Source organism: Gordonia polyisoprenivorans NBRC 16320 = JCM 10675, from assembly GCF_000241325.1.
In the GTDB taxonomy this organism is placed as follows: Bacteria; Actinomycetota; Actinomycetes; order Mycobacteriales; family Mycobacteriaceae; genus Gordonia; species Gordonia polyisoprenivorans.
In genome coordinates, this window is sequence record NZ_BAEI01000070.1 from 1 (window position 1) to 115,343 (window position 115,343).

Sequence of the window (115,343 nt, forward strand, 5' to 3'; positions counted from 1 at the left end):
AGCTCGGTGGTAAGCGCCTCGTGCAGAAGGCTCGCGCCCAGGGTGCCCCGATCGACGGCGTCATCGTCTCGGCCGGGATCCCCGAACTGGACGAGGCCGTGGCGCTCGTCGACGAATTCGTCGAGGCCGGACTGCGTTTCGTTGCCTTCAAGCCCGGAACCGTCGAGCAGATCCGCTCGGTGATCCGCATCGCCGCCGAGGTGCCCCACCACCCGGTGATCGTCCAGATCGAGGGTGGCCGCGCCGGTGGTCACCACTCGTGGGAAGACCTCGACGATCTGCTGCTGGCCACCTACGGCGAGCTGCGTGCCCGACCCAATGTCGTGGTCTGCGTCGGCGGCGGCATCGGCACCCCCGAACGTGCCAGCGCGTATCTGACCGGGCACTGGGCCGCCGAGCACGGTTACCCGCTGATGCCGCTCGACGGCATCCTCGTCGGCACCGCTGCGATGGCGGCCAAGGAGGCCACCACGGCTCCCGAGGTCAAGCAACTGCTGGTCGACACAGTCGGCTGCGACGAGTGGATCGGCGCCGGCGGTGCCACCGCCGGAATGGCTTCGGGCCGTAGCCAACTCGGTGCCGACATCCACGAGATCGACAATGCCGCCTCCGCGTGCGGACGCCTGCTCGACGAGGTCGCCGGCGACGCCGACGCGGTCGCGGCGCGGCGCGACGAGATCATCGCCGCGATGGCCCCCACCGCCAAGCCCTACTTCGGCGACGTCGCCGAGATGACCTATCGGGCCTGGCTCGAGCGCTATGCCACCCTGGCCGTGGGTGCGCCCGACGACGAGCAACTGCCGTGGGCCGACATCACCTGGAAGCAGCGTTTCATCGAGATGCTGCGCCGCACCGAGGCCCGGATGAACCCGGTGGATTCGGGTGAGATCCCGACCATGTTCACCGATGTCACCACCGTCGAGGACGCGCACGCCGCGATCGACGCCCTCATCGGCGTGTACCCCGAGGTCGAGGTCGACGTCCTGCACCCCGCCGACGTCGCGTTCTTCCTCGATCAGTGCCGCACCCCGGGCAAGCCGGTCAACTTCGTGCCCGTCATCGACAAGGATGTCCGCCGGTGGTGGCGCAGCGACTCGCTGTGGCAGGCCCACGATGCCCGCTACCCGGCCGAGGCCGTGTGCATCATCCCGGGGCCGGTGGCCGTCGCCGGCATCACCCGTGTCGACGAGCCCATCGGTGACCTGCTGGACCGTTTCGAGGCGCAGGTCGTCACCGACCTCGGCGCAACCGGCGTGCAGTCGAGCGTCATCGACTCCCGCAAGCAGGCCGGACTGGCCGCCGACGCCGGTCGTCTGACCAGTGTCCTGGAAGCCGACGACGTCTGCTGGGCGAGCCGCATGGTTCCGAGTCCGATTGCGCGGCTGGGTGATCGGGACAAGTGGTCGGTGCTCTCGAATGTCCGCGCCGAGCACGAGCCGACCGGTTCGGTGCTGGAGCGGATCGACGACGAGCGCTTCGACCTCGTCATCCCGATCTCGAGCGCGTCGGTGCGCATCCCGTTGCACGTCGACGCCTCGCTCGCCGACGGTGGCGCCCCGCTGGTCCTCGCCGACGATGCCTCGACCGCGATGCGGGAGATCCTCACCGTCGCCGCCGGCGGATCGCTGGCCGAGGTCGCCGACGGCGTCTCGCGCACCACGGTCACCTGGGCGCCGGAGTCGGTCGCCGACCACGCCGCGGTCACCGGTTACACCCTGCCCCCGCATCTGCATCCGACCACCCCGGCCGAGCCCTTCGGCTTCGCCGTTCCCGACACCCTCGTCGGTGCCTGCTGGCCGAGCGTGTTCAGTGTCATCGGCGCAGCCACCACCGAGGATGGCCGAGCGGTCGTCGAGGGTCTACTCGACCTGGTTCACCTCGATCACGCGGTGCACCTGGTGGGTGAGATCCCCACGGAGGCAACTCAACTCACCGTGATCGCGACCGGTGGCCCGGTCTCCGACACCGAGGTCGGTCGCGTCGTGCAGGTGCAGGTCGAGGTGATCGACGGACAGAAGCAGGTCGCCGTGATGACCGAGCGCTTCGCGATCCGCGGACGACTCGGCTCGGCCGAACTCGCCGACCCGGCACGCGCCGGGGGAGCGCTCGACGACGAGGGCTCGGCGACCCGCAAGACCCTGCGCACCGCGACCATCACCGCACCGGAGCGGATGACCGGCTTCGCCGCGGTCTCCGGCGACCGCAACCCGATCCACACCGACTCCGCCGCCGCGCGGCTGGCCGGCCTCGGTGACCCGATCGTGCACGGCATGTGGCTGTCGGCGGCGGCGCAGCAGGTGCTCACCGCCACCGATGCCAAGAACCCGATTCCCTCACCGCGACCGCTGATCGGTTGGACCGCACGGTATCTGGGCATGGTGCGAACCGGCGACGAGATCACCGTCCGCGCCGACCGGGTCGGAATGGACGCCGGCCGCGAGATCGTCGAGGTCACCGCCAAGGTCGGCGACAACCTCGTGATGAGCGCCACCGGTCTGCTGGCCGCGCCGCGTACCGTTTACGCCTTCCCCGGGCAGGGCATCCAGAGTAAGGGCATGGGTCTCGACGCCCGCTCACGCTCGAAGGCCGCACGCAAGATCTGGGACCGCGCCGACAAGCACACCCGTGCCGCACTGGGCTTCTCGATCCTCGCGGTGGTCCGTGACAACCCGACCACCCTGATCGCCAACGGGACGACCTACAACCATCCCGACGGTGTGCTGTTCCTGACCCAGTTCACCCAGGTCGCCATGGCGACCCTTGGTGTGGCACAGATCGCCGAGCTCAAGGAATCCGGCGGCTTCGTCGAGGGTGCGATCACCTGCGGTCACTCCGTCGGCGAGTACAACGCGCTCGCGGCCTGCGCGGGAGTGTTGCCGCTCGAGGCGGTGCTCGAGGTCGTCTTCCAGCGTGGCGAGGCCATGCATCACCTGGTGCCCCGAGATGATCAGGGCCGCAGTGACTATCGGATGGCCGCCATCCGGCCTAGCCAGTTCGGGCTCGACGACGCCGAGGTCACCGACTTCGTCGCGCAGATCGGCGCCGAGTCCGGTGAGTTCCTCGAGGTCGTGAACCTCAATCTGCTCGGTTCGCAGTACGCGATCGCCGGCACCGTGCGCGGCCTCGAGCGACTCGAGGAGGAGATCGAGCGTCGCCGCATCGAATTCGGCGGCAAGCGCTCGTTCATCATCGTGCCCGGCATCGACGTGCCGTTCCACTCGACGGTGCTGCGTGCCGGCGTGCCGGAATTCCGCGGCAAGCTCGACGCGCTGCTTCCCGAGGAATTCGATCCGTCGATCCTCATCGGGCACTACATCCCGAACCTGGTGCCGCGGATGTTCAATCTCGGCCGCGACTTCGTCGCCGAGATCGCCGATCTGGTTCCGTCCGACCCGCTGAACGAGGTTCTCGCGGACTGGGATTCGTGGGCCGCGCAGCCGGCGAAACTGGCACGCGTGGTGCTCATCGAGTTGCTGGCGTGGCAGTTCGCCAGCCCGGTGCGCTGGATCGAAACCCAGGAGCTGCTGTTCTCCGGCGCCGACCGCGACGGGCTCGGTGTGCAACGCTTCGTCGAGATCGGCCTGAAGGGCGCCCCGACCCTCGCGGGTCTGGCGACCAATACCCTCAAACTCGATCGATACGACTCGGCGACCACCGAGGTGTGCAACCTCGAGCGCGACTCGGATGTGATCCTGGCCAAGGACTCCGGACCCGAGCCCGAGGACGACGAACCCGCCGAGTCGGCACCGAGCGAGGCTCCGGCGGCCGAGGCCGCCGCTCCTGCACCTGCAGCGCCGGCTGCCGCCCCCGCTGCGGCGAGCGGCCCGCGGCCCGACGACATCTCGTTCGGCCCGGCCGACGCGGTCAAGTCCGTCATCGCGCTGTGGACCAAGATGCGGACCGATCAGATCGGTGCCGCCGACACCATCGAGGCGCTGTGCGACGGCGTGTCGTCGCGTCGTAACCAGTTGCTCCTCGACATCGGCGGAGAGCTCGGTCTCGGCGCCATCGACGGTGCCGCCGAAGCCGACATGGCTGCACTGGCCTCGACGGTGGAGAGCCTGGCCCGCGGGTACCGCCCGCTGGGCACGGTGCTGACCGACGCCGTCGGCGATCAGATCCGCAAGGTGATCGGCCCGACCGGCAAGCGTCAGTCCTACATCACCGACCGGGTGACCGGCGTGTGGCAGTTGGGCCCGGGCTGGGGTCTGCACACCCAGGTCGCGCTCGCATTGGGCACCCGTGAGGGCGCCAGCGTCCGCGGTGGCGATCTCGGCGACCTCCTCGACGGTGCCGTCGCGAACGCTGACGGTCTCGACGCGCTGATCGACCGTGCAGTCGCGGCGGTCGGCGCCTCCCGCGGTATCGCCGTGGCCAAGCCGGCAGCCGAGTCCGGTGGCGGCGCAACGGTCGATGCGGCGGCGCTCGGTGAGTTCACCGAGCAGATCACCGGTCGCACAGGTGCGCTGGCGTCGGCCGCCTACACCATGCTCTCCAAACTCGGTCTCACCGAGGAGGTCTCGACCCCCGAGACCGCCGACGACCCCAATGCGGTTCTGGCGCAGCGGGTCAGCGACGAGCTGGGTTCGGACTGGGCGCGCACCGTCGCACCGGCCTTCGACGAGGACAAGGTCGTCCTCATCGACGACCGCTGGGCGACCACGCGTGAGGATCTGGTGCGGATCTGGCTCACCGACGCCGATGAGCTGGACGCCGACTTCGACGCGCTCACCGCAAGCTTCGCCGGTTCCGGGCACACCGTCGCCCAGCACGCCACCTGGTGGCAGGGCAAGGCGCTGGCCGCGGGAAACCTGGTGCACGAGCGCGCTTTCGGGACCATCGCGCATGTCGCCGAAGAGCCCGGACAGGGCCGGTGGGCCGATCAGGTCGCTGTGGTGACCGGTGCCAGCAAGGGGTCGATCGCCGCGTCGGTCGTCGCCGGGCTGCTGGCCGGCGGCGCCACGGTGGTGGCGACCACCTCGCGACTGGACTCGCAGCGACTGGCCTTCTACAAGAAGCTCTATCGCGAGAACGCCCGGTACGACGCCGCGCTGTGGGTCGCCCCGGCGAACATGGCCGCCTACACCGACGTCGACGAGCTGGTGTCGTGGCTGGGTAGCGAACAGACCGAGAACCTCGGCGGGACCACCGCCGTGGTGAAGCCGGCGATCAAGCCGACGTTGCTGTTCCCGTTCGCCGCGCCCCGCGTCGCCGGTGACCTCACCGACGCCGGCGGTCGCGCCGAGCTGGAGATGAAGGTGCTGCTGTGGTCGGTGGAGCGGTTGATCGCCGGTCTGTCCGAGATCGGTGCCGACCACGACATCGCCGCTCGTCTGCACGTGGTGCTGCCCGGCTCGCCCAACCGTGGCATGTTCGGCGGCGACGGCGCCTACGGCGAGAGCAAGGCAGCGCTCGACGCCCTCGTGACCCGTTGGGCTGCAGAGGAATCGTGGGGCTCGAAGACCACCCTGGCGCATGCGCTGATCGGGTGGGTCAAGGGCACCGGACTCATGGGCCACAACGACGGAATGGTCACCGCGGTGGAAGCCGCGGGCGTGCGAACCTGGACCACCGACGAGATGGCCGACAATCTGCTGGGCCTCTGCGATCCGGCCACCCGGGCCGCGGCGCGGGAGGCTGCGGTGACCGCCGACTTCACCGGTGGACTCGATCCGTCGATCGACCTCAAGGCACTGGCCGCACAGGCCGCCGACGAGGACGAGACCGATGAGTCGGCCGAGGACGAGGCACCGGTGACCGTCGCGGCCCTGCCCGCCCCGGCACGCGCGGCGAGCGGCGTGAGCCCGGTGTGGCCGAAGATCGACTCGCGTCCGGAGGACATGGTCGTCATCGTCGGTGCCGGCGAGCTCGGCCCGTACGGGTCGGCACGCACGCGCTTCGAGATGGAGGTCGACGAGAAGCTGAGTGCCGCAGGCGTTCTCGAACTCGCCTGGAACACCGGGCTGATCACCTGGGATACCGCGCCCAAGCCGGGCTGGTATGACACCGAATCCGGTGATCCGGTGGCCGAGGCCGACATCGCCGAGCGCTACCACGACGCGGTCGTCGAGCGATGCGGCATCCGCCGCTACGCCGACGAGGGCGCCATGGTCGAGGGCACCTCGCCGCTGCTCACGTCGGTGTTCCTCGACGAGGATCTGACCTTCACGGTGTCCTCGGAAGCAGAGGCGCGCGCGTTCGCCTCCGCCGATCCCGAGCGCACCCGGGTCGTCGCCGACGAGGAATCCGGCGAATGGCAGGTGACCCGTCTGGCGGGCACCGAGATCCGCGTCCCGCGTCGATTCGCCCTGACCCGCACCGTCGGAGGACAGATCCCGACCGGGTTCGACCCGACCCGCTGGGGCGTCTCGGCCGACATGGCCGAGTCGATCGACCGGGTGGCGTTGTGGAACCTCGTGGCCACCGTCGACGCGTTCCTCTCCTCGGGCTTCACCCCGAGCGAGCTGATGCGGTGGGTGCATCCGGGTCTGGTGGCCAATACCCAGGGCACCGGCATGGGCGGTATGACCTCGATGCGCGAGCTCTACATCAACACCCTGCTCGGCGAGGCCAAGGCCAACGACATCCTGCAGGAGGCGCTGCCGAACATCGTTGCCGCGCACGTCGTCCAGTCCTACGTCGGTAGCTACGGTGCGATGATCCACCCGGTCGCCGCCTGTGCGACCGCTGCGGTCTCGGTCGAGGAGGGCGTCGACAAGATCCGCCTCGGCAAGGCGCTGTTCGCGGTGGCCGGCGGCTTCGACGATCTCGGTATCGAGGGCATCGTCGGATTCGGTGACATGTCGGCGACCGCGGAATCGGCGAAGATGGCCGCGCGGGGGATCGACGAGCGCCGCTACTCGCGGGCCAACGATCGCCGACGCGGAGGATTCGTCGAATCCCAAGGTGGCGGAACGATTCTGCTGGCCCGCGGTGACGTCGCGGCGCAGATGGGCCTGCCGGTCCTCGGTGTGGTGGCGTGGGCGCAGAGCTTCGGCGACGGCGTGCACACCTCGATCCCGGCCCCGGGCCTCGGTGCGCTGGGTGCCGCACGGGGTGCGCTGAGCTCGCCACTGGCCAACGCGCTGGCGGCGCTGGGTGTCAGTGCCGACGACGTCGCCGTCGTCTCCAAGCACGACACCTCCACCCGCGCCAACGATCCCAACGAGTCCGAGCTGCACGAGCGGCTGGCCGCGGCGATCGGCCGTGGTGACGGTGCACCACTGTTCGTGGTGTCGCAGAAGTCGCTGACCGGTCACGCCAAGGGCGGTGCCGCCGCCTTCCAGCTGATCGGACTGTGCCAGGTGTTGCGTGAGGGCGTCATCCCACCGAACCGCAGTCTCGATTGCGTCGACGAGCAGATGAAGGACTACCCGCATCTGGTCTGGGCGCGGGAGACACTGCGACTCGGGGATCGCTTCCCGCTCAAGGCCGGTCTGCTGACCAGCCTCGGATTCGGCCACGTGTCGGGCCTGATCGCGGTCGTACATCCGGAGGCGTTCATCGCCTCGCTGGACCCTGCCGAGCGCGAGGACTATCGCCGTCGTGCCGCCGAGCGTGAGCGCAAGGGCAGCCAGCGGTTGCTCGAGGCGATGTGCGGTGGCGAGGCCGCCTACCGTCGTCCGGCCAACCGTCGCTTCGACGAGACCCGCGACGAGCACGACGCCGAGGCTCAGGTGCTCCTCGATCCGGCGATTCGTCTGGGCGAGTCGGGTGCGTATGCCGATGCGGCGCAAGACGTGTCGTCCTCCAGCAGCGCGGCCACGATCTGATGGCGGTGTTGGGAGTCGGGATCGACGTCGTGTCGATCCCGGAATTCGCCGAGCAATTGGCCCAGCCGGGAACGACCTTCGGCGACCGCTTCACCGTCGGCGAGCGCCGCGACGCGGCGTCGGGTACCGGTGAGGACGCACGTCACCTCGCGGCACGGTGGGCTGCCAAGGAGGCCGTCGTCAAGGCGTGGTCGGTCAGCCGGTTCGCCCGGTCGCCGTTGCTGCCGTTGATCCGGCACAGCGACATCGAGGTGGTCACCGACAACTGGGGGCGTCCGGCCATCCGGCTGGCCGGGGAGATCGCCGAACACCTGCGTGACACCCAGGTGCACATCTCGCTGACCCATGACGGCCCGTCGGCCGCCGCGGTCGCGATCCTGGAGGGCACGGGCTGAGCCCGGCGTTCCACGCGAGGCACGGGACGAGCAGACGACGGCGGTCGGGCCGATGCCGACCGCCGTCGTTTCTCGTCGAGCACCGGTGGATCAGTGCACCGGTGGATCAGTGCACCGGTGGATCAGAGCACCGGTGGATCAGACCGAACTGGTGCTCTCCTCGAGCAGCAGGTAGCCGGCCAGCATGCGTTTGAGCTCGGTCACCGTCTCGGGATGGTCGTGGCCGTCCTGCACCGAGAAACTCAGCAGCGAGTACGCCGTGTGCACCAGTACCTGCGACATCATCTCGCGCCGAGCCCGCTGTGACGGGGTCAGCGGGGCGATCAGCCGCGAGACCTGGTCGGCCAGAACGCGTTCGTTCTGCGAGGCGGTGGCCCGGGTGGCCGGGGTCGACTGCACCGCCAACCACACCGCCCGCCGGGAAGGGTCGTCGCGCCACAACGCGGCGAGGTGGTCGAGGAACTTCTCGAGGAGCACCGGCCATTCGAGCGAGGGCACCTCGGAGGCGAACGCGGTGAGCTCCTCGCGGACCGCGACCGTATCGAGTCGGTCGAGTTCGCACACGATCACGTACTTGTTGGCGAAGTACTGATAGAGCGTCCCGATGGGAACCTCGGCGCGCGAGGCGATCTCCTCACACGTCAGCGACTCGAACCCGACCTCGGTGAGCAACTCGCGAGCAGCCGCGAGCATCGCGGAGAACTTGCGTTTGCTGCGCTCCTGCGTGGGCCGTTTGCGGGGGACGAGAGGCTGGGTGGTCATCGGTCCGGGTGCGGTGTCGGGGTGGGCTCAGTCGAGCGCGAGGTCGCGGCGCAGCTTGGCGACATGCCCGGTCGCGCGGACGTTGTACTGGGCCAGGGCGATCGTGCCCTGCTCGTCGACCAGGAAGGTCGAGCGGATCACACCGGTGACGACCTTGCCGTAGAGCTTCTTCTCACCGAACGCACCCCACTGCGTCAGCACCGTCTTGTCCGGGTCGCTGAGCAGGGGGAAGTCCAGTCCTTCGGCGTCGGCGAACTTCGCGAGTTTGGCCGGCTTGTCGGGTGAGATTCCGATCACATCGATGCCGGATTCTCCGAGGTCGGCGAGGTTGTCCCGGAAGTCGCAGGCCTGCTTGGTGCATCCGGGCGTCGACGCCGCCGGATAGAAGTAGACGATCACCTTTCGGCCTGCGTAGTCGGCCAGCGACACCGGGTTGCCCTGCGCGTCGGGGAGGGTGAAGGCCGGTGCCGGGTCTCCGACGGCAAGGCGTTGTGTGTCTGACATGACGCTCAGGCTAGTCGATGATGTCCGATGTCCGACCGACGATGTGCAGTGGCGCCGGCGGGCATGGCGTAACCTTGTGTGGCCGCTCGCACCGCATCCGCTCCGCGCCGGGAACTCCTCCTCGCGCGGTCGTGTTGCGTCGGGGGAGAAGTGTGGTCCGCCGGGCCACATGAGCTGATCTTTCTTGACCATTCCTGGGAGGACCACGTGGCCGGGGATACCGACCGTATCGAGCAGGACATCGCGAAAGCCCGCGAGGACCTGGCCCACACACTCGACGCGCTGGCCGAGCGGGCCAACCCGCAGCGCCTGGCCGGAGACGCCAAGAGCGCCGCACTCGCGTTCATGAACACGCCCGCCGTCAAGTACACGCTTGCCGGCGTGGGGACTGTCGTCGTCGTTCTCGTCATTCGCAAGGTCGTACGGTGACCCGTGCGCGGGGCTCATACGCCCGAAACGCGCTCCTCGTACTCACCGCCGGCGCCGTCGCGACCGTTTTGCCCGGTTGCACGGCGTCGTCGTCGTATCCCGATGCCACCGGGAACGCGCCTGCGTTGAGTTCGCTGGGGCAGCCGAGTATCTCCGTCACCGGGTGGGCCGACCGTCCCCTGAAGGACAACGCGGTGGGCGTGATGCCGGGCGCACCGCTGACCGTGACCGCCCATGACGGCAATCTGCGATCGGTCGTCGTCACCGGATCGGACGGGCCGGTGCCCGGCACCGTCTCCGCCGACGGGTCCACCTGGACCGCCAAGGGCCCATTGGACTTCGACGACCAGTACACGCTGACCGCAGCGGCGCAGGGCGTCGACGGCGCGGGTGCGAAGAAGCTGACCTTCAGCACCGCGTCCGCCGAATCGACCGCCACCGCCTCGACGGTGACCGCGGAGAACGAGACCGTGGGTATCGGTCAGCCGGTGATGATCAATTTCGATCAGCCGGTCACCAACAAGCTCAACGCACAGCGCGCCATCCAGGTCACCACCAACCCTCCGGTCGAGGGTGCGTTCTACTGGGTCAACGACTCGATGGTGCGTTGGCGTCCCGAACACTTCTGGACGCCGGGTACCAAGGTCAATGTCAAGGTCAACACCAAGGGCATCGACCTCGGTGGCGGCGTCTACGGCGACAACAACCTCACCACCGACTTCACCGTCGGTCGTGCGCTCGTCGCCTCCGCCGATGACAAGACCCACATGATCACCGTGTCCATCAATGGCAAGGTCGTGCGGACGATGCCGACCTCGATGGGCAAGGATTCGAGCCCCACCAACAACGGCATCTACATCGTGGCCGAGCGCGATCCGAGCGTCATCATGGACTCCTCGACCTACGGCGTGCCGGTCAGCTCGCCGGGCGGCTACCGCGAGACCGTCTACGACGCGACGCGAATCTCCTTCAGCGGCATCTACATTCACTCGGCTCCGTGGTCGCTCGGCGATCAGGGCGTCGATGACGTGAGCAACGGCTGCCTCAATGTCAGTCCCGCCAATGCCGAGTGGTTCCTCAACACCGCCTTGCGTGGCGACATCGTGACGGTGAAGAACGCTGTGGGACCGATCCTTCCGGGTGACGACGGCCTCGGTGACTGGAACATTCCGTGGTCGGTGTGGAAGAAGGGCAACGCCACCGACGGATGATGCGACCACCGAGCGGAAACCGCTTCTGACCAGCCGATTTCATGGATCGGGTACCGGTCATGTAATGTTTCCTCTCGGTTCGCCAAGCGCCATTAGCTCAATTGGCAGAGCAGCTGACTCTTAATCAGCGGGTTCGGGGTTCGAGTCCCTGATGGCGCACAGCACAGCCCCCGTGACCGGTATTGACCAGTCGCGGGGGCTTTTTCGTGGCTCGGGTCAGGTGTTCGAGCCGGGGCGACGCGTATCGAAGCGGTCACGGTCTCGCGGGTTGAACTTGGCAATCGCGACACCGGGCGCAACGATGTCTCCATGAGTGACAACCCTTCGACCGTGGTGCCCGACGACAAGCGCCAGGGTGGACTCCCGTCGTGGGCGGTCAAAACCATCGCCATCGCCGTGGTCGTCGTGCTGGCGGTCATCGCATATTTCATCCTGGCGGCGTTCCTGCCGCGCTGGTGGTCGCAGAAGATCGGTTCCGCGGTCGGCCAGAGCATCACCACCGGCAGCTTCTACGGCATCGCGTTCGGGGTGGTGTGCACGCTCGTCTCACTCCTGTTGCTGGCGCTCGCCTGGCGCGCCCGGCGCTGGGGTCAGACCCGGTACTGGGCGCTGGCGTTTGTCGTGCTTGCCGTCGTCGCGTCGATACCGAATCTGCTCACCCTGACCGTCGTTGCCGGCGGGGGGAGTGGGGCGCATGCCGGTGAGCGCATCCTCGACGTCGAGGCTCCGGGATTCCGTGGGGGCACCCTGGTCGGCGTGATCATCGCCGCGGTGATCTTCGCCGTCGGCGCATTTCTGTGGATTCGACTCCGCCGTCGCCGCCGCGCGGCCACCACGACCGCTGCGACGACGACGCAACCGCCCGCCTGACACCACCATCGGCAAGGCGCGTGCCGTCCAGGCGCGGTCGATAGGTGTCATTCGGTCGGGCGGGCTCGCGGGCGCGACAACTCGGGCATATCCGAGATCTCGTACACTTGGTGCAGAATTCGCCGACTCCCTGATGTGTGTGGGTCGGCATCGGCGTCAGGTGGGAGTGAGATGGGGAACGGTCGGACTCGGCTGCGGTCATCGTTGATGATCGGTGGGCTTCTGGTGGCGGTCATCGCGCTGGTGACCTCGTGCTCGCAGAAGCCGCAATACTCCAACGCCGTCGGCAGTTCGGTGCTCTACGACGACCTCCTCAAGCCAGGGGTGGAGATCACCGAATGGAACGAGCAGACGCTCGCCGACAACGCGGTCGGTATCCAGCCGGGCGCGCCGATCAGGGTTCGGGCGAGCGAGGGCGCGCTGACCGGTGTCCGCATCGGGAAGGCGGACGGCTCCACCGTTCGCGGGACCCTGTCGGAAGACGGCACGGAGTGGGTCAGCGGAGAACCGCTGGGCTACAACCGGACCTACACATTGACCGCCGACGCGGCCGGGGTCGGCGGCTCCACCTCCAAAGAGGTCTCGTTCACCACGCGGGCGCCGAGCAACCTCACACAGGCCTATCTGACCCCCAACAACGGGGAGACCGTGGGCGTCGGCCAACCCGTCGCGGTGAAGTTCGACGAGGCGATCACCAACCGCCGCGCTGCGCAGAACGCGATCCGGATCACCACGAATCCGCCGGTGCAAGGCGCCTTCTACTGGATCAGCGACACCGAGGTGCGCTGGCGTCCGGCCGAGTACTGGAAGCCCGGCACCTCCGTGGACGTCGCGGTGAACACCTACGGCATCGACCTCGGTGGCGGGCTCTTCGGCCAGGAGAATCTCAAGTCCTCGTTCAAGATCGGCCGGTCGATGATCATCACCGCTGACGACAACACCAAACAGGTCACCTTTGTCCAGGACGGCAAGGTTGTCCGCAGCATGCCCACGTCGATGGGCAAGGAGTCCACCCCCACCGACAACGGGGTGTATCTCGTCTCGGACAAGCACGACAACATCATCATGGACTCGTCGACCTACGGTGTCCCGGTCGGCTCGGCCGACGGCTATCGCACGCCCGTGGACTACGCGACCCGAATGTCCTACAGCGGCATCTTCTTTCACTCCGCTCCCTGGTCGGTGTGGGCCCAGGGCAACACCAATACCAGTCACGGCTGCCTGAACCTGAGCCCGGACAACGCCCTGTGGGTCATGAACAACACGCTGCGCGGTGATCCGGTCATCGTGAAGAACACCGTGGGCGGAACGCTCTCGGGCACCGACGGACTCGGGGACTGGAACATCCCCTGGGCGGTGTGGTCGAAGGGCAATGCCTGAACTCGGCGCCCCGAAACGACAATGCCATTGGTGATTGTTACGCTCATCTGTGACACGATTCTCGACGACGATGGGATTCCACCACCATGGGCGAACGCTCTTCCTGGGAAAACGACGACCTGACCGCCTTGCGTGACCTTGCTCGCAGCTTCTGCGAAAAGGAGGTCAAGCCGAATATCGACAAGTTCATCGACCAGCACCACGTCGACCGCGACCTCTGGAACAAGGCCGGCGAACTCGGTCTGTTGTGCATGTCGATTCCCGAGGAATACGGGGGCGGTGGCGGCACCTTCGCCCACGAAGCGGTACTCATCGAAGAGCAGGCGCGCATCGCCGACTCCTCGTGGGGCGTCAGTCTGCACAACGGCATCGTCGCCCACTACCTGCTTCAGTACGGGTCGGAGGAGCAGAAGACGACGTGGCTGCCCAAGATGGCCAGCGGTGAAGTCGTCGGGGCCATCGCGATGACCGAGCCGGGCACCGGATCCGACCTGCAGAACGTCAAGACCAAGGCGATCGCGCAGGGCGATGAGTACGTCATCGACGGGTCGAAGACCTTCATCACCAACGGTGCCCAGGCCGACTTGATCATCGTCGTGGCCAAGACCGACGCGAGCGAGGGCGCCAAGGGCATCTCCCTGATCCTCGTCGAGGCCGACCGTGAGGGGTTCCGCCGCGGACGCGTGCTCGACAAGGTGGGGCAGCGTGGCCAGGACACCTCGGAACTGTTCTTCGACGGTGTGCGCGTGCCCACGAGCAACCTCCTCGGCAGCGAGGAGGGGCAGGGGTTCATCCAGCTCATGCAGCAGCTGCCGCAGGAGCGCCTCATCATCGCCGTTGCGTCGGTCGCCGGCATGGAGACCGCACTGCAGCACACGCTGGCCTACACGAAGGAACGAACGGCGTTCGGGCGCCCCATCTTCGGCTTCCAGAACACGAAGTTCAAACTCGCCGAGGTGGCGACCGAGTCCCGGATCGCGCGTGTCTTCGTCGATGACTGCATCACCAAACACATCGACGGCAAGCTCGACATCCCGACCGTGGCGATGGCCAAATGGTGGACCAGCGACCGTGCGATGGTCGTCGCCGACGAATGTCTGCAGTTGTTCGGGGGCTACGGCTACATGAACGAGTACCCCATAGCCCGGATGTGGGCCGATCAGCGCGTCCAGAAGATCTACGCCGGAACCAACGAGATCATGAAGGAGATCATCGCGCGGACGCTCTGACGAGCGCCTGGCAGCGGGCGCGATGCGCGGAGGTGGGGTTCACAGCACGCCGCTGATGTCCCCGGCGCTCAGCAGGGCGACCAGGATCGGGACGACGTGTGTGGCAGCGATGCCGTACTCGTTTCGTCCCGCTTTCACCACCAGTGACGCCGCGGTGAGGATCTTCAGGTGATGATAAAGCTGCCCTGAGGTCCCGAAGTCCCCGGCTGCCTGGAGTTCGGTCACTGATGCGTTACGGCGCAACAGGATTCGGAGGATCTCCAAGCGGCTGGGGTGCCCCATCGCCGCGAACACCTCCGCCGTGGTGGCGGCGGGGAGATCGAGGATTGCGGGTGCGTCGTAGCCGATCTGCCACCGGATGGATCCTGCGAGGTCGACGCTGCCCTGATAATAAACCGTGTTCTCGTGCAGCGCTTCGTCGGAGGTGGGCGGGCTCCCGACCGACGCGGTGGTGCCGGCCCCCGTCGTCGAGTCGGTGCCGCCGACGTCCGGGCCCCGACGTTCGTCGACGAGGGCTTCGAGGCGGTCGACACGTTCGGCCAACGCCTGCACCACGGATTCGAGGTCGTCGCTCACACCACGCACCGTAGCGCGGTGGAGATGTCGGGATCGGTCAGGGCGTCGAGGAGCAGGCGTTGGTGGGTGAAGCGATCGCGGTCCCGCGCGTCGCGAGACATGTTGCGTACCATCATCGTTCCGACCGCGATCCGGCCATCGGGGGCGTGATACTCGAAGACCTCGGTGAGCACTCCCGGTAGGCTGCCGCCCTTGAAGCCCAGGATCGACCCGTCGGGTCGGCGTCCCTGGAACTCGAGAACGCCGCGGGTGAGCGCCGACCCGGGTCCGAAGCTGCCGTCGGCGATGGCCGACGCCAACGAGGTCAATGACGACGCCGTCGCGGTGATCGACGACGCAGCCCGAGTGGTGCCGGATCGGTCGACGGAGGCCAGCCGTGCCCAATACGACGCGGCGATCGCCGGGTCGTCGTGAAACCGACGCGCGGCCCGGTCCTGGTCGGCCGGGGTCCGCAGCTCCGGGTCGACGATGCCGAGGTACAGGCCGAGCAGGCTGGGCACGGGCCCGTCGATGCCATACCGATCCATCACCGACCGCAGTGCGTCGTCACCGAGGTGTGCGCGCAGCAGATCCGGTGCCGCGGAGTCGGAGAAGCGGATCATCACGTCGGCCAGTTGGGCATAGGTCACCCGCCGGCTCCGATCGAGGGCGAATCCTTTGTCGGTGTGCGGGATTCCCAGGTAGCGCAACGCCTCTCGGTGTGCGCCACCGTCGAGGGGAAAGTACCACCGTTGCCACTGACCGACGTCGATGGTGTCCTGCGGGTTCACGCGATGCGCATCGACCGCCGCGGCGTAGGCGGCGAGGTGCACGATCTTGATCGCCGAGGCGGTCGGGAACCGGATGTCGGGGTTGAGCGCGATGCGCTCGCCGGTGAGGGTCTGCAGATCCAGGGCCACATCGTTGCGGTGCCGTGCGATGTAGCCGAGCCAGCCGGCAACGGTGGAGGTGTCCGACGTGGTGGTGCTCGGGCAGCCGGTGAGCGGGGTGTCGGCGTGCGCGAGCGGCCGATCGGTGGTGGCCGTCAGTTCGGTCAGTAGAACCGTGACGATCGTGACGACGGTGATGATGATCGCGCTCTTCATGACACCCCGTCGACGACGAATCTCGCAATTACGATATTACGTGATTACGAACTATCGAGGAAGTGTCGAGGGCAAAGCCCTACTTGCGGTCCTTGATCAGTGCCTTGACCTCATCGGGGCTGATGTTCTTCGCCACGAGCTTGCCGTTCTTGACCTTTCGCACCGAGTAGAGGTCCTTCTTCTTACCGGGGGCGACACTGAGGCCGACCTTCTTGGCCGCCTTGTTCAAGTCCTCGAGCATGCGCCGCAGATTAGGGCATGAAAGTGAACAACAACGAATCGGCGTTGATCGGTCCGGATGCGGACGGTGTGGTCGGAGCCGGGCGGCGGTTCGTGAGGCGCCGTCGTCACCTCCCCTCCAGGTGACGACGGCGTGGTTGTTCGTCACGAACAACGGTCGTCAGTGCAGAGCCTCGCTGCTGAACTGACTGTCAGGCACAGTACCGCACCATGGTGTTATCGCAAACCGGTTCATCAAAGCCGTGTAGCGCGAAGAATGGAACTCCCGTTCAGGAGTGACGTGTACTGACGGAGAGGCTAGTTGTTTCGCGCTTAGCAATGAACTGAGTGTCACCAATTGGTGATTGTGCGTTGGTCCACACTCGTCCACATCAACGTCGGAGAATGATAGATGTATTCACATGAAGTGCGGTGCGAGACATCTGACACAGGTGCCGGGCGGCGGAGCGGCCCGGTGAGCGACTCTGCGGGGCGCCTGCGGCGGGCCAACAGTCTCGGGCGAATGATGGTCGGCCACACGGTGCGAACCACGACGACGCGTGCCACGGCACCGTTGCGGAGTGCCGATGCGAATGTCCGCAAGCGTGATGAGGCCATACTGTCGCTGGCCGATGATCTGGTGCGAGTGCTCGGCCCGATGAAGGGAGCCGCGCTCAAGATCGGACAGATCATCGCCCTGTTCGATTTCGGTCTGTCCAACCGGGCGACACGCGACGAGTTCGCGGCCCGTCTGGCGCCGCTGTTCGACGGGGTGGTGCCGATGGAGTGGTCGGCCATCGAGAAGGTGCTTGCCCGCGAGCTCGGCCGCAGCCTGCGCCGACTGGACATCGACCCCGAACCGCTTGCGGCCGCCTCGCTCGGCCAGGTCCATTTCGCGATGCTCGACGGCACGATGCCGGTCGTGGTGAAGGTGCAATACCCCGGGATCGATTCGGCGGTCCGTGCCGACCTCAAGAACCTCAAGCTGTTCGCGAAGGTGGGCGGCCCGGTCATGCCGGGTTTGAATCTCGACGCGATCATCGACGAGATCGCCGCCGAGGTCGCGCGTGAGTGCGACTACATCGCCGAGGCCGGCAACCAGGCGAGGGCGTGGTCGCTGTGCGTCGATCATCCGTGCTGGAAGGTGCCGCGTGTGTTCCCCGAGATGAGTACGGCGCGGGTGATGGTGAGTGAGTTCTTCGACGGTGTGCAGTTCGCCGACATCGTCGCCGGTGACCGGGACCGTGCAGAGTACGCGGCCGAAGCGATCTATCGCTTCTACGGTGGCGGGGTCTACGAGGCGGGCGAGTTCTGTGCCGATCCCCACCCGGGAAACGTGCTCGGTCTGCCCGACGGCCGGCTGGGTTTCATCGACTTCGGGCTCTACGTTCGGATGTCGGCCGAATCGCTCGCCGACCAGACACGAGTACTTCGCGCGCTGATCGAGGGGCGATACCATGATGCGTACCGCGATTGCCGGGATCTGGGTATGGCCACTGCCGGATCGGTCGGTGAGGCGGACATCGTCTCGATGATGAGCGACATCGGATTTTGGTTTCTGACGGAGGATCAGGTGACGATCACGAAAGACGTTGCGCGCCGTGCCGTCACGTCGTTGTTCGTCCCGGGTGCCGCGCATCTGAGCACCACCCGCCACACCGCGTTGCCCACCGACCACATTTTCTCGCGTCGTACCGACCTGGCCGTGTGTGGTCTTCTCGGACAGCTCGACGCGACCAATCGCTGGGGCGCAATCATCCGGGAGTGGATCGATGGCCGTCCGCCCGCAACCGAGATGGGTGCCGAGATCCAGCGGTGGCGTCAGGGTCGATGACCGCACAGACGAAGGCGGACAAGACTCGTCGGGATTCACGGCCCGCGCGTGAGCGCATTTCTGCGGCCGCCTTCGACATTCTGTGCGAGGACGGGTACGACGCGGCGAGTGTCTCGGCGATAGCCCGGCGTGCCGGCATCAGTACCGGTGCTGTCTACCAGCACTTCGCCGACAAGCAGGAGATCTTCGATACTGCCTTCGACGAAGCGGTGGTCACTCTCGTGTCGGCGATCGATCCGGACTCGCTCGCGCAGCTCCCCGAGGATCGCGCGCAGACGGTGGATCTGGTCCAGATCATCGTGCAGCGTGGGTTCGACCTGGTCGACACGCAGCCGCGTGTCCTGAAGTTCATTGTCGCCCAATGTAGTTCGAATGATGTGGAGATCCGTCACCGTATTCTCGGACTCGAGGCGATGGCGGTCGGCCGGATCGGTGAGGGCATCCGGCGAGCGGTCGAACATGGCTGGATCGTCGCGGACCCGGACTCGGTCGACCTCGTCGCCCGAACCCTGCTGGTCGTGTTGGTGGCGATGGTCACCGCGTCGCCGCGCTCGGCGCCGACCCCGAACCGCACCACCCGGGACGCGTTTGCCGCGACCTGCGACGCTGTGCTGCGTCGAGGGCTGATTCCCGATTTCGGCGAACCCGAAATCGAGTCGCTGGAAACGGCTTTGGCGGAGCTCACGAACGAACAACGCCGTGTGGACCTGGCCGTGTACCACCCGCACGACCGTCGGTCACGCCTGCTCGACGCGGCGCTCGAACTGTACGCCGTGCAGGGGTACCGACGGGTCCGCCCCGCCGATGTGGCTGCCACCGCGGGGCTGGGATACGGCACCTTCTACAACTACTTCGACAACCGCCGCGAATGCCTGCAGCAGGTGCTCGACCGCGAACTGCTGATCGTCGGGGGACTGGTCGCCATGGTGACCCCGATCCCTTCCTCGCACGCGGGTATGGTCGCCGATCTCACCCGTCTGGTCGCGCGGGTGGCGATGTATGCCGAGGAGCGGGGCGCACGACTCGCAAGCGTCATCCTCGACACCTCCGGGATCGATTCGGCTGCACTGCAGTTCATCACCGGGGCGTTCGCCCGTCTCGCGCAGACTCTCGCCGACTACCTCTTTCGTTGCCGCAATGCGGGATTACTGGACGGCCGGGTCGATCCGGAAGCCGCCGGCGCGCTGGTGATGGCCGCGCTGATCGCGGTCTGTCTGCACTATGTGCAGGAGAGCCCACAGGTGCCCTCGGTCAAGATGGTCACCGACACCATCGTGCGGACCATCGGGTGGGGGGCCGAGCACGCCTTCTGAACGTGCCGTTCAGCTGCGGGCCGGGTCGAGTCCGAGGCCGCACGCCAACGTGGAGATGGCGAACGAGACGGCGGCGTCCCAGTCGACCGCGACGAATTCTGCTCTGGCGGTGGCGTAGTGATTGGCCAGTCCGCTGACCGACGCCCACAGCAGGGTCATCGCGCGATCGGGGTCGCCGGTATAGCCGAACCGGGTGAGCGTGTCGTGCAGGGCTCGCAGGATACGGGCGATGGCCGCACGGAGATCGTCGACGAGTTCTGCGGGAACCCGGGCGTCGTCATTGATCACGTTCTGCGCGTCGAAGTCGCGGCCGAAGGCGAGGAATCCGGTGCGGTAGGCGGCGGCGAAATGAGTGAAGGCCTCGACGAATCCCGTTGATTGCCGCAGCTGTTCGTCGAGGTCGTCCATCATCGCCGCAAGGTGGCGGGTATGCAGCGCGACGAAGAGGCTCTCCTTGTTGGGGTAGTACCGGTAGACGGCACCGAGGGATATCCCGGCGCCCTTGGCCACCTCACGCATACGCAACGCGGAGTATCCGCCGCCGTCCAACAGGCGACGACCGGCGGTGAGGATGTCGGCGCGCCGTTGGTCACGATCGCCCCAGCGCGTCGGAGACGAAGGACGCGGGGCAGCCGGAGAGGAGGGTCCGGACGGGGTGGTGGCGCGCAGCGTGGGTACAGACGCCGTCTCGGTCACGGCATCCATTGTGCCCTGCTCTTCTCGGTGCGGAAACGGCGAGAGCCGGAGTTGGCAGGCAACTCCGGCTCTCGTTTCGGGGTGGATGACGGGACTCGAACCCGCGACAGCCAGGATCACAACCTGGTGCTCTACCAACTGAACTACATCCACCATCGGCGTCGGGAACCAAGGATCGCTCGCCGGGTTCCAGAGCCAGGGTCATACTCTAGCGAATCGACGGCGCCGAGACCAATCGCTTTCTCACCTGGGCATTCGGGTGGGTGGCAGTCAGGCCGGGCCGAGATCGGCGACGATCTGGTGGAGTCGATCGGTGTCGGGGCCGGGGGCCGCGACGAAGGCTGCGGCTCGGTAATACGCGAGTTCGCGGATCGACTCACGGATGTCTGCCAGGGCGCGGTGGGCGAGGCCCTTCTCCGGTTGGCCGAAGTAGATCTTCGGGTACCAGCGACGGCACAGTTCCTTGATCGAGCTGACGTCGACCATCCGGTAGTGCAGAAAGCTGTCCAGGTCGGGCATGTCACGGGCAATGAACCCGCGGTCGGTGGCGATCGAGTTGCCGGCGAGGGGGACCGCACCGGATGCGGAGATCTGGGTCCGTAGGTAATCGAGCACCAGCTTCTCGGCTTCGGCCAGCGTGACGGTGGAGCGCCGGACCTCCTCGGTGAGGCCGGAGGCGGCGTGCATCTTCTGCACCACCTCGGGCATCGCGGCGAGAGCGTCGTCGTCGGCGTGAATCACGACGTCGACGCCGTCGCCGAGGATGTTGAGGTCACCGTCGGTGACCAGCGCCGCGATCTCGATCAACTTGTCCGATCCGAGTTCGAGTCCGGTCATTTCGCAATCGATCCACACCAATTTGTCCTGCACCCGTCAACCTTAGCCAACCGCAGATGCCGACCACCCGGAACCGAGGCGACTATCGTGATCGGTGCATTTGTGATGGTCTGCGGCCCCGGCTCTCACCGGAGCGTCGGAGAACCCCCGTTGTGTACCCGAGAGGACCCGACAGTGACCGATCCCGCCCAGTCCGCCGTATCCATTGCCGCAGGTTATGCGTTTTCCGGCGCAGCGCTCGAACTCGGAACGGTCAGCGTCGACGGCACCGTCGTCAGTGACGCGCACGTGCGTATCCCGCTGTCGATGATGAACCGCCACGGATTGGTCGCCGGCGCCACCGGGACCGGTAAGACCAAGACGTTGCAGCTGATCGCCGAGCAACTGTCGGCCAACGGGGTGCCGGTGGTGATGGCCGACATCAAGGGCGACCTCTCCGGACTGAGCAATCCGGGTAGCGCCAACGAGAAGATCACCGCCCGCGCCGCGCAAACCGGCGACGACTGGCAGCCGTCGGGTTGTCCGGTCGAATTCACCTCGCTCGGCTCGACCGGGATCGGGGTCCCGGTGCGTGCCACCATCACCTCCTTCGGCCCGATCCTGCTGAGCAAGGTGCTCGGACTCAACGACACCCAGGAGTCGGTGCTGGGCTTGATCTTCCACTGGGCCGACGGCAAGGGTCTGCCGCTGCTCGATCTGAAGGACCTGCGCGCGGTGATCGCCTATCTGACCAGCGACGAGGGCAAGCCGGAGCTGAAAGCCATCGGCGGGGTGTCCACGCAGACCGCGGGCGTCATCCTGCGCGCCCTGAGCAACCTCGAAGCCGACGGCGGGGACACCTTTTTCGGCGAACCCGAAATCGAGCCGGCCGATCTGCTGCGCACCGCACCGGACGGTCGCGGGATCGTGACCCTGTTCGAACTCGGCGCCCAGGCCGCCCGCCCGGCCTTGTTCTCGACCTTCCTGATGTGGATCCTCGCCGATCTCTTCGAATTCCTGCCCGAGGTCGGCGATCTGGACAAACCGAAGCTCGTCTTCATCTTCGACGAGTCCCATCTGCTGTTCGACGATGCTTCCAAGGCGTTCAAGGATCAGGTGGTGCAGACGGTGAAACTCATCCGTTCCAAGGGCGTCGGCGTCTTCTTCTGCTCGCAGCTGCCCACCGACATCCCCAACGAGGTGCTCTCACAGCTCGGTGCGCGCATACAACATGCGTTGCGCGCGTTCACCCCCGACGATCAGAAGGCACTGACCAAGACGGTCAAGACCTATCCGGTCTCGGACGTGTACAAGCTCGATCAGGCCCTGACGTCGCTCGGTACCGGTGAGGCGATCGTCACCGTCCTGTCCGAGAAGGGTGCACCCACACCGGTCGCCTGGACCGTCATCCGCGCGCCGCGCTCGTCGATGGATGCCGTTGGTGCCGAAGGCATCACGGCCGCGGCCAAGACGAGTCCGCTGTACGCCAAGTACGGTCAGTCGATCGATCGTGAATCCGCCTACGAGAAACTGACCGCCAAGACGCTCGCGCCGGGTGAGTCCCCGGATGCCCCGGCGCCGGCCCCGACACCCGCGCCGGCGCCCGTGCCGGCCCCGGCGCCCGTGCCGGCTCCGCAGCCCGAGGAGCCGGGCATCCTCACCGAGGTGCTGACCAGCAAGCCGATGCAGAGCTTCCTGCGATCCGCGGCCACCGCGGCCGGTCGCGAGTTCAGTCGTGCGATCTTCGGTACCGGGCGGCGTCGGCGATAGCGGACCTCTACGGTCTCCCCGGCGGCGCGATCAGCCCTCGCCGAGCTTGCGGTAGAACGTGCCCACGATCGGTGCGACGACAGCGCGCGGGGTATAGCCCCCGGCCACCGACATGGCCTTCGACAACGTGCCCGGGACGACACGCATCTTGTTGTTTTCCAGCGCATTCAGGCTCATCTCGGCGACCTTGTCGCTGGAGTGCCAGAGAAAACCGGGAACCAATCGGTCGACCACGGATGCGTCCTCGGGTGAGGGGATCTCGGTCCGCACCGGGCCGGGAGCGAGGAGCGTGACATGCACGCCGTGGATGGAGACCTCACCGCGCAGTGATTCGCTGAAGGTATTCACGAATGCCTTGGTCGCCGCGTAGGTCGCGTTGTTCGGGATCGGCATGTTGCCGGCGGCGGAACCGACCATCAGGATGCCGCCGGCGCGGCGTGCCACCATGCCGGGCAGGACGGCCAGGGTCAGGTCGTGGACGGCATTGACGTTCAAGCGAACCTGGGCGCGTTCGTAGGCGGCATCGAGTTCGGCGACCGGCCCGAAGGTCGCGATGCCCGCGTTGTTGGCCAGGATCGAGATCTCCCGGTCGGCGAGCTCGGCGGCGAGGATCGCCACCGCGGTCGGATCGGAGAGATCGGTGGGGCGCACCTCGGCGGTCACCCCGTGATCGGCGCGGAGCTCCTCGGCGAGTTCCTCGAGGACCTCGCCACGTCGTGCCACCAGGATCGGCGCGTGGCCGCGTCGTGCCAGGGCACGGGCAAGAGCCATCCCGATACCGGACGAGGCGCCCGTCACGACGGCGCGGGCGGATTCGGACGGCACAGGTACTCCCATGCCGTCGATCGTATCCAGATGCCCCATACCGACGGCGTCGGGCGCCGTCGGTACGGGTACGGGCCTTGGGCAGCCGGAGTCGCTCGGCCGGCGCGGTCAGCCGATGCCGGCGGCCACCTCGGTGCCCTGCCTGATGGCTCGTTTCGCGTCGAGTTCCGCGGCGACGTCGGCGCCACCGATGACGTGGGTCCGCACGCCGGCCACCGTCAACGGATCGACGAGGTCGCGGACCGATTCCTGTCCGGCGCAGATGACGACGTTGTCGACTTCGAGCAGGCGTGTCTCGCGGACGGTGCCGTCTTCTTCCCGGAAGCTCAGGTGCAGGCCCGCGTCGTCGATACGGTCATAGGTGGCACCCGAGATCTGTTCGACACCTTTCATTTTCACCGTCGCGCGGTGTACCCAGCCAGTGGTCTTCCCCAGTGTCTTGCCCTGTCGGCCGGGTTTGCGCTGCACCAGGTAGACCTCGCGCACCGCGGGCAGCGGACGCGGCTTGGTGACGAAGCCCGGCTTGCTCAGATCCTCGCTGACACCCCACTCCTGCTCCCATTCCTTGAGATTCAGCGTGGGTGACTCATCGACCGTGAGGAACTCGGTGACGTCGAATCCGATTCCGCCGGCACCGATCACGGCCACGCGCTTGCCGATCTCACGGTGTCCGAGCACGGCATCGGCGTAGGAGACGACCATCGGGTGGTCGACGCCGGGGATGGCGGGCATGCGTGGGGTGACACCGGTGGCGATGATCACCTCGTCGAAGCCCTTGGCGATGATGTCCTGCGCGGACACCCGAGTGTTGAGATGCACTGTCACATTGTTGATCTCGAGTTCACGGGTGAAGTAGCGCAACGTCTCGTTGAACTCCTCCTTGCCAGGAATGCGCGCCGCGATCGAGAACTGGCCTCCGACCGATTCACCGGCCTCGAACAGTTCGACCCGATGGCCACGCTTGGCCGCCGACACCGCAGCCGACAGGCCGGCCGGACCCGCGCCGATCACCGCGATGCGCTGGGCGAGTCGGGTGGCCCCGAGGGTCAGCGTCGTCTCGCGGCCGGCGCGGGGATTGAGTAGGCACGACACCTTCTTGCCGACGAAGGCGTGATCCAGACATGCCTGATTGCAGCCGATGCAGGTGTTGATCTCGTCGGCACGGCCGGTGCGCGCCTTGTCGGCGAAGTCCGGGTCGGACAGCATCGGTCGCGCCATCGAGATCGCGTCCACCCGGCCGCGTTCGAGGATCTCCTCGGCCAGTTCGGGGGTGTTGATGCGGTTACTGGCGATGAGCGGGATGCTCACCTCGTCGCGCAGGCGCTCGGTGAACTTGACGAAGGCACCGCGCGGTACCGAGGTCACGATCGTCGGGACTCCGGCCTCATGCCAGCCGATGTCGGTGTTGATCGCGTCGACTCCGAGTTGTTCGGCCTTGCGGGCCATCAGCGCGATCTCGTCCCACGTCTGTCCACCCTTGACGAAGTCGGCGATGGACTGGCGCAGGATGATCGGGAAGTCACGGGGGACCTGGCGACGCGTCTCGGTGATGATCTCGACGAGGAAACGCTGTCGGTTCTCGGTGGTGCCACCCCACCGGTCGGTGCGATCGTTGGTGTGCGGGCACAGGAACTGATTGATCAGATACCCCTCACCGCCCATGATCTCGACGGCGTCATATCCCGCGCGGCGGGCCAGCTTGGCCGACGCACCGAACGTGCGGATGACGTGTTTGATGATCGGTTCGGTCATCTTGAGGTGTTTGAATGGGTGGATCGGTGAGGGCTCGGAGCCCGCGGCCACCTTCAATGGCGTGTATCCGTAGCGCCCGGCATGAATGAGCTGCATCGCGATCTTGCCGCCCTCGCGATGAACCGCACCGGTGATGCGTCGGTGCCGGGCGACGTCGGCGTAGTTGGTCATCTTGCCCGCGAAGGGAAGCAGCAGACCGGTGCGCGACGTACCGAACCCGCCGGTGATGATCAGTCCCACACCGCCTTTGGCGCGCTCGGCGTAGTAGGCGGCCAATTTGTCGGTGTCCCACAGGCGGTCCTCGAGCCCGGTGTGCATCGAGCCCATGATCAGACGGTTGGTCAGGGTGACGCCGCCGAGTTGCAGTGGTTCGAACAGGCGCGGGTAATGGGGATTGGGCTGTGCGGATGGGGCTGACATCGCGTCACCTTTCGGTCGGTGCCGGCGGGCCGGCAGTGGGGCACGGTTCTTGTGGTCTTCGTGATCTGGGGGATGCCCGGTCAGGACGAGGCGTCGAGTTCTCGTTTCAGTGCGGTGAGGACCTCGTCGCACCAGTCGATGAATCCTTCTTCGATCCGCACGCCACCCCGGAGCACGAGGTATTGGTGCAACTTTCGGCCGGTCAGGCGATCGGGGGCGGGGTAGTCGTCCTTCTCGAAGGACTGGAACAGGTGCAGTCGCGCCACATGGAGTTCGCGGTGGCGTTCGAGTTCGGTGATGAGATCGGGCAGGCCGGGCACGTCGGCGGCGCGGATCTTCAGGCCGAGATCGTCTCGCAGTTTCTGGATCGGGGTCGGGGTGGCGACCCACTCGCGCAACGCCGATCGACCGGCGTCGGACAACGAATAGACCTTCTTGTCAGGCCTGCCGTCCTGCACGATCGGCTCGTAACTCACCAGCCCGTCCGCGTGCAGTTTGCGCAGCGTGCGATAGATCTGCTGGTGGGTGGCCGACCAGAAATGACCGATCGACCGGTCGAACTGGCGGCTGATCTCGTAGCCGGTGCCGGGCCGTTCGGACAACGACACCATGATCGCGTGTTCCAGAGCCACATGTGCACGGTAGCAGTGCAACAACGCGCTATGCAACAAGGTGAGTATGTGCGTGAGTGCATATCATCGAACGGCGCCAAGTATCGCGGTGGCACCCTGGTGGCATGGGCCAGAACACCGACCGCGCCCCGCGGGCAGCCGCCGACGTCGAGCACACCGCGGACGGCCGCTACATCGTGGTGAACGGCCGCCGATGGCGCGCAACGGATCCGTTGATCCCCGCAGGTCGGCGGGAAGAACTTCAGCACATCCTCATGGCGTGGCGACGCGAGGTACGACGAACCCGCGGAGCCGATGATGCGCGAGCCGGGGTCCAGGCGGCGAAAGTTGCTCTGGGCGAGCGCGGTACGCCGTGGTGGGAGCAGACCGATGCCCAGCGCCGGCAGCGTTGGGAGACCGCCGTCGGCGAGCCGTGACGCGGGCAGGTCAGTGTCGACGCCCGCCGAGCGCCGGCACATAGAGACGGGTGCCCTCGGCGAGTGAACCGGCGAACGGCGCGATCGCCAGGTTCTCGGTCCGTTCCGCACTCACGGCCGAGTCGTCGATCCTGTCCTCGGGGGCGATCCAGGGGGAACGATCGCGCAGGTGGCCGTCGCGGAGTTCGACGACTCGGTCGGCGATTGCGGTGACCCGGCGGTCGTGGGTGATCAACAACGTGGTGCGGCCCTGCGCAATACGCCGTAGCGGCGTCAGTATTCGCGACACGCTGGCGTCGTCGAGCCCCGACGTCGGTTCGTCGAGGATGAGTACCGGGGTGTCCCGGACCATCGCTCGTGCCATCGCGATGCGCTGGCGTTGACCACCGGACAGCGTGAGGCCGCCGTCGTCGATCCGGGTGTCGTAGCCATCGGGGAGATCGCGGATGAAGGCGTCGGCGTCGGCGGCGACGGCCGCGCGCACGATCTGTGCGCGATCGGCGTTCGGGGCACCGTAGGCGATGTTGTCGGCGACGCTGGCGCCCTTGATGATCGGGGTCTGGGGGAGCAAGGTCACCAGGCTGCGGATGTGGGTACCGGTCAGCGTGTCGTAGTCGTCGTCGCCGAGACAGATCGTTCCGGAGTCAGGGTGCTCGAAGCGGCACAGCAGTGAGGCGAGACTGGTTTTGCCCACCCCGCTCGGGCCGATGAGGGCCATAATCCGGCCGGGCCGCAGATCGAGCGATACCTCGTCGAGGACGGTGGTCTCACCGCGCTGCAGCGAGACCGAGCGCAATGACACGGGCAGTGCGGCGCCCGGTGTGGGGGAACTGTCCCGCGCGTCGGATGCGTCGTGCTCGGCGGGTTCGAGGTCGAGGATCTCCGCGACGCGTTCGGCACTGACCACGGCCGAGGCGATCGCGAGCCGGGCATCGGCGATCTCTTGCATCTTCGGATAGAGCAGACCGAGGTAACCGGTCAGCGCCAGCAGCTGGCCGACGCTCAGATGTCCTTGGCGAACCTGCCACACGCCGGCGACGGCGATGGCCAGGGTGACCACCACCTGGCCGAAGCCCATCACCGCGCCGAACCCCGCCTCGACCCGGGTCTGCGCGAGACGTGCTGCGCGCCAAGCCAGTCCGTGCGCATGCAGGACTTGGTGTTCGCGCTTCTGCTGGTTGTAGGCGACGGCGGTCTCGTGGCCGGCCAGCGCGGTTTCGACGGCGTCGGAGATGTCGCTGTTGGCGCCCCGCTCGTCGCGGGTGACCGCCATCTGGCGGCGGGCGAAGACCGAGGACACACCCCACAACATCGGGACGGCGGCCAGCGCGACCGCCGCGACCTGCCAGCTCATGAGGAACGCGGCGATCACCAGGCCGACGGTGTTGAAGATCGCGATGATGATCTGCATCACCCCGGACCCGACGAGATATTCGACGGCCTCGAGGTCGCTGGAGTGACGACTGACGAGGTTGCCGAGACCGAGTCGACGATGCAGCACCGGGTGGAGCCGCTGGACGTGGGCGAAGAGCCGGTCACGCAGCCGAAGGACCACCTGCTCGGAGACGCTCACCGCGACGACCTGGCCGAAGTAGTCGCCGGCCGTGGACACCGCGGTCAGTCCGAGCCACAGACCGGCAAGACGAGCGAAGTCCCACACACTGTGCGAATCGAGGGCTCCATCGATGACGTCGGCGAGGACGAAGACCGAGACGATCTCGCAGAGTGCGGCGACCCCGAGGAGACTGCCGGCGAACGCGAATCGCGTGCCCTGGCCGCGCATGGCGGGCAGGAATCGTCGAATGGCAGTGAGGGTGTTCATCGGACTCCGCAACCTGGTCGTCGAGTGTGTCGTGGAAGAAGTGCGTTCGGGCGCGCGTCGACGATTCATGCGCGTCGACGCGTCGGAACCCGGCGCGAGGTAAGCGGTTCGCGCCGGGTTTCCGATCGGGAGTGATCAGGCGGTGCGGGTCACTGCCACACCCAGATCCACCGGAAGGTCCGCCAGTCCCAGATGCGGACGCGGCGGCGGCGCGGCTGGGGCTCGAAGCGGCGCTGCGGACCGAACTGACGGGGCTGTCCTGGCATGAGATGTTCTCCTTCGATCAAGGCCGGCGTCGATGCCGACAGAGATGAAACTAGGAGCCGTTGCTGCGTCCGCGCTGCCTCGTCGCTGAGAGCCCGCTGTCAGTGAAACCTGTACAGCAGCTGTGTGTTTCGCCAACGAAGAGGGAGCGTCGCAGGCCGGCCCGAGTCACCACATGCGCAGCGGTACATCGGGGATCAGGGGAGTGGGGAGCGGGGGAGGTGTGCCCGGTGGCCCCGCGTGCCCGCCATTGCCGGGCAGCGGCGGCACCGGACCGATTGTCGGTTGTGACGCGTCACGGATCCTGTCGAGGATTTCCGCGAGCGTCTCAGTGCTGGTGTGGTGTGTCCCGGTGATCACCCCGACCATCGCCGCGAAGGCGTCCGACTCGGGGTCGTTGAAGTACGACCCGTGTGCCGACAGTCCGAACAGCCACTCCCCGTTGCCATCTCGTCCGGTGGGCAATGGTTGGTAGCCCGCCAGGTCGGGGCTGTCGCCGAGCGGGTTGTCGGGTATGAGGCGCGACATCATGATGGGGTCGAAGGGTGCGGTGATGGTGTACCGGTGCACACCGGGACTGGTCGCCGCCGGCCCCAGTACGCCGGTTCCGGCCGACGACGCGTGAATGACGTTGTCGGCGCGCAATCCGAGCTGATCGGCGGTCCCCACGATGGTCCCGCCATAGGAGTGCCCGAGGTAGGTCGTCGTAGCCGACGGCGCGATCGTGGCGATCTCGGCGTCGAGGGCGTGGCCGAAATCGACCAGCCGCGGCGCCATCTCGAGTGCGAACTGCGGATCGACGGCGGAGTCGTCGATGACCGATGCCAAGGCCTTGACCTGGTCGAGGGGATTGGTCGAGATCGGCAACCGCGGTGGGTTGACCACGTTTTGCGGAAAGTCGCCGTCGAGGTAGATGAACACCGGACCACGCGTCTGCTCCGCCAGGTTGTAGGCCGCTGTCCAGTTGCCACCGCCGTAGCCGCGCGCGTTGGTGCCGGTACCGGGTACGTAGACGGTGGCGTTGCGGGTGGTGGGTGTGAGCGCGCCGACCATCTCGACCAGCCGCGGGTTGTCACCGTCGGTGAAGGAGACGAACACGCGCTCGGTGTGCGCCGCCAGCGGGGCGTTGGGTGCGTCGCCCTGGATCGACGAATACGGCGCCTTGCGCTGCTCGAGAAAGGACTGCAGCATTCGTGCGCGGTCGGTGTCGACGCCGTGCGTACGGATCTCGCCGGCCAGCGCGTTGCGGATGCTGATCTCGTTGGCGACACCGCGCAGCTCGAAGGGAACGCCGTTCAGGTTTCCCATGGTCTCGGGGTCGGCCTGGATGAGCTGCCGCAGATCGTCGGCGTCGGTCTGGGCGAGCAGAGTGCGCCGCTGGTCGACGTCGAGCGAGTTCAGGGTCCGAACCATCGCATCCGGGTCCATGGTGCCCAGACCTGGCACCGTCACGTCCGGCTGGCCCAGGATCATCGAGGCGAGATCGGAGCGCAGATCGTCGAGTCTGGTGCCGTAGAGCTCGTCGACCTCGTCGAGAACCCGAAGACCCTGCTGTATCCGGGCCTCGAACGCCGCGGCGTCCGCCGATCTCGTCGCCAGCGAATGGGAGACCGCGCCCTCGTCGGTGACGGTGAAGCCGAGCCGCCTCGCCTCGTCGACGGCGGCGAGTAGGTCACGGCGTGCCTGCTCCAGGTCTGTGCGGGCATCGGCGGCTTCATCGGCGATCTGCTGCAACACATTTCGCACCTCGTAGGCGTGATCGTGTTCCTGGCGCAGGCGGGCGAGGGCCGCGTCATGTGTCTTGCCGTGCCACTCGCTTGGCCGAAGTGCGCTGCCGAGCGCGACGTCGAGTCCCTGCTCGAGAACACCCGCGGCAGTGGTGGCTGCGTCTGCGGCCGCAGAGATGTCGGCCACCGGCCAGGCGCGGGCAGCGGAGATGGACAGGCGCATCAGCGTTGCGGCAACAGGTCGAAGGCGCGTCCGGCCGCGGCGTCACTCGCCTGCGCATCGGCGCTGAATTGCTGCAGCGCAACGCTCATCGCCAGCAGGCGATCGGCGATCGAGTCGGCGGCCGCGCGGCTGGGTTCGGCCAGTGAGCGCAGGGCTGTGGTGACCCGGGTCGGTGGTCCGTCGACTTGCTCGAGCCCGTCCCACGGAATGTCGGCGATGAATCGGGCGCGTTCTCGCCAACCGGCGCAGATTCCGGCGAGTTCGTCCGGGTCTATGCCGAACAGTGTGTCGTCGTCACCGAAAACGCGCTCGATGGTGTCGGGCAGCATCGTCAGCAGGTGTGAGAGCGGTGTCATGGGTACCCTCCGGCGTCGTGGTTCGGTCGAGTCGGTCGACCTGATGCATTGGACGCGGCGAGGGGGCCGATCGGTTCCATGCTCCGCGCTGATTGTGCACACGTGACGTGGCGGTGCGCCGATGGCCGTCGAAGGAACTTGCTCTGGATCAACCCGGTGTGCAGGTGCGTCAGTCGTACTGGATGTACTCGACAACAGCTCCATCGGGATGTCTGGCGATCAGTCGTGGACCGTTGGGTGCGGGTGCGGGGCCCTCGAGGACAGTGCCTCCGAGGTCGGCGACGGTGCGCTCCACCACCGCGATGTCGCGGACGATGACGGTCGCGGTCCGTGAGCGCACCTGCTCATCGCCGCCCTCGATCAGCAGGAACGCGCCGACCGTGGCAAGGCGGATGTCTCGAAACCCGAAAGTGTGTGGCTCGTCGCCGGTGAGTTCGCGATACAACGGCAGCGCCGCGTCAAGATCGTCGACGTGGACGCGGGCAAGGGCGGCAACGATGTTGGAGGGGGCGTCGGTCATGTCGGGGTAACGCGGACGGGACCGACGCTGTTCCGCTCCCGCGGGCGCACACCCGGCCGGAGGCCGGCGAGGATGTCACAGTGCGCCTCCGTGGATCTCTTTCAAACACAGCAGGCGCACACCGGCCGGAGGCCGGAAGGGATGTCACAGTGCCCCCGGCAGGATTCGAACCTGCGACCAGCTGATTAGAAGGCAGCTGCTCTATCCCCTGAGCTACGGAGGCGTGCCTCGGCCGCGAGCGGCTGAAAGGCCTGGGAAGTATATCCCGGTCGGATGTCAGGACGGCGACCGTCCCCTCGGCGGTCGCCGTCCTTGCCCGATCAGCATGCCCGACCATCGGGCTCTGTGGCGCACGCCGGAGCGTCCCTGTGGACAACTCCGCCCTGTCGGTCGGCGACCGGGTCAGGCGACGCAGCGGAAACCGAGGTGTGAGGTGGCGGAGTCGTCGGATTGCGGTGAGCGTGCGGCAGGTCGGTATCGACGACAGTACTGGGGTGAACACAGGTGTGAGCCACCCTTGGTGACGCGAAGAACAGTGGGAGAAGTGCTGGGCGCCAACAGGTTCTGCCGTCCGCCGGCGGTGACCGTCGACATGTCGGGCGGGACGTGGCGGGGTGTGAACACCTCGGCGGTGCGTTCCCACACGTTGCCGATCATGTCGAACAGACCGAACGGATTCGATGGGTAATACCCGACCGGGCTGGTCCCGCCCCAGCCCTCGTTGCGGTAGGGGAATCGTCCGATCCACGTGTTGGCCACGACCGCGCCGTCCGGGTGGAGCTCGTCGCCCCACGCGTAGTCGTGTCCGTCGAGCCCGCCCCGGGCCGCGCATTCCCACTCGGCCTCGGTGGGCAGGCGGCGCCCGGCCCACCGGGCGTACGCGTCGGCATCGGCGTAAGCGATCTGGGTGACCGGGTGGTCGAGCCGGTCGTCGACCCCGGAGTCGGGGCCGAGGGGATGGCGCCACGATGCACCGGGCACGTAGCGCCACCATGCGCGCCAGTCGGTGAGGTCCACGGGGCCGTCGGTCGGGGTGAACACCACTGCGCCGGGAACGAGCTCGGCGGGGTCGGCACCCGGGAAGTCTGCCGGGTCGAGTGGCCGCTCGGCGACGGTGCGGTAGCCGGTGTCGGCGACGAACGTCGCGAACTGTGCATTGGTCACCGGGTGAACCTCGACGGAAAAGGACTCCACGTGGCGAATGTGGGCAGGTCGCTCCTCGGCGTAGAAGCGGTCCGAGCCCATCTCGAAGTCGGCCGTAGGGATGGCGACGAGCTCGGTCAGTCCGCATGCCGACCCGGCGCGATGGGCGCACCGGCCGGGAAGGGAAGTGTCGCCGTGCACTCATCGATGGTGCCACCGGTGGCGCGGTCGTGCCTGCGCCGCACGCGCCGACGCGGGAGAACCGCCGGTGCGATTAGACTGGTTCACCGTTGTGTCAGGGCCCGGCTCCCTCCGCGCCCGGGGATCGCCCGCCGCAGATGAGACCGCGAGTAGTTCGTCGGCCCCACGACCCGAAAACCACTGGTAGAGAGGCTCACGCGTGGCAGAGTTCATTTACACCATGAAGAAGGTGCGCAAGGCGCACGGCGACAAGGTCATCCTCGATGACGTCACGATGTCGTTCTTCCCGGGCGCCAAGATCGGCGTCGTCGGTCCGAACGGCGCGGGTAAGTCGTCGATCCTGAAGATCATGGCCGGCATCGACCAGCCGTCGAACGGCGAGGCCTTCCTCGACCCCGATGCGACCGTCGGCATCCTGCAGCAGGAGCCTCCCCTCAACGAGGAGAAGACGGTCAAGCAGAACGTCGAGGAGGGGATGGGCGAGATCAAGGTCAAGCTCGACCGCTACAACGAGATCGCCGAGCTCCTCGCGACCGACTACTCCGACGAGCTCATGGAGGAGATGGGCAAGCTTCAGGAGGACCTCGACAACGGTGACGCCTGGGATCTCGACTCCCAGCTGGAGCAGGCGATGGACGCCCTTCGCTGCCCGCCCGGGGACTCGCCGGTCACCCATCTCTCCGGCGGTGAGCGGCGTCGCGTCGCGCTGTGCAAACTGCTGCTGAGCAAGCCCGATCTGCTGCTGCTCGACGAGCCGACCAACCACCTCGACGCCGAGAGCGTGCTGTGGCTCGAGCAGTTCCTGGCGAGCTACCCGGGTGCGGTGCTGGCCGTCACCCACGACCGCTACTTCCTCGATCACGTGGCGGAGTGGATCTGCGAGGTCGATCGCGGCAAGTTGATCCCGTATCAGGGCAACTACTCGACCTATCTGGAGAAGAAGGCCGAGCGTCTGGAGGTCCAGGGCAAGAAAGACCAGAAACTGCAGAAGCGCCTCAAGGAGGAGCTGGCCTGGGTCCGCTCGGGTGCCAAGGCCCGCCAGACCAAGAACAAGGCACGTCTGGCGCGCTACGAGGAAATGGCGGCCGAGGCGGAGAAGACGCGCAAGCTCGACTTCGAGGAGATCCAGATCCCCACCCCGCCCCGGCTGGGTGACGTCGTCGTGGAGGTCTCGCATCTGGACAAGGGCTTCGACGGTCGGGTGCTGATCAAGGATCTGTCGTTCACGTTGCCCCGCAACGGTATCGTCGGTGTGATCGGCCCGAACGGTGTTGGTAAGACGACGCTGTTCAAGACGATCGTCGGGTTGGAGAAGCCGGATTCGGGCACCGTCAAGGTCGGCGAGACGGTCAAGCTCAGCTACGTCGATCAGAATCGCGCGAACATCGACCCCAAGAAGTCGGTGTGGGAGGTCGTCTCCGACGGTCTGGACTACATCGAGGTCGGCCAGAACGAGATGCCGTCGAGGGCGTACGTGTCGGCATTCGGATTCAAGGGCCCCGATCAGCAGAAGCGGTCGGAGGTCCTCTCCGGTGGTGAGCGTAACCGCCTCAACCTGGCGTTGACCCTCAAGGAGGGCGGCAACCTGATCCTGCTGGACGAGCCGACCAACGACCTCGACGTCGAGACCCTCTCGTCGCTGGAGAACGCGCTCGAGCAATTCCCGGGTTGCGCGGTCGTCATCAGCCACGACCGCTGGTTCCTCGACCGCACCTGCACCCACATCCTCGCGTGGGAGGGCAACGTCGAAGAGGGCACCTGGTTCTGGTTCGAGGGCAACTTCGAGGCCTACGAGGCCAACAAGGTCGATCGCCTCGGCGCCGACGCCGCGCGCCCCCACCGGGTCACGCATCGCAAGCTCACGCGCGACTGATCGCCGGGCGGCGCCGCAGGCGCTAGGCTCGCCATGGAGCCAACGGCGGCGCCTCCGTCACCCCTGCGCCGCGCACGAGAGGGTGATTGTCGTTGTCGGATGTGACTGCGCTTCTGCCGCAAGTCATTCCCAGCTATCTGGCGACCTCGGTGGGTGTCACCGGAGATGCGGCGGGAACCGATCGGTCGAGCATCGATCCGGGCACTCTCGACCCGGCCGTCCTCGACCGCATCCGGGCGCACATGGAGATCGCCGCGATCCGTCGACCCGGTGAATCGGTGGTCGAGGTCACCACCGACGGAGCGGGCGGCACAGATGTGGTGGTGGTGACCGACGACATGCCCCTGCTGGTGGAGTCGGTGCTCGCCGCGCTCGAGGGGCGAGGGATGACGGTCACCCGCATCGATCACCCGATCATGGCGGTCACCCGTGACCAGACGGGCACCCTCACCGACATCTGCGGCCCCCACGCAGGCCTGGCCGAGTCGTGGATCTCGGTGACGGCGTTGTCGAGTCGGGAGACGGTCGACGATGCGCAGCTGCGGGCCGACATCCGGCGGGGGATCGATGTGGTCGCCGTCATCGACGGTGACGCCGCCGCGATGCGGGAGCGTTTGACCGGATGTTCGGCGGAGTGCGCCGGCGCGCATCTCGGCGACGAATCGGGTGTGTCCGCCGACGTGCAGCGCGAGTACGCCCGGCTGCTCGAGTGGTTCGCCGGCAACCACTTCGTGCCACTCGGATATGCACGGCTCGACGCCTCCGGTGCGGTGACCGACCGGCTCGGTCTCAACCGCGCCGAGTCCGTCGACCTGGACTTCCCGAGAATCGATTCCTCGCCCCTGACGCCCCGCGTGTCGCGGGTGTTCCTCGATACCGGAATCCAGCGCTCGAAGTTCCCGATCCTCATCGCGGTGCCGGCGTTCGACGCTGCGGGAGCGCACGTCGGCGAGCACCGTTTCCTCGGTGTCTTCACCTCCTCGGGCCTGCATCAGACGGTGCTCGACGTCCCTGTTCTACGCGGCAAGGTGCACGACGTGGTCGCCCTCGCGGGCGTCGACGAGGACTCGTTTGCCGGACGCACGATGGTCGAACTCCTCCAGAACTACCCGCTGGTCGAGATGTTCCAGGACACGACCGCGGAACTGCATCGGCGAATCGACGAGATGCTCGACGCCGTCGCGACGCGATCGCTGCGGGTGTTTCTGCGCGTGCACCCCGCAGGCGGAGCCGCCACCGCGCTCATCTACCTACCGCGCGACCGGTACAACACCCCGTCACGAACTGCGCTGGGGAGGGCCGTCACCGAAATGCTCGAGGGCAGCGACCTCGAGTACTCGGCGCGGGTCAGTGAGCGCCCGCTCGCGTTGCTGCAGGTGATGGTTCGGGTGGACCCCGACGTCGCGCGCTCGTGGGGGTCGGTCGACATCGGCACCGATGTACAGCGCCGGATGCAGATCACCCTGTCCGAGGCAATCCGGAGTTGGGACGAGCGGGTGCGTGAACTGATCACCACCACCGCCTCGGAGCGGGCCCTGCCGCCCGGTGGCGCCGACGCCATGCTGCGGCTGATCAACACGTTGCCGGCCGACTACAAGGACCAGCGTGCGCCCGCCGACGCGGTCGGCGACCTCGCGCACGTGGCCGCACTCGAGCCCGGGCATCTGGCCGTCACGTTCGCCAAGCATTCGGGTGCGCAGAGCCGAACCGACCGGGATCATTGGGACTTCACCCTGTACCTGTGTGACGAGTCGGCCACCCTGACCGACGTGCTGCCCGTCCTGCACAGTCTGGGCCTCGACGTCATCGACGAACACCCGTATGCCTTGCGCGGCATCGGCGACAAGGACTGTCACGTCTACGAATTCGCCGTGGTCCTGACCGCCGGGATGGATGTCGACGTCGATCACGCCGACGACCTCCCCGAGCGGTTCACCGAGGCATTCGCCCAGATCTGGCGGCAACACGCGCAGATCGATGCGTACAACGAGCTGATCATCCGATGTGGGCTGGACTGGCGGGCCGCGGCGATGCTCCGTGCCTACGGCCGCTATCTCAAGCAGTGCGGATTCTCTTACAGCACAAGTCATGTCGCATCCACATTGGGCCGCTACCGTGAGGTCACGCGCGGGTTGGTCGCCTTGTTCGAGGCGTCGTTCGACCCGGCGGTCGCCGACGCGGACCGTCGTGCCGATGTACTCGAGCAACTGCGTTCGGACGTGGGGGCAGTGCTGAGCCTCGACGCCGACCGCATCGTGTCGGCGTTCCTCGCGGTCATCGCCGCCACCGATCGGACCAATTTCTATGTGCTCGGCGCGCCGGGCAACTCCGGCGACACGACGGACAGCGACACGACGGACAGCGACACGACGAACAGCGACGACGAGCACCGACCGGTGATGTCGTTCAAGCTGCGTCCGCGCGACATCCCGCAAACCCCGGAACCCCGTCCGTTGCACGAGATCTTCGTGTACTCGCCACGTGTGGAGGGGGTGCATCTGCGATTCGGTGCCGTCGCCCGAGGTGGGCTGCGGTGGTCGGATCGGCGCGAGGACTTCCGCACCGAGATCCTCGGTCTGGTCAAGGCGCAAGCGGTCAAGAATGCGGTGATTGTGCCGGTCGGGGCCAAGGGCGGATTCGTCCTGACCCGGCCGCCGGCCCCGACCGGAGATGCCGCCGCCGACCGAGAGGCATTGCGGGCGGAGGGAATCGACTGTTATCGCATGTTCATCTCCGGTCTGCTCGACGTCACCGACAACATCGACCGTGCGACCGGCGAGGTGATCCCGGCCCGATCAGTGGTCCGGCGCGACGGTGACGATCCGTATCTGGTTGTCGCCGCCGACAAGGGCACTGCGGCGTTCTCCGACATCGCCAACGACGTGGCGGGGCGGTACGGCTTCTGGCTCGGTGATGCCTTCGCGTCCGGGGGCTCGGCCGGCTACGACCACAAGGCCATGGGCATCACGGCGCGCGGTGCGTGGGAATCGGTGAAGCGCCACTTCCGGGAAATGGGAATCGACACCCAGACACAGGATTTCACGGTCGTGGGTATCGGCGACATGAGCGGTGACGTGTTCGGCAACGGCATGCTGCTCAGCGAGCACATCCGACTCGTCGCCGCCTTCGATCATCGCCACATCTTCATCGACCCCACCCCCGACGCCGCATCCTCGTATGCCGAGCGGGCGCGGATGTTCGCGCTGCCGCGCTCGTCGTGGGCCGACTACGACGAGCGACTGATCAGTCCCGGCGGAGGTGTCTGGTCGCGCGAACGCAAGTCGATCCCGATCAGTCCCGAGATGCGCGCGGCCCTCGGGCTTCCCGACGATGTGACCACCCTGTCGCCGCCCGAGCTGATCCGGGCCGTGCTGCTCGCGCCGGTCGACCTGCTGTGGAACGGAGGCATCGGCACCTACATCCGAGCCTCGACCGAATCCGACGCCGACGTCGGTGACAAGGCCAATGACGCGATCCGAGTCACCGGAGACGAGTTGCGCTGCAAGGTGATCGGCGAGGGAGGCAATCTCGGGGTGACCGAGCGTGGCCGCATCGAGTTCGACCTCGCGGGCGGACGGGTCAACACCGACGCCATGGACAACTCGGCAGGTGTGGACTGCTCCGACCACGAGGTCAACATCAAGATCCTGCTCGATGCCGCGGTGTCCTCGGGGGGCTTGGCGCAGGCCGATCGCAACCCGCTGCTCGAGTCGATGACCGACGAGGTCGCGCGACTGGTGTTGGCCGACAACATCTCCCAGAACTCCGAACTGGGATTCTGTCGCGCCTACTCCCGTGACCGGGTGGACGTGCACGTACGACTGCTGACCGCCCTCGCCGCCCGTGGGGTGAATTTGACACTCGAGGCGCTGCCCAGCCCGGTCGCGTTGCGCAAGCGATTCGACTCCGATACCCACCGCGGCCTCACCTCGCCAGAACTCGCCACGCTGATGGCGCATGTGAAGCTGGTCGCCAAGGACGACCTGCTCGCCGGTGACCTCCCGGACAACGACGTGTTCGACCATCGGCTCACCCACTATTTCCCGGTGCCGTTGCAGGAACGATTCGCCGCCGAGATCCACGACCATCGCCTGCGTCGGGAGATCGTGACCACGGTGCTTGTCAACGACGTCGTCGACCGCGCGGGCATCACCCATCTGTTCCGACTCGGTGAGGCGACCGGTGCGACCACCGAGGAGCTCGTCCGCGCATTCGTGGTGGCCGAGCAGGTCTTCGGGATGGCCGGTCTGCTCGACCGCATCCAGAGCGCGTCGGCCTCCATCGACGCGGTCGACGAGATGATGCTCTACGCGCGGCGATTGCTGTTCCGTGCGTCGCGCTGGTTCCTGGCATTCCGGCCGCAACCGTTGCCGATGGCTTCGGACATCACCCGCTACCGCGAGCGGGTCGCCGACCTGACCGCGCGCCTCGACGGCTGGTTCGGTGCGGCGTCGGCCGCCGACGTCGACGCGCGGGTGCGCCGATATCACTCCCTCGGCGTGGCACCGGATCTCGCTCACGATGTGGCGGTCAGTCTGCATCGATTCTGCCTGCTCGACATCATCGACGCGGCCGAGATCGCCGACCGTGAGCCGGTCGAGGTGGGTGAGCTGTACTTCGCTGTGATGGAGCACTTCGGTCTCGAGGAATTGCTCACCGCGGTGTCGAATCTCGAATACGGCGACCGATGGCATGCGTTGGCGCGCTTGGCGTTGCGTGACGACATGCACGGTGCGCTGCGGGCGTTGACGCTGACGATCCTCGAGGGCAGCGAGCCCGACGAACCGTGCGCGGAGAAGATCAGCGAGTGGGAGAGCGCGCACTCGTCTCGTCTGGCGCGGGTGCGGTCGATGCTGGCCGAGATCGAGGCGGCCGGCAACATCGACCTCGCCACACTGTCGGTGGCCGCCCGACAACTCCGCAGTGTCATCCGGTGAGTGGGATCCGATGAGCCGCAACGCCGTCGGACCGCACGCGGTACGCGAAGAGGGGAGTCGCAGTGCTCTACGAGGATGAGGGAACCGCCACCGAGAAGGGATATGTCGTGCGGGTCCCGGTGCGGTGGTCCGACATGGACGTCTTCCAACACATCAACCACGCACGGATGGTGACCCTCCTGGAAGAGGCCCGAATCCCGTGGCTGTTCTACGACGGACGGCCCACCGCCGATCTGCGGCGCGGCTGTCTGGTCGCCGACCTGCACGTGAAGTACGCAGCGCAGATCCGCCACGACGAGGGTCCCATCGTGGTCACCATGTTCGTGGAAAAGGTTCGCGCGGTGGACTTTATCGTCGGCTATGAGGTGCGCCCCGACGGTGCGCAGCCCCACGACGCACCGGCCGTCATCGCCTCCACCCAACTCGTCGCGTTCGACGTGGATGCGCAGCGTTTGCGGCGCCTCACCGCGGACGAACGCACGTACCTGGAGACCTTCCGGTTGCCGAGCACCACCGAGCAGACCGCGCCGCGTCATGGAGGGTGAACGGCATCTGACGTTGCAGCGCGCTGCCGACCTCTCCGACGCGCTGGCGTTCCTCGGCCGTGCCCACCGGCTCGACGACGCTGCCGTTGTCCGCCTGGCGGTACGCGGCGACGGGCTGATCGGCCTGTGGTCACACACCGGGTTCGACGTCCTGGTCACCCGCTCGGTGTTCGGGCGGATGGCGCCCAAGGATCTGGTGGCCGACGTGACCTCCTTGCGCGCAGCGCTTTCCGGTGCGACAGCCGGAACCCCCGTCGACCCGGGTATGCCGTTCGATTCGGCGTGGCGCGGCGCACTGCCGCTGCTCAGCGGTTTTCGCCACGTCGATGACGTGCCCGCGCGCACGGTGGTGGGGCTCGTCCGGGACGGTGCTCGCGTCGCACGCGAGGAGGGCAGCGCGCACGGCCCGGCGACCGGCGTACTCGATCAGGACGTGCTGGAGGTGACCTCGACCGACGGCGGTCTGCGGGCCGCAGTGTCCTTGCGCGCGCTGTTCGCGCTCACCGGAATGGGTTTCGTCCGCGACGCGCAGGGCCGCGCGATCACCGAGGACTCCGATGCCGAGGCGATCGATGCCGATGAGCCGATCCGAATCCGGATGTCGGCGGCCTGGATTCGAATCGACGCGAGGTTCGGCGCGGTCTACCTGCGCCGCCACCGCGACCTCGGCGTCACCGTGCTGTGACCGCTCGGCGGTCCTTCGGTGCGCGGTCTCACACCAGCCAGGCGGCGGAGTTCGGTGCGAGATGACCGTCGACGAGAGGCGCGCTGAGCAGCAGGACCTCTCCAGGCGGGAGCGGTACCGGCTCGTCGCCGGCGTTGAGGGCGCAGATCAGGCCGCCACCGGCTCTGCGGAATGCCAGGCAGTCGTCGGGTGCGCCGTACCATTCGACCGTGTCTCCACTGAATTCGCTTCGGCTGACCCGCAATTCGATTGCCTGCCGATACAACGAGAGGGTTGAGGAGATGTCCTCGAGCTGCTTCTCGACGGTGTAGGGCGCCCAACCGTCGGGCATCGGCAACCACGTCTGCGCCGAGGTGCTGAAACCATAGGGCGGCTGTGAACCCTCCCACGGCAGGGGCACCCGGCAGCCGTCGCGCCCGCGTTCGGTGTGATCCGAGCGCTCCCATACCGGGTCCTGCAACGCCTCGTCCGGGAGATCCACATTGGGGAGTCCGAGCTCGGCTCCGTTGTAGATGAAGACCGTTCCGGGGAGGGCGAATTCGACCAGCGCCATCGCGCGCGCCCGGGCACTGCCGACGTCGAGGTCGACCTCGGAGTGCGGGTCGTGCTGATCGAGGCGACCGTAGCGCGAGACCTCCCGGTCGACATCATGATTGGACAGGGTCCACGTCGGCGTCCCCGAGACCCGAAGTACCGCATCGAGAGAGTTCTCGATCGCGGCGCGGATCTCGTCGGGATCGAACGCGGCCTTGGCAAGTCGGAAATTGAAACCGAGATGCAGCTCGTCCGGTCGCAGGTACTCGGCGAAGCGTTCGTTGTCCTCCACCCAGATCTCGCCGACGTTGGCCGCGCCCGGATACTCGTCGAGCACCTTGCGGATCTTTCGGTGGATGTCGTGCACCGCATAGTTGTTGAAGCGCGGATCGTCGTCGCTGTTGGTCAACAGCCCGACCGAGTCGAGGTCCATGTCCGGCAGATCTTCGGGCTTGGCCATGCCGTGTGCGACGTCGATGCGGAAGCCGTCGACCCCGCGGTCGAGCCAGAACCGAAGGGAGCGTTCGAGATCTTCGAAGACCTCGGGGTTCTCCCAGTTCAGATCGGGTTGCTCGGCGGCGAAGATGTGCAGATACCACTGGCCGGGTGAGCCGTCGGACTCGGTGACCCGGGTCCATGCGGGTCCGCCGAACACGCTGTGCCAGTTGTTGGGTGGCTCGTCGCCGCCCTCACCGAGGCCGTCGCGGAAGATGTAGCGGGCGCGTTCGGGGCTGCCGGGTTCGGCGGCGAGCGCGGCCCGGAACCACTCGTGTTGGTCGCTGGTGTGATTGGGGACGAGGTCCATCGTCACGCGCATTCCGCGGTCGTGTGCCTCGGCGACGAGTTCGTCGAAGTCCTCGAGATCGCCGAAGAGGGGGTCGATGTCGCGTGGGTCGGACACGTCGTAACCGTGATCGGCCATGGGGGAGCACATGATCGGGCTCAGCCAGAGGGCGTCGATCCCGAGGAGTTCGAGATATCCGAGTTTGTCGATGACCCCGGCGAGATCGCCGACACCGTCTCCGTCGAGGTCGGAGAAGGATCGCGGGTAGATCTGGTAGAAGATCGCCGATCGCCACCACGTGGTGTCGGACGGGTCGAGTTGCGGCACAACCGAACCTGGCGCCGCCGCGTCGGTCAGTTCACCGGCGGGGTCAGTCTCGGAAGTAGCCTCGCCCTCACCGATTCCGTGGCTTTCCTCACCCGCGTCGGCGGGATCCGGTCCGGTGTCGCTCGGGCCGGAGACGTGCTCGTCGGTGGGCGCTTCCTCGGAGCCGGTGTCCTCCGAACCCATGGGCACAGCGCTCGATGTCTCATCGCTCACGTCGCAATTGTGCCTCACCTGATAATTCGGTGACCCATGCAGGTCCGCGCGGCGAGTCGCCGATGCGCGCACCGTTGGTCAGAACGGTGAATTCACCATCGACTGTGCAGCCATTTCCATGTAATCGGTGAGCGCGCGGCGATGTTCGTCGTCGAGGGTCTGTGAGTCGATCTCCGCGATCGCGGTGTGCATGCAGCGCAGCCAGGCATCGCGTTCGATCGGCCCGATCTTGTAGGGGTGGTGCCGCATCCGCAACCGCGGATGACCACGTTCCTCGGAATAGGTTCGCGGCCCACCCCAGTACTGTTCGAGGAACATGCGGAGTCGGCGTTCGGCCGGCCCGAGGTCTTCTTCGGGATAGAGCGGCCGGAGTATCTCGTCCTTGGCGACCTCGGAGTAGAAGGTGTGGGTCAGGCGGGCGAAGGTGTCGGCACCGCCGACCTCGTCATAGAACGATCGGCTCTCGGGTGCGGGCACGGGCTGGGAGGCACTCACCCCACCAGTGTCCTCCACCGGCGCCGGAGGTCTCAAACCTCACGCGTGCCCACCGTCGGTGGACGCCGTGGGTATCGGCGGTCGGCGGGGTGCACCGACATCCGTTGTTCACACAAGTGACCTGCGTCGACACCCGAGATTTGTCGTGCACGACAGCGCTCGGCGTGTTCCACTTGACGCGTCCGGCGCGCGCACGGGAGGCGGGATGACACGCAGAAGCCAACGGCAGGTTCGCGATGTGACGGTGTTGCGTGGCGAGCCCCGGTTGTTGCGCCCAGCCCACGAGAGCCCGGAGTCCATCACCCCGGAGCTCACCGAGAAGCCTGATGTTGCCGACGAGTCCCGTCCGGCTGCGGGACTGTGGGGACGCCGCCGCGTCTTGCTGCTCAACGCGACCTACGAGCCGCTCACCGCGATCTCCCTGCGCCGGGCGATCATCCTCGTCCTGCGTGAACGTGCCGACGTGGTCCACGCCGCGGCCCCGGGCATGGCTGTGCATTCCGCGGCGCGAACGGTCCCGATCCCGTCGGTGATCAGGCTGCGAACCTACGTCCGCGTGCCCTATCGTGCGGTCACCCCGATGACCAGGGCGGCATTGATGCATCGAGACCGCTCCCGGTGCGGTTACTGCGGGGCCAAGGCGACCACGATCGACCATGTACTGCCGCGAAGCCGTGGCGGTGGGCACTCCTGGGAGAACTGCGTGGCCTGCTGCGCGAGCTGCAATCACCGCAAGGCCGACCGCCTGCTCAGCGAACTCGGCTGGACCCTGCACACCCCGCTCACCGCTCCCAAGGGGCGGCACTGGCGACTGCTGGCCACGATCAAGGAGATCGATCCGGCGTGGGTCCAGTACATCGACGCCGGGGCGGCCTGACTAGCGGTCGTTTCCGGTGGTCGGTGTCCGCTCGAGGCCCCGCGGAGTCCGCCAAATCATGCCGCACCTAGTGCGCCAAATCGTCCCGGACGGAGTCCGCGAAATCATCTACGACACGTTGTAGGCCCCACTGGGACGCACGCGCGCCGGTGGGCTAGATTGATCACACAACCTGGTGGTGCGGGCGGTTTCGTGCCGTTCGAGGAACACCGATCGAAAGGATGTCATGGATAGCGCCATGGTCGGTATCGGAGTCGTGGTCACGGTCATCTGCGTCGTGATGGTCGTGCTCTGTGTCGTCTCGATGATGTTCTCGTCCGGCCTGAAATACCCGAAGGTGCAGGAGTACACGCTCGACCAGGAGTGGACGCGCCAGCCGTTGCTGTTCAGCGCCACCGAGATCGAGCCGATGGCACTGCCGCACCACGCGGGACCGACCGATGTGGATGGAGGCTCGGCCAGTGGCAAGTGGTGAAGTGACTCAGGCGGGCACACCCGGCGCCGCGGCGGGCGGCAACGTCAAGCTGTCGCCGACCACCGCGCTCCCGATGGGAACGGTGATCACCAACAGCGGTCGGGTCTCGGCGACCCGGTTTCCCGGCCAGGCACCGAGCACCCCGCCGTTCTCGCAGCGGGATCTGATCGACCTCGACGACGCCCTCAAGGCCGCCAGCGAGAAGGCCCTCGTGCGGTTCTCGGTCTATATCGGTGAGCTCGGTGAGGATGCCGTCGCCGATGCGCGCGCGGTCCTCGCGCAGGCTCCCGAGCCTGCCAACGGTGCGCTGATCGCCGTGTCGCCCAACACCCACGACGTCGTTGTCGTCTCCGGTGCGCGGGTGGCCGACCGGGTCAACGATCGGGTCGCCCAGCTCGGTGTGACCGCCGCGATCGGCAGCTTCCGGTCCGGTCAGCTCATCGACGGGCTGATCGCCGCACTGCACGTCGTCGCGACCGCTGCCGCACCTTCCTGATCGCCGGATCCCATTTCTTCTCGCCGATGCGGGGCTCTCCACCGAGAGCCCCGCATCGGCGTTTTCGGTAGGTGCCGGGCCGGACGTGGGGCGTCTCCGCACATCGGACCGCCCGCGCACCCGACGGCCATGCGCACCCCGACCGCCATGAACGGTCCGGCGTCCCATGCACGGAACCGGCGCCGGACACTCCTGGCGGGAGTGACCGGCGCCGGCTTCTCGTGGCACCGATGATGTGCCAATCGGCGTTCAGCGTGCGGCGAGTTCCTTCTCGGTGACGATGGTGTCATCGTGGGTGCGTGGCCGGTCGATCGGTTCCTCGTCGACCATGTCCTGTTCGTTGAACGGGTCGCGGCCGGCGAGTACCTCCTCGACCCGCGCCTTGTCGACGGTTCCGGTCCACGAGCCGACGAGCAGGGTGGCCACGGCGTTACCGGAGAAGTTGGTGACCGCACGCGCCTCCGACATGAAGCGGTCGATCCCGACGATGAGGCCGACGCCGTCGAGCATCTCCGGTCGGTGGGCCTGCAGCCCGCCGGCGAGGGTGGCCAGGCCGGCGCCGCTGACGCCGGCGGCACCCTTGGAGGCGATGATCATGAACGCCAGGAGACCGATCTGCTCCGGGATCGACAACGGATCACCCATGGCGTCGGCGATGAACAGCGAGGCCATGGTCAGGTAGATCGCGGTGCCGTCGAGATTGAACGAATAGCCGGTCGGCACGACGACACCGACGGTCGTCTTCTCGACACCGAGGTGTTCCATCTTGGCGATCAGCCGGGGCAGCGCGGACTCCGACGATGAGGTCGCGAAGATCAGGATGTACTCGCGGGCCAGGTACCGGACCAGCTTGAAGATCGACACCCCGGCGGAGGTCTTGAGCAGCACTCCCAGCACACCGAACACGAACACCAGGCAGGTCAGATAGAACGCGACCATGAGCACCAGTAGCTGGCCCACCGCAGCCCAGCCGGTCTGGCCGACGACGTTGGCGATCGCACCGAAGGCGCCGATCGGGGCGACCCACAGGATCATGGTGAGGACCTTGAAGACCAGCTTCTGGAAGTAGGCCACCGCGTTGAGGATGGGTTCGCCCGTGCGCCCCATGGCCTGGATGGCGAAGCCGACGAGCAGTGCCACGAACAGGGCCTGCAGCACGCTGCCCTCGGTGAGCGACGACAGCAGCGAGGTGGGGATGATGCCCTCGATGAACTCCATGGTCCCGCCCGATTCGTGGGCCTTCTCCGCCAGCTCTGCGCCCTGACCGGCCACCGCCGAGATGTTGAGACCGGTGCCGGGCTTGATGAGGTTGCCGACGACCAGGCCGATGGCCAGGGCGACGGTCGACATCACCAGGAAGTAGACGAAGGCCAGGCCGCCGACCTTGCCGACGGTGGCGGCCTTGCGGACCGATCCGATGCCCAGGACGATGGTGCAGAAGATCACCGGCGCGATCATCATCTTGATGAGGGCGACGAACATCGTGCCCAGCACGCCGATGTCCTTGCCCACCTCCGGCCAGATCAACCCGACGGCCACGCCGGCGACCACCGCGATGATCACCGAGATGTAGAGCCAATGGGTGCGGTCCCGCTTCTTGCGCGGGGTGGCCGGGAAATCGGCGGTGCCCGCCGCGTTCGACCTGATGTTCATCAGTGAGTCCTTTCTCGTCCCGCCCTCGCGTATGGCGATGGGAGGTGCTGACTGAGAATTCTTCGGCGTCACGGTGACCCCGGTCACCATTGAGTTCATTTCGTTCAGTGGCGTGGACCACCTCGATCGGGCAGTGTGAGTGCGCCGGTCCGGCACGATGTGTCAGGTTGGGGCCGGTGGTGGAGAACGAGGAGGCGCACGGGTGAGGGCACGGTTGCTGCCGCGGTCGCTGGCCGGGCAGGCGGTCGCATTGCAGGTCGCGGTGGTCATCGCCATCGTCGTGGTGGGCAGCCTGCTCGCGGTCGTCGATGCCCGGGCCGACGCGAATCGTGCGGCGCGGGAGCAGGTGACCGCGGTGGCGGTGAGTATCGCCGACGCCCCGTCGACCGCCGCGGCGATCACCTCACCCGACCCGACGACGCAACTGCAACCGGTCACCGAGCACATCCGGCTGGCCACCGGCATCGCGTTCATCACGATCATGAACACCCACGGCATCCGCTACACCCACACCGATCCCCGGTTCATCGGTGGTCACTACCTGGGCACCATCGAACCGGCGCTGCGGGGGCAGACGTTCACCGAGATCTACACCGGCACACTCGGTCCGTCGGTCCGCACCATCGCTCCGGTCCGCGCCGGCGACGGCACCATCGTCGGCGCGGTGGCCGCGGGCATCACCCAGTCCACGTTGACCGAGGACTGGGTGTCGCAACTGCCGCTCATCGGCGCCATCGGCGGCGTCGCCCTGGTGATCGCGTTGGTCGGCCTGTGGGCGATCCGTCGGCGTCTGCTTCGTCATACCGGTGGGCTCACGCCGACGGAGTTGCGGGTGATGTACGACCATCACGATGCGGTCCTGCACGCGGTCCGTGAGGGACTCGTCGTCGTCGATTCGTCGCGCCCGGTACTCGTCAACGACGAGGCGCGCCGCCTGCTGGGAACCGTTGAGCCGCTTGGTATCCCGGAGTTCATGACGTCGGGAACCGAGCCGTTGCGCGACGTTCTCGTCGCCGAGGGAGGTCGAGTACTGATGGTGAATCGGTCACCGGTGCCCGGTCGGGATGCCGCGGTGATCACCATCCGCGACCGCACCGAGGTGGCCGAGGCGATGGGTGAACTCGACTCGATGACACGCTTCGCCGAGGCGCTGCGGTCGCAGGCGCACGAGTCGGCCAACCGCCTGCACACGATCGTGGCGTTGATCGAGATGGGGCGGTCGGCCGACGCCGTGCGCATGGCCACCGAGAACCTCGAACTCTCCCAGAAACTCGTCGACCGGGTCGGCGACGCGGTGGTCGAGCCGACGCTGGCGGCATTGCTGCTCGGCAAGACGGCACAGGCCGCCGAACGCGGTGTCGAACTTACGCTCACCGAGGACTCGATGGTCGATGACCATGCGACGCAGATCCTTTCGGCCGGTGAGATGATCACCGTGGTGGGCAATCTGATCGACAACGCACTCGACGCCGTCGACCCGGACGATCCCTGGGTCGAGGTGACCGTCATCGGCGACGCTGCCCACGTGCACGTGGTCGTCGCCGATTCCGGACCCGGCATGACTCCCGACGAGTTCGCTTGAGCGCGACGCCGCGGTTACTCGACGAAAGCCGGTGGCGACACGGCCGGACGCGGACTCGGTCTCGCGTTGGTCGCGCAGGTCGTGCACCTGCACGGCGGTACGATCCGAGCGGAGAACACCTACGGTTCGGTGGTCGGCGTCGAGATCACGGCCGGCGCGCAGGCGTCGACACCGACCGAACCGGACGCCGGGAGGCTCAGATGATGCGAGCAGAGGCGAGATGATCCGGGTGCTCGTCGTCGAGGACGACCAGGTGATCGCCGCCGCGCATGTCGACTTCCTGTCGCGCATCGGCGGATTCGACGTTGTCGCGCATGCAGCCACCGCGCAGGAGGCGCTGCGGCGAGCCACCGCGGCCGCCGACGGCGCTCACCCCGTCGACCTCGTCCTGCTCGATCTCGGCCTGCCCGACGCGAGCGGCATCTCGCTGGCCTCGGCATTGTCGGGCATCGTCCCGTCCCCCGACATCATCGCGATCACCGCGCAACGAGACCTGGATTCGGTTCGTAGCGCGATGGCCCACGGGGTACTGCTCTATCTCATCAAGCCGTTCACCTTCGCGGCATTCGGTGAGAAGATCCGGCAGTACCTGAGCTACCGCGAGGCGCTGACCGGTGGGGGAGACGCGGTGAGTCAACGCGACATCGATCGCGCGCTGGCGAACCTGCGCACCGCCGACACCCGGCGTACCGCCGCGAAGGGTCGCTCCCCGGACACCGAGGACGCCGTCGGACGTGCCATCCGCGACAGCGCCGACGGTCTGACCGCCTCGGAGGTCGCCGGCGCGATCGGTAGCTCCCGGGTGACGGCCTGGCGCTACCTCGAGCGCCTCGCCGACGACGGTACGGTCGACCGGGTCACCGAGTACGGCAACACCGGTCGACCGCAGATCCGCTATGTGTGGCGGGCACGCTGAGCCGCCGGCCGCGACGGTCATCGAGTGGCGTCGAACGCCCGGGCGCGCAGTGAACGTTCCACTCCCGCACGGCCTTCGACGATGAGACGCTTGAGCGCGGCGGGATGGTCGGCGGCCAGGAACTCATCGGCGGCCGTGAGACCGGCCTCGCTGATCTCCCACGACGGGTAGAGCCCGACCACCACCGTCTGGGCGACCTCGCTCGAACGCCGCGACCACACACCGGGCACGGCGTCGAAGAACTTCGCGACGTACTCGCCCAGCAGCGCACCCTGACCGGGGCGGGCGAAGCCGGCGACGACGGAACGGGTGAAGATGTTCGAGGCCGAATCGTCGTCGACGGCCTGGGCCCAGGCGTCGGCCTTCGCCTGCGCGAGCGGACGGGCGGCACGGGCCGTCGCGGCCTGCCGGGCACCGGCGGCGGTGTTGTCGCGCTCGGCCTCGGCATCGATGACCGGGGTCGAGCCGGGGTCGGTGTCGATGGCGCCCGCGGTGGCCAGTGCGATCACCAGCCGCCACCGCAGATCGGTGTCGACGGTGAGCCCGGACAGCCCGTGCGACGCCGGGTCGTCACCGTCGAGCAGACCCTTGGCGACGCCGACCTGATCGTCGTCGAGAGCGCCGGCCAACAGGGTGTTGACGAAGGCCAACTGGTGATCCGAGCCGGGTTCGGCGGCGCGGGCGAGTTCGAGCAGTCGCGCCGAGAAGCCGGGACGCCCGGTCTGCTCGGCCCACGTCGGGTCGGCGTAGGACTCGATGGCGGTGGTGGCCTGCAACAGAACTCGCTGGACCACCCCGATCTCGGTTTCCGCGACGATCCCGCGCTCGACCAACTCGACGAAATCGCGGGCGGCCATCTCGGCCTGACGGGTCATCTCCCACGCCGCCGACCACACCAGGGTGCGTGGCATGGAATCGCTGATGTCGCCGATCCGGGTGGTCGCGGTCGACAACGAGTCGGGGTCGAGCCGCACCGAGGCGTAGGTGAGGTCGTCGTCGTTGATCAGGATCAGCTTGCCGCGGTGGACGCCGAGCAGATCGGCGACGTCGGTGCGTTCGCCCTCGACGTCGAGTTCGACGCTGTGCGTGCGGGTCAACGCGCCCGAGTCGCCGTCGTCATAGATGCCAACCCGCAGCCGGTGCACCCTCGTCGCGCCCACCTTTGACGAGTTGTCGGCGCCACCGGCACCCGGGACCGCACCGTCCTGCACGATGGTGAACCGGGTGAATGCGCCCGAGTCGTCGAGCTCGAAGTCCGGGCGCAACACGTTGATGCCGGTGGTCTTGAGCCACTGCCCACCCCAGTCTGACAAGTCGCGGCCCGAGGACTTCTCCAGTGCGGCAAGAAGATCGGAGAACGTCGCGTTACCGAAGCGGTGCGCGGAGAAGTAATCGCGGAGACCGGCGAGGAAGTCCTCGAGGCCGACGTAGGCGACGAGTTGTTTGAGCACCGACGCGCCCTTGGCGTAGGTGATGCCGTCGAAGTTCACCTCGACCGCGGCGATATCGGGGATGTCGGCGGCCACCGGATGCGTCGAGGGCAACTGGTCCTGACGGTAGGCCCACGACTTCTCGACGTTGGCGAAGGTGGTCCAGGCGCTGGTGTACTCGGTCGCCTCCGCCTGGCACAGCACCGAGGCGAAGGTGGCGAAGGATTCGTTGAGCCACAGGTCATCCCACCATTTCATGGTGACGAGGTCGCCGAACCACATGTGGGCCATCTCGTGCAGGACGGTTTCGGCTCGGCGCTCATAGAGATAGTTGGTGACGCGGGACCGGAAGACGTAGTCCTCCAGGAAGGTCACCGCCCCGGCATTCTCCATCGCGCCCGCATTGAACTCCGGAACGAAGAGCTGATCGTACTTGCCGAAGGCGTAAGGGATGCCGAAGTTCTTGTGGTAGAACGCGAATCCCTGCTTGGTCTCGGTGAACAACCGGTCGGCGTCCATGAACTCCGCCAGCGAGGCCCGGCAGTAGATCCCCAGGGGGATGGTGCCGTGCTCGTCGGTGTAGGAGTCGGTCCATTCGGCGTAGGGACCGGCGATCAGGGCCACGAGGTAGGTGCTCATCGTCGGCGTCTCACGGAAGCGGTGCACGCCGGGTTCGGCGGCCACGGTGTTGACCACGGGCGCGTTGGAGATCACCTTCCAATCGGTGGGCGCGGTGACCGTCAGCGTGTAGGTGGCCTTGAGGTCGGGCTGATCGAAACACGCGAACATCCGCTTGGCATCGGCGGTTTCGAACTGCGAGTACAGGTAGACCGCGTCGTCGGTGGGGTCGACGAAACGGTGGAGGCCCTCGCCGGTGTTCGAGTAGGCGCAGTCGGCCACCACGGTCAGGGTGTTCTCGGCGGCCAGACCGGTCAATTCGATGCCGACGGACTCGTCGAAGTCGGTGACGTCGAGTTCGGTGCCGTTGAGCGTCGCCGAGCGCAGGGTCGGCGCAACGAGATCGATGACGGTCGATGCGCCCTGCGTGGCGGTGAAGGTCACCGTCGTGGTGGAGGCGAAGGTGGTGGCGCCCGGTGCGCCGTTGCCGTCGGTGAGATCGAGCTCGATGGCGTAGTGGGACACGTCGACGGTGGCGGCGCGCTCGCGGGCCTGATCACGGGTGAGATTAGGGGCAGTCACAGCGGCCAGCTTAGTGCTCGGCGACGATCGGGGGTGCCGACGCGACGCCGGGGGAGCAGGATCGGATGGAATGGGCTAAGCCGCGCGCGGGTTGAGTGGGCCGAGTTCGCCGCGCACCCGGTGTGAGCAAAGGGGTGTCCGGGAATCGTCGAGAAGAAGGGAAGACGTATGTCGAAGGATCGTGTGGATTTCTGGTTCGACCCGCTGTGCCCATGGTGCTGGATCACCTCGCGGTGGATCCTCGAGGTCGAGAAGGTGCGCGACATCGAGGTGAATTTCCACATCATGAGCCTGGCGGTGCTCAACGAGGGGCGCGACATCCCCGACAGCTACCGCGAGGGCCTCAAACAGGCATGGAAGCCGGTCCGTGTGATCGCCGCCGCGGCCGCGGCGAAGGGTGAGTCGATCCTCGATCCGCTCTACACCGCGATGGGTACCCGTATCCACAACGGACAGAACAAGGATTTCGACGTGGTGATCGCCGAGTCGCTCGCCGAACTCGATCTCGATCCGACCCTGGCCGAGGCCGCCGACTCCACCGAGTTCGACGAGGTGATTCGGGAGAGCCATCACCGCGGGATGGACAAGGTCGGCGACGACGTCGGCACGCCGACCATCCACATCAATGATGTGGCCTTCTTCGGTCCCGTGCTCTCGCGCATCCCGCGCGGGGAGACCGCGGGCACGGTGTGGGACGGTGCGGTGGCACTGGCGTCCTACCCACACTTCTTCGAGCTCAAGCGCTCTCGCAACGAGGACCCCGAATTCGACTGACCGCCCCGGCGTGTACTCCGCCCCGACGACTCTCCTCCGGTCGCCGGGGCGGAGTCGTCCGGGGGTAACCCCATGGTCTCGGGGGTGACGACCACTGTCGGGTCGTCACCCGGCACCGGAATCGCGGGTGGGCGGGATCTATAGTGAGGCGCATGCGCGTATACGTGGGTGGAGATCATGCCGGCTTCGAACTCAAGGCGGCCATCGCCGAGCATCTGCGGTCCAACGGTCATGAGGTGATCGACTGCGGGGCACACGTCTACGACGCCGCCGATGATTACCCGGCATTCTGCATCGCCGCAGCGGAGAAGGTGGTGGCCGATCCGGGCAGCCTCGGAATCGTGCTCGGCGGCAGTGGAAACGGCGAACAGATCGCCGCGAACAAGGTGCCCGGTGCGCGGTGCGCCCTGGCGTGGAGCGTCGAGACGGCCCAGCTCGCTCGCCAGCACAACAATGCGCAGTTGATGGGGATCGGTGGACGGATGCACACCACCGAGGAGGCGCTGGCGATCGTCGACGCCTTCTTGGCGGCGAAGTGGTCGGAGGAACCGCGCCACCAGCGTCGCATCGACATCCTCTCGGAGTTCGAGAAGACCGGTGTGGCGCCGGCCGTCCCCGAGTCCTGAGGGCAGCGCACTCGGTGACGGTGGCGACATCGGCGAGTTCGGCGACGGTGGTCGTCGATGCCTGAGGGGCATACCCTGCATCGCCTCGCCCGGCGTCAACAGAAGCTCTTCGGTGGGCAGCGGGTGCGGGTGTCGAGCCCGCAGGGGCGTTTTGCCGAGGGCGCCGCGGTGGTCGACGGCATGGAGTTCCATCGCGCGCAGGCGTGGGGTAAGCACCTCATACAGCGCTACCGCGACGGCAAGCGGACCCAACTGCTGCACGTCCACCTCGGGCTCTACGGCTCGTTCTCCGAACTCGCGGTGCCGATGGGGGAGCCCGTCGGACAGGTCCGGATGCGGATCGTCGGAGACGAGGTGGGCACCGACCTGCGCGGGCCGACCGCCTGCGAGTTGTACACGCCTGCCGACCTCGAGGACCTCGTCGCGCGGCTCGGCCCGGATCCACTACGGTCCGACGCCGACCCGGAGCGTGCGTGGCAGGCGATCCACCGGTCGTCACGACCGATCGGCGCCCTGCTGATGGATCAGAAGGTGATGGCCGGCGTGGGTAACGTCTATCGTGCCGAGGTCCTTTTTCGTGCACGTCTCGACCCGATGCGGGCCGGGCGCACCGTCGATCGGGAGGCCTTCGACGACATGTGGGCCGACCTCGTCGCCCTCATGCGAATCGGTGTGCGGCGCGGGCGAATTCACGTGATTCGGCCGGAGGACGATCACGGGCCGGGGTCGTACGCACCGGATCGGCCACGCACCTATGTGTACCGGCGCACCGGAGAACCCTGTCGGATCTGCCGAACCCCGATCGCGACCACCGAACTCGTGGGCCGAAACCTGTACTGGTGTCCCCACTGTCAGCGGTGACGGCCATACCAGTTGCTGCGTCAGAATGGGAAGTGCTTGAGGGTCAGCGACTTTCGTGACGCTGCGCCATGACGAGCAGCTCGTCGCGCTGGGCTCCGGACGACATCAGGGCGATGCGCTCGTAGAGCCGACGGTGGTTGTGGCCGGAGGGGAGGAAACGTTCACGCAGACGTGCGAACGACATGGGTACCGCTTCTTTCGTACTTCTCGGGGGATGGTGATCGTCGACGGTTCGCGACCGTGTTCGACCTCGTCCATTGTTCGCGTTACGAATGTGTTACGCAACCGGAATCCAGGTGATCCTGGGCACCCTCGGCACGTCGGTGACCAGGCATCACATCGCGATGGTCCAACTCTCATCCGGCCCTCAGCCGACTGTCCGGCCCCTCTCATCGACCATCGCGACGATGGAGTCATGACAGCCCACACCGACCCGGTGCACGCGGTGACGGTTCTGGTGGTCGGCGGAACCGGAGAGTCCTACGACGGTGACATGCGCACCGAGGTCACCGGACTGCTCTCGGGCGTCACCGATGCCCTCGACGACCGGTTCGACACCCGATGGGTGGGCTACCCGGCGAGTTACGGTCCGGCACCTCATCTTTCGGGTATCAGCTACGCCGACAGCGTCGCCGCCGGGCAACGCGCACTGGCCGCGGCGCTGCACGCGGTCGTCGGACCGGTGATGATCATCGGCTATTCACAGGGCGCGGTGGTGATCCGACGCCTGCTGGCCGATCTCGACGCACGTGCCGACATGCGCGCGCTGAGCCGTGTCGTGGCGGTCGGATTCGTCGCCGACCCCCATCAGCCGCCCGGCGTCGTTGCGGGATGCGACGGGTGGGGAGTGGCCGGGCCGGGTCCGGCGATCCCCGAGCCCATCCCGGTCTGGTGGGTCGGCGCCCCCGAGGACATGATCTGCAACGCCTCGCGGGATTCGTTCGTCCGCGATATCGCCGATCTCACCGACACCCTCACCTTCGCCGCCCCCCGACGCTGGCTGTCACAGACGTGGAAAGTGTTGCGCAGCAACTCCTTCCAGAATGCGCGGTCAACCTCGGTGCGACCGGCGCAGTGGTTGCGCGACGTCGAACGGCTGGGTTCGGCATGGCGGGAGGTTCGCGGCTACCTGCCCGGTGTGATCGCCTGGCGCGGCATGGTCATCCGCAATCGGGCGGGCGGCAGACACACTGCCTACCACGACGAGCCGTACCGCCGGGACTCGGTGACCGATCCGCTGACCACCGGCTGTGAGGCGCTGGCCCAATGGATGCAGGTGCAGGCCACCTTCACCATGGGCCCGGCCGACCTGGCGGCCTGAGGACTCCCGCTCGAGTCGTGGGATCTGTCGACCTGGGTGACACTTGTCCGGGCGGTACCGATCACCTGCGGTGATCGATACACCGCCGAGCCACGGACACATCGAGCGAAGGATCCACGGTGGATCATTACGACATCGTCGTCATCGGGTCAGGACCGGCAGGTCAGAAAGCGGCGATTGCGGCGGCCAAACTCGGCAAACGCGCCGCGATCGTCGAACGCAAACACATGATGGGCGGCGTGTGCATCAACACCGGCACCATCCCATCGAAAACCCTCCGAGAGGCCGTGCTCTATCTGACCGGCCTGAACCAGCGAGAGCTCTACGGACAGTCGTACCGACTCAAGACCGACATCACCGTGGCCGACCTCACCGCGCGGACGATGCACGTCGTCGGCAAGGAGATCGACGTCATCCAGAGTCAGCTGGCCCGCAACGGCGTTGTGACGCTCATCGGCAGCGCGACCTTCACCGGCCCGCACGAGATCGCGATCGAGGACGCCACCGGAGACCTCAAACACGTATCCGCCGACCACTTCGTCGTCGCGGTCGGCACCCGCCCGGCGCGCCCGTCGTCGGTCGACTTCGACGGGGAGACCGTCGTCGACTCCGATCAGATCCTCGAACTCGACCGCGTTCCGGGATCGATGGTGGTGGTCGGCGCCGGGGTGATCGGCATCGAGTACGCGTCGATGTTCGCGGCGCTGGGCACCAAGGTCACCGTCATCGAGCAGCGGCCGGCGATGCTCGATTTCTGTGACCGGGAGATCGTCGAGGCCCTGCAGTATCAGCTCCGGGAACGTGGCGTCACCTTCCGTTTCGGCGAGCACGTCCGCACCGTCGAGACCCACCCCTCGGGAACCCTGACCATCCTGGAATCGGGAAAGCAGATCCCCGCCGACACCGTTCTGTATTCCGCAGGGCGTCAAGGTGTTTCCGATGAGCTCGCGGTCGAGGCCGCGGGGCTCACCGCCGACAACCGTGGGCGCCTCAAGGTCGACGAGCATTTCCGCACCGAGGTCGAGCACATCTATGCGGTCGGCGACATCATCGGATTCCCGGCGCTGGCGGCCACCTCGATGGAGCAGGGACGCCGCGCGGCATATCACGCCTTCGGCGAGCCGGTCGGACACACCCCGACCGACCTGCAACCCATCGGGATCTACGCGATCCCCGAGATCAGCTTCGTCGGCCGGACCGAGGATCAACTGACCACCGACAACATCCCGTTCGAGGTGGGTGTGGCCCGGTATCGCGAGCTCGCACGCGGAGCGATCATGGGGGACTCCTACGGATTGCTCAAGCTTCTCGTGCACGCCGAGGACCGCACGCTGCTCGGCGTCCATGCCTTCGGGTCGAACGCTGCCGAACTGGTCCACATCGGCCAGACCGTGATGGGTCTCGGCGGCACCGTCGACTACCTGGTCGACGCGGTGTTCAACTACCCGACGCTGGCCGAGGGGTACAAAGTGGCCGCACTCGATGCGTCGAACAAGATGCGGGCGATCGCGCGGGTGCGCGCGGAGGGGCGATCGCTCGATCTCGATGTGTCGGCGCCGGTGGCCTGACCGGATCGGTGCCCTGAGTCGATCAAGCCCCTGACGACGACGAAGGGCCGGCCCAGGTTGGGCCGGCCCTTCGTCGGTACGAGGAGGGTGGGGATCAGTCGCCGGTGTACTGGCCGCCGACGGTGCCGCGAACGACGATCGGGGTGCCGCGACCGATGGTGTCGTAGACCCACTTGCCGTTCTCGGTGCTCACGTTGATGCAACCGTGGCTCACATTGCTGTGACCCTGCTGCTCGACCGACCACGGAGCGGCGTGAATGAAGATGCCGTCCCAGGACATGCGGGTCGCGTACTCGACGTAGGTGCGGTACCCACCGGGCGAATCGACGGGAACACCGTAGGTGGAGGAGTCCATGTACATGTCACGGTACTTCTCCTTGGTGTGGTACACGCCGTTCGGAGTCGGGTGGGCATCGGAGCCCATCGAGATCGGCATCGACTTGACGAAGGTGCCGTCCTTCCACCAGTAGATGGTGTGCGTCGAATCCTGGGCGAGGGCAACCCAACCGGTCGGGGTCGAGACGTTCGGCTCCGCGGGCACTCCGGGGGTTTCCGGGGTGGTGGACGTCGGAGGCGGCGTGGTCGTCGACGGCGGTGCGGCCGGCGGGGTCGGCAGACCCGGGATCGACGGGATCTCGACCGGCGGTAGTCCGGGGATGACCGTGACGGGGGCGGCCTGCGCCATGCCCGGCAGCGCAAGGGCCACAGCGATCACGCCGAGGACGATGGCCACGAGGCGGCTCATGCCGCGACGACGGCGAGGTGAGTTTGTGGTGTTCAGCACGGAAGTGGAAACCTTTGCTTGTGGGACATCCGGGCGCACCCCCGGGGCGCAGGCACCATCGTTACACAACTGTTGCCATGGGGCCAAAGGACATTGGGCGATCAGGCTACGTCACCGTCGTGTAGTCGCGATGCGGCATCTGGAAACCGGAGGTGAGGGCGCCGGAAACGGAGGGTGTGATTGCAGTCACATCAACCGGCGCGTGTCCCCACCTCGTGCGACCTCAGCAGGTGCTGGGAGCCGGCAATCCGGCGAACCGGTCACCGAGATAGTCGAACGCGGGGAGCAGTCCGATCACCGCCGCCGACATGTGATCGGGCGACGGCGTGGAGAACTGCTGCACACGAGTCCCGGCCCGGCAGTATCGCCGCATCGTCTGATCGATCGAGGCCACCGGGATCAATACGTCGGTCGGACTGTGCCACTCGAAGATCGGGGTCTTGGCCACACCCGGATAGAAGGCGAGGCTGTTGTCCTGGACGACGCGTCGTGCAGTCGGGTCCTCGAAGATCTGCTCACCGCCCACCGAGACCTGCTTGGCCGAGTGACCCGCGCCGAGGCGCAGGATGTCGTTGGTGCACGCGTTGCGCATCTCGGAGTACATCTGCTTACCGAGCGGTGAAAGGAATTTCATCATCGGGATCTGCTGCGGATACTCGCGGGAGAGGCCGATCGCCGCGGCGAAGGCCAGGCCGAAGGCGGGATGCGGATTGTTGTACCCCAGGCCCTCGGCCATCTTGATCAGATCCATCGGGACACCGCCGTACGCTGCGCCGACGATGTTCAGCTCCGGCGCGTAGGTCGGCGCGAGCGCAGCGGCCCACGCGGTTGCCATGCCGCCGCCGGAGTAGCCCGCCATCGCGACCTTGCTCCTGGCGACCTGGGCGGGGGCGAAGCGTTGGACGGCGCGGGTGGCGTCGAGGGCGATCTGGCCGCCCAGCCGCGCAGCCCCGTAGGCGCTGCGCGGGCCCAGATGATCGGGGATCGAGACCGTCCACCCGCGTTGAAGGGCGCCGTTGAGGCCCGGTGCCTCTCGGATGGTCAGGTTCGGGTCGGTGGTCCAGAGGGCCTGCGACGGCGCGCATTCGAGTCCCACCGCGTTGATGATGTGCTGAAACGACAACAGTGGTCCGTTGACCTGCTTGTGGATCGGGACCAGCAGGGTGGTGACCGCGGCGATCGGCTTGCCCTGGCTGTCGGACGACCGGAACTTCAGCTGATAGGTCCGTACGTCGAAGAAGCCGGGCGGAGTGGTCCGCGGGCGCACCGCGAGAATATCGCCGTCGCGATGAGTGGCGATGTCGGCGGGCTGGGAATAGAAGGAGTCGGGCAACGCGGTGGGGAGCGCGACGTCGTCGGCGTGGGCGGGGCCGACGCCGAGCCAACCACTCGACACCGTCGCGGTGGTCACGGTGGCCGCCACGGCTGCGAGGGCCAGACGGCGTACCCGTGCGGGCGGGGTCTCACCGGTGCGCGGCACGCTCGATCGGCGAGATCCGAACAGCGGGTTGGGGCGAGTGGCCGCACGCGCGCGACCACCGCCGAGAGAGAAGAGCACGAATCCCCCATCGAGGTCCTGGTACGAAGACCTGTGGCGCCGACGGCCACACCGGTCATGTCCCCCGACAGGATTCACAATGTGAATGGGGTGGCATGCGGTGTCAACTGGAACGAATGACCAGGTGTGACGGGGGTTACCCGCGAGCTCGCGGGCGGTTGCTCAGGCGGGCTGGAGATGTTCTGTGTGCAGGTGACGGGCCGGCTCGGAGCAGGCTTCGTCACGGCACACGAGCATGGTGTCGACCCGCCGATTTCCGCCGGTGGTCTCGGTGACGTCCTTGCGGACATGGAGATTCGCCCCGCATGACGGGCACTTGCGCTGACTCTTGACGTGACTGGAAGACATGTCCCCAGGCTACGCGCGATGTGGCGAAGATCACATGTCCGTGAGGTGCGGGTTGCGGTGGCGAGATCAGTCGACCGAGAGTGCCCGGACGGTTCCGCCACGGGCGGGGATCATCGTGACGTTGCGGTAGCGGGGGCGTTCCGCGGGGCGGTCGTGGGTCTCCAGTTCGACCCGCCGCAGGATGTCGCCCACGACGATCTGGAGCTCGGTCATCGCCAGGTGGGCGCCGAGGCAACGACGGTTTCCGCCGCCGAAGGGCAGCAGCGTCATAGGGTCGGTCCGGGTGCCGATGAACCGGTCCGGCCGGAAATCGAAGGGATGGGGATAGAGGTCGTCGCGATGGTGCAGGAGCAGGGTGCTCACCACGGCGATGTCTCCGGACTCGCAGCGGTGGGTGCCGAATCGCCACGGGCGCTGCAGTTCCCGCGCGACCGACGGCACCACCGGGCGGCACCGCATCGTCTCGGTGATCACCGCGCCCACGAACTCGTCGTCGCCCTCGGCGGCGGCCGAGCGAGCCTGCGCATACACCTCGGGGTGACGGGTGAGGCGTTCGAAGGCCCAGGCGATCGTGGTGGCCGTGGTTTCGTGACCGGCGAGCAGCAGTGACACGAGCTCGTCGCGGATCTCGCTGTCGGACAACGGGAGTCCGTCGGTGGCACGCGCCGCCAGCAATGCCGACATCACATCGTCGTCACTGGCGTGGCCGTCGGCGCGACGTTCGGCGATCACCCCTGCGATCGCCGCATCCAGGTGCCGAACACCCCACGCGAGCAGGCCGACGGGCTCCGGATGCGAGGCGTTGAGCAATTGCGCGACGGTACCGACCGCCGACGACGACCAGCGCAGGAAGCGCCGGGTGGCGTCGCGGAGGTGCCGCTCGGCAGTGGTCGCCACGTCGGGAACATCGTCGGTGAGGACGCCGTCGGCGGCGTGGATGCCGAAGATCACGGCCATGATGACGTCGAGGGTGATCGCCTGGGCGATGCGGTCGACCCGGACCCGGCGGTTTGTCGGCCAGCGATCGAGATGCGCCGCCGAAGCCTGTTCGATCACATCTGTGCACCGCGCGACCGAGGTGCGATGGAATGACGGCAGCAGTGCCGTCCGTTGCCTGCGGTGCTGCTCGGCGAGGGTGGTGAGCACCGAGTCGGGACCGACGATCGGCCGCAACGGTGACAGCCGCGTCGCCGAGGGGGCGATCGCCGGATCGGCCGTCAGTACCGAGCGGACGTGAGCGGGATCGGAGATCACCACCAACCGTCCGGGCGCGCCGGGCAGATCGTAGGTGAGCACGTCGCCACATCGCGCCGCGTCGGCGAACACCACATCCCCCTCGCGACGGGCGAATCGCAGCGCGTTGCGGACCGTTGCGCGACGGGGCGTCGGCGGTGCCGGTAGGGCGTCGGCGTCCGACGCGCTCAGCGGTCCCGCCTCGGCGCACGTCGATACCAACCCCGACGCCGCGTCCGGGGCGGCGTCGAACCACCGCTCGGTGAGCGCGGGGTGGTACTCGGTCGATGCGGTCATGCGCAGGCCCCCGCCGGTCGGGTCGCACCCGGCGGCCGCGGCATCGACGACCGGGGTGCCGTGCGCACCCGCGACGGTCGGGGTCGGCGTGCCGAACGTGCGCGGTTCTCTCGTGCCGCATAGGCGATGGAGGTTTCACGGCCACGGAAGTTCATGTCATCAGGGCTGTGCAAGAGCCAGAAGAGGGTCATGAGGGTGGCGGCGGCGATCAGCAGGATCAGCATGGTTGCTCCTCGTCCGATGAACCCGGTCAATCCGGGTACCACTCACGCTATGGAGATCGAACTCCCTGGTCAGCGCCCCGCAGGCGGATCTTTGTCGACCTACTCGGGGTGGAGGCGACCTCCGACCGTGGGTGGATGTGCAAACGCGGCGGCGGCGATAGGCTGGGCGAATGCGCTGGTTGGAGGCCCACTACCGGCACGCCCTGGTGATCTTCGGGTTCGATTACCCGACGAGTTACATGCTGATCTCCGACCTCGGTGTGTTCACGCTCACCGTCGCGGCGGTCGTGCAGCGCGTGGTCGTCGGCCCGTCCGGCACGCAGTGGATTCCGATCGCGGCGGCCGTGGTGCTGGCCCTCGGACCGCACCTCGCGTGCCTCTACCGCGGGTGGCAGCCCAGCATTCTCCGCTGGAAGCCGTGGATTCTCGGGCTGCCCGCATTCACACTCGCGGCGGTGGTGTGCTTCTGGCAGGTTCCCGTCGAGGTCGATGTGGCCACACTGTTGCTTCCACTGTGTGCGACGATCACCGCCGCGGTGGCCACCCGACGGGAGGCGATCATCTCGACGATCGCCCTGTCGGCGACCGCGATCGGTGGCGGACTGGCCGGGGTCATCGCCCAGGCGTGGTTGTTCGTCCTCATGGTCGGCTTCGGCGGCGTGGTCGGCTATCTGCTACAGAAACAGCTACTCCTGCTGACTGCGGAACGGCGCGCCCAGGAACAGCAGATGGCACTCGATCGCGCCGAGATCGCCGGCGAGGTGCACGACGTTCTCGCACACTCGTTGAGCATCATGATGCTCAACGTCACCGCCGCCCGACGGGCGTTGCAGGAACACGACGACGTCGCCGAAGCCGTCGATGCACTCGTCGACGCCGAACAGGTGGGCCGCGCGACGATGCAAGACGTGCGACGCACGGTGGAGTTGCTCCGCACCTCCGACGCCGAGTCGTCCACCCCGCAGCCGGGCTTCGCCGACCTTCCCGACCTCGTCGACGGATTCCGCAGGGCCGGAGTCGATCTCGACGCCGAGATCGTCGGAGATCCCGAAACGATCACCGGCGGAACCGGATTGGCCGTCTATCGCGTCGTCCAGGAATCATTGTCGAACGCGGCACGGCATGCGCCCCACGGCACTGTCACCGTTCGGGTCGGGCCCGAGCCCGGTGGCGCTCTCGTCGTGCGCGTCCGCAATCCGGTGACCGCCGACGCGCGCCGGGCACGCGGTGGCTCCGGGCTCTCGGGAATGGCCTCGCGGGTCGAAAACTGCGGAGGCATCTTCGTGACGAGGGTGGTGGACGGACACTGGTGTGTGGATGCCCGGTTTCCGGGGGCGGCGGTCGAATGTTCCGATGCAGGTCTCGTCGATGCCGCCAGTGGTCCGCAGGTATCGGTTGAGACGCCTTGTCCACCAACGACTTTCGGGTCGATGCCGGTGACTCGACCGAACGGCTCACCGGTGAGCGGGCCACGGTGATGACCCGGGTTGCCCTGGTCGACGACCAGGACCTGGTGCGGGCGGGACTGCGCCGCATCCTGCGGCCGCGGGACGGCTTCGAGGTGGTCGCCGAATGCTCCGACGGCGACGAGGTGTCCGACATGGTCCTCCGGCACCGACCCGACGTCGTCGTGATGGATCTCCGGATGCGCAGGATCGGGGGAGTGGAGGCAACCCGACGACTCCGCGACGATCTCGGAAGCGGTCACGTGTCGCCGCCGGTGCTGGTCCTCACCACCTTCCGCGACGAGCAACTGCTGTCCGGGGCATTGCGGGCCGGCGCGGCGGGATTCGTGCTCAAGGATTCGCCGGCCGAGGAGCTCATCCGGGCGGTGCGTCTCGTGGCGCAGGGTGAGGCCGTCCTCGACCCCGCGGTGACCGCACATGTCCTCGACACCTATCGCAGTGCGCCCGGACCCACCGCACCGCAGGCGGCCCCCGACGGTCTGACCTCGCGGGAGCTGACCGTTCTCGGCCTCATCGGACGGGGGCTCACCAACGACGAGATCGCCGCGGAACTCGTGATCTCGGTGGTGACCGTGAAGAGCCACATCGGCAAGATCTTCACCAAACTCGGCGTCCGCGACCGAGCCGCTGCTGTGGTCTACGCCTTCGACCACGGGATCGTCGAGCCCCGTCGGTGACGTGAGAGATCAGATAAGAGGCCGGTGAGGCGCGAGACGCCGAGAGCCCGACACGTGCGGCATGCCGGGCTCTCGTGATCGCGAGCGGGTGACGGGAATCGAACCCGCGTAGCTAGTTTGGAAGACTAGGGCTCTACCATTGAGCTACACCCGCGTGCCCCGTCAGCGGTGCTTGCCGGTGTTGCCGGAACCCGCTGTGGTGCGCATGAGACTGTACCTGCTCGGTGTGCCCGAACCGAAATCGCCCCTCTGCGGCGAATCCGAGAGATCATGCGCGGGGCGATCCGGGTGGCCGGGTTTCGTCTCATGGAGGGTGACCCGTAAGATCATCGGTCGGTCCTGTCCGCGCATCCCCACCCCGGTGGCGTTGCCGCGATGCGGGCGCCGGGATGTGGCGCAGCTTGGTAGCGCATCCGCTTTGGGAGCGGAGGGTCGCAGGTTCAAATCCTGTCATCCCGACTCTGTACCGACCGAACGACAGCAACGGCCTGGCCCGTCAGACCGGGTCACGACGCACATGACGTCCGCAACGCGAGAAATAGGAGCATTCCAAGCGTGAAGAGCACCGTCGAGCAGCTGAGCCCCACCCGGGTGAAGCTCAACGTGGAAGTACCGTTCGAGGAGCTCTCGGGCGATTTCGATCGGGCGTTCAAGTCCCTGGCCCAGCAGATCCGCATCCCCGGATTCCGTCCGGGCAAGGCGCCCGCCAAGTTGATCGAGGCCCGCGTCGGCCGCGACTCGATCCTCGCGCAGGTCGTCAACGATGCGCTGCCGGGCAAGTACAGCCAGGCGGTCGCCGAGACCGACACCAAGGCGATCGGCCAGCCCGAGATCGATCTCGAGGAACTCAAGTACGGCGAGACGATCACCTTCTCGGCCGAGGTCGACGTCCGTCCCGAGCTCGAGCTCCCGGACTTCTCGACCCTCTCGGTCGAGGTGCCCGCCGTCGTCGACGACGAGAACGCCGTGGACGAGCAGATCGAGCAACTGCGGAGCCGCTTCGGCACCCTCGCCGGTGTCGACCGCGCCGCCCAGAACGGCGACATGGTGTCCATCGACCTGGCGGCCAGTGTGAACGGCGAGGCCGTCGAGGAAGCCTCCACCGAGGGCCTCTCGCACGAGGTCGGTTCCGGTGACCTCGTCGACGGACTCGACGAAGCCCTCGTCGGGCTCAAGGCCGGAGAATCGAAGGTCTTCACCACCAAGCTCGTTGCCGGCGACCATGCCGGGGAAGAAGCCCAGGTGACGGTGACGGTCAACTCCGTCAAAGAGCGTGAGCTGCCGGAACTCGACGACGAGTTCGCGCAGATGGCCAGCGAGTTCGACACCGTCGACGAACTGCGCGCCTCGCTCGCCGAGCGCGTCGATCAGTCCAAGAAGCTCGAGCAGGCCAACCAGATCCGCGACGCCGTGGTCGACGAGCTGCTCGCCAAGGTCGACGTCCCCTTGCCGGAGAAGGTCGTCGAGTCGCAGGTCGAGTCGCAGCTCGAGCAGGTGTTGCACAGCATCGGCCACGACGAGGCGGTGTTCGCCCAGCTACTCGAGGCCCAGGGCACCACACGCGAGGCCTTCGAAGCCGAGGCCCGCGAGAGCGCGGAGAAGTCGGTGCGCACCGAGCTGCTGCTCGATGCGATCGCCGATCAGCTCGAGACCGTCGTCGGCCAGGACGAGCTGACCCAGCAGATCCTGTTCTCCGCACAGCGCTACGGGATCGCGCCGCAGGACTTCATCCAGCAACTGACGCAGGCCAACCAGCTCGGTGCGGTCTACGCCGATGTTCGCCGCAACAAGGCGCTCGGTGACGTCATCCGGAAGTTCAGCGTCACCGACTCGGATGGCAACTCGATCGACCTCGCAGAGTTCTATGGTGAGGACGAGGTGGACGATTCGGCCGCAGCCGACGATGCTGCCGGCGACACCGAGAGCTCTGACGCCGACAACACCGACGCCAAGAGCGCAGACGCCAAGGGCGACGACGCCTGATCTCGTCCCCACGAACAGCCGGATTCCAGCGATGGACTCCGGCTGTTCGCGTCTGACACGCCGACGTGTGCCGTGTTCTGCTGTGAGCGAAGTACGGCGCCACCGGGAGTGCCGGACGCAATGCATTGGTTAGTGTCGGTGACAACGCCGGAACGAAAACGCCGGAACGAATACGCCGAACGACAGATTCCGGGATGGGACCAACAACAGCCGACGCGGCAGACGGCACCGGACAAACGAGTAGCAAGTAACGAGCATCAACGTAACGCGTGCGGGTCGAGTAGACCCGCACGACGCCGGTCGGGTTGCCCCCGACCCGGCACCACACCGACAGGTAAAGGTAGGAATCGTGAGCAAGCCGACTGATGACATCCCTTCGATGAGCCGCACTCCTTCGATGAGCTCGGGAGTCGCCGGGCTCAATCTCACCGATTCGGTGTTCGAGCGACTGCTGCGTGAGCGCATCATCTTCCTCGGTACGCAGGTCGACGACGACATCGCCAACCGGCTGTGCGCGCAGATCCTGCTGCTCGCCGCCGAGGATCCGACCAAGGACATCCACCTCTACATCAACTCACCCGGTGGGTCGGTGACCGCGGGGATGGCGATCTTCGACACCATGCAGCTCGCCGAATGCGACGTCGCCACCTACGCGATGGGGATGGCCGCGTCGATGGGCCAGTTCCTGCTGGCCGCGGGCGCGCCCGGTAAGCGCCACGCGCTCCCGCACTCGCGGATCATGATGCACCAGCCGTCGGCGGGTATCGGTGGTACCGCGGCCGACATCGCCATCCAGGCCGAGCAGTTCGCGGCGACGAAGAAGGAGATGAACCGGCTCAACGCCGAGTTCAGTGGGCAGCCGCTGGAGAAGATCGAGGCCGACGCCGACCGCGACAAATGGTTCACCGCCGAGGAGGCCAAGGCGTACGGACTGGTCGACCACGTGATCACGCGCGCGGTGCCGGTCAACTGACGCGCCGGACCCTCCACAGACCATTCGTCGTATCCCAACCTCACGGAGCAGAAATGACCCACAATCTGACCACCGACGCCCTGCCTGCCGACGTGGCCGCCGGAATCCCGGCCTCGGCGCTGGCGCTGAAGGCGATCGAGGCGCGCTACATCCTTCCGCAGTTCATCGAGCACACTCCCAACGGCCAGCGTCAGTACGACCCGTACGCCAAGCTCTTCGAGGAGCGGATCGTCTTCGTCGGCACGCCGATCGACCAGACCGTTGCCAATGACGTGATGGCGCAGCTGCTGGTCCTCGAGTCGCAGGACCCCGACCGCGACATCACGATGTACATCAATTCACCCGGTGGCAGTGTGCCCGACATGCTCGCCATCTACGACACGATGCAGTACGTGCACTGCGACATCGTGACCGTGTGCCTCGGCGAGGCGGCATCGGCGGCGGCGATCCTGCTCGCCGGCGGCACGCCCGGTAAGCGCGCGGCCCTGCCGAACGCGACGATCCTGATCCACCAGCCACGCACCGGTGGTGCCTACCAGGGACAGGTCTCCGACCTCGAGATCCAGGCGGCCGAGATCGAGCGCATCCGCAACCGGCTCGACGAGATCCTGGCCTCGCACACCGGCCAGCCGGCCGAGAAGATCCGCAAGGACACCGATCGGGACAACATCCTCACCGCCGACGCCGCGAAGGAGTACGGCATCGTGGACGAGGTGTTCGAGTACCGCAAGAAGTCCATGAAGAAGTAGCCGGCGTCCATCACCGGCACCCATGTGGTGCGGTCGAGCCGTCGGGGGTGTCCCGGGCGGCCGACCGGACGACATTCTCGCGACATTTGGCCCAAGCGGTCGAAGTAACGGGCGTGCGCGGGTACCGTCGGGAGGGCGAACACTCGTGGCGAGCCCGTTCGAGCACGGTATTGGTCGCACGCCATGATCGTCCGCGCCGCGACTGCCCCATCGTCGCCGATCCGGTGGCGGCGACGACCCCCGGCAGCCAGGCAACATCGAGGAAGTAGGTACAGCACACGATGGCACGAATCGGAGACGGTGGCGATCTGCTGAAGTGCTCCTTCTGCGGAAAGAGTCAGAAGCAGGTCAAAAAGCTCATCGCCGGTCCCGGCGTGTACATCTGCGACGAGTGCATCGACCTGTGCAACGAGATCATCGAGGAAGAACTCGCCGAGAACGGCGACGTGAAACTCGACGAGCTGCCCAAGCCCGCCGAGATCAAGGAATTCCTCGAGAACTATGTGATCGGTCAGGACACGGCCAAGCGCACGCTCGCAGTGGCCGTCTACAACCATTACAAGCGCATCCAGGCCGGGGAGAAGAAAGAGGCTCGTGGCGGTGAGACCGTCGAGCTGATGAAGTCCAACATCCTCATGCTCGGCCCGACCGGTTGCGGCAAGACCTACCTCGCGCAGACGCTCGCCAAGATGCTCAACGTCCCGTTCGCGATCGCCGACGCCACGGCGCTCACCGAGGCCGGGTACGTCGGGGAGGACGTCGAGAACATCCTCCTCAAGCTCATCCAGGCCGCCGACTACGACGTCAAGCGCGCCGAGACCGGCATCATCTACATCGACGAGGTCGACAAGATCGCCCGCAAGAGCGAGAACCCGTCGATCACGCGCGACGTCTCCGGTGAGGGCGTGCAGCAGGCGTTGCTGAAGATCCTCGAGGGGACACAGGCATCGGTGCCGCCGCAGGGTGGACGCAAGCATCCGCATCAGGAGTTCATCCAGATCGACACCACCAACGTGTTGTTCATCGTGGCGGGCGCCTTCGCCGGCCTGGAGAAGGTGATCTCCGAGCGAATCGGCAAGCGCGGCATCGGTTTCGGCAACGAGGTGGCCTCCAAGAACGATGTGGACGTCACCGATCACTTCGCCGAGGTGATGCCCGAGGACCTCATCAAGTTCGGGCTGATCCCGGAGTTCATCGGTCGTCTGCCGATCATCGCGTCGGTGACCAATCTGGACAAGGAATCGCTCGTGTCGATTCTGTCCGAACCGAAAAACGCGCTGGTCAAGCAGTACACCAAGCTTTTCGAGATGGACAACGTCGAACTCGAGTTCAGCGCCGATGCACTCGAGGCGATCGCCGATCAGGCCATCCATCGGGGCACCGGGGCGCGCGGTCTTCGCGCGATCATGGAAGAGGTGCTGCTCCCGGTGATGTACGACATCCCGAGCCGCACCGACGTCGAGAAGGTCGTCGTCACCGCCGAGACGGTGAACGACAACGTGCTCCCGACGATCGTTCCGCGTGCCGAGAGCGACGACGAACGGCGCGACAAGAGCGCCTGACACGCACACCACTCCCTCTGACGCCGACGCTCCCGTCCGGAATCTTCCGGACGGGAGCGTCGGCGTGTGGGGGGATGCGGCCAAATCCCACTGGGCTGAACTCCACCGGGTTCAATTCCGTTGGGCTCAATTCCCGTTGGGCGACACCGGTATCGCGATCTCGACACCAGGCGCGGTGGTCATCGCCCAGACTGGACCCATGACAGCGCAGACGAACGATCGACATCTGGCCGGACTGGTCCTGGCCGGCGGACGCTCCAGGCGAATGGGCCACAACAAGGCGGCGATGGATTGGGAAGGACAGCCGATGCTGGCAAGCATCGTCGAGGTCCTCAACGGCTGCTGCGACTGCGGGGTGTTCGTCGCCGCGTCCACCGGCTCCCCGGCGTATCAGGAACTGCATGGCACGGGTGGTCCGCCGGCCCAGTGGGTCACCGGCGAGCAGCAGGGGGCAGGACCGCTCGGCGGTCTTGCGGCCGGGTTGGCGACCGCCGGTGAGCACGGTGCCGAGATGGCGTTCGTGTGCGCCACCGACATGCCGATGATCGCACCGGGGCTGGTGGCCGAACTGTCGGCGGCCATGACCGAATCGACCGAGGCGGTCGTCGCCCACGACGCCGACCGTGATCACCCCATGGCGGCCATCTATCGGGTGGGCGCCGCAAGCACGGTGGCCGCTCTGGTCGAGTCCGGCGAGCGTCGGATGACCGCAGCGCTCGATGCCCTGGTGACCCGCCGGATCACGGTGAGCGACCCGTCATGGCTGATCAACGTCAACGCTCCCGAGGACCTGCACCGCCTGCGCGCGCTCGCGCCGTAGCGACCACGCGGTGGCGCCACGGCGGTGCGCACCCGCCGCGGCGGGCAGGGGGCGCGGGAGCGTCGGCAGCATTCCCTAAGATTGGGGGGTGACCACACCCGATTCCTCCCGCGAGCTGCCGAAGTCCTGGGACCCCGCCGAACATGAGGCAGCGCTGTACCGGCGATGGGTGGACGCAGGCTATTTCACCGCGGACGCGGCCGGTGAGAAGCCACCGTTCTCGATCGTCATCCCGCCGCCCAACGTCAACGGCTCCCTGCACATGGGGCACGCCTACGAGCACGTCCTGATGGATGCGCTCTCGCGGCGCCGTCGGATGCAGGGCTACGAGGTGCTCTGGCTGCCCGGAATGGACCACGCGGCGATCGCCATGCAGACCATGGTCGAGCGCAAACTCGCCGGTGAGGGTCTGACCCGCGACGACCTCGGCCGCGAGGCGTTCATCGATCGCGTGTGGACCGAGAAGGCCGCGATCGGCGGCAACATCGGCGAGCAGATGCGCCGGCTCGGTGACAGCGTCGACTGGAGCCGGGAACGCTTCACCATGGACGACGGACTGTCCCGCGCGGTGCAGACGATGTTCAAGAAGATGTACGACGACGGGCTCATCTACCAGGCCGAACGCCTGGTGAACTGGTCGCCGGTCCTCAAGACCGCCGTCAGCGACATCGAGGTCAGCTACGCCGACGTCGAGGGCGAACTGGTCAGCTTCCGCTACGGCTCGCTCGACGACGCCGAGCCCCACATCGTGGTGGCCACCACGCGCCTGGAGACGATGCTCGGCGACACCGCGATCGCGGTGCACCCCGACGACGAACGCTATGCGCACCTGATCGGGACCGAACTGGCCCACCCCTTCGTCGAGCGCACCATCCCGGTCATCGCCGACGACTACGTGGACCCGGAGTTCGGCAGTGGCGCGGTCAAGATCACCCCCGCCCACGACCCCAACGACTTCGCGATCGGCCAGCGCCACGACCTCCCGATGCCGACCATCCTCGATGAGGAAGCCCGGATATACGGCACCGGAACGCAATTCGACGGCATGGACCGCTTCGAAGCGCGGGTCAAGGTGCGCGAGGCCCTCGCCGAGCAGGGACGCATCGTCAAGGAGGTCCGGCCCTACCTGCACAGCGTCGGACATTCCGAGCGCACCGGTGAGCCGATCGAGCCGCGGTTGTCGATGCAGTGGTGGGTCAAGGTCGAACCCCTGGCCAAGGCCGCCGGCGATGCCGTCCGCGACGGGTCGACGGTGATCCACCCGTCGTCGATGGAGCCGCGCTGGTTCGGCTGGGTCGACAACATGCACGACTGGTGCATCTCTCGGCAGCTGTGGTGGGGCCACCGGATCCCGATCTGGTACGGCCCCGACGGCGAGGTGGTGTGCGTCGGACCCGACGAGGCACCGCCCGTCGGATACACCCAGGAGACCGACGTCCTCGACACCTGGTTCTCCTCGGGGCTGTGGCCGTTCTCCACCCTGGGCTGGCCCGAGCAGACCGCCGACCTCGAGAAGTTCTATCCCACTTCGGTTCTCGTCACCGGATACGACATCCTGTTCTTCTGGGTGGCGCGGATGATGATGTTCGGTACCTACGTCGGTGCCGACCTCGGGCCGCAGCGCCGCGTGCCGTTCCACAATCTGTTCCTGCACGGCCTCGTGCGCGATGAGCACGGCCGCAAGATGAGCAAGTCCAAGGGCAACGGCATCGATCCGCTGGACTGGGTCGAGCGGTTCGGCGCCGATGCGTTGCGTTTCACGCTGGCGCGCGGGGCGAATCCGGGCAGCGACATCTCCGTCGGCGAGGACCACGCGCAGTCCTCGCGCAACTTCGCGACCAAGCTGTTCAACGCGACCAAGTTCGCGCTGATGAACGGGGCCGAGCTCGGCGAGCTGCCGGCCCCGGCGGATCTGACGATCGCCGACCGGTGGATCCTGTCGCGCCTCGACGAGGTGCTCGCCGAGGTCGACGCGGGCTTCGAGTCGTACGAGTTCTCCAAGGCCTGTGAGGCGCTCTATCACTTCGCCTGGGACGAGTTCTGCGACTGGTATCTGGAACTGGCCAAGGTGCAGTTCGCAGATAACGACGAGAAGCGTTCGCAGACAACACGTCTGGTCCTCGGCGCGGTACTCGACCCGTTGTTGCGCGCACTCTCGCCGGTGATGCCGTTCGTCACCGAGGTCCTGTGGACGTCGTTGACCGGCGGCGAGTCGTTGGTGATCGCGCCGTGGCCGACGGCCTCGGGCCGACCGACCGACACCGAGGCGGCGACCACCGTCGAGGATCTCCAGAAGCTGATCACCGAGGTGCGACGTTTCCGCAGCGATCAGGGCCTCAAGCCGGGGCAGAAGGTTCCGGTGCGGTTCGCCCACCTCGACGACGCCGGATTGGCCGGACTCACCGGATACATGGCCGCGCTGGCCCGGCTGGAGGAGCCGGGAGCGGAGTTCGCCGCGACCGCCGACCTCGAGGTGCGCCTGAGTGCGGCAACGGTCAAGGTCGAGATCGACACGTCGGGCACCGTCGACGTGGAGGCCGAGCGGAAGCGTGCGGAGAAGGATCTCGCCGCCGCGGAGAAAGAACTGGCTCAGACCACCGCGAAGTTGGGCAACGAGCAGTTCCTCGCGAAGGCGCCGGAGGCAGTGGTGGAAAAGATCCGCGCGCGCCAACAGATCGCCGGCGAAGAGGTGCAGCGGCTCACCGCCAAACTGGCATCACTGGGCGGATCGTGACCCGCCACAACGGGTCCGACCCCGACCACGACGATGCGGCCGACGGCTCCGACGACGAACCGATCTTCACCGCCGCCGACTTCGCCGGGTGGGAGGATGCGGGTGACATCGAGCCCGACGACCCCGGACCCGACGACTTCGGACCCGACGACGTCGCTCCCGACCGGATGGATCTCGCCTCCCTGCTGACCGACGACGAGGAAACCGCCGCCGACGCCCGCGATCGTGCGCCGCTGACCGCGGGGGACAGTGCGGCCGACCTCGCCGAACTCGCCGAGGTGGAGGCCGACCTCGATACGCGCTGGCCCGAGACGAAGATCGAGCCGTCGCTGACGCGCATCGCGGCGTTGATGGATCTGCTGGGCTCGCCGCAGCACGCCTACCCGGCGATCCACGTCGCCGGGACCAACGGCAAGACGTCGGTGACCCGGATGATCGACGCGCTGCTCGTCGCGTTGCACCGGCGTACCGGACGCATCACCAGCCCGCATCTGCAGCGGGTGACCGAGCGGATCGCCGTTGACGGACAACCCATCTCGGCGCGCGCCTACATCGACACCTACCGCGATCTCGAGCCGTACATCACCATGGTCGACGACTCGTCGACCGCCGCCGAGGGTCCACGGATGAGTAAGTTCGAGGTGCTCACCGCGATCGCCTACGCCTACTTCGCCGAGGCTCCCATCGATGTGGCCGTCGTCGAGACCGGAATGGGTGGCCGCTGGGATGCGACCAACGTCGTCGACGGTGCGGTCGCGGTGATCACCCCGATCGCGATGGATCACGCCGATTACCTCGGTGACTCGCTGGCGGCGATCGCGGGGGAGAAGGCCGGGATCATCAAGCGCGCCAAGGACGATCTCGTCGTGACCGATCCGGTGACCGTCATCGCCCCACAGCAGCCGGAGGTGATGGAGGTGCTGCTGCGCGAGAGTGTGGACAAGGGCACGATCGTCGCCCGGCAGAACTCCGAATTCGCGGTCCTCGACGCGGTCACCGCCGTCGGCGGGCAGATGCTGCGCATCCAGGGGCTCGGCGGTGTCTACGAAGAAATCTTCTTGCCGCTGCACGGCGAGCATCAGGCCGCCAACGCCGCGCTCGCACTCGCCGCGGTCGAGGCGTTCTTCGGTGCCGGGCCCGACCGCCAGCTCGACATCGACGCCGTCCGTGCGGGTTTCGCCTCCGTCAGCAGCCCGGGACGGCTCGAGCGGGTGCGCAGCGCGCCGAGCGTGTTCGTCGACGCCGCGCACAATCCGCATGGCGCGGCGGCGCTCGCGCACGCGTTGACCGACGAATTCGATTTCCGGCGGCTCGTCGGGGTCGTCGGTGTGCTCGGGGACAAGGACGCCGAAGGGGTACTGGCCGCGCTCGAGCCCGTCCTCGATCACGTCGTCGTCACCAACAACGGCTCACCGCGGGCGCTCGACGCCGAGGATCTGGCCGAGATCGCCCGCGAGGTCTTCGGCGAGGACCGTGTCACCGTCGAGCCGTTCCTGCCCGACGCGGTGGCCGCGGCCATCGCGCTCGCCGAGGAATCCGACGGCGAGCCGGTGTCCGGGGCGGGTGTGATCATCACCGGTTCGGTGGTCACCGCAGGCGCCGGGCGAACCCTTTTCGGCAAGGAGCCCGCATGAGTGAGCATCCCGGCTTCACCGCGCCGGCCACCGATCCCTGGCGCGGCCTGCGCGGCGTCATGGCCGGCACGCTGGTCCTCGAGGTCATCGTCATGGTCCTCACCTTTCCGATCGTCGCGAAGATCGGTCCGGGACTGACCTGGGTGTCCGGGATCTACCTCGGCGTGGTCACGCTCCTGATGATCCTCGCCTGCGGGATGCAGGGGCGACGGCGGGCTCTCGAGATCGACATCGGCCTGCAGATCCTGGTGATCATCGGTGGGGTATTCCACTGGTCGATCGCCATCGTCGGGCTGTTGTTCCTGTTCGTATGGCTCTACATCCGCTATGTCCGCGCCGATGTCGCCCGACGTATGCGGGAGGGGCGGTTGGCCGGTCAGGAGCCGATCGACTCGTGACGGTCGCCGCGTCACTCCGGCCGATCTGCCAGAAATGTCCGTAATTCTCTGTGGCGCAACGTGTTTCGTCGGTCGCCGTTGGGTACTGTTGGCGCGTCGAGATGACGAGAGGATGAGCCAACGGTGAGCGATCTGACCTATCCCCAGGCCATTGTGATGGGTCTGTTGCAAGGTGTGACCGAGTTGTTCCCGGTCTCGAGCCTGGGGCATTCGATCCTGGTTCCCGCCTGGCTCGGGGGTGATTGGGAGAAGTTGGTCACCGAATCCGACAGCGCCGGACACACTCCGTTCCTGGCGTTCGTCGTGGCGCTGCACGTCGCGACCGCCGTGGCGCTCGTTCTGTTCTATTGGCGTGACTGGGTCCGAATCGTGGGTGGGTTCATCTCGTCGCTGCGGCACCGTTCCATCGAGGGTGACGACGCGCGCCTGGCGTGGCTGATCATCGTCGGCACGATCCCGGTGGGGATCGTCGGTCTGATCGCCGAGAAACCGCTGCGGGTGGTGTTCGCCACCCCGCTCGCCGCGTCGATCTTCTTGTTCCTCAACGGTCTCGTGCTGCTGACGGCCGAACTGCTGCGGCGTCGCACAGCCGCCGGACGCCACGCCGCGCAGCCCTCCGGCAATGATCGGGCGATGACGTCGCTGACGATGTGGGAGGCCGTCGGCATCGGCGCATGCCAGATCCTGGCGCTGCTCCCGGGCATCTCCCGATCCGGTGTGACGATCTCCGGTGGTCTCCTGCGCCGCCTGGTGCACGAGGACGCGGCGAAGTTCGCGTTCCTGCTGGCCACCCCCGTCATCTTGGCGGCCGGCCTGCTGAAGATCCCGGAGTTGTTCGGGCCCGAGGGACACGGCATCGGTGGGCAGGTCCTCGTGGGTTCGCTCTGCGCGTTCGTCGCGGCGCTCGCGGCCGTGGCCTTTCTCGCCCGCTGGTTCCACACCCGCACGCTGTACCCGTTCGTGGTCTATTGCGTTCTGGCCGGCGCGATCAGCATCGTTCACTTCGCCTGACCGCGCCCTCGGGCGCGTGTCGTCCGTTCGGCCGACGATCGGTGCCCAATCGTGACCTCGATGGGGTGTTCTTGCGCTCAGTCCTCTTGCAGAATTACGCGAAGTCGCGCCGGGGCCCGCGATTCCCTTATCGATCACTCACCAGACCCTGTCGGGTCGAGACCGTCGAGTGGTCGGCGATATCCTCGACGACTCCGGCCGACCTGCATCCGGCGGCGGCGGCGCCTCGTCTCCGCCGCACCACAACACAACCCAGAAGGAGCCGCGTGATCATCGACCGCGCCTGTCACCGCACCACCAACGAGACCCGGGCACGGTCGGTCGCCAGACACGGCGCCCTCGCACTCCTGGCGGTGGCGGCAGCCGGTACCGCGGTCATGACCACAGCGGCTCCGTCGTCGGCGGCGCCCACACCGGCCCAGCCGGCTCCCAACACGCAGGTACTCCTCGTCGACGTCCCCGAGGCCGGACCGCCGATGCCTGTGCCCACCGGTTCCTTCGGTTACCTCGCCACCCACGACCTCACCAAGCGCATGGCGTCGATGAAGACCGCCGAGGCGATCGCCGCTCTGCCGGTTCCGGAGCAGTACCGTCCGGCGAACATGGCGCTGGCCAAGAACCTCGATCTGGCCGTCAAGGGTGCGCTGGCCGACCCGAAGGGATGCGTGCAGGTGATCGTCGATCCGCGATCGACCTCGGGTGGGTTGTTCGATTACGGCTTCTACGCCGTGTCGGGGCAGTACTGCCCGTAGGAGTGCGACCGTCGCGCCGATAAGGTGTGCTCGTGACTGAACGGACACTGGTACTGATCAAGCCCGACGGTGTTGCCCGCGCCCTGGTGGGCGACATCCTCGCCCGTATCGAACGCAAGGGCCTGACCCTCGTGGCGCTCGAACTCAAGACGGTCGACGACGAGCTGGCCCGCCGGCACTACGCCGAACACGAGGGCAAGCCCTTCTTCCCGGCACTGCTGGAGTTCATCACCTCGGCGCCGCTCGTTGCCGCCGTCGTCGAGGGACCGCGCGCGGTTGCGGCCTGGCGGCAGATCGCCGGCGGCACCGACCCCGTCGAGAAGGCGGTACCGGGGACCATCCGCGGGGATTTCGCGCTGAGCACCCAGAACAATCTCGTCCACGGCTCGGATTCTCCCGAATCGGCCGAGCGGGAGATCGCGATCTGGTTCCCCGACCTCGACGCCTGACCCTCGCAACCTCCCGGGCCGACGCGCGTGCACCCACATGAGTGCCGGCGTCGGCCCGCGGTGTGGGATACTTGTGGGGTTATCACGGACACACTTTGTCCATGACAACGCCGATGACGTTCGGAAACGGGTCGGACCAGCACGAAAGTCCCGGTCGAGATGACCGGGGCGGTGAGTGCCCGCCCACCCGCCCTCCCCATTGCGGTGGGTCGCCGACGGCGATCCGCCGGCAGGCCACAGCCTTCGTGATGGCGTGGAGGGTGGACCGCCGTAACCCATCGACCCAGCAAGAGCGCCCCGCAGCTCCGATCGAGCCGAGGGGGCGCGCAGACCACACAACACCGGCCGAAGGCCGGGACACACAGCAGAGGCCCTCGCGTGGCCGCGTCGTATGGACGCGCCCGGGGGTTCGAGGAGACACGAGTGACCGACAACGGGTCACCGGCTGACGCGAACGCAGCGTCGGATCCGGTGGAAGATTTTCCCAGCAAGCTTCGTGTGCACGCACTCGCCCGAGTGCTCGGCCTGACCAGTCGCCAGGTGCTCGCGCACCTCGCCGAGTTGGGCTGGCACACCCGTAGCCCGCAATCGAGCGTCGAGCGGGAGATGGCCCAGGCGGTCGCGCAACGCGTGCGCGAGACCGAGCCGCCCGCCGACGCGGCCACACCGCCGGCCGAGGCAACCCAGGTCGAGACCCCGCACGTGGAGCCGACCGTGGCCGCGGTGGAGGAGCCGGTGGCCTCTGTCACCGAGTCCGATGTCACCGAGTCCGATGTGGCCGAGACCGCTGTGGCCGAGACCGCTGTCGCCGACACCGAGGTGGCGGAAGCCCCCGCCGAAGAGACACCGGCCGAAGACACGCCTGCCGAAGAGACTCCGGCGGGTGAGGCAGCGACATCCGAGTCGCCGGCCGATGACACTGCAGCGCCCGACACTGCAGCGCCCGACACTGCAGCGCCCGACACAGCAGCGCCGCCGCAGTCGGACGTGCCGATGTTGTTCTCCGCGGCCGACGTCGACAGTCATGCGCCCGTCCAGGCGACCGGTGAGGTCGCGGCGGGCCCCTTGTTCCTGCAGCCGGACACCTCGACTCCCGCGCCGTCCCGATCGGCACGCACTTCGAGCCCAGACTCCACGAAGACCGACTCCACGAAGACCGAATCGGCGAAGACCGAATCGACGAACCGGGCGGATACCGCCACCGATACCGATGATCAGTCCGACGACGACGGTTCCGAGGACGATTCGTCGGGTGAAGGCGGGCGTAACCGCAGGCGCCGGCGTGGACGTCGCGGTCGCGGTCGCGGTCGCGGCGATCAGGTCGATCGTACGGACTCGCCGGAGGACTCCGGATCGCAGGACGACGACTCCGATTCCACCGATCTGTCGTCGCGTGAGGGCGACTCCGCCGATTCGTCCGACGACTCCGGTGCGACCGGTACATCGTCGGCCGACAAGCAGCAGTCGGGATCCGGCAAGAAATCGGGGAAGAAGTCCGGCAAGAAGGACGGCACCAAGGCCGACGGATCGAAAGCCGACGGCTCCGGAAGCGACGGATCGGGGCCTGACCGGGGCGGAGCCGACAAGGCCAGGGGCAAGGGTGACGACAAGAACCCTACCGACGATGACACGGCGGAGTCCGCCGAGGACGCCGATACCGACGACGAGTCGGATGATGGCGACGACTCCACGGTGCCGACCTCCAAGCGGCGCCGTCGCCGGCGTCGACGCAAGGGTGGCGGCGAGGCCGAGGATGTGGCAGCCGACGATCCGCCGAACACCGTGGTGCACGAGCGTGAGCCGCGCAGCAAGCGGGTCCGCGACGAGGTGCAGGGCATCTCCGGGTCGACGCGGCTCGAGGCCAAGCGTCAGCGTCGTCGGGACGGCCGCGACGCCGGTCGCCGTCGGCCACCGATCCTGAGTGAGTCGGAGTTCCTCGCGCGCCGCGAGGCCGTCGAGCGGGTCATGGTGGTGCGTGAACGCAGCGCCAACAGTTCGCTGCACACCACCGATTACGCCGATCCCGCGGCGATCGAGGACTACACGCAGGTCGCGGTGCTCGAGGACGGCGTCCTCGTCGAACATTTCGTCACCACCGAGACGTCGTCGTCGATGGTCGGCAACATCTATCTCGGACGCGTACAGAATGTGCTCCCCGGCATGGAGGCCGCGTTCGTCGACATCGGACGCGGACGCAACGGTGTCCTCTACGCCGGTGAGGTCAACTGGGATGCCGCGGGCCTCGACGGCGGGTCCCGCAAGATCGAGCAGGCACTGTCACCCGGTGACAATGTGGTCGTGCAGGTCAGCAAGGACCCGGTGGGTCACAAGGGTGCTCGTCTGACGACGCAGATCTCGCTGGCCGGGCGTTATCTGGTGTACGTGCCGGGCGGTTCGTCGACCGGCATCAGCCGCAAGCTGCCCGACGTCGAGCGCAAGCGTCTCAAGCAGATCCTCGCCAAACTCGTCCCCGACGACGCCGGCGTGATCATCCGCACCGCATCGGAGGGGGTCAGCGCCGACGATCTCGCCGCCGACATCGAACGTCTCGAGTCCAAGTGGAAGGCGATCGAGTCCGCGGTCTCCGACGCGAAGTCCGACGGCAAGAAGAACAACGGCTCGCAGAATCCGCGGGCACTGTACGAGGAACCCGACCTACTGGTGCGGGTCGTCCGTGACCTGTTCAACGAGGACTTCCGCAAGCTCGTCATCGAGGGTGACAAGGCGTGGAACCTCGTGGAGGGCTACGTCAGTTCGGTCGCTCCCGACCTGCTCGAGCGGGTCGAGAAGTTCGAGCGCTCCCACGCCGACGCGCCGGACTCCTTCGTGGTGCACCGGATCGACGAGCAACTCGCCAAGGCGCTCGACCGCAAGATCTGGCTGCCCTCGGGTGGCACGCTGATCATCGAGCACACCGAGGCCATGACGGTCATCGACGTCAACACCGGCAAGTTCACCGGCGCAGGCGGCAACCTCGAGGAGACGGTGACCCGTAACAACCTCGAGGCGGCCGAGGAGATCGTGCGGCAGATGCGGCTTCGCGACATCGGCGGCATGATCATCGTCGACTTCATCGACATGGTCCTCGAATCCAACCGCGATCTGGTGTTGCGCCGTCTCACCGAGGCCCTGGCGCGTGATCGCACCCGTCACCAGGTGTCCGAGGTGACCTCGCTCGGCCTGGTGCAGATGACTCGCAAACGACTGGGAACCGGTCTGCTGGAAGCGTTTTCGACCACCTGCACCGCCTGTGGTGGCCGCGGTGTGATCGTGCATTCCGCGCCGGTGGAGGTCCGGACCGACGACGCGGGGCGTGCCGACGCCGGGTCGAAGAAGTCGCGTCGCGGCAAGCGCAAGCCCGAGCAGCCCGCCGAGCAACACAAACCCGCCCACAATCCGGCCGAACACCCGATGTTCCGAGCGATGGCGGCGCACGCCCACGACGGCGACGAGGATCATGACGGTCTGGTCCACGAGGATCATGACGGTCACGAGGCCGCGACGACCTCTCGACACCGACCGCAGAATGCTCCGGAGAGAACCGACACACCGGAACCGGAGGAGGCCGACGTCGCGGCTTCGGAGGGAACCGACACCGCGGCCGAGAGTGCCACCGACACAGACGATGCCACCGACACCGTGTCGTCGACCGACGCCACCGGGCGCGCATCGACCAACGGCGAGGTCACGGTGAGTGCTGAACCCGAGAATGTGGCGCAACCCGCGTCGGCCCGTCGGGGCAGGCGACGCGCCGCACGTCGCGCCGCATCGCCGACGACGACGTCGGAGGCGCCGGCGATGGTCGTCGCGGACGCCTCGGTCAAGCCCCCGGCCAAGCCCCTGACCACGTTCGGCCCGATCACCGAGACGGCCGAGACCGCTGTCGCGGTCCGGCAGCGGCCGCGGCGTCGGGCTGCGGGTCGTCCGGCCGGTCCGCCCGCCGACGAGTAGGCCCGGCGGCGGGTACCGGACCCGGTGAGGCGAGTTTGACCTGACCGGACCGGCTCCCGTAACCTTGATTGGTCGCCTCTGGCGGAGGGTTCGAGCTGTGCCGAGTCCCGAAGGGATCACCATCCCGGACGGGGTGGCACCGGCCGGGAACTCCCTCCACGGCAGGCCCTTCGGAGTGATCTGATGCAATCCCGGTGTAGCCGCTGGGTTTCGCACGGCCCACGCCGGATGCACACACCCACACACCCGTGGACGCACATGCGTAACACGGCCCGAGATGATGAACAAGAGGACAGCTTCGATGGCAACGTACGCGATCGTCAAGACCGGCGGTAAGCAGTACAAGGTCGCTCAGGGCGACATTGTGAAGGTCGAGAAGATCGACAGCGAGCCGGGCACCACCGTGAACCTGCCGGTGGCGCTGGTCGTCGACGGCTCCGAGCTCACCACCGATGCCGACAAGCTCGCGAAGATCTCGGTCACCGGTGAGATCGTCGAGCACGTCAAGGGCCCGAAGATCCGCATCCACAAGTTCAAGAACAAGACCGGCTACCACAAGCGCCAGGGTCACCGTCAGAAGCTGACGGTCCTCAAGGTCACCGGCATCAAGTAATTCTCGTCTCAGCGTTACCCAGGAGGACTGACACATGGCACACAAGAAGGGCGCGTCCAGCTCGCGCAACGGTCGCGATTCCAACGCCCAGCGGCTCGGCGTCAAGCGCTTCGGCGGCCAGCAGGTCAGCGCCGGCGAGATCCTGATCCGTCAGCGTGGCACCAAGTTCCACCCCGGCGTCAATGTCGGCCGTGGCGGCGACGACACCCTGTTCGCGCTCGCGTCGGGTGCGGTCGAGTTCGGCACCAAGCGGGGCCGCAAGACCGTGAACATCGTTCCGGAGACCGCTCAGGCCTGACCCGAGCGGTTCACGAGAACCACCAGAGCTCTTCGACAGGGCGGGCAGGGGCATCACGCACCCGGCCCGCCCTTGTTGTTTGTCACCGTTGTTTGTCACCGTTGTTTGTCACCGGGCGTCGACCCCTCGTCGCGCCCGAGAAGGAAGGAACGTCATGTCGCGGTTCGTCGACCGGGTGACCATCCACGTCGCCGCCGGTAACGGCGGCCACGGCTGCTCCTCGGTGCATCGGGAGAAGTTCAAGCCGCTCGGCGGTCCCGACGGTGGTGACGGCGGTAACGGCGGCTCGGTGCGCCTGGTCGTCGATCCCCAGGTCCACACCCTGCTGGATTTCCATTTCCGTCCGCATGCCAAGGCCGGCAACGGGAAACCGGGGATGGGTGACAACCGCGACGGCGCGAACGGTGAGGACCTCGTGCTCGCCGTTCCCGACGGCACCGTCGTCCTCGATGCGGCGGGCACGATCCTGGCCGATCTCGTCGGTGCGGGCACCACCTTCGACGCCGCCCAGGGCGGTCGGGGCGGACTCGGTAACGCCGCGTTGGCATCCCGGGCGCGCAAGGCGCCGGGGTTCGCGCTGCTCGGCGAGGAGGGGCAACACCGCGACCTGGTATTGGAGCTCAAGTCGGTCGCCGACGTCGGGCTGGTCGGGTTCCCGTCCGCGGGCAAATCGTCACTGGTGTCGGTACTCTCGGCCGCCAAACCGAAGATCGCCGACTACCCGTTCACCACGCTGCAGCCCAATCTGGGTGTGGTGCAGGCCGCCGGTGACGTGTTCACCATCGCCGACGTCCCCGGTCTGATCCCCGGCGCCTCCACCGGACGCGGCCTGGGTCTGGACTTCTTGCGTCATCTCGAGCGGTGTGCGGTCCTCGCGCATGTGGTCGACTGCGCCACCCTCGAACCCGGGCGTGACCCGGTGTCCGACATCGACGCCCTCGAAGCCGAACTCGCCGCCTACCAGCCGGCCCTCGACACCGACCACGGGCTCGGAGACCTCGCCGAGCGGCCGCGGGTGGTCATCCTGAACAAAATCGACGTCCCCGATGCCGCAGAGCTCGCCGATCTCGTCGAACCCGAACTGGCACAGCGCGGTTGGCCGGTATACCGAATTTCCGCGGTCACCCACCAGGGGCTACGTGAGTTGACCAACGCGCTCGCGCGCATGGTGGCGCAGTATCGCGAAGCCCATCCGAAGCCCGCCGCCCGCCGAACGGTGATCCGCCCCAAGGCGATCGACGAGGCACAGTTCGCGGTGACGCCGGACCCGGCGATCGACGGTGGATTCGTCGTCACCGGTGCCCGCCCGGAACGTTGGATCGCGCAGACACAGTTCGACAACGACGAGGCCGTCGGCTACCTCGCCGATCGCCTCAATCGCCTCGGGGTGGAGGACGAGCTGATGCGCCTCGGTGCGCGGCCCGGCGCGCCGGTCACCATCGGCGACATGACCTTCGACTGGGAGCCGACCACCCCGATGGGCGACGATGTCCCGATCACCGGGCGCGGCACCGACATTCGGCTCGACCGATCCGAACGGATGGGTGCGGCCGAACGCAAGCAGGCACGACGCGTGCGGCGCGGTCTGGCCGACGACACGGAGGCCGACGAGTAATGAGCGACGTGCGTGAACGGATCGCCCACGCGCGCAGCATCGTCGTCAAAATCGGATCGTCGGCGCTGACCGACCTCGGTACCGGTCTCGACATGGATCGACTCGACCGGCTCACCGACGCACTCGAGGCGCGTATGCGGGCCGGGTCGGATGTGATCGTGGTGTCGTCGGGAGCGATCGGTGCGGGCATCGCCCCGTTGGGGCTCAAGAAGCGTCCCACCGATCTGGCGACCAAACAGGCTGCGGCGAGCGTCGGACAGCTTGCGCTGGCACACGCGTGGGGTACGAGCTTCGCCCGATACGGGCGGACCGTAGGACAAGTGCTCCTGACCGCCGACGACATCTCCAACCGCGCCCACCATGCCAACGCGCAACGCACGCTGGACCGGCTGCGCTCACTGGGGGCGGTCGGTGTCGTCAACGAGAACGACACGGTGGCCACCAACGAGATCCGGTTCGGCGACAACGATCGGCTCGCGGCGCTGGTGGCACACCTCGCCGGTGCCGACGCGCTCGTGCTGCTCTCGGATGTGGACGGCCTCTACGACGGCGATCCCCGCAAGCCGGGACCGGACGGCCGCGTCGCACAATTCCTTTCGGAGGTCAACGGGCCCGAGGATCTCGACGGGGTGATCGCCGGATCCGGTGGGGCGCTGGGGACCGGTGGGATGGCATCCAAGCTGGCCGCGGCCCGTCTGGCCGCCGATGGCGGGGTGCCGGTGCTGCTCGCCGCGGCCGCCGACGCCGCGCAGGCGTTGGGCTCGGCGTCGGTCGGCACGGTCTTCGCCGCACGCCCCGACCGGCTGTCGTCGCGGCGATTCTGGGTGCGCCACGCCGCCGACGCCCGCGGACAGATCGCCATCGACGACGGCGCGGTCGCGGCGGTGGTGAAGCGCAGGCGCTCACTGCTGGCGGCCGGGGTGATCGGGGTGCGCGGCGGGTTCTCCGAGGGCGACGTCGTCGAACTGGTCGACGCCGCCGGTTCCGTGTACGCACGGGGGGTCTCGTCCTATGCGGCCGACGACGTCGCCCGGATGGTGGGTCGCTCGACCTCAGAACTACCGGAACAGTTGCGGCGCCCGGTGATCCACGCCGACGACCTGGTGCCCGTCTGACGGTTCGGTGAGCCGGTCTGCTCGTCCCCGGTCTGCTCGTCCCCACTGTGCGAGGGCAGGCAGGACGACGCCGCAGAAGTGGTCGATCTTCAGATCGGCGATGTGGTCTGCACGGGTGGCACCGCGATTGACCACCACCAGCGTCTTGGAGGTGCGGTGGGCGTACCGCGCGAACCGCAATCCGCTCATCACGGTCAGCGACGACCCGGCGACCAGCAGCGCATCGCTCTCGTCGATCATCGCGAACGATTGTGCGACAAGTTCTTTCGAAGCGTTCTCGCCGAAGTACACGATGTCGGGTTTGAGGATGCCACCGCATCGCGGGCAGGGTGCGACAACGAAATCGGCGGTGTCGTCGAGTGCTACGTCGGCGTCGGGGGCCACCTCGATCGCACCGCGGCCGGACACCCGGGCCGCGAAGTCCGGGTTGAGGTCCTCGAGCATCTCCGCGAGCCGGTGACGCGACAGGGTCGCATCGCAGTCCAGGCAGCGCACTCGCCCGTAACAACCGTGCAACTCGACCACCCGGCGGGTTCGCGCCTTGGTGTGCAGCATGTCGACATTCTGGGTGATGACACCGGTGAGGCGTCCCTGGCGTCCGAGTTCGGCGAGCGCATGATGACCGGCGTTGGGAGTCGCGGCGTCCATGTGGCGCCAACCGAGGTGATTGCGTGCCCAATAGTGGCGGCGGAATTCCGGGGAGGACAAGAACATCTGCACGGTCATCGGTGTGCGGGCCGGCGCGCCGGGACTGCGGTAGTCGGGGATGCCGGAGTCGGTGGAGAGGCCTGCGCCGGTCAGGGCGGTGATCCGGGCCCCGTCGAGCAGTGCCGAGAGCCGATCGAGGGCGACATCGAGGCGCTCCTCGAGCGGGGTCGGTTCGGCGGGGGTCCAGCCGATCTGCAGACGGGTACGCACCTCATCCAGGATAGGTCCACCACGCGAGTTGCCCGCGCACTCCGCATGCTCACTCGGTGAGCGGCAGGGGAGTGCACGGGCAACTCGTGGACGACCGGTGACGGCCGGTGTGTCAGACGTCGGCGGTCTCGGCGTGCTTGCCGGACGGCTGTTCGGGCACGGTGACCAGCGGGTAAACGCCGTCCTCGTCGTGCACCTCGGTACCGACCACCGGCGGATTGAACACGCACAGCATGCGCATCTGCGTCTGCGCGGTGACGGTGTGCCGCTCGTGACCGTTGAGCAGATACATCGTGCCCGGAGCCAGGGGATAGGTCTCGCCGGTCTCCCGGTCGAGCAGGGTGCCGGTGCCCTCGACGAGCCATACGGCCTCGATGTGGTTGGCGTAGTGGAATTCGTTGACACTGCCGGCGTTGATGGTGGTCTCGTGGAACGAGAACCCGACCCGGTCTCCGCCGAGCACGATGCGCTTGGACACCCAATTGCCCTTGGGGTCGGCGACGTCTCGGTCGGTTCCGGTGATCTCGTCTGTGGTGCGGACGATCATGCGAGCACCTCCTCGGTGGCATCGGCGAGGATCCCCAACCCGTGGTCGAGATCCTCGGTGGAAATGGTCAGCGGCGGAAGGAGTTTGACGACCTCGTCGGACGGACCGGAGGTCTCGGCGAGCAGGCCGGCGCCGAAGGCGGCGGCGCACACCTTGCCGGCGTCGGCGGGCTCGGCGAACACCAGTCCGCGTGCCATGCCGCGGCCGCGGGTCGAGACGCCCTCGTGCCGGGCGGCGAGCGTGGAGAGCACCTCGTTGATCTGGCGGCCCTTCATGTGGACGTCACGGGAGAGCGAATCGTCGGACCAGTAGTGCTCGATCGCCTTGGCCGCGGTGACGAACGCGGGATTGTTGCCGCGGAAGGTGCCGTTGTGCTCGCCCGGCGACCACACGTCGAGGTCGCGGCGGATGAGCACGAGTGCCAGCGGCAACCCGTATCCGCTGATCGACTTGGACAGCGTGACGATGTCGGGCTTGATCCCGGCCTCTTCGAAGGAGAAGAACTCACCGGTGCGGCCGCAGCCCATCTGCACGTCGTCGACGATCAGCAGGATGTCGCGACGCCGGCAGAGCTCGGAGAGCGCACGCAACCACTCCGCGCGCGCGACGTTGACCCCACCCTCGCCCTGCACGGTCTCGACGATGACCGCCGCGGGCAGGTTGAGTCCGCTGCCGGAGTCGTCGAGCACCCGCTCGAACCAGCTGAAGTCCTCGACGGCCCCGCCGAGGTAGTTGTCGAACGGCATCGGGGTCGCGTGCACGAGCGGGATACCCGCGCCGGCGCGCTTCATCGAGTTGCCGGTCACCGACAGCGAGCCGAGGGTCATGCCGTGGAAAGCGTTGGTGAAACTCACGATCGATTCACGGCCGGTGACCTTGCGGGCCAGCTTCAGTGCCGACTCGACGGCGTTGGTGCCGGTCGGTCCCGGGAACTGGATCTTGTAGTCCAGATCGCGCGGCGCGAGGATCTTGGAGGTGAACTCCTCGATCAGCCGACCCTTGGCCACGGTGGCCATGTCGAGACCGTGGGTGATGCCGTCGGATTCGATGTATTCGAGCAACGCGGACTTGAGGACCGGGTTGTTGTGGCCGTAGTTGAGCGCACCGGCCCCGGCGAAGAAGTCCAGGTAGCGGTCGCCGTTGGTGTCGGTCAGCCACGACCCACGAGCCTGGCCGAACACCGTCGGCCAGCTACGGCAGTAACTGCGGACCTCGGATTCGTGTTGGGTGAAGACCGAATCATCGATCGAGGTCTTCTTGGCGGTGGGTTGGTCGTTCATGGTTATTCCTCCAATGTGGGAAATCTGTGAGGCCGTCGCCCGGGGCGCGCGTCGCGCCGCCACCGCAGGTGAGATCCGCACAGAGCGGATCGGCGTGGCCCGCGCGGGGATACCGGTGCGCACCAACATGTACGGAGCAACCTGATCGACACATGTTGTGCGGACCCATCTTTGACCGTGTGGCTGGTGGATCAGGACCGGCTCGGGAGCCGACTCCTGTTGCCCGGGATCAGGGTTCGGGAACCTCGGGCTCGAGCAGATAGAGGTCCTCGGGCTCGTGTGCGTCCGGGAAGTCGCCGGCGGCGAAAAGGTCGCGCCGGGCGAATCGGAGTCCGCGAGCGGCAGCCACCGATGCGAACAATCGTTGCGAGGCAACGTTGTCGGGGCTGATGGTGGTGTGCATGGCCACCACCCCGCGTCGTGCGGCACGATCGATGAGTCGATGCAGCATCGTTGCTGCGATCCCGTGACCGCGATACGCGTCGTCGACCGCGACCTGCCAGACCATGAGGGTCGACGGGTCGGACGGACGTCGATATCCGGTGACGAATCCTGCAGTGCGGCCGTCGACCTCGGCGACGATGGACGTCTCGGCGAAGTCTCGGCACCACAGTACGTAGGCGTAGCTGGAATTCACGTCGAGCACCTGGGAGTCCTTGGCAATCTCCCAGAGTCGGGTACCGTCGGCCACCGAGGGAACCCGGTAGTCGAGAGTGAGAAGGGGTGATGGGGCCGTTCTTGTGTGGGACGGGCTCATAACGTATTCGACGTTAACAACGTGTGTCGACGAATTCACCTGCCTGCGTAAATCGGTGGGGAAATGCCCCCTCAATGCCCAGTTCATCCGGTATTTGTGATGCGGGACACAAACGCTTGCGACGACTCGCTGCGGGTGGGCGAATTGTCCGGCGGCGACCGCGGTGACGACCCCGGTGGCGCCGCCCGTCGAGGGGGACGGCTCAACCGAATCGGCAATGGGAGAATGGTTCGGTGACCCGGATCATCGCCGGCCGCCACGGCGGACGACCACTGAAGGTTCCCGACGCCGGGACCCGGCCCACCTCCGATCGGGTGCGCGAGGCGGTGTTCAACATTCTCGACGCCCGGATCGATCTGGAGGGTGCCGCCATCCTCGACCTCTATGCCGGGTCTGGTGCGCTGGGCCTCGAAGCACTCTCCCGTGGCGCGTCCTCGGCCGTGTTCGTCGACAACCGTCGTCGCGCCACCGCTGTCGTCACCGCCAACCTGAGGGCGCTCGGCGTCGCCGAGGTGGGCCGGGTGATCACCGCACCGGTGTCGGCGTTCCTGGCCGGCCCGGCCCGAGCGGACGTCCCGGCCCGAGTAGGTGTGACGGGCCGCTTCGATGTGATCTTCTCCGACCCGCCCTATGCATTCACCGACGACGAGGTGCACGGCGACCTCGCGGCGCTCGGCGCGGGCGGTTGGCTCGCCGACGGTGGCCTACTGGTCCTTGAGCGGGGCCGCCGGGCCACGACGAGATGGCCAGTCGGCTGGGAGGTCGTCACCGACAAGTCCTACGGCGACACCACGGTGCAGGTCGCGCGAGTCACCGGCGGGGAGGCCGGGTAGGTTCTGGAGAGTATGACCAGTGCGGTGATCCCCGGCTCCTTCGATCCCTTCACGCGCGGCCACCGTTACGTCGTCGAGCGGGCTGCCGCGTGTTTCGACGAGCTGGTGGTCACCGTTGTCGTCAATCCCAACAAGCGCGGCCTGTTCTCGGTCCCGGAGCGGCTCGAACTGATCCGGGAGGACTGCGCCGATCTGCCCAATGTGCGGGTGGATCAGTGGACCGGCCTGCTCGTCGACTATCTCAGAGAGAACGCGATCCACTCCATCGTCAAGGGTCTGCGCTCGTCGGTGGACTTCGACTACGAGCTTCCGATGGCGCAGATGAATCGTGAGCTGGCCGACGTCGAGACCGTGTTCCTGCTGACCGATCCGCGCTTCGCGCACGTCTCGAGTTCGCTGGTGAAAGAGGTCGCCAAGCTCGGCGGCGACGTGACACCCTTTCTCTCCCCGCACATCCACCGGCGCCTCGAGGCGATCCTGGCCGGTGAACGCAGCGTCTGACGAACGCAGGTCTGAGGAACGCAGCGTCAGACGAATAACGCAGCGTCAGACGACTATGGTGTCCGACGCCGACGCCACGAGACTTTCACTCATCGACGAATGTAAATACTGACCGCTGCGGCGTGCGGTATTAGCGTGAACGAGACGGTCATGAGCGTCAACGACAAGCCCTGGCTGGTTGACCGGCAACCCTCGCATCGCGGTGGGGTGCCCCAGGTGACGACCGGATCGGGAATGTCCCGATAAGCGTGATGGAAACGGCCACAACGATTTCGTGAGGAGTCGTCGTGCCGTCGTGGTCGTCGGTACCCGCGGGATACGCCCGGGGTGTCGTCGGGCACGCCTCTCCTCGCGTGCCCCGTTCCCCGGTTGGAGGAGAGTGCCGCCATGTCCGCCCCATCGCCGTCCACGAGTGCCGATCCACACCCGGCGCCGTCGGGGGACTCGCACCCGTCGTCGGCGGGCACGACTACGCCGCCGGTCGCCGAACGCGTTGCGCCCCTGCGTCATCCCGGCCGGTGGGTTCTCGCCGCGATCGTGCTCATCGTCGGTGCGCAGTTGGTCCACGGCCTGGCCACCAACGCGTTCTTCCAATGGGATCGGTTCGGGTACTGGTTCTTTCGCCCTGTCATTCTCGAAGGCCTCGGGGTCACCTTGGAGGTCGCAGCGTACAGTGCGGTGCTCGCCCTGGCCGTGGGCATCGTCCTGGCGCTGATGCGGCTGTCGAACAATCCCGTGCTCGCGGCGGTCAGCTGGGGTTACGTCTGGTTCTTTCGATCGATCCCGCTGATCGTACTGCTCCTCATCCTGTTCAACTTCGGGGCGCTCTACCAGAGTCTGAGTATCGGTGTTCCGTTCGGCCCGGGACTGTTTCATTTCTCCGAGGCCGATCTCGCCACCCCGTTCCTGATCGCCGTCATCGGTATCACCGTCCACGAGGCGGCGTTCGCCGCCGAGATCGTGCGCGGCGGCATCCTGTCGGTTGACGCGGGCCAACACGAAGCCGCTGCCGCACTGGGCATTCCACGTCGTTATCACTTTCTGCGCATCACATTGCCGCAGGCTCTGCGGTCCATCGTGCCGTCGTATGTGAATCTGCTGATCGGGCTGATCAAGTCGACATCGCTGGTCTACTACGTGTCGCTACTCGATCTGTTCGGCGTGGTCTCGACCCAGTCGAGCACCTATTCCGGTGACATCATCCCACTGCTGATGGTGGCGACGGTCTGGTACGTGATCCTCACCAGCGCCGTCTCGATCGTCCAGTTCTACATCGAGCGCTACTTCGCGCGAGGGGCGGTCCGCACCCTGCCCCCCACGCCGATACAGCGATTGCGGTTCGCTGTTGCCGGCGTTCGCCGGAGCATCGCCCTGCGTCCCTGGGAGCGTGCCGCATGACGCGCGCCGCCATCACACCGGACACGACGCCGGCCGGTGCCGAGGTGCAGATCGTGGGCGCCCACCGCTTCTACGCCGACCATCACGTCCTCAAGGGCATCGACCTCACGATCCGCCCGGGAGAGGTGACGGTGATCCTCGGACCCTCGGGCTCGGGCAAGTCGACCCTGCTCCGTGCCGTGAACCATCTCGAACGGCTCGACGCAGGCCACGTCAGCGTGGGCGGCGAACTGATCGGCGTCCGCCGTACCGGCGGCCGTCTCCGGGAATTGCCCGAACGCGAGATCCTGCGACAGCGGCGCCGCATCGGCTACGTCTTCCAGTCATTCAACCTGTTCTCCAACCTCACCGCCGGCCAGAATGTCGCGGCACCATTGGTCTCGACCGGCCGGATCACCCGCGCGGACGCCGAGCGCGCTGCCCGCGCACTCCTTGCGCGCGTGGGACTCTCGGACAAGTACGACGCATATCCGCGCCAGCTCTCCGGCGGTCAGCAACAGCGGGTCGCCATCGCCCGGGCGTTGGCCGTCGAGCCGGGGGTGCTGCTCTTCGACGAGCCGACCTCGGCGCTCGATCCCGAGCTCGTGGGCGACGTCCTCGCGGTGATCCGTGATCTCGCCGCCACCGGCACCACCTTGATCGTGGTGACCCACGAGATCGGCTTCGCCCGCGAGGTCGCCGACACCATCGTCTTCCTCGACGACGGCCGCATCGTCGAGCAGGGCACCCCGGAGCAGGTCCTCGATCATCCGACACACCAGCGCACCAAGGACTTCCTGCTCCGAGTGCTCTGACCGCGACACATCGACCACCACACACCGACCACCACACACCGACCACCACTCACCGACCGCCACCACCGTCGGCGACCCCGCCGGGGCACGTCGTCATCCTCCCTGCCGTCACACCCCAGAAACGGAGTAACTCCATGTCACCAACGCGTTCCGCCGATCGCGTCACCCCCCGAACGCGCGCTCGTCGCCGGGCCGCGACGCGGCTCGGTGCCGTCACCGTGGCACTCGGCCTCGTCGGCAGTCTGCTCACCGCGTGCTCGGGCGGTTCCACCGACGCCGCGCAACCATCCGGAAAGCCGGGCGGTGTCGTCATCGGCGCGGTCTCCAACGGCGCCGCCAACCAAATCGATGTGACTGTGCCGCAGGTCGATTCGATTCGCAACGCGCTGCCGGCGGCGGTGCGTGACTCCGGGGAGCTGTCGATCGGGATCGGGGCACTGCCCTCGGGGTATCCGCCTCTGGCGTTCATCGGGTCCGATCAGCACACGCTGACCGGCGCCGAACCCGACCTCGGCCGCCTCGTCGCGGCCGTCCTCGGGCTCACACCGGTGATCACCAACGCCACGTGGGAGAACCTCTTCGTCGGAATCGACAGCGGGCGAACAGATGTCGGATTCTCCAACATCACCGTCACCGAAGAGCGCAAGGAAAAATACGACTTCGCGACCTACCGCAAGGACGAAATCGCCTTCGAAGTGCTCAAGGCGAGCTCCTGGAACTTCGACGGCAACTACGAGAGCCTTGCGGGCAAGAAGGTGGCCGTCGGGTCGGGCACCAACCAGGAACGCCTACTGCTGGAGTGGCGGGACAAGCTCACCGCCGAGGGCAAGACCCTCGACGTCGTCTACTTCCCGGACGCCAACTCGATCAACCTGGCCCTTGCCTCGGGCAAGATCGACGCCTACCTCGCGCCGAATCCGAGCATCTCCTATCACGTCCGGCAGACCGCGGGCACCCCGAAAGCCACCCGTGTCGCCGGCACGTATTCCGGGGCCGGGTCGACGCTGCAGGGATTGATCGCGGCCACGACGAAGAAGGGTGACGAACTCGTCGGGCCGCTCGCCGACGCGATCAACCACCTGATCACCACGGGTGTGTACGCGAAGTGGCTGGCCGCGTGGAACCTCTCCGCCGAGGCCGTACCGACGTCACAGGTGAATCCGCCCGGACTGCCGCGCAACGACAGCTGAGGTGGCCGGGATGAAGACGGGTGGGACAGAGAGGGACGGGATGGAAAAGGAGTCGTGCCGATGGGACATCATCGAGTCATGAGTGAGCGCACGGCTGATGCTTCGCCGACGGCCCGATCGGGTGTCGACGTCCTCGACGATCCGGTCCGATCGTCGCTGAGCGGTCACCACCGGCATCTCGCGCAACGACGCGGACGGGTGTTGCGCTACCGACGCGACGTGTCGGTGTTCGCGGCGTTCCCACTCGATCCCGGCCCCGCGGATTGGTCGGACGCCGTCGAGCTCTTCGGTCCCGGTGGCACACTGCCGATCTCGGGGTCGATGCCGACGCCGCCGCCCGGCTGGGCGACGACGATGGCCCTGCCCGGTGTGCAGATGATCGCCCGTGCCGTCGAGTCCGCACCGGATCCGGCGGCGGTGATCCTCACCGACGACGACGTCCCCGAGATGCTCGACCTCGTCGCCCGCACCCGACCCGGGCCGTTCCTGCCGCGCACCATCGAGATGGGCACCTATCTCGGACTCAGGCACGGTGGCGCGTTGATCGCGATGGCAGGGGAGCGACTACATCCGGCCGGCGCCACCGAGATCAGTGCCGTGTGCACCGATCCGGCACACCGGGGTCGGGGGCTGGCGTCGCGTCTGGTCCTGGCTGTCGCCGACGGGATCGTTCGGCGCGGTGAGATCCCGTTCCTGCACACCGCGGCCGAGAACGTCACGGCGATCCGCCTCTACGAATCACTGGGCTTCGAACTGCGCAAGGAGCTGGTCTTCGGGTCGTTCCGGATACCCGACTGACCGCACACCCTGTTGCGTTCGCGTACCACGCGACACGCCGATCACTGTGACCTCCGTAGTCACACACATCCCATTCGGCACAATAGTCACAGACGTTTCACCAGATGACCATTGGCGTGAGCCGGATTGGGGTGGCTGTGTACCGGGTATTTGAAGCGCTCGACGAACTCGTTGCGATCGTCGAGGAGGCGCGGAGTGTCCCCATGACCGCCGGATGTGTGGTCCCGCGGGGAGATGTGCTCGAACTGCTCGACGACATCAAGGACTCGATCCCGGGTGAGCTCGACGACGCCCAGGACGTTCTCGACAGCCGTGACTCGATGCTCGAGGACGCGCGTTCGCACGCCGACACCGTGATCGGCAACGCCGATTCCGAGTCGGAAGCGGTGCTCGCCCACGCCCGTGCCGAGGCCGACCGCATCCTCGCCGACGCCAAGTCGCAGGCCGACCGCATGGTCGACGAGGCAAGCAATCACGGCAAGTCCCTCGTCGAGGACGCGACCGAAGAGGCTCGGCGGCTCTCGTCCAGCGCGGCCCGCGAATTCGAGGCCGTCACCGGGCGGGCACGCGCCGAGGCGCAGCGCACCATCGACGCCGCGAACAACACCTACGACAAGTCGGTCGCCGACGGCATTGCCGAACAGCAGCGTCTGGTGTCCGAGGCCGAGGTCGTCGCCGCCGCGAAATCCGAGGCCGAGCGCATCATCGACGCGGCACACGCCGAGGCCGACCGGTTGCGCGGTGACTGCGACGTCTACGTCGACGAGAAGCTGGCGCAATTCGAGGAAACCCTCACCAACACCCTGCGGTCGGTGAACCGCGGTCGCCATCAGCTGCGTACCGGCGCGGGCATGCACGATTACGTCGAATATCCCCGCAGCGTCGACCACGATCCGGCCCGCGGTCGGGCCCGGTCCGAGGCCGCCGACGACGTTTCGCCGCTCGCGGTCTGAGTCCGCGAAGCGGTGCCGACACGGGCCGGGCGAGCTCATTCGAGGATTCGCTGACCCGGGCGTATGGTGCATCTGTGGCCGAAAACGCAGTGACCCCAGGTGTGAGCACGGGTGAGGCATCCGCGCACGCCCGTGATCCCTTCGTGCTCGACATCCGCTCTCTCGGACGTCGTCCGGGGACGATGACCGAGGTGCACCGGACCGCCGTGACACCCGAACGGCTCGGGCTGGAGATGATCGGTATCCCCGCCGCGTCCGAGGTGGATCTCGACCTGCGACTCGAGTCGGTGAGCGAGGGAGTTCTCGTCAGCGGCACGGTCTGCGGCGAAACCGAGGGCCAGTGTTCGCGGTGTCTCGAACCCGTCGACGGGACCGTCACCGTCTTCCTGACCGAGCTCTTCGCCTATCCCGACAGTGAGACCGAGCAGACCACCGACGCCGACGAGATCCACCGCATCAACGACGACCGGATCGACCTCGAGCAGTCCATCATCGACGCCGTCGCGCTCGAACTGCCGATGTCGCCGTTGTGTACCGAGGACTGTGAGGGCCTGTGCAGTGTGTGCGGTGTGCGCATGGCCACCGCAGAACCCGGCCACGGACACGAGATCATCGACCCGCGCTGGGCCGGTCTCGCCCAGAAGTTCGCCGATGTCGATGAGGAGTCGTCCGACACCGATCCCGAGCAGTCCCGGGGTCCGCAGTGAGCGAAGGCAGACGTCGGGGGAAACAACCCCCGTCGTGCGTTCCTCTGCTGTCCGCACTCGGCGCCGAGATCTCCGACGAGCTGCTGACCCTGGCTCTGACACATCGTTCCTACGCCTACGAACACGGGGGCCTGCCGACCAACGAGCGCCTGGAGTTCCTGGGCGACTCGGTACTCGGCGTGGTCATCACCGAACGGCTGTATCTGCGTTTCCCCGACCGGCCCGAGGGCGAGCTGGCCAAGATCCGGGCGAGTGTGGTGAACATGCACGCGCTCGCCGGTGTGGCCCGCGGCCTCTCCGACGACGGGCTCGGGGCCTACCTGTACCTGGGCCGAGGTGAGGAGCTCACCGGCGGTCGCGACAAGGACTCGATCCTCGCCGACGGTCTCGAATCATTGTTCGGTGCGGTCTATCTCGAACACGGCCTCGAGGTGTCGCAACGCGTCATCGGTGATCTCTTCGACGAGATCATCGACCGTGCAGGCGATCTCGGTGCCGGACTGGACTGGAAGACCTCACTTCAGGAGCTCACCGCCGAGCACGGTTTCGGGCCGCCGCAGTATCAGGTCTCCTCGACCGGGCCGGACCACAACAAGGAGTTCACCGCGGTTGCCGTGGTGGCCGGCGAGAGCGTCGGAGAAGGTGTCGGCCGGACCAAGAAAGAAGCCGAGCAAAAGGCGGCGGCACTGGCCTGGCAGACCCTGACCGACCGCGCCGGGGCGTCGTGACCACCCCGCGCCGGAGCGTCGATGCCTGAATTACCCGAGGTCGAGACCGTGCGCCTGGGCTTGGCCGATCACGTTGTCGGGCAACGGATCACCACGGTCGAGGTACTCCACCCCCGCGCGGTACGCCGCCACGCGGGCGAATCCGCCGATCTCGCGTCGCGGCTCGCGGGGAAGACCGTCACCGCTGCGCGCCGTCGTGGCAAATACCTCTGGCTCGACGTCGCCGACGACACCGACGACGCCGCGCTGGTCGTCCACCTCGGGATGAGCGGCCAGATGCTCATCGCACGGGCGGGAGCACCCGACCACACCCACCTGCGTATCCGCGCACACCTCGCCGACGGCAACGAGCTGCGCTTCGTCGATCAGCGTACCTTCGGTGGCTGGCACGTCGACGAGCATGTGCCCGACCCGTTCATGCCCGAGAATGCTTCTGCTGCAATGGATTCGGACGACCGGGTGTTGCCCCGCGTGCCCGCGTCGATCGCACACATCGCGCCCGACCCGTTCGATCCGGGCTTCGACACCTCGGCCGTCGTCGCTAGGATCCGCGCGCGACACACCGAGATCAAGAGAGCACTGCTCGATCAGACGATCATCTCCGGGGTCGGCAACATCTACGCCGACGAGGCCCTCTGGCTCGCCCGGCTGCACGGCACCAGGGTCACCGACACGTTGGCGCCCAAGAAGATTCGCGAACTGATCGACGCCGCCACCGACGTCATGGCACAAGCACTGAAGGTCGGCGGTACATCGTTCGACGCGCTCTACGTCAACGTCAACGGACAGTCCGGCTACTTCGAGCGGTCGCTCAACGCCTATGGTCGCGAGGGTCAGCCGTGCCGGCGGTGCGGACGGATCATGCGTCGTGAGCACTTCATGAACCGCAGTTCGTTCTCCTGTCCGCAGTGTCAGCGCCGACCACGGATGTGACCCGCGCCGCCGGTTGCCGGTACCGCGGAAGCATCAGCCCGCCCGCGACGTTGGGTGCCACGAGGACCATGGACGAAGGAGCGATCTCAGGATGACCGTCGAGAATCACGCCGACCGGCACGGCACGGCCGACAAGGGCAACGCGGCCGCCGCGCCGCATCAGCACACCGAGCTGTGGGTGGAGCGCACCGGAACGCGTCGCTACACCGGTCGTTCCTCGCGGGGAGCCGAGGTACTCGTCGGTTCCGAGGACGTCGAAGGCGTCTTCACGCCCGGTGAGCTCCTGAAAATCGCGCTGGCCGCATGCACCGGCATGTCGTCGGACAGGCCGCTGTCGCGACGACTCGGCGACGACTACGACGCGACGATCCGGGTGAGCGGCACCGCCGACCGGGACAACGAGGTGTACCCGCGTCTCGACGAGGTGCTCGAAGTGGATCTGTCCGAACTCGACCCGGAGGCCGCGCAACGCCTACTCGTCGTCGTCGAGCGCGCGATCGACGCGGTGTGCACCGTCGGGCGGACCATCAAAGCCGGAGCCGAGGTCGGCCTGCGCATCGACACCGAGTGAGACAGGACGAGACCACGATGACCGACGACGCCGAGAGCGCCGATGCGATCCGGCTGACCGCCTACGTCCACGGACACGTGCAAGGAGTCGGGTTCCGCTGGTGGACACGTTCCCGCGCACTGGAACTCGGCCTCGTCGGATACGCCGCCAACCAACCCGACGGTCGGGTGCGCGTCGTCGCCCAGGGGCCGGCCGAGGCGGTGCGCGCGCTCGTCGCGCTCCTGCGTTCCGACACGACGCCGGGGCACGTGGATCTCGTCGTCGACTCCTACGACGCACCGCGCGCCGGTGTGACCGGATTCGTCGAGAAGTAGGCCCGGGGGCGGGCCCCGCCTCGTCCGAGATGAGTAGGCTGTACCGTCGTGCACCTCAAGTCGCTCACCCTCAAGGGCTTCAAGTCCTTCGCGTCGGCGACCACCCTGCGCTTCGAGCCCGGGATCACCTGCGTGGTCGGGCCCAACGGGTCCGGCAAGTCCAACGTCGTCGACGCGCTGACCTGGGTGATGGGGGAGCAGGGCGCCAAGGCACTGCGCGGCGGAAAGATGGAGGACGTCATCTTCGCCGGAACCTCGGGCCGCCCACCGCTGGGCCGCGCCGAGGTCACCCTCACCATCGACAACTCCGACGGCGCGCTCCCCATCGAATACTCCGAGGTGTCGATCACCCGCCGCATGTTCCGCGACGGGGCGGGCGAATACGAGATCAACGGCAACTCGTGCCGACTGATGGACGTCCAGGAGCTGCTGTCGGACTCCGGAATCGGCCGGGAAATGCACGTCATCGTCGGGCAGGGGCGCCTCGCGGCCATCCTCGAATCCCGGCCGGAAGATCGCCGCGCCTTCATCGAGGAGGCCGCAGGCGTCCTCAAACACCGCAAACGCAAGGAGAAAGCGGTCCGCAAACTGCAGTCGATGCAGGCCAACCTGGACCGCCTGTCCGACCTGACCGCCGAACTGCGCCGCCAGCTCAAACCACTCGGACGCCAGGCCGAGGTGGCACGCCGCGCGCAGACCATCCAGGCCGACCTCCGCGACGCCCGGCTACGGCTGGCCGCCGACGACCTGGTGACCCGCCGCGCCGAGATGGCCGAGCACACCGCCGTCGAGGACAACATCCGTCGCGAGCAGGACGAGGTCTCCGCCGAACTCGATGCCGTGTCGGGTGAACTCGCCGATCACGAAGAGCATCTCGCACAGGTGGTGCCCGCCGCAGAGGCCGCCGGTCAGGCATGGTTCACGCTCTCGGCATTGGCCGAGCGGGTCGACGCCACCGCCCGCGTCGCCACCGAACGCAGCCGCTATCTCGACGAACCGGTCACCGCGTCCAGCGGTCCCGATCCCGAGGACCTCGAACGCCAGGCCGACGAGGCCGCCGAGACCGAGGCGGAGATGACGGCCGCGGTGGAAAGCGCCGCCGAGTTCCTTGAAGGCGCCAAAGACGAACTGGCGCAACGCGAACGGGCTGCCGCAGCGGCAGAGCAGGCGCATCTGGCCGCGGTGCGGGCGATCGCCGACCGTCGGGAGGGCCTCGCCCGCCTCGAAGGGCAGGTCGACAATCTGCGGACCAAGGCCGATTCGGTCGACGCCGAGACCACACGTCTGACCGAGGCCATCGCCGCCGCGGTCGAGCGTTCACAGATCGCGCAAACCCAGCAGGACGAGGTGGCCGAGTCGTTGGGTGAACTCGAAGCCTCGGAGAAGGGCCTCGACGAACACCACGAGCGCTGTGTCAGCGCGCTCAACCTGTCGAACGAGCGTGTCGCGACACTGCAGGCCGAGGAACGCGAGGCCGAACAGCGGATCGCGTCGTTGACCGCGCGCATCGAAGCCCTGTCGGTGGGCCTCGAGCGAGGCGACGGCGGTGCCTGGCTGATGGAGAATGTGGCCGACGGACTCCTCGGTCCCATGTCGGAGCTGTTGACCGTCGACGCCGGTTACGAGACCGCGATCGCCGGTGCGCTCGGCGGTGCGGTCGATGCGATCGCCGCCGCCGATCCGTCGTCGGCGCTGCGCGCCCTCGAGTTGCTCAAAGCCGGTGACGGTGGCCGGGCGTCGATGATCGTCGGCGGCCTGACCCACACTCCCTCACCACGCACCGACCCGCTTCCCGACGGAGCGGTGTGGGCGTCGTCTGTGGTGACCTGCGCGCCGTCCATCCGGCCCGCGATCGAGCTGATCCTCGCCGACACCGTCCTGGTGGACAGCACCGAGGCCGCCGTCGAGGTGGCCGGAGCGCTCGGCGTGCGCGCGGTCACCGGCGACGGCGACCGGGTGTCCCGCGCGACCATCGAAGGCGGATCATCACACCGGCCGTCGACGTTGGAGGTCCAGTCGGCGATCGACACCGCGACCACCGACCTCGCCGCCACCCGCCGGCGGGTCGAAGAACTTGCCGCCGCCCTGCAGGGTGCGTTGGCCGAACAGCAACAGCGCCGGGAAGCCGCCGAACAGGCACTCGCTGCGCTGCACGAGTCCGACAGCGCCGTGGGCGGGGCATACGAACATCTCGCCCGGCTCGGGCAGGAGATCCGCGCGGCGCAGGCCGAGGCCGACCGGCTCACCCGGCAGCGCAACTTCGTCGAGACCGGCCGCGCCGAGACGGTCGCGAAACTCGACGAACTCGAACAACGTCTTGCACTCGCCCAGGGTGAGGGCACCGAAGAACCGACCGGCGAGGTCGATTCGGGGGAACGCACACTGGCAGCCGAGGCGGTGGCCGCGGCCCGCAGCGCCGAGATGGAGGCACGGCTGGCGATGCGCACCGCCGAAGAGCGCCTCGCGTCGGTGCGCGGTCGCGCGGAATCGTTGCGGCGCGCGGCGCAGCGTGAACGCGACTCGCGGGAGCGCGTGCGCCGTCAGAACGAGGCCCGACGGCAGGCCGCCACGGTCGCCGCCGCCGTCGCCGCGTCGGCTGCGGAGGTGTCCGAGCGGGTGGCCGCCGCCGTCGCCACCGCGCAGGCCGGGCGCGACGAACTCGAGCAGGTGCGCGCCACCCGCACCGCGGCCGTCGACGAACTCAAGAGCCGCGTCAACACCCTCTCGCAGCGGTTGAGCACGCTCAAGGACGCCGTGCACCGCGATGAGGTGGCCCGCGCGCAGGCCACCTTGCGGATCGAACAACTCGAGGAGCAGGTACTCGAGCAGTTCGCGATGGCGCCCGACGACCTCGTCGCGGAATATGGGCCGGACGTGCCGATGCCGCCGTCGGCGCTCGAAATGGCCGAGTACGAGGCCGCCAAGGCACGTGGTGATCAGGTGGTGGCCCCGGCGCCGATGCCCTTCGACCGCGCCACCCAGGAGTCACGGGCCAAGAAGGCACAGAAAGACCTCAACACGTTGGGACGGGTGAACCCCCTCGCGCTCGAGGAATTCGCCGCACTCGAGGAGCGCTACACGTTCCTCTCTGCGCAACTCGAGGACGTCAAGGCCGCCCGCAAGGACCTGATGTCGGTGGTCGAGGAGGTCGACGCCCGCATCCTGCAGGTGTTCACCGAGGCCTACGCCGACGTGGAACGCGAATTCGCACAGGTGTTTTCGACACTGTTCCCCGGCGGTGAGGGCCGACTGATCCTCACCGAACCCGGCGACATGCTCACCACCGGAGTCGAGGTCGAGGCCCGGCCGCCGGGGAAGAAGGTCAAACGCCTGTCTCTGCTGTCCGGCGGCGAGAAGTCGTTGACCGCGGTCGCCATGCTGGTCGCCATCTTCCGTGCGCGGCCGTCGCCGTTCTACGTGATGGACGAGGTCGAGGCAGCACTCGACGACACCAACCTGCGACGCCTGATCAGTCTGTTCGAGCAACTGCGGGAACGGTCACAGCTGATCGTGATCACCCACCAGAAGCCGACGATGCAGGTCGCCGACGCGCTCTACGGCGTCAGCATGCGCGGCGACGGGATCACCACGGTGATCTCCCAACGGTTGCGGGGGGTCGACGTCCCGGTCGCCGCGACCCCAGAACTCGCGACCCCGGAACCCGCGACCGACTGACACATCCCGACGGACACCCCCGACCGCAAGACCGACGGAGAACAGGACCTGTGCACCAGTGAACACCGACATCATCATCGGCATCGTCATCGCGGTGGTCGTGATCCTCGCGCTCATCGTGGTGGGCATCGTGCTCGCCCGGCGGCGGCGGATCTCGCTCACCGACCAGCCCGACAGCCAGGTCACCGACGGCAGCAAGCCCCAGGTCGACAGATCGGGTGGATACCAGGCCGGGTCGGGTTTCAGTTTCAGCCAGGGCGGGGCGGGTACCGCCACCGCGCCGCCACCGGCACCTGGCCCGACGCCGACCGTCGAGCCGGTGCTGCCGTCGCAGGAGCGCACCGAGACCGACGGCCAGCCCGCCGTCGGCGACGATGCCTCCATCCCACGTGACTCGGTCAAGCGTGGAATCTCCGAGGTCAGCCTCCCCGACGCCACCGACGACGGCGCCCCGGCTGCCGCCGACAGCGCTCCCGACGTCGTCGACAGCGCTCCCGACGTCACCGACAGCGCTCCCGCCGACACCGACAGCGCTCTCGATACCGAGGCGGCCGCCCCGGCGGATGCCTCCGGCGCCACCCAGGCGCCTGCTCGCGAGGAGATCGCGCCGACCGCCGGGCGTCTCGGTCGGCTCCGCGGCCGCCTGTCGCGCTCGCAGGGCGCGATCGGCAAGAGCATGCTCGGGCTGCTCGGCGCCGGCGACCTCGACGAGGACAGCTGGGAAGAGATCGAGGACACCCTCGTGATGGCCGATCTCGGTACCGCGTCGACGACTGCCGTCGTGGAGCGGTTGCGTACCGACCTGGCCACCAACCCGGTACGCACCGCCGACGACGCCCGGGCGCTGCTCAAGCGCGTCCTCGTCGACCAGCTCCACCCGGAGATGGACCGATCCGTGCGCGCCCTACCGCACGCCGACAAGCCGGCCGTGATCTTGGTCGTCGGCGTCAACGGCACCGGAAAGACCACCACCACCGGCAAACTCGCGAGAGTGCTCGTCGCCGACGGGCGGCGGGTGCTACTCGGCGCCGCCGACACCTTCCGCGCGGCCGCCGCCGATCAGCTCCAGACCTGGGGCGAGCGGGTGGGCGCCGACATCGTGCGCGGCAAGGAACAGGCAGATCCGGCGTCGGTGGCCTTCGACGCCGTCGCGAAGGGCATCGACTCCGGTGTCGACGTGGTCATGATCGACACCGCGGGCCGGCTGCACACCAAGACCGGACTCATGGACGAGCTGGGCAAGGTCAAGCGCGTCGTGGAGAAGAAGGCACCCGTCGACGAGGTATTGCTCGTTCTCGACGCCACGGTGGGGCAGAACGGTCTCACCCAGGCCCGGGTGTTCGCCGAGGTTGTCGACATCACCGGAGTTGTCCTGACCAAGCTGGACGGTACCGCCAAGGGCGGCATCGTGTTCCACGTCCAGGAGGAACTCGGTGTCCCGGTCAAGCTCGTGGGTCTCGGCGAAGGCGCCGACGATCTCGCGCCCTTCGAGCCCGAGGCATTCGTCGACGCGCTTCTGTGAGCGGGGCCGGTGACGGACACCCTTGCGCACCGGCACCTCGCCACCGGAACCTCTGCGGAGCCCCTCGGCACCGACGGATTCGAGGCTTTGACAACTCCTGGTACCGACAACTCTCGGCTCCCACAACGCAGCCGTGACAGCCGAGTGCACCAGAGCCGGTGCGTCCTCATCGGCTCTCGCCGATGTGTGAACGTGTGGTTTTGCACTGCACAATCATGCGCACCGCTGCATACCGACCAGGGATTTAACCCCGGTGAAATATAAAGTGCCCTCTGGTTCACATGGCGGAAACGACGAATAGCTCTCGCCGAAACAAACACCAAGCAATCTTCTCTCCAGGTCAAAACCGCGGCCTGTAAGCGGTGGGATGAGGAGGATACTAGTGGCTTTCCCCACTATGGGTGTGCCGGATTCGGGCGACACAGCCTGGATGCTGGCCAGTTCGGCGCTCGTCTTGTGTATGACGCTGCCCGGTCTGGCGTTCTTCTACGGCGGCATGGTCCGCGCGAAGAACGTCCTGAACATCATGATGATGAGTGCGATGTCGGCCGGCATCGTCACGGTGCTCTGGTCGATCTACGGGTTCTCGATGGCGTTCGGCAACGACATCCTCGGAACGAGTAATGGCGGCCTGCTCGGTGATCCGGGCGAATACTTCGGACTGAAGAACCTGCTCGCGGGTGTCAACGGTGCCGCAGCGGTGGCCGCCGACCCCGCAACGCAGACCGCGGCGGCGCCTGCGGTCGACATTCCGATCTTCGGCACGATCCCGGCGATGGTCTTCGTGGCGTTCCAGTTGATGTTCGCCATCATCACCGTCGCCCTGGTCTCCGGTGCGGTGGCCGATCGCATGAAGTTCGGTGCGTGGACCGCCTTCACCGTGCTCTGGTCGACGATCGTCTACTTCCCGGTGGCCCACTGGGTCTTCGCCTTCAACGGCGTCACCGCCGAGAAGGGCGGCTGGATCGCCAACAACCTCAAGGCGATCGACTTCGCAGGTGGTACGGCCGTCCACATCAACTCCGGTGTCGCCGGTCTGGTTCTGGTGTTGTTCCTCGGCAAGCGCAAGGGCTGGCCGAAGTCCCCGATGCGGCCGCACAACCTGCCGTTCACGATGCTCGGCGCCGGATTGCTGTGGTTCGGTTGGTACGGCTTCAACGCCGGTTCGGCGACCTCGGCCAACGGCGTCGCCGGTTCGACCTTCATCACCACCACTGTCGCGACCGCGGCGGCGATGCTCGGCTGGCTGCTCACCGAGCGAATTCGCGACGGTCACGCGACCAGCCTGGGTGCCGCGTCGGGCATTGTCGCAGGACTCGTGGCGATCACGCCGTCCTGTTCGTCGGTCGACATCTGGGGTGCACTGATCATCGGCGTGCTCGCCGGCATCATCTGTGCGCTGGCCGTGGGTCTGAAGTACAAGCTCGGATATGACGACGCGCTCGATGTCGTCGGCGTTCACATGGTCGGCGGTATCCTCGGTACCGTGCTGATCGGCTTCCTGGCCACCAAGAAGGCCCCGGCCGCCGTCGACGGCCTCTTCTACGGTGGTGGTTGGGATCAGCTGTGGCGTCAGGTGCTCGGCGCAGGCTCCGTATTGGTCTATTCGGCCATCGTCACTGCAATAATTGCAGCCGTGATCAAGTTCACCATCGGTCTTCGTGCGGACGAGGCCGATGAGGCTCAGGGTCTCGACGAATCGCAGCACGCAGAATCCGCATATGATTTCACGCCGATCGGCGGGGGCTCGGCCCTCGCTCAGGCAGGCGTCATTGGTGCCGGCAAGGAGGCATGATCCACAGTGAAACTGATCACCGCAATCGTGAAGCCGTTCACGCTCGAGGACGTCAAGGCAGGTCTCGAGCAGGCCGGAATCCTGGGCATGACCGTCAGTGAGGTCCAGGGCTACGGCCGTCAGAAGGGCCACACGGAGGTCTACCGCGGCGCCGAGTACTCGGTTGATTTCGTCCCGAAGGTGCGGGTCGAGGTCGTCGTGGACGATGCCGCCGTGGACAAGGTCGTCGATGTCATCGTCGAGGCCGCCCGCACCGGCAAGATCGGCGATGGGAAGGTCTGGGTCTCGCCGGTGGAGTCGGTCGTGCGCGTCCGAACCGGCGAGCGCGGCGCCGACGCACTGTAGCGAGAGGGCCCGATGCCCTTCGTGAGCACTGGTCACGGCCCCGCGTCCGATGATGATTCGGGCGCGGGGCCGCGTCCTTCCCAGACACCGGTTGCCGCAACGGATCTCGCGGCAACCCGACGCCAGCTGACCGAGGCGTCCGGACCCAATCGACTCGACGCCCCCGGCCTGCGCCAGGTACTCGTCGACCTGCACGAGTTCTGGTTGACCAGCAAGGGTGCCGAACTCGGGATCAAACCCGGTAGTGGACTGGCGATTGTCGCCGTCGGCGGGCTCGGACGCGGTGAACTGCTGCCGCACTCGGATCTCGACCTGATCCTGCTCTACGAGGACCAGTCACCCGAGCGGGTCTCCGAGGTCGCCGACGGCCTCTGGTATCCGTTGTGGGACGCCAACATCGCGCTCGATCACAGCGTGCGCACGGTTCCGCAGGCGCTGCAGGTGGCCTCCGAGGACGTCACCGCCGCACTCGGTCTGCTCGAGGCCCGGCACATCGCCGGCGACGAGGACCTGTCGTCGCTGCTGATCGGTGGGGTGCGCCAGCAATGGCGTTCGGAGATCCGCACCCGGTTCCCGGCGGTGGTCGAACATGCCCGGGATCGGTGGCGACGCAGCGGCGACATCGCACACCGCGCCGAACCGGACCTCAAGAACGGTCGCGGCGGACTCCGAGACGTGCAGTTGCTCGGTGCGTTGTCGATCGCCCAACTGACCGACGGCATGGCCAATTTGCGGCCCGATTCTCCCGGTGCCGGACCGCAGGTCGCCTATCACCGACTCCTGGACATCCGTACCGAATTGCATCGGATCGCCGGGCGCCCACGCGAACAGGTGCGCGCCCAGGATGCCGACGAGATCGGCGCGGCACTGCGCCTCGGGGATCGTTTCGACCTCGCACGGGTCATCAGCGACGCCGCGCGCACCATCGGGTACTCCACCGATGTCGGTTTGCGGACCGCGGGTAATGCGCTGCCACGACGCGGGTTGGCCAAACTGCGCCGCTCACCGATCCGGCGACCGCTCGACGAGGGCGTCGTCGAGCACAACGGTGAAATCGTGTTGGCGCGCAACGCCATTCCCAGCAAGGACCCGGGACTGATTCTGCGGGTGGCGGCGTCGTCGGCGCGGACCGGCCTGCCGATCAGCGCGTCGACCCTGTCGCGGTTGGCCGACTACGCCCCGGAGCTGCGCGAGCCGTGGCCGAGCGAGGCGCTCGGTGATCTGCTGGTGCTGCTCGGTTCGGGGCCCCACATGGTCGCCCCGATCGAGGCTCTCGATCGGACCGGCCTGTGGGGTCGGCTCCTGCCCGAGTGGGGTGCGGTGCGCGACCTGCCTCCTCGCGATGCGGTGCACACGTGGACCGTCGACCGGCATCTGGTCGAGACCGCCGTCAACGCCGGCGCGATGACGACCCGGGTCACCCGACCGGATCTGTTGTTGCTCGGCGCTCTGATCCACGATCTCGGAAAGGGTCGCGGCGCAGACCATTCCATCGTCGGTGCAGAACTCGCCATCCAGGTCGGCAACCGAATCGGGTTGTGGCCGCAGGACGTGACGATCCTGTCGCAGATGGTCCGACACCACCTGTTGTTGCCCACGGTGGCCACCCGCCGTGACCTCGACGACCCGGCCACCGCCGAGGAGGTCGTCGACAAGCTCGGACACAACCGATTACTGCTCGAACTGCTCGCGGCACTCGCGGAGGCGGATTCGCTGGCGACGGGCCCGGGCGTGTGGGGTGACTGGAAGGCCTCACTCATCAACGATCTGGTGCGGCGCGCGACCCGCCTGCTCGACGGTGAGGAACTGCCGACCCCCGAACCGCTGACCGACGAGATGATCGCGCTCGCGCGCAGCGACGACTTCGCGGTCCGCATCACACCGACGGACGGCTTGCACACCTACTCCGTACTGATGGTCGCCCCGGACCATCCGGGCATGCTGTCGAAGATGGCCGGTGTGTTGGCGCTCAACGGATTGCGCTCGCTGTCGGCGACGGTCCAGAGCCACGAGAATCGCGCGATCAACAGCTTCGTGGTGGTGCCCGTGTTCGGGACACCGCCCGAGGCCGGGTTGCTGCGACAGCAGCTCATGGCGACCGTCGACGGCAAGTTCAGCGTGCTCGAGCGGCTCGACAAACGCGAACGCGAGTCGCCGACCCCGACGATCGGCACGATCGTCGCGACCCCCGGGGCGGTGGCCGTCGCGCAGGGCGCACCCGACGATCCCGCCACGGTGGCCGCCAACGCGGTGCCCGCATTGTTCGCGGTAGCCCCGTCGCGTGTGTTGTGGACGTCCTCCGATCTCGACGGAGGGGTGCTCATGGAGTTGCGCACCGACGACCGGCTCGGTCTGTTGAGCCGGGTCAGCGACGTGATCGAGCACGCCGGCGTCGTGGTGCGTTGGGCCAAGGTCGCCACCCTGGGCAACACGGTCGTCGACACATTCTGTCTCGTGCTGGGGGAGGACACCCCCGAGCGTCGGACGGAGCTGGCCGACGCGGTGCTCGCGGTCTGTCCGCCACCGCGGCCACGCACCGAAACCGACGACGATCCGGGGCCGGCGAGTTTCGGCGGCAGCGGCCGATCGGGAGTACCCATCAGCTGACGCCTCGCGGGATCGAGCGGTCGGCGGCGCCTGCCGTGTCGCCGTGCTGCGCCCGACGCGCACCCGCGTCGGGCGCAGCACGAGCCGGTCATGGAAAGATGGTGGAATGTTCGACTCCCTCTCCGATCGGTTGACCGGTGCGCTGAAGGATTTGCGCGGCAAGGGCCGCCTCTCCGACGCCGACATCGACCGCACCTGCCGTGAGATCCGCCTCGCGCTGCTCGAAGCCGACGTGTCGCTGCCGGTGGTGCGTGCGTTCATCGCGCGCATCAAGGAACGCGCCAAGGGTGCCGAGGTCTCCGCGGCGCTGAACCCGGCTCAGCAGGTCGTCAAGATCGTCAACGAGGAACTCGTCGGCATCCTCGGCGGCGAGACGCGGCGCGTCCGGTTCGCCAAGACCCCGCCGACGGTGATCATGCTCGCCGGCCTGCAGGGTGCCGGTAAGACGACGCTCGCGGGCAAGCTCGGCGCCTGGCTCAAGAAGCAGGGCCACACCCCGCTGCTGGTCGCCTGCGATCTCCAGCGTCCCGGCGCGGTCTCACAGCTCAAGATCGTCGGTGAACGCGCAGGCGTCCCGGTGTTCGCGCCGCACCCGGGTACCAGCATCAGCGGTGAGGCAGCCCCCGTCGGGATCAACCCGCTCGGCGTGACCGCCGGAGACCCGGTGTCGGTGGCGACCGGTGGTGTCGCCGAGGCCCGCGCCAAGCACCACGACGTCGTCATCATCGACACCGCGGGTCGTCTCGGAATCGACGCCGAGCTGATGAAGCAGGCCTCCGACATCCGCGACGCGACCCGTCCCGACGAGGTGCTGTTCGTCGTGGACGCGATGATCGGTCAGGACGCGGTCACCACCGCCGAGGCGTTCGCCGAGGGCGTCGGCTTCACCGGTGTGGTGCTGACCAAACTCGACGGTGATGCCCGCGGTGGTGCAGCCCTGTCGGTGCGTGAGGTGACCGGGCAGCCGATCATGTTCGCCTCCTCGGGTGAGAAGCTCGAGGACTTCGACGTCTTCCATCCCGACCGGATGGCCAGCCGCATCCTCGGCATGGGCGATGTGCTCTCGCTCATCGAACAGGCCGAGGAACACTGGGACGCCCAGCAGGCCGAAGAGGCCGCCGCCAAGATCACCCAGGGTGAACTGACCCTCGAGGACTTCCTCGAGCAGATGCAGATGATCCGCAAGATGGGCCCGATCGGCAACATCCTCGGCATGCTGCCCGGAGCCGGGCAGATGAAGGACGCGTTGTCGCAGGTCGACGACAAGCAGCTCGACCGCGTGCAGGCGATCATCCGCGGCATGACGCCGGCCGAGCGGGACAACCCCAAGATCATCAACGCCTCTCGGCGTCTGCGTATCGCCAACGGCTCGGGTGTCACCGTCAGCGAGGTCAATCAGCTCGTCGACCGCTTCTTCGAGGCCCGCAAGATGATGGCGCAGATGTCCGGACGGATGATGGGCCCGGGCCGCAAGACCAATCGCAAGAAGGGCAAGGGGAAGAAGGGCAAGAGCAAGGGCCGCGGACCCACGCCACCGAAGGTGCGCGGCGGATTCCCCGGGATGCCGGGTGGTTTCCCGGATCTGTCGAACATGCCCGCCGGACTCGACCAGCTCCCACCCGGACTCGAGGGCATCGACATCTCCCAGTTCCAGCAGCCGAAGAAGAAGTAACGGGTCGATGCCCGGAGACGTTGCAGCAGAACGGGACTCGATCCGGTATTCACCGATCGACCACGGCGAGCCGCGGCATTACCGGGGTCGTGACCCGCTCACCGACGAGCCGATCGAGTTCTGGGTGCGCGGCGGGCGCATCCGGACCGAACCCATTCCCGATGCGCAGACCGCAGCCGACGACGTGTGGATCCTGCCGGGACTCGTCGATGCCCACAATCATGTCGGCATCGCCCCCGGGCTCGGGGTGACGATCGATCAGGCACGTGCGTTCGCGCGTCAGGACGTGGCCGCGGGCACCCTGTTGATCCGTGAGGTCGGCTCGCCCCTGGACACCCATCCGCTCGACGACGACCCATTGGCGCCGCGATTCATTCGCTCGGGCAAGCACATTGCGCGGCCCAAACGGTACCTGCGTGACTACGGCGTCGATCTCGACGATCCGGACGATCTCGCCGGCGAGGTGACGCGGCAGGCGGCCGCGGGGGACGGCTGGGTCAAGATCGTCGGCGACTGGATCGACCGTGAGGTCGGTGATCTCGCGCCGCTGTGGGACCGTGCACAACTCGACGCCGCGGTTCGTGCTGCCCACGATGCCGGGGCACGCATCACCGCGCATGTCTTCGGTACCGATGCGCTCGGTGACCTCATCGCTGCGGGAGTCGACTGCATCGAACACGGAACCGGGGCGACCGCCGACCACATCGATGCCATGGTCGAGCGCTCTATTGCCCTGGTGCCCACCATGATTCAGGTTGACAATTTCCCGGGTATCGCCGACGGAGCCGACCGGTTCCCGACATATGCGGCCAACATGCGCGCCCTGCACGCGCGCGCCGCGGACACCTTCGCCGCCGCGCGCGAGGCGGGTGTGAGAATCTTCGCCGGCACGGATGCCGGTGGTTTCGTCGAGCACGGGCGGATCGTCGACGAGGTCGAACGTCTCGCCGGCATCGGTCTCGGTGCGCGCGGCGCGATCGCGGCGGCGAGTGCCGAACCGCGTCGGTGGCTGGGGGCCGATCTCCTCGCCGACGGTGATCGCGCCGACTTCTTGGTCTTCGACGAGAATCCGGTCTCCGATCTCGGTGTGCTCCGGCATCCGCGAGCGGTCGTCTGCTCCGGTATCCACGTCTGATCACATCTGACACACGGGTCTCTGCGCAGGGGACATTTGTGATCCAAATCACCCGTCGACCATTGGTGCGTTTTATTACTGTTCGGTAGGGTCACAGATGCATTGCAGGCGTGATCAGTCCGCAACTGCATCCGGGCCGTCTGGGCGGCCCGGCCACGGGGCGAGTCCGATCGACGTGAACGCGCGAGACGGACCGACATGAGGCCGGACATGCGGTTATCTTTCGCGGGGTGGATAACCGCATGTCCGCACTCCCGGCAGGGGTCGCCCGGCCGGGTATGGCTCTCTCGATTTCTCCCTCGCTCACCCGGTCTGGCACAATGATCTGCTGGTTCGTCGGACCCGGTCACGCACCGCCCGACGGTCACACCGAGACAGATCGCAAAACCGGGCCCCACAACCGGTGGGGTCGCTGAATTGCGCAGTGACCACACGAAAGATGAAGACATGGCTGTCAAGATCAAACTCACGCGGCTCGGCAAGATCCGCAACCCCCAGTACCGCATCGTCGTCGCCGACGCGCGCACCCGCCGTAACGGCCGCGCGATCGAGACGATCGGCAAGTACCACCCGAAGGAAGAGCCGAGCCTCATCGAGGTCGACTCCGAGCGCGCCCAGTACTGGCTCGGCGTCGGCGCGCAACCGACCGAGCCCGTGACCGCCATCCTCAAGGTCACCGGTGACTGGCAGAAGTTCAAGGGCCTCCCGGGCGCCGAGGGCACTCTGAAGGTCGCCGAGTCCAAGACCTCCAAGCTCGACCTGTTCAACGCTGCGCTCGCCGCCGCCGACAGCGAGCCCGTCGCCGAGGCGACCACCCCGAAGAAGAAGGCCGCCAAGAAGGACGACGCACCGGCCGAAACCGCTGACGACGCATCCGGCGCCGAGGACAAGGCTCAGGCGTGAGCGCTGTCGTCGCCGATGCGGTGGAGCATCTGGTCCGCGGCATCGTCACCAACCCCGATGACGTCCGCGTCGAGCTGATCACCGGCCGACGTGGCCGTCTGGTCGAGGTTCACGTGAACCCCGAGGATCTCGGCAAGGTCATCGGCCGCAACGGCCGCACCGCGACCGCGCTGCGCACTCTCGTCTCGGGTATCGGTGGTCGTGGGATGCGTGTCGACATCGTCGACACCGATCGCTGATCTCCCGGAGTCCGATGGAGCTCGTGGTGGGCCGTGTGGCCAAGTCGCACGGTATTCGCGGCGAACTCGTCGTCGACGTCCGTACCGATGAACCGCAGGAGCGGTTCGCGCGTGGGACGACCCTGCTCGGCCGACTGCCGCGAGGCGCGGGCGAGCGCACTTTCACGGTGACAGCCGCCCGGGAACATTCCGGGCGGCTGTTGCTGTCGCTGGGCGAGGTGACCGATCGGTCGGCCGCCGACGCCCTGCGCGGCACGCTGTTCCTCATCGACAGCTCGGAGGTCGATTCGGGTGACGACCCCGACGCCTTCTACGACCACGAACTCGAGGGCGTTGCGGTCTCGACGATCGACGGTGTGGCCGTGGGCGTCGTCGATTCCGTCCTGCACCTGCCTGCCAACGACATCCTGGTCGTGCGCACCGACGCCGATCGGGAGGTTCTCGTACCGTTCGTCCGGGAGATCGTGCCGACGGTGACCCTCGACGGCATCGAGATCGATCCGCCGCCCGGCCTCATCGACGACGCGGCCGCCGACGCCGGTGGTGACGACGACGCCAACGGTTCGGCGCAGTGACCGGGGAATCGCCCCACGTGCGCATCGACGTCGTCAGCATCTTTCCCGAGTACCTCGAGCCGCTTCGGGTTGCGTTGTTGGGCAAGGCAATCGAGCGTGGAGTCGTCGAGCTCGGGGTGCACGACCTGCGTGCGTGGACCCACGACGTCCACCGCGGTGTCGACGACTCGCCCTATGGCGGGGGCCCCGGCATGGTGATGAAACCCGAGGTGTGGGGTCCGTGTCTGGACGAGGTGTGCCCCGACGACGCGCTGCTCGTCGTCCCCACCCCAGCCGGTGTGCCGTTCGATCAGGCCACGGCGCATCGCTGGAGCGAGCACCCACATCTGGTGTTCGCATGCGGACGTTACGAGGGCATCGACCAGCGGGTCTTCGACGATGCCGCACGACGGGTGCGCGTCGAGGAGGTCTCACTCGGCGATTTCGTGCTGATCGGTGGCGAGGTCGCCGCGATGGCGATGATCGAGGCCACCGTCCGGCTGATACCCGGTGTCCTCGGCAATCCCCGCTCCCACCAGGAGGATTCGTTCTCCGACGGACTGCTCGAGGGCCCCAGCTACACGCGGCCCGAGATCTGGCGGGATCTCCCGGTGCCGCCGATCCTGCTCTCCGGCGATCACGCCAAGATCGCCGCGTGGCGTCACGAGCAGTCGATGCAACGCACCCGTGAGCGTCGCCCCGACCTGTTACCGGGCGTCGATCACCCCGATCACTGACCGGTCCAATCCCTGTGGATTCCCACCCAACCGATGTCGGATTCGGGGGATATGATCGACCGATCCGTGTGAGTGGGGAGGCGACGGTGGGGGACTCCGGCAACAGTCGAGTGATCGGTGCGCGCTGGGCGGACATGCTCGACGAGGTCGAGCGGCAGCATGGCGAGGTGCGGCGGGTGGCCGACGCCGTCGCCGGTCTCACCGCCACGGCGACCAGCCCGGATCGCGCGGTGTCGGTGACCGTCGATGCGCGTGGCGTGCTGGTCGGCCTCGACATCACCGCGTCGGCCATGCGGCGCTATCGGGGAGAGCAACTCGCGCAACTGATCGTCGGACTCGTCGCCGATGCCGACGGCATGTTGCGCACCCAACGTGCGCAACTGCTCACCGCCGCGAGCACGGTCACGCCGGCGCTCACCGACATCGAGCCGTCCGCCCGATGACCGCCGATCCGCAAAGGGTCGACGTCGACACCGACGCCACCGGCACACTGCATGCCGCGCTCACCACCGCGGCCCGCCACCTCGACGACCTCGGAGCCGATCTCGAAGTGGTTCTGGCACAGCTCGATTCGGCACTCGGAGACGATCCCGGAGCGCTGCGGTTCCGCACCGGATTCGCCGGCGTCGTGAGCTCTCTCGCCGGTGCGATGGCGAGCGCCGTCCGCGACGTCACCACCCACGCGGCGTCGATCGACGCCGGGACCCGCGATCTCGTCGACACCGATGGTCGTGCGGCAGGCGGTTTCGACCATCGTGGGCGGCTGCGATGACGGCACGATGAGCGGGCAGCCGTGGAGCGGCGACACCCGTGCGCTGGCCGAGAGCCTCGTCCCGGGATGCTGGCCCACCACCGACGACGCGACCCTCCGTCAGGTCGCGACCGCACTGGCCGCCCTGCGCGAGCGACTCGAACACATCGCGGCCGACCTCGCCTCCGCATATCGCGACGTCGAGGGTGGGGACGGCCGTTTCACCCGGGCGATCCTCGCCGGACGCGAGCACCTCGTCGGCGGCGAGGACGCCGCGTTGCCCGCGACTGCACGAGCGGTGGCCGCCGCCGCGGACACCGTCGAGGCGTTCGCCGATCTGACCGCCGCGGCGCGTCTGCGAGTCGAGTTGGTCACGGCGATCACCGACCGTGACCAGATGCTCGGTGCGCTTGCCGCGGCACTCGGCGACGACACGTCTGCCGTGCGGGCCGCGAGTGCGGGCCGGATGGCACTGACGGCCGCCGGCGACGAGTACACCGAACAGTCCAGCGCGCTTGTGCAGGCCGACCCGTTAGCTGCGGGTGGCGGTGAGCACACCGATGATCGGACCGGAAGCTCCGCGGGCGCCACGAGTGGGATGATGCCGATGGGTGGCTTCGCCGGTCTCGGCGCGGCCGCGGCCGGCGCAGGTGTGGGTGCGGCGGCGCGGCGTGTTCCGGCCGGCCCCCGAACCGGTCCCGACGCGGAGTCCGACGAGCCGCCTGAACTGACCCGCGCCGAGTACGACGCGCTTGCCCGTCGGGCAGCCGCCCTGCACATGTCACTGCCCGGTGCCGTCGGATCGTGGGTGCAGGTCGCCGTCGGAGTGGGGGAGCACCCGCAGACCGGTCGGACGGTGGTGATCGCGACCAGCGACCCGGTGCCCTACCTGCGCCGGGGCATGTCGATACGGTCCGGTGAGGAACTCGTCGGTGACGGCCGTGCCCCGGAGATCGCGCTGCTGCACCATATGCAGAGCTCCGGCGTCACACCGTTGGCGGTCGCCTCCGCGTCACCGCCGTCGGCGCAGGCGCGAGCGGCGATCGCGGCGTCCGGCGCAGCGCTGGTCGCCGCCGCGGCACGGTCGTCGCGCGGTGTCGCCGGACCGTGACCGGCGATTTCGTCGGGCCGGGGGTCGTCTGGCACAATAGTCGGGTTGCCTGATGCCGGCGTCCCCTGCGGACGTCCATCCCGGTACACACCATGACTCGGAGCACGAACCGGTCGAACCACACTCCTGACCTCGGGTGATCCCCGGGGATCAGGGCGGGCCGCCAGGTTCCTCTGTTCACGCCACGCCAGAATAAGGACCACGACACATGAACATCCTGGACACCATCGACAAGCAGTCGTTGCGCGACGACATCCCCGAATTCGGTCCCGGTGACACCCTTGACGTCCACGTCAAGGTCATCGAGGGCAGCAAGGAACGCGTCCAGGTCTTCAAGGGTGTCGTCATCCGCCGCCAGGGCGGCGGCATCCGCGAGACCTTCACCGTCCGCAAGGTCTCCTTCGGCGTCGGCGTGGAGCGTACCTTCCCGGTGCACAGCCCGAACATCGCCAAGATCGACGTCCTCACCCGCGGCGACGTGCGTCGCGCGAAGCTGT

General features: G+C 67.3%; 99 protein-coding genes, 5 tRNA genes, 1 pseudogene and 1 riboswitch (1 of these 106 running past the window's edge). Of the genes and pseudogenes, 73 read left to right on the plus strand and 32 right to left on the minus strand.

Translation table 11 applies throughout. The annotated features are described in order from the left end of the window. Both GOPIP_RS18075 and acpS read left to right on the plus strand, forming a co-directional pair. The coding region (locus GOPIP_RS18075) for a type I polyketide synthase (protein WP_006371210.1) at positions 1–7,772 on the plus strand (7,772 nt) is incomplete at its 5' end. Next, on the plus strand, positions 7,772–8,167 hold the full coding sequence (acpS, locus tag GOPIP_RS18080; RefSeq protein ID WP_006371211.1) for a holo-ACP synthase AcpS: 396 nt from the start codon (positions 7,772–7,774) through the stop codon (positions 8,165–8,167). The genes GOPIP_RS18075 and acpS, both read left to right, overlap by 1 nt. 138 nt (positions 8,168–8,305) lie before the next feature. Here the strand turns inward: acpS and GOPIP_RS18085 are convergent, their stop codons facing one another. Next, positions 8,306–8,929 carry a TetR/AcrR family transcriptional regulator gene (locus tag GOPIP_RS18085; RefSeq protein WP_006371212.1) on the minus strand — a complete coding sequence of 208 codons (624 nt, stop codon included), beginning with the start codon at positions 8,927–8,929 and terminating at the stop codon, positions 8,306–8,308. A 27-nt stretch (positions 8,930–8,956) separates the two neighbouring features. After that, a complete protein-coding gene (bcp, locus tag GOPIP_RS18090) occupies positions 8,957–9,433 on the minus strand; it encodes a thioredoxin-dependent thiol peroxidase (RefSeq protein ID WP_006371213.1) in 477 nt (158 codons plus the stop codon). A 207-nt stretch (positions 9,434–9,640) separates the two neighbouring features. On the opposite strand from bcp, the gene GOPIP_RS18095 reads away from it, so the two are divergent. The 6 genes from GOPIP_RS18095 to GOPIP_RS18120 all read left to right on the plus strand — a co-directional run bounded on the left by GOPIP_RS18095 (position 9,641) and on the right by GOPIP_RS18120 (position 14,552). Next, positions 9,641–9,862, plus strand: a complete 222-nt coding sequence (locus GOPIP_RS18095; protein WP_006371214.1) for a DUF3618 domain-containing protein — start codon at positions 9,641–9,643, stop codon at positions 9,860–9,862. Beyond that, a complete protein-coding gene (locus GOPIP_RS18100) occupies positions 9,859–11,073 on the plus strand; it encodes a L,D-transpeptidase (RefSeq protein ID WP_006371215.1) in 1,215 nt (404 codons plus the stop codon). The genes GOPIP_RS18095 and GOPIP_RS18100 overlap by 4 nt, the downstream gene beginning before the upstream one ends. Positions 11,074–11,159: 86 nt before the next feature. Beyond that, positions 11,160–11,232: transfer RNA gene (locus GOPIP_RS18105), tRNA-Lys, on the plus strand. Positions 11,233–11,382: 150 nt separating this feature from the next. Then, positions 11,383–11,943 (plus strand): hypothetical protein, encoded by a 561-nt coding sequence (locus GOPIP_RS18110; protein ID WP_006371216.1) that lies wholly within the window; start codon positions 11,383–11,385, stop codon positions 11,941–11,943. 171 nt (positions 11,944–12,114) lie between these two features. Beyond that, positions 12,115–13,323 (plus strand): L,D-transpeptidase, encoded by a 1,209-nt coding sequence (locus GOPIP_RS18115; RefSeq protein ID WP_014359688.1) that lies wholly within the window; start codon positions 12,115–12,117, stop codon positions 13,321–13,323. An 86-nt stretch (positions 13,324–13,409) separates the two neighbouring features. Further along, positions 13,410–14,552: an acyl-CoA dehydrogenase family protein gene (locus GOPIP_RS18120; protein ID WP_006371218.1), complete on the plus strand. Its 1,143-nt coding sequence runs from the start codon at positions 13,410–13,412 to the stop codon at positions 14,550–14,552. Between the two features lie 39 nt (positions 14,553–14,591). Here the strand turns inward: GOPIP_RS18120 and GOPIP_RS18125 are convergent, their stop codons facing one another. The 3 genes from GOPIP_RS18125 to GOPIP_RS29165 all read right to left on the minus strand — a co-directional run bounded on the left by GOPIP_RS18125 (position 14,592) and on the right by GOPIP_RS29165 (position 16,454). Then, entirely contained in the window at positions 14,592–15,128 is a 537-nt protein-coding gene (locus GOPIP_RS18125) for an ArsR/SmtB family transcription factor (protein WP_006371219.1), read from the minus strand. Next, a complete protein-coding gene (locus GOPIP_RS18130) occupies positions 15,125–16,213 on the minus strand; it encodes a serine hydrolase (RefSeq protein ID WP_006371220.1) in 1,089 nt (362 codons plus the stop codon). The genes GOPIP_RS18125 and GOPIP_RS18130 overlap by 4 nt, the downstream gene beginning before the upstream one ends. Positions 16,214–16,292: 79 nt before the next feature. Continuing rightward, a complete protein-coding gene (locus GOPIP_RS29165) occupies positions 16,293–16,454 on the minus strand; it encodes a hypothetical protein (protein WP_006371221.1) in 162 nt (53 codons plus the stop codon). Positions 16,455–16,907: 453 nt separating this feature from the next. Here GOPIP_RS29165 and GOPIP_RS18135 point away from each other — a divergent pair, with 453 nt between their 5' ends. Next, positions 16,908–18,266 (plus strand): ABC1 kinase family protein, encoded by a 1,359-nt coding sequence (locus tag GOPIP_RS18135; RefSeq protein WP_035728388.1) that lies wholly within the window; start codon positions 16,908–16,910, stop codon positions 18,264–18,266. Next, entirely contained in the window at positions 18,263–19,579 is a 1,317-nt protein-coding gene (locus GOPIP_RS18140; RefSeq protein ID WP_006371223.1) for a TetR/AcrR family transcriptional regulator, read from the plus strand. Before GOPIP_RS18135 ends, GOPIP_RS18140 begins: the two co-directional genes overlap by 4 nt. A 9-nt stretch (positions 19,580–19,588) precedes the next feature. Here GOPIP_RS18140 and GOPIP_RS18145 read toward each other — a convergent pair whose 3' ends face one another. From GOPIP_RS18145 to orn, 3 genes are all read right to left on the minus strand, one after another. After that, a complete protein-coding gene (locus tag GOPIP_RS18145) occupies positions 19,589–20,275 on the minus strand; it encodes a TetR/AcrR family transcriptional regulator (protein WP_168436274.1) in 687 nt (228 codons plus the stop codon). A gap of 80 nt (positions 20,276–20,355) precedes the next feature. Continuing rightward, positions 20,356–20,428, minus strand: a tRNA-His gene (locus GOPIP_RS18150). 117 nt (positions 20,429–20,545) lie between these two features. Beyond that, complete coding sequence (gene orn, locus GOPIP_RS18155; RefSeq protein ID WP_006371225.1) at positions 20,546–21,145, minus strand: oligoribonuclease; 600 nt, start codon at positions 21,143–21,145, stop codon at positions 20,546–20,548. 141 nt (positions 21,146–21,286) lie between these two features. On the opposite strand from orn, the gene GOPIP_RS18160 reads away from it, so the two are divergent. After that, positions 21,287–22,861, plus strand: coding sequence for a helicase HerA-like domain-containing protein (locus GOPIP_RS18160; protein ID WP_006371226.1), 1,575 nt, complete (start codon positions 21,287–21,289; stop codon positions 22,859–22,861). Positions 22,862–22,891: 30 nt separating this feature from the next. Here the strand turns inward: GOPIP_RS18160 and cmrA are convergent, their stop codons facing one another. From cmrA to GOPIP_RS18175, 3 genes are all read right to left on the minus strand, one after another. Beyond that, a complete protein-coding gene (gene cmrA / locus GOPIP_RS18165; RefSeq protein WP_014359696.1) occupies positions 22,892–23,698 on the minus strand; it encodes a mycolate reductase in 807 nt (268 codons plus the stop codon). Between the two features lie 96 nt (positions 23,699–23,794). Further along, positions 23,795–25,858 (minus strand): NADPH-dependent 2,4-dienoyl-CoA reductase, encoded by a 2,064-nt coding sequence (locus GOPIP_RS18170; protein WP_006371228.1) that lies wholly within the window; start codon positions 25,856–25,858, stop codon positions 23,795–23,797. Between the two features lie 80 nt (positions 25,859–25,938). Continuing rightward, positions 25,939–26,490, minus strand: coding sequence for a PadR family transcriptional regulator (locus tag GOPIP_RS18175; RefSeq protein WP_014359698.1), 552 nt, complete (start codon positions 26,488–26,490; stop codon positions 25,939–25,941). A gap of 104 nt (positions 26,491–26,594) precedes the next feature. Here GOPIP_RS18175 and GOPIP_RS18180 point away from each other — a divergent pair, with 104 nt between their 5' ends. Beyond that, positions 26,595–26,906 (plus strand): hypothetical protein, encoded by a 312-nt coding sequence (locus tag GOPIP_RS18180; RefSeq protein WP_006371230.1) that lies wholly within the window; start codon positions 26,595–26,597, stop codon positions 26,904–26,906. 10 nt (positions 26,907–26,916) lie between these two features. On the opposite strand, the gene GOPIP_RS18185 is transcribed toward GOPIP_RS18180, so the two are convergent. The 6 genes from GOPIP_RS18185 to GOPIP_RS18210 all read right to left on the minus strand — a co-directional run bounded on the left by GOPIP_RS18185 (position 26,917) and on the right by GOPIP_RS18210 (position 33,162). Further along, positions 26,917–28,728 (minus strand): ABC transporter ATP-binding protein, encoded by a 1,812-nt coding sequence (locus GOPIP_RS18185; protein WP_006371231.1) that lies wholly within the window; start codon positions 28,726–28,728, stop codon positions 26,917–26,919. A 432-nt stretch (positions 28,729–29,160) separates the two neighbouring features. Then, complete coding sequence (locus tag GOPIP_RS18190; RefSeq protein ID WP_006371232.1) at positions 29,161–30,942, minus strand: alpha/beta hydrolase; 1,782 nt, start codon at positions 30,940–30,942, stop codon at positions 29,161–29,163. Further along, on the minus strand, positions 30,942–31,298 hold the full coding sequence (locus tag GOPIP_RS18195; RefSeq protein WP_006371233.1) for a hypothetical protein: 357 nt from the start codon (positions 31,296–31,298) through the stop codon (positions 30,942–30,944). Before GOPIP_RS18195 ends, GOPIP_RS18190 begins: the two co-directional genes overlap by 1 nt. 169 nt (positions 31,299–31,467) lie before the next feature. Then, positions 31,468–31,818: a VOC family protein gene (locus GOPIP_RS18200; RefSeq protein WP_006371234.1), complete on the minus strand. Its 351-nt coding sequence runs from the start codon at positions 31,816–31,818 to the stop codon at positions 31,468–31,470. Between the two features lie 150 nt (positions 31,819–31,968). Then, positions 31,969–32,041 (minus strand) — tRNA-Arg (locus GOPIP_RS18205). 179 nt (positions 32,042–32,220) lie between these two features. Continuing rightward, a complete protein-coding gene (locus GOPIP_RS18210) occupies positions 32,221–33,162 on the minus strand; it encodes a formylglycine-generating enzyme family protein (protein WP_006371235.1) in 942 nt (313 codons plus the stop codon). A 199-nt stretch (positions 33,163–33,361) separates the two neighbouring features. Here GOPIP_RS18210 and ettA point away from each other — a divergent pair, with 199 nt between their 5' ends. The 4 genes from ettA to GOPIP_RS18230 all read left to right on the plus strand — a co-directional run bounded on the left by ettA (position 33,362) and on the right by GOPIP_RS18230 (position 41,202). After that, positions 33,362–35,035, plus strand: a complete 1,674-nt coding sequence (gene ettA / locus GOPIP_RS18215; protein ID WP_006371236.1) for an energy-dependent translational throttle protein EttA — start codon at positions 33,362–33,364, stop codon at positions 35,033–35,035. An 86-nt stretch (positions 35,036–35,121) separates the two neighbouring features. Continuing rightward, complete coding sequence (locus GOPIP_RS18220) at positions 35,122–39,972, plus strand: NAD-glutamate dehydrogenase (RefSeq protein ID WP_006371237.1); 4,851 nt, start codon at positions 35,122–35,124, stop codon at positions 39,970–39,972. 62 nt (positions 39,973–40,034) lie between these two features. Continuing rightward, positions 40,035–40,517 (plus strand): acyl-CoA thioesterase, encoded by a 483-nt coding sequence (locus GOPIP_RS18225; protein WP_006371238.1) that lies wholly within the window; start codon positions 40,035–40,037, stop codon positions 40,515–40,517. Next, complete coding sequence (locus GOPIP_RS18230; protein ID WP_006371239.1) at positions 40,507–41,202, plus strand: DUF8010 domain-containing protein; 696 nt, start codon at positions 40,507–40,509, stop codon at positions 41,200–41,202. Before GOPIP_RS18225 ends, GOPIP_RS18230 begins: the two co-directional genes overlap by 11 nt. Before the next feature lie 28 nt (positions 41,203–41,230). Here GOPIP_RS18230 and GOPIP_RS18235 read toward each other — a convergent pair whose 3' ends face one another. Both GOPIP_RS18235 and GOPIP_RS18240 read right to left on the minus strand, forming a co-directional pair. After that, positions 41,231–43,030 carry a glycoside hydrolase family 13 protein gene (locus tag GOPIP_RS18235; protein ID WP_006371240.1) on the minus strand — a complete coding sequence of 600 codons (1,800 nt, stop codon included), beginning with the start codon at positions 43,028–43,030 and terminating at the stop codon, positions 41,231–41,233. Between the two features lie 108 nt (positions 43,031–43,138). Then, positions 43,139–43,555, minus strand: a complete 417-nt coding sequence (locus GOPIP_RS18240) for a globin (protein WP_006371241.1) — start codon at positions 43,553–43,555, stop codon at positions 43,139–43,141. A 238-nt stretch (positions 43,556–43,793) separates the two neighbouring features. Between GOPIP_RS18240 and GOPIP_RS18245 the strand changes: the two genes are divergently transcribed. The 3 genes from GOPIP_RS18245 (at position 43,794) to GOPIP_RS18255 (ending at position 45,403) form a co-directional block, all read left to right on the plus strand. Beyond that, a complete protein-coding gene (locus GOPIP_RS18245) occupies positions 43,794–44,432 on the plus strand; it encodes an HNH endonuclease (RefSeq protein ID WP_006371242.1) in 639 nt (212 codons plus the stop codon). A 226-nt stretch (positions 44,433–44,658) separates the two neighbouring features. Then, positions 44,659–44,907 carry an aa3-type cytochrome oxidase subunit CtaJ gene (gene ctaJ / locus GOPIP_RS18250; RefSeq protein ID WP_006371243.1) on the plus strand — a complete coding sequence of 83 codons (249 nt, stop codon included), beginning with the start codon at positions 44,659–44,661 and terminating at the stop codon, positions 44,905–44,907. Further along, the gene (locus tag GOPIP_RS18255) at positions 44,894–45,403 is read left to right on the plus strand and encodes a DUF5130 domain-containing protein (protein WP_345229565.1); all 510 of its coding nucleotides are present in this window, start codon (positions 44,894–44,896) and stop codon (positions 45,401–45,403) included. Before ctaJ ends, GOPIP_RS18255 begins: the two co-directional genes overlap by 14 nt. A gap of 249 nt (positions 45,404–45,652) precedes the next feature. Here the strand turns inward: GOPIP_RS18255 and GOPIP_RS18260 are convergent, their stop codons facing one another. Beyond that, positions 45,653–47,056 (minus strand): C4-dicarboxylate transporter DctA, encoded by a 1,404-nt coding sequence (locus tag GOPIP_RS18260; RefSeq protein WP_006371245.1) that lies wholly within the window; start codon positions 47,054–47,056, stop codon positions 45,653–45,655. Between the two features lie 157 nt (positions 47,057–47,213). On the opposite strand from GOPIP_RS18260, the pseudogene GOPIP_RS18265 reads away from it, so the two are divergent. Both GOPIP_RS18265 and GOPIP_RS18270 read left to right on the plus strand, forming a co-directional pair. After that, positions 47,214–48,842 (plus strand): annotated as a pseudogene (locus GOPIP_RS18265) (sensor histidine kinase). Between the two features lie 16 nt (positions 48,843–48,858). Then, complete coding sequence (locus GOPIP_RS18270) at positions 48,859–49,554, plus strand: response regulator (protein WP_006371247.1); 696 nt, start codon at positions 48,859–48,861, stop codon at positions 49,552–49,554. Positions 49,555–49,571: 17 nt separating this feature from the next. On the opposite strand, the gene pepN is transcribed toward GOPIP_RS18270, so the two are convergent. Beyond that, the gene (gene pepN, locus GOPIP_RS18275) at positions 49,572–52,184 is read right to left on the minus strand and encodes an aminopeptidase N (protein ID WP_006371248.1); all 2,613 of its coding nucleotides are present in this window, start codon (positions 52,182–52,184) and stop codon (positions 49,572–49,574) included. A 168-nt stretch (positions 52,185–52,352) separates the two neighbouring features. Between pepN and GOPIP_RS18280 the strand changes: the two genes are divergently transcribed. The 3 genes from GOPIP_RS18280 to GOPIP_RS18290 all read left to right on the plus strand — a co-directional run bounded on the left by GOPIP_RS18280 (position 52,353) and on the right by GOPIP_RS18290 (position 54,445). Beyond that, on the plus strand, positions 52,353–52,958 hold the full coding sequence (locus GOPIP_RS18280; protein ID WP_006371249.1) for a mycothiol-dependent nitroreductase Rv2466c family protein: 606 nt from the start codon (positions 52,353–52,355) through the stop codon (positions 52,956–52,958). A 152-nt stretch (positions 52,959–53,110) separates the two neighbouring features. Then, positions 53,111–53,584: a ribose-5-phosphate isomerase gene (locus GOPIP_RS18285; protein ID WP_006371250.1), complete on the plus strand. Its 474-nt coding sequence runs from the start codon at positions 53,111–53,113 to the stop codon at positions 53,582–53,584. A 57-nt stretch (positions 53,585–53,641) separates the two neighbouring features. Continuing rightward, positions 53,642–54,445, plus strand: coding sequence for an Fpg/Nei family DNA glycosylase (locus tag GOPIP_RS18290; protein ID WP_006371251.1), 804 nt, complete (start codon positions 53,642–53,644; stop codon positions 54,443–54,445). Positions 54,446–54,488: 43 nt separating this feature from the next. Here GOPIP_RS18290 and GOPIP_RS29170 read toward each other — a convergent pair whose 3' ends face one another. Beyond that, the gene (locus GOPIP_RS29170; protein ID WP_006371252.1) at positions 54,489–54,629 is read right to left on the minus strand and encodes a hypothetical protein; all 141 of its coding nucleotides are present in this window, start codon (positions 54,627–54,629) and stop codon (positions 54,489–54,491) included. Positions 54,630–54,860: 231 nt separating this feature from the next. On the opposite strand from GOPIP_RS29170, the gene GOPIP_RS18295 reads away from it, so the two are divergent. Together GOPIP_RS18295 and sthA are read left to right on the plus strand one after the other, a co-directional pair. Then, the gene (locus GOPIP_RS18295; protein WP_020171573.1) at positions 54,861–55,766 is read left to right on the plus strand and encodes a PE-PPE domain-containing protein; all 906 of its coding nucleotides are present in this window, start codon (positions 54,861–54,863) and stop codon (positions 55,764–55,766) included. A gap of 119 nt (positions 55,767–55,885) precedes the next feature. Further along, entirely contained in the window at positions 55,886–57,334 is a 1,449-nt protein-coding gene (gene sthA / locus GOPIP_RS18300; protein WP_006371254.1) for a Si-specific NAD(P)(+) transhydrogenase, read from the plus strand. A 94-nt stretch (positions 57,335–57,428) separates the two neighbouring features. Here the strand turns inward: sthA and GOPIP_RS18305 are convergent, their stop codons facing one another. From GOPIP_RS18305 to GOPIP_RS18325, 5 genes are all read right to left on the minus strand, one after another. Next, positions 57,429–58,118 carry a L,D-transpeptidase gene (locus GOPIP_RS18305; RefSeq protein ID WP_006371255.1) on the minus strand — a complete coding sequence of 230 codons (690 nt, stop codon included), beginning with the start codon at positions 58,116–58,118 and terminating at the stop codon, positions 57,429–57,431. Between the two features lie 223 nt (positions 58,119–58,341). Then, positions 58,342–59,598, minus strand: coding sequence for a lipase family protein (locus GOPIP_RS18310; RefSeq protein ID WP_006371256.1), 1,257 nt, complete (start codon positions 59,596–59,598; stop codon positions 58,342–58,344). Between the two features lie 240 nt (positions 59,599–59,838). Continuing rightward, positions 59,839–60,024, minus strand: coding sequence for a hypothetical protein (locus tag GOPIP_RS29175; RefSeq protein WP_035734553.1), 186 nt, complete (start codon positions 60,022–60,024; stop codon positions 59,839–59,841). Positions 60,025–60,090: 66 nt separating this feature from the next. Beyond that, positions 60,091–61,554 (minus strand): cytochrome P450, encoded by a 1,464-nt coding sequence (locus tag GOPIP_RS18320; RefSeq protein ID WP_006371258.1) that lies wholly within the window; start codon positions 61,552–61,554, stop codon positions 60,091–60,093. Further along, positions 61,551–61,778 carry a hypothetical protein gene (locus tag GOPIP_RS18325; RefSeq protein ID WP_006371259.1) on the minus strand — a complete coding sequence of 76 codons (228 nt, stop codon included), beginning with the start codon at positions 61,776–61,778 and terminating at the stop codon, positions 61,551–61,553. The genes GOPIP_RS18320 and GOPIP_RS18325 overlap by 4 nt, the downstream gene beginning before the upstream one ends. A 170-nt stretch (positions 61,779–61,948) precedes the next feature. Between GOPIP_RS18325 and GOPIP_RS18330 the strand changes: the two genes are divergently transcribed. Both GOPIP_RS18330 and GOPIP_RS18335 read left to right on the plus strand, forming a co-directional pair. After that, complete coding sequence (locus tag GOPIP_RS18330) at positions 61,949–63,256, plus strand: sensor histidine kinase (RefSeq protein ID WP_006371260.1); 1,308 nt, start codon at positions 61,949–61,951, stop codon at positions 63,254–63,256. Next, a complete protein-coding gene (locus tag GOPIP_RS18335; RefSeq protein ID WP_006371261.1) occupies positions 63,256–63,921 on the plus strand; it encodes a response regulator transcription factor in 666 nt (221 codons plus the stop codon). The genes GOPIP_RS18330 and GOPIP_RS18335 overlap by 1 nt, the downstream gene beginning before the upstream one ends. A gap of 83 nt (positions 63,922–64,004) precedes the next feature. On the opposite strand, the gene GOPIP_RS18340 is transcribed toward GOPIP_RS18335, so the two are convergent. Next, positions 64,005–64,075: transfer RNA gene (locus GOPIP_RS18340), tRNA-Gly, on the minus strand. A 231-nt stretch (positions 64,076–64,306) separates the two neighbouring features. On the opposite strand from GOPIP_RS18340, the gene GOPIP_RS18350 reads away from it, so the two are divergent. From GOPIP_RS18350 to proB, 17 genes are all read left to right on the plus strand, one after another. Beyond that, positions 64,307–64,380, plus strand: a tRNA-Pro gene (locus GOPIP_RS18350). A gap of 96 nt (positions 64,381–64,476) precedes the next feature. After that, the gene (gene tig, locus GOPIP_RS18355; RefSeq protein ID WP_006371262.1) at positions 64,477–65,904 is read left to right on the plus strand and encodes a trigger factor; all 1,428 of its coding nucleotides are present in this window, start codon (positions 64,477–64,479) and stop codon (positions 65,902–65,904) included. Between the two features lie 397 nt (positions 65,905–66,301). Further along, entirely contained in the window at positions 66,302–66,877 is a 576-nt protein-coding gene (locus GOPIP_RS18360) for an ATP-dependent Clp protease proteolytic subunit (protein ID WP_006371263.1), read from the plus strand. A 53-nt stretch (positions 66,878–66,930) separates the two neighbouring features. Continuing rightward, positions 66,931–67,626 carry an ATP-dependent Clp protease proteolytic subunit gene (locus GOPIP_RS18365; RefSeq protein ID WP_006371264.1) on the plus strand — a complete coding sequence of 232 codons (696 nt, stop codon included), beginning with the start codon at positions 66,931–66,933 and terminating at the stop codon, positions 67,624–67,626. A gap of 281 nt (positions 67,627–67,907) precedes the next feature. Beyond that, complete coding sequence (gene clpX, locus GOPIP_RS18370; RefSeq protein WP_006371265.1) at positions 67,908–69,188, plus strand: ATP-dependent Clp protease ATP-binding subunit ClpX; 1,281 nt, start codon at positions 67,908–67,910, stop codon at positions 69,186–69,188. A 199-nt stretch (positions 69,189–69,387) separates the two neighbouring features. Further along, on the plus strand, positions 69,388–70,008 hold the full coding sequence (locus GOPIP_RS18375; protein WP_035728418.1) for a molybdenum cofactor guanylyltransferase: 621 nt from the start codon (positions 69,388–69,390) through the stop codon (positions 70,006–70,008). An 88-nt stretch (positions 70,009–70,096) separates the two neighbouring features. After that, positions 70,097–72,742, plus strand: a complete 2,646-nt coding sequence (locus tag GOPIP_RS18380) for a valine--tRNA ligase (RefSeq protein ID WP_006371267.1) — start codon at positions 70,097–70,099, stop codon at positions 72,740–72,742. Between the two features lie 167 nt (positions 72,743–72,909). Then, a complete protein-coding gene (gene folC, locus GOPIP_RS18385) occupies positions 72,910–74,376 on the plus strand; it encodes a bifunctional tetrahydrofolate synthase/dihydrofolate synthase (RefSeq protein ID WP_210739342.1) in 1,467 nt (488 codons plus the stop codon). After that, on the plus strand, positions 74,373–74,774 hold the full coding sequence (locus GOPIP_RS18390) for a DUF4233 domain-containing protein (RefSeq protein ID WP_006371269.1): 402 nt from the start codon (positions 74,373–74,375) through the stop codon (positions 74,772–74,774). The genes folC and GOPIP_RS18390 overlap by 4 nt, the downstream gene beginning before the upstream one ends. 123 nt (positions 74,775–74,897) lie before the next feature. After that, positions 74,898–75,785, plus strand: a complete 888-nt coding sequence (locus GOPIP_RS18395) for an undecaprenyl-diphosphate phosphatase (RefSeq protein WP_006371270.1) — start codon at positions 74,898–74,900, stop codon at positions 75,783–75,785. A 266-nt stretch (positions 75,786–76,051) separates the two neighbouring features. Then, positions 76,052–76,537, plus strand: a complete 486-nt coding sequence (locus tag GOPIP_RS18400; RefSeq protein WP_006371271.1) for a hypothetical protein — start codon at positions 76,052–76,054, stop codon at positions 76,535–76,537. Between the two features lie 32 nt (positions 76,538–76,569). Continuing rightward, positions 76,570–76,986, plus strand: a complete 417-nt coding sequence (ndk, locus tag GOPIP_RS18405) for a nucleoside-diphosphate kinase (RefSeq protein ID WP_006371272.1) — start codon at positions 76,570–76,572, stop codon at positions 76,984–76,986. Positions 76,987–77,409: 423 nt separating this feature from the next. Then, positions 77,410–80,937 carry a translation initiation factor IF-2 N-terminal domain-containing protein gene (locus GOPIP_RS18410; RefSeq protein ID WP_006371273.1) on the plus strand — a complete coding sequence of 1,176 codons (3,528 nt, stop codon included), beginning with the start codon at positions 77,410–77,412 and terminating at the stop codon, positions 80,935–80,937. Between the two features lie 301 nt (positions 80,938–81,238). Next, a complete protein-coding gene (gene rplU, locus GOPIP_RS18415; protein ID WP_006371274.1) occupies positions 81,239–81,550 on the plus strand; it encodes a 50S ribosomal protein L21 in 312 nt (103 codons plus the stop codon). A 34-nt stretch (positions 81,551–81,584) separates the two neighbouring features. Then, a complete protein-coding gene (rpmA, locus tag GOPIP_RS18420) occupies positions 81,585–81,848 on the plus strand; it encodes a 50S ribosomal protein L27 (RefSeq protein ID WP_006371275.1) in 264 nt (87 codons plus the stop codon). Positions 81,849–82,002: 154 nt separating this feature from the next. Then, positions 82,003–83,463 carry a GTPase ObgE gene (gene obgE / locus GOPIP_RS18425; RefSeq protein ID WP_006371276.1) on the plus strand — a complete coding sequence of 487 codons (1,461 nt, stop codon included), beginning with the start codon at positions 82,003–82,005 and terminating at the stop codon, positions 83,461–83,463. Next, positions 83,463–84,578, plus strand: coding sequence for a glutamate 5-kinase (gene proB, locus GOPIP_RS18430; protein WP_006371277.1), 1,116 nt, complete (start codon positions 83,463–83,465; stop codon positions 84,576–84,578). The genes obgE and proB overlap by 1 nt, the downstream gene beginning before the upstream one ends. Here proB and GOPIP_RS18435 read toward each other — a convergent pair. The 3 genes from GOPIP_RS18435 to ectB form a co-directional block, all read right to left on the minus strand. Beyond that, on the minus strand, positions 84,522–85,496 hold the full coding sequence (locus GOPIP_RS18435) for a Sir2 family NAD-dependent protein deacetylase (protein WP_006371278.1): 975 nt from the start codon (positions 85,494–85,496) through the stop codon (positions 84,522–84,524). The two genes, proB and GOPIP_RS18435, sit on opposite strands and share 57 nt — an antisense overlap. Before the next feature lie 112 nt (positions 85,497–85,608). Beyond that, complete coding sequence (locus GOPIP_RS18440) at positions 85,609–86,043, minus strand: ectoine synthase (RefSeq protein ID WP_006371279.1); 435 nt, start codon at positions 86,041–86,043, stop codon at positions 85,609–85,611. Continuing rightward, the gene (gene ectB, locus GOPIP_RS18445) at positions 86,040–87,323 is read right to left on the minus strand and encodes a diaminobutyrate--2-oxoglutarate transaminase (RefSeq protein ID WP_006371280.1); all 1,284 of its coding nucleotides are present in this window, start codon (positions 87,321–87,323) and stop codon (positions 86,040–86,042) included. Before ectB ends, GOPIP_RS18440 begins: the two co-directional genes overlap by 4 nt. Here ectB and GOPIP_RS29180 point away from each other — a divergent pair. Further along, a complete protein-coding gene (locus tag GOPIP_RS29180; protein WP_168436275.1) occupies positions 87,322–87,468 on the plus strand; it encodes a hypothetical protein in 147 nt (48 codons plus the stop codon). The genes ectB and GOPIP_RS29180 overlap by 2 nt on opposite strands. Positions 87,469–87,552: 84 nt before the next feature. On the opposite strand, the gene ectA is transcribed toward GOPIP_RS29180, so the two are convergent. Beyond that, positions 87,553–88,080, minus strand: coding sequence for a diaminobutyrate acetyltransferase (ectA, locus tag GOPIP_RS18450; RefSeq protein WP_035728396.1), 528 nt, complete (start codon positions 88,078–88,080; stop codon positions 87,553–87,555). A gap of 233 nt (positions 88,081–88,313) precedes the next feature. Between ectA and rsmD the strand changes: the two genes are divergently transcribed. The 27 genes from rsmD to rplS form a co-directional block, all read left to right on the plus strand. Beyond that, positions 88,314–88,913: a 16S rRNA (guanine(966)-N(2))-methyltransferase RsmD gene (gene rsmD / locus GOPIP_RS18455; protein WP_006371283.1), complete on the plus strand. Its 600-nt coding sequence runs from the start codon at positions 88,314–88,316 to the stop codon at positions 88,911–88,913. Positions 88,914–88,925: 12 nt separating this feature from the next. Then, positions 88,926–89,414, plus strand: coding sequence for a pantetheine-phosphate adenylyltransferase (coaD, locus tag GOPIP_RS18460; RefSeq protein ID WP_006371284.1), 489 nt, complete (start codon positions 88,926–88,928; stop codon positions 89,412–89,414). Between the two features lie 146 nt (positions 89,415–89,560). Then, positions 89,561–89,669, plus strand: a riboswitch (SAM riboswitch). A gap of 132 nt (positions 89,670–89,801) precedes the next feature. Beyond that, positions 89,802–90,812: an amino acid ABC transporter permease gene (locus tag GOPIP_RS18465; RefSeq protein WP_006371285.1), complete on the plus strand. Its 1,011-nt coding sequence runs from the start codon at positions 89,802–89,804 to the stop codon at positions 90,810–90,812. Next, positions 90,809–91,606, plus strand: coding sequence for an amino acid ABC transporter ATP-binding protein (locus GOPIP_RS18470; protein WP_006371286.1), 798 nt, complete (start codon positions 90,809–90,811; stop codon positions 91,604–91,606). Before GOPIP_RS18465 ends, GOPIP_RS18470 begins: the two co-directional genes overlap by 4 nt. Before the next feature lie 134 nt (positions 91,607–91,740). After that, positions 91,741–92,796 (plus strand): ABC transporter substrate-binding protein, encoded by a 1,056-nt coding sequence (locus GOPIP_RS18475; RefSeq protein WP_006371287.1) that lies wholly within the window; start codon positions 91,741–91,743, stop codon positions 92,794–92,796. 78 nt (positions 92,797–92,874) lie between these two features. Next, a complete protein-coding gene (locus GOPIP_RS18480) occupies positions 92,875–93,594 on the plus strand; it encodes a GNAT family N-acetyltransferase (RefSeq protein WP_035728401.1) in 720 nt (239 codons plus the stop codon). A gap of 137 nt (positions 93,595–93,731) precedes the next feature. After that, complete coding sequence (locus tag GOPIP_RS18485) at positions 93,732–94,547, plus strand: DivIVA domain-containing protein (protein ID WP_014359736.1); 816 nt, start codon at positions 93,732–93,734, stop codon at positions 94,545–94,547. 74 nt (positions 94,548–94,621) lie between these two features. After that, positions 94,622–95,254 (plus strand): YceD family protein, encoded by a 633-nt coding sequence (locus GOPIP_RS18490; protein WP_006371290.1) that lies wholly within the window; start codon positions 94,622–94,624, stop codon positions 95,252–95,254. Beyond that, positions 95,251–95,982, plus strand: a complete 732-nt coding sequence (rnc, locus tag GOPIP_RS18495; RefSeq protein ID WP_006371291.1) for a ribonuclease III — start codon at positions 95,251–95,253, stop codon at positions 95,980–95,982. The genes GOPIP_RS18490 and rnc overlap by 4 nt, the downstream gene beginning before the upstream one ends. Before the next feature lie 21 nt (positions 95,983–96,003). Then, a complete protein-coding gene (gene mutM, locus GOPIP_RS18500) occupies positions 96,004–96,915 on the plus strand; it encodes a bifunctional DNA-formamidopyrimidine glycosylase/DNA-(apurinic or apyrimidinic site) lyase (RefSeq protein ID WP_006371292.1) in 912 nt (303 codons plus the stop codon). 91 nt (positions 96,916–97,006) lie between these two features. Beyond that, positions 97,007–97,486, plus strand: coding sequence for an OsmC family protein (locus GOPIP_RS18505; RefSeq protein WP_006371293.1), 480 nt, complete (start codon positions 97,007–97,009; stop codon positions 97,484–97,486). Between the two features lie 17 nt (positions 97,487–97,503). Further along, positions 97,504–97,800, plus strand: coding sequence for an acylphosphatase (locus GOPIP_RS18510; protein WP_006371294.1), 297 nt, complete (start codon positions 97,504–97,506; stop codon positions 97,798–97,800). 48 nt (positions 97,801–97,848) lie between these two features. Then, positions 97,849–101,475, plus strand: coding sequence for a chromosome segregation protein SMC (smc, locus tag GOPIP_RS18515; protein WP_006371295.1), 3,627 nt, complete (start codon positions 97,849–97,851; stop codon positions 101,473–101,475). A 58-nt stretch (positions 101,476–101,533) separates the two neighbouring features. Continuing rightward, positions 101,534–102,997: a signal recognition particle-docking protein FtsY gene (ftsY, locus tag GOPIP_RS18520; RefSeq protein ID WP_006371296.1), complete on the plus strand. Its 1,464-nt coding sequence runs from the start codon at positions 101,534–101,536 to the stop codon at positions 102,995–102,997. A 397-nt stretch (positions 102,998–103,394) separates the two neighbouring features. Continuing rightward, on the plus strand, positions 103,395–104,792 hold the full coding sequence (locus GOPIP_RS18525) for an ammonium transporter (RefSeq protein WP_026920185.1): 1,398 nt from the start codon (positions 103,395–103,397) through the stop codon (positions 104,790–104,792). A gap of 6 nt (positions 104,793–104,798) precedes the next feature. Beyond that, on the plus strand, positions 104,799–105,137 hold the full coding sequence (locus GOPIP_RS18530; protein WP_005176661.1) for a P-II family nitrogen regulator: 339 nt from the start codon (positions 104,799–104,801) through the stop codon (positions 105,135–105,137). A 12-nt stretch (positions 105,138–105,149) separates the two neighbouring features. After that, positions 105,150–107,744 carry a [protein-PII] uridylyltransferase gene (locus tag GOPIP_RS18535; protein ID WP_006371298.1) on the plus strand — a complete coding sequence of 865 codons (2,595 nt, stop codon included), beginning with the start codon at positions 105,150–105,152 and terminating at the stop codon, positions 107,742–107,744. A 106-nt stretch (positions 107,745–107,850) separates the two neighbouring features. After that, positions 107,851–109,416 carry a signal recognition particle protein gene (gene ffh, locus GOPIP_RS18540; protein ID WP_006371299.1) on the plus strand — a complete coding sequence of 522 codons (1,566 nt, stop codon included), beginning with the start codon at positions 107,851–107,853 and terminating at the stop codon, positions 109,414–109,416. 7 nt (positions 109,417–109,423) lie between these two features. Beyond that, positions 109,424–110,551 (plus strand): amidohydrolase family protein, encoded by a 1,128-nt coding sequence (locus tag GOPIP_RS18545; RefSeq protein ID WP_006371300.1) that lies wholly within the window; start codon positions 109,424–109,426, stop codon positions 110,549–110,551. A gap of 447 nt (positions 110,552–110,998) precedes the next feature. Then, entirely contained in the window at positions 110,999–111,454 is a 456-nt protein-coding gene (gene rpsP / locus GOPIP_RS18550) for a 30S ribosomal protein S16 (protein WP_006371301.1), read from the plus strand. Continuing rightward, complete coding sequence (locus GOPIP_RS18555; protein ID WP_006371302.1) at positions 111,451–111,693, plus strand: RNA-binding protein; 243 nt, start codon at positions 111,451–111,453, stop codon at positions 111,691–111,693. The genes rpsP and GOPIP_RS18555 overlap by 4 nt, the downstream gene beginning before the upstream one ends. A 14-nt stretch (positions 111,694–111,707) precedes the next feature. Further along, entirely contained in the window at positions 111,708–112,268 is a 561-nt protein-coding gene (gene rimM / locus GOPIP_RS18560) for a ribosome maturation factor RimM (protein WP_006371303.1), read from the plus strand. 17 nt (positions 112,269–112,285) lie between these two features. Then, the gene (gene trmD, locus GOPIP_RS18565) at positions 112,286–112,984 is read left to right on the plus strand and encodes a tRNA (guanosine(37)-N1)-methyltransferase TrmD (RefSeq protein WP_170320229.1); all 699 of its coding nucleotides are present in this window, start codon (positions 112,286–112,288) and stop codon (positions 112,982–112,984) included. 68 nt (positions 112,985–113,052) lie between these two features. Then, positions 113,053–113,427: a YbaB/EbfC family nucleoid-associated protein gene (locus tag GOPIP_RS18570; protein WP_006371305.1), complete on the plus strand. Its 375-nt coding sequence runs from the start codon at positions 113,053–113,055 to the stop codon at positions 113,425–113,427. Next, entirely contained in the window at positions 113,424–113,756 is a 333-nt protein-coding gene (locus tag GOPIP_RS18575) for a hypothetical protein (RefSeq protein ID WP_006371306.1), read from the plus strand. The genes GOPIP_RS18570 and GOPIP_RS18575 overlap by 4 nt, the downstream gene beginning before the upstream one ends. 7 nt (positions 113,757–113,763) lie before the next feature. After that, positions 113,764–114,846 carry a hypothetical protein gene (locus tag GOPIP_RS18580; RefSeq protein WP_006371307.1) on the plus strand — a complete coding sequence of 361 codons (1,083 nt, stop codon included), beginning with the start codon at positions 113,764–113,766 and terminating at the stop codon, positions 114,844–114,846. 208 nt (positions 114,847–115,054) lie between these two features. Further along, positions 115,055–115,343, plus strand: partial view of a 50S ribosomal protein L19 gene (rplS, locus tag GOPIP_RS18585; RefSeq protein WP_006371308.1) — the 5' portion only. Its footprint extends 53 nt past the window's final position; the window shows 289 of its 342 coding nt (coding positions 1–289); the start codon lies at positions 115,055–115,057; its stop codon lies beyond the right edge, outside the window.

What these genes read in the sequence shown, in the direction of transcription:
- mutM (WP_006371292.1), top strand. Translation starts at nt 96,004, where the DNA reads ATGCCTGAATTACCCGAGGTCGAGACCGTGCGCCTGGGCTTGGCCGAT.
- GOPIP_RS18330 (WP_006371260.1), top strand. Translation starts at nt 61,949, where the DNA reads ATGCGCTGGTTGGAGGCCCACTACCGGCACGCCCTGGTGATCTTCGGG.
- GOPIP_RS18375 (WP_035728418.1), top strand. Translation starts at nt 69,388, where the DNA reads ATGACAGCGCAGACGAACGATCGACATCTGGCCGGACTGGTCCTGGCC.
- folC (WP_210739342.1), top strand. Translation starts at nt 72,910, where the DNA reads ATGGATCTCGCCTCCCTGCTGACCGACGACGAGGAAACCGCCGCCGAC.
- GOPIP_RS18180 (WP_006371230.1), top strand. Translation starts at nt 26,595, where the DNA reads ATGGGCCAGAACACCGACCGCGCCCCGCGGGCAGCCGCCGACGTCGAG.
- GOPIP_RS18120 (WP_006371218.1), top strand. Translation starts at nt 13,410, where the DNA reads ATGGGCGAACGCTCTTCCTGGGAAAACGACGACCTGACCGCCTTGCGT.
- ctaJ (WP_006371243.1), top strand. Translation starts at nt 44,659, where the DNA reads ATGGATAGCGCCATGGTCGGTATCGGAGTCGTGGTCACGGTCATCTGC.
- GOPIP_RS18235 (WP_006371240.1), bottom strand. Translation starts at nt 43,030, where the DNA reads ATGGGTTCGGAGGACACCGGCTCCGAGGAAGCGCCCACCGACGAGCAC.
- GOPIP_RS18505 (WP_006371293.1), top strand. Translation starts at nt 97,007, where the DNA reads ATGACCGTCGAGAATCACGCCGACCGGCACGGCACGGCCGACAAGGGC.
- GOPIP_RS18230 (WP_006371239.1), top strand. Translation starts at nt 40,507, where the DNA reads ATGGAGGGTGAACGGCATCTGACGTTGCAGCGCGCTGCCGACCTCTCC.
- GOPIP_RS18535 (WP_006371298.1), top strand. Translation starts at nt 105,150, where the DNA reads ATGCCCTTCGTGAGCACTGGTCACGGCCCCGCGTCCGATGATGATTCG.
- GOPIP_RS18195 (WP_006371233.1), bottom strand. Translation starts at nt 31,298, where the DNA reads ATGACACCGCTCTCACACCTGCTGACGATGCTGCCCGACACCATCGAG.
- GOPIP_RS18525 (WP_026920185.1), top strand. Translation starts at nt 103,395, where the DNA reads ATGGGTGTGCCGGATTCGGGCGACACAGCCTGGATGCTGGCCAGTTCG.
- GOPIP_RS18280 (WP_006371249.1), top strand. Translation starts at nt 52,353, where the DNA reads ATGTCGAAGGATCGTGTGGATTTCTGGTTCGACCCGCTGTGCCCATGG.
- ectA (WP_035728396.1), bottom strand. Translation starts at nt 88,080, where the DNA reads ATGAGCCCGTCCCACACAAGAACGGCCCCATCACCCCTTCTCACTCTC.
- GOPIP_RS18545 (WP_006371300.1), top strand. Translation starts at nt 109,424, where the DNA reads ATGCCCGGAGACGTTGCAGCAGAACGGGACTCGATCCGGTATTCACCG.
- GOPIP_RS18270 (WP_006371247.1), top strand. Translation starts at nt 48,859, where the DNA reads ATGATCCGGGTGCTCGTCGTCGAGGACGACCAGGTGATCGCCGCCGCG.
- GOPIP_RS29165 (WP_006371221.1), bottom strand. Translation starts at nt 16,454, where the DNA reads ATGCTCGAGGACTTGAACAAGGCGGCCAAGAAGGTCGGCCTCAGTGTC.
- ffh (WP_006371299.1), top strand. Translation starts at nt 107,851, where the DNA reads ATGTTCGACTCCCTCTCCGATCGGTTGACCGGTGCGCTGAAGGATTTG.
- GOPIP_RS18465 (WP_006371285.1), top strand. Translation starts at nt 89,802, where the DNA reads ATGTCCGCCCCATCGCCGTCCACGAGTGCCGATCCACACCCGGCGCCG.
- GOPIP_RS18285 (WP_006371250.1), top strand. Translation starts at nt 53,111, where the DNA reads ATGCGCGTATACGTGGGTGGAGATCATGCCGGCTTCGAACTCAAGGCG.
- GOPIP_RS18085 (WP_006371212.1), bottom strand. Translation starts at nt 8,929, where the DNA reads ATGACCACCCAGCCTCTCGTCCCCCGCAAACGGCCCACGCAGGAGCGC.
- coaD (WP_006371284.1), top strand. Translation starts at nt 88,926, where the DNA reads ATGACCAGTGCGGTGATCCCCGGCTCCTTCGATCCCTTCACGCGCGGC.
- ectB (WP_006371280.1), bottom strand. Translation starts at nt 87,323, where the DNA reads ATGAACGACCAACCCACCGCCAAGAAGACCTCGATCGATGATTCGGTC.
- clpX (WP_006371265.1), top strand. Translation starts at nt 67,908, where the DNA reads ATGGCACGAATCGGAGACGGTGGCGATCTGCTGAAGTGCTCCTTCTGC.
- GOPIP_RS18185 (WP_006371231.1), bottom strand. Translation starts at nt 28,728, where the DNA reads ATGAACACCCTCACTGCCATTCGACGATTCCTGCCCGCCATGCGCGGC.
- GOPIP_RS18170 (WP_006371228.1), bottom strand. Translation starts at nt 25,858, where the DNA reads ATGTCAGCCCCATCCGCACAGCCCAATCCCCATTACCCGCGCCTGTTC.
- GOPIP_RS18325 (WP_006371259.1), bottom strand. Translation starts at nt 61,778, where the DNA reads ATGCTGATCCTGCTGATCGCCGCCGCCACCCTCATGACCCTCTTCTGG.
- GOPIP_RS18365 (WP_006371264.1), top strand. Translation starts at nt 66,931, where the DNA reads ATGACCCACAATCTGACCACCGACGCCCTGCCTGCCGACGTGGCCGCC.
- GOPIP_RS18200 (WP_006371234.1), bottom strand. Translation starts at nt 31,818, where the DNA reads ATGACCGACGCCCCCTCCAACATCGTTGCCGCCCTTGCCCGCGTCCAC.
- GOPIP_RS18480 (WP_035728401.1), top strand. Translation starts at nt 92,875, where the DNA reads ATGAGTGAGCGCACGGCTGATGCTTCGCCGACGGCCCGATCGGGTGTC.
- GOPIP_RS18440 (WP_006371279.1), bottom strand. Translation starts at nt 86,043, where the DNA reads ATGATCGTCCGCACCACAGACGAGATCACCGGAACCGACCGAGACGTC.
- cmrA (WP_014359696.1), bottom strand. Translation starts at nt 23,698, where the DNA reads ATGGGAGTACCTGTGCCGTCCGAATCCGCCCGCGCCGTCGTGACGGGC.
- GOPIP_RS29175 (WP_035734553.1), bottom strand. Translation starts at nt 60,024, where the DNA reads ATGTCTTCCAGTCACGTCAAGAGTCAGCGCAAGTGCCCGTCATGCGGG.
- proB (WP_006371277.1), top strand. Translation starts at nt 83,463, where the DNA reads ATGAGCGACGTGCGTGAACGGATCGCCCACGCGCGCAGCATCGTCGTC.
- GOPIP_RS18130 (WP_006371220.1), bottom strand. Translation starts at nt 16,213, where the DNA reads ATGAAGAGCGCGATCATCATCACCGTCGTCACGATCGTCACGGTTCTA.
- GOPIP_RS18580 (WP_006371307.1), top strand. Translation starts at nt 113,764, where the DNA reads ATGAGCGGGCAGCCGTGGAGCGGCGACACCCGTGCGCTGGCCGAGAGC.
- GOPIP_RS18260 (WP_006371245.1), bottom strand. Translation starts at nt 47,056, where the DNA reads ATGAACATCAGGTCGAACGCGGCGGGCACCGCCGATTTCCCGGCCACC.
- GOPIP_RS18295 (WP_020171573.1), top strand. Translation starts at nt 54,861, where the DNA reads ATGACAGCCCACACCGACCCGGTGCACGCGGTGACGGTTCTGGTGGTC.
- GOPIP_RS18290 (WP_006371251.1), top strand. Translation starts at nt 53,642, where the DNA reads ATGCCTGAGGGGCATACCCTGCATCGCCTCGCCCGGCGTCAACAGAAG.
- GOPIP_RS18475 (WP_006371287.1), top strand. Translation starts at nt 91,741, where the DNA reads ATGTCACCAACGCGTTCCGCCGATCGCGTCACCCCCCGAACGCGCGCT.
- rplU (WP_006371274.1), top strand. Translation starts at nt 81,239, where the DNA reads ATGGCAACGTACGCGATCGTCAAGACCGGCGGTAAGCAGTACAAGGTC.
- GOPIP_RS29180 (WP_168436275.1), top strand. Translation starts at nt 87,322, where the DNA reads ATGGTTATTCCTCCAATGTGGGAAATCTGTGAGGCCGTCGCCCGGGGC.
- GOPIP_RS18115 (WP_014359688.1), top strand. Translation starts at nt 12,115, where the DNA reads ATGGGGAACGGTCGGACTCGGCTGCGGTCATCGTTGATGATCGGTGGG.
- GOPIP_RS18575 (WP_006371306.1), top strand. Translation starts at nt 113,424, where the DNA reads ATGACCGCCGATCCGCAAAGGGTCGACGTCGACACCGACGCCACCGGC.
- rimM (WP_006371303.1), top strand. Translation starts at nt 111,708, where the DNA reads ATGGAGCTCGTGGTGGGCCGTGTGGCCAAGTCGCACGGTATTCGCGGC.
- GOPIP_RS18510 (WP_006371294.1), top strand. Translation starts at nt 97,504, where the DNA reads ATGACCGACGACGCCGAGAGCGCCGATGCGATCCGGCTGACCGCCTAC.
- acpS (WP_006371211.1), top strand. Translation starts at nt 7,772, where the DNA reads ATGGCGGTGTTGGGAGTCGGGATCGACGTCGTGTCGATCCCGGAATTC.
- GOPIP_RS18190 (WP_006371232.1), bottom strand. Translation starts at nt 30,942, where the DNA reads ATGCGCCTGTCCATCTCCGCTGCCCGCGCCTGGCCGGTGGCCGACATC.
- GOPIP_RS18110 (WP_006371216.1), top strand. Translation starts at nt 11,383, where the DNA reads ATGAGTGACAACCCTTCGACCGTGGTGCCCGACGACAAGCGCCAGGGT.
- rpmA (WP_006371275.1), top strand. Translation starts at nt 81,585, where the DNA reads ATGGCACACAAGAAGGGCGCGTCCAGCTCGCGCAACGGTCGCGATTCC.
- GOPIP_RS18360 (WP_006371263.1), top strand. Translation starts at nt 66,302, where the DNA reads ATGAGCTCGGGAGTCGCCGGGCTCAATCTCACCGATTCGGTGTTCGAG.
- rpsP (WP_006371301.1), top strand. Translation starts at nt 110,999, where the DNA reads ATGGCTGTCAAGATCAAACTCACGCGGCTCGGCAAGATCCGCAACCCC.
- GOPIP_RS18140 (WP_006371223.1), top strand. Translation starts at nt 18,263, where the DNA reads ATGACCGCACAGACGAAGGCGGACAAGACTCGTCGGGATTCACGGCCC.
- GOPIP_RS18320 (WP_006371258.1), bottom strand. Translation starts at nt 61,554, where the DNA reads ATGACCGCATCGACCGAGTACCACCCCGCGCTCACCGAGCGGTGGTTC.
- GOPIP_RS18390 (WP_006371269.1), top strand. Translation starts at nt 74,373, where the DNA reads ATGAGTGAGCATCCCGGCTTCACCGCGCCGGCCACCGATCCCTGGCGC.
- GOPIP_RS18335 (WP_006371261.1), top strand. Translation starts at nt 63,256, where the DNA reads ATGACCCGGGTTGCCCTGGTCGACGACCAGGACCTGGTGCGGGCGGGA.
- bcp (WP_006371213.1), bottom strand. Translation starts at nt 9,433, where the DNA reads ATGTCAGACACACAACGCCTTGCCGTCGGAGACCCGGCACCGGCCTTC.
- GOPIP_RS29170 (WP_006371252.1), bottom strand. Translation starts at nt 54,629, where the DNA reads ATGTCGTTCGCACGTCTGCGTGAACGTTTCCTCCCCTCCGGCCACAAC.
- GOPIP_RS18470 (WP_006371286.1), top strand. Translation starts at nt 90,809, where the DNA reads ATGACGCGCGCCGCCATCACACCGGACACGACGCCGGCCGGTGCCGAG.
- obgE (WP_006371276.1), top strand. Translation starts at nt 82,003, where the DNA reads ATGTCGCGGTTCGTCGACCGGGTGACCATCCACGTCGCCGCCGGTAAC.